Origin of the sequence: Yersinia nurmii, from assembly GCF_001112925.1 — a bacterium.
GTDB lineage: Bacteria > Pseudomonadota > Gammaproteobacteria > Enterobacterales > Enterobacteriaceae > Yersinia > Yersinia nurmii.
This window is the reverse complement of record NZ_CPYD01000001.1, coordinates 461,372-576,714: the sequence shown is the minus strand read 5'-3', so window position 1 is coordinate 576,714 and position 115,343 is coordinate 461,372. Positions and strand designations below refer to the sequence as shown.

Genomic DNA, 115,343 nt, shown 5'->3' with positions numbered 1-115,343 from the left:
GTGCTACGTAGGTAAAGATACCCACGCACTGTCAGAACCGGCAATTATTTCGGTATTGGAAGTGCTAACCGCCAACGGCGTTGACGTGGTGGTTCAGCAAGACAATGGCTTTACGCCGACTCCGGCTATTTCCCATGCTATTTTGACCTATAACCGTCAGAATAAAACGCTGGCAGACGGCATTGTCATTACGCCTTCTCATAATCCACCGGAAGACGGTGGTATTAAATACAATCCGCCTAACGGCGGGCCTGCGGATACTAATCTGACTTCGGTGATTGAAAAGCGCGCTAACCAGTTACTGGCCGAAAAGCTGGCTGGAGTGAAGCGTCAATCATTGGATAAAGCCTGGCGTGGCAATCATCTGCGTCAACAGGATTTGATTCAGCCTTACGTCGAAGGTTTGGTTGACGTGGTTGATATGCCTGCTATTCAGCGTGCCGGTTTGAAGCTGGGCGTCGATCCGCTGGGCGGTTCAGGTATTGCTTACTGGCAGCGAATTGGTGAGCATTACAAGCTGGATTTGACGCTGGTGAATGATGCTATCGATCAGACATTCCGCTTTATGCATTTGGATCACGATGGCGTGATCCGCATGGATTGTTCGTCAGAGTGCGCGATGGCAGGCTTGCTGGCGCTGCGAAGCAAGTTCGATTTGGCCTTTGCCAACGATCCGGATTACGATCGTCACGGGATTGTTACTCCGTCAGGATTGATGAATCCGAACCATTATCTGGCGGTGGCCATAAACTACCTGTTCCAGCATCGTCCGCGCTGGGGCACAGAGGTTGCAGTGGGTAAAACGCTGGTTTCCAGCGCGATGATTGACCGCGTTGTGGCTGATTTAGGCCGTAAACTGGTGGAAGTGCCGGTGGGCTTTAAATGGTTCGTCGAAGGTCTGCATAACGGTAGCTTTGGTTTCGGCGGTGAAGAAAGCGCCGGTGCTTCATTCCTGCGCTTCGATGGCACTCCGTGGTCTACGGACAAAGACGGTATCATTATGTGTCTGCTTGCCGCTGAGATTACCGCCGTGACCGGGGAGAACCCGCAGCACCATTATAACGATCTGGCTAAACGTTTCGGCGCGCCAAGTTATAATCGCATTCAGGCACCGGCGACTCAGGCAGAAAAAAATGCTTTATCCAAATTGTCGCCGGAAATGGTAACGGCCAGTACGCTGGCGGGTGATCCGATTACCGCACGTCTGACCGCAGCGCCGGGCAACGGGGCGTCTATCGGCGGCCTGAAAGTGATGACCGACAACGGCTGGTTTGCCGCTCGTCCATCGGGTACCGAAGAAGCTTACAAAATCTATTGTGAAAGTTTCCTGGGCGCAGAGCATCGCGAAAAGATTGAGAAAGAAGCCGTTGATATTGTGAGTGAAGTATTGGCGGGTGCGAAGAAATAGGTTTTAAGTTTTTCGCAAAAATGACAGAAAAAGGCAGCTCCGAAAGGGACTGCCTTTTTTGTCGAGATTAGCCCAAGGCAACCAGCAGCGCGCCCACGCTAATCAGGGCAACGCCAATACCGGCAACAAACGAAATTTTTTCGCCAAATAAAATCACCGCCAAAATTACCGCAAACACTACGCTGAGTTTATCAATCGGCGCAACCTGCGAAACGGTACCGTTTTTGATAGCCATAAAGTAAAACAACCAAGACAGCGCCCCGGCCACGCCGCTGAGTACGATAAACAGCAAGGCTTTTTTATCGGCGAGTACGGCGCCCACCAGATGATATTTCCCTTGAACCACCACCACGCCGACTAAAAACAGCGCCATCACCACGGCCCTTACGGCGGTGGCGGTATTGGCATCCAGATGTTGAAGACCGATTTTGCCAAATATGGCGACCAGAGAAGCGGTAAAGGCAGAGAGTAAAGCGTAGATTAACCAGGTACTCATAGCGAATAAGACCTATTTCCAACGAAAACCCCGATGCTACGCCAGCAAATTTTCCTTGCCTACCCTTAACGGTAAATCTTAGCGCGGTAATGTATCAGCAATAAAACGATAGCCGACGCCAGTTTCGGTAATCAGATGTTTAGGGCGTGCGGGATCGGCCTCTAGCTTTTGCCGTAGGTGGCCCATATAAATTCGCAGATAGTGACTGTGCTCGACGTAGTTTGGTCCCCACACCTGATTCAGCAGCTGGCGCTGGGTGATGACTTTTCCGGGGTTGGCCAGCAGGGCGGTGAGCAGGCGAAATTCCAACGGCGTTAGGTGGAGGTCTTCCTCGCCGCGTTTGACCTGACGGTTTATCAGATCAACGGTCACATCGGAAAAACTGACGATGGGGCTTTCCTGCGCGCCAGATCCGTGACGACGTAGCGCTACTCGGACTCTGGCCAGTAATTCGCTGATACCAAACGGTTTGCTCAGATAATCGTCTGCGCCGGCATCCAGCGCTGCCACTTTGTCCTCTTCGCTATTTCGGGCGGAGAGCACAATCACTGGGATAGCGCTCCATTGGCGCAAATCCTGAATATAATCCAGACCGTCACCGTCCGGTAACCCAAGATCGAGAATGATTAAATCCGGTTTGCGGGTGCCAGCCTCGATCAAACCTCGTTGTAGGGTGTCACTGTCAAATACCCGGCAGCCTTCATTTTCCAACGCGGTACGAACAAAGCGGCGGATCTCTTTTTCATCTTCAACAATTAAAACGGTAGCTGGAGAGATAATCACATGTCCTCAGGATTAACGTTATCCATATCTGGTGGAGCCTCCAATGGCAGGACAAAATGGAAAGCAGCGCCGCCGTTTTGGCCTTTCTCTGCCCAGATTCTCCCACCGTGAACATCAATAATGGCACGGCAAATGGCTAACCCCAAGCCCACGCCGGGAATGGCCGACTCTTTATTGCCACGGGAAAATTTATCAAAAATAAGCTGCTCTTGCCCACCGGTAATACCAGGCCCGTTATCCCAGACTTCCACATTCAGCCATTCTTCCTGCACTTTGGCGCGAATGCCTAAGGTTGCGCCCGGTCCGGCATATTTATGAGCATTTTCCAACAGGTTGATAAAGACCCGCTCCAGCAGACTGCCATCACAATTAATCAGTACCATTTCACTGGGTAAGTCCAGCTCAATAAGATGAGAACTGAGCGTTGTTTCCAGCATGTGCAAAGCACTGCCGACGATTTCTTCCAACGATTGCCATTCTTTCCGTAGGTTAAAACCGCCGGATTGAATGCGCGCCATATCCAGCAAATTATTAACCAATCGAGTGGTACTAAGCACTTGCTGACGAATCTGGCTGGCTTGAGGCGCGTGGCGGGAACCTTCAGCCGCTAAATCCAAAGTCAGGATTTCGGCCTGCCCGAATAGTACGGTTAACGGAGTGCGTAAATCGTGGGAAAGCGCCGCCAGCAAGGAGTTTCGCAGCTGTTCGCGCTCTGCGTCCAGTTTGGCGACTTCGGCGGTACGGGCCAGATGCAGACGTTCCAGTGCGTTGGCTATCAGGCTGGTAAAGGTTTGTAGCAAACGCTGCTGCTCTGGCACCATTAATTGCCGCAGGTTGGCCGGTTCAATCGCTAGCACGCCGAAGGTTTGCTTTGAGGTGGTCAGCGGCAACAGTTGATAAGGTACGCCGGGCAGGGTATCGGTACCGGCACCCGCGGGAGCACCGTGATCGAAACTCCAGCGGGCAATGGCCTCATCAACCGAAAGAATATTGCCGTCTTCGGTGCCGATTTGGTGTAAACGCCCGTCTTCCTGCGGCAGCAGTAGGCCCGTTTTAGCCTGAAAACTGCTGGAAAGAAAGTGGCGGCTGGTTTTGGCAATGTCCGCGCAGCTTAATGCGCGGCTCAGGCCGCGGGACATCTCATACAAATGTCTGGCTCGTTGCTCGCGATAACGGGCAATGCGAGCCTGATAGCGCACGCCGGCGGTCAGATTCCCCACGACGATGCCGACAATTAACATTACGCCAAAAGTGACCAGATATTGCACATCAGTCACCGCCAGCGACCAGTGGGGTTGGACAAAGAACAAATCAAAACTGGCGACGTTCAGTACGGCAGCCAGCACCGACGGCCATCGACCGTAAAACAGTGCAATGATGACTACGCCGAGCAGATAAACCATCACCAGATTCGCCTGATCAAATCCGGGGATCAACCATTGAGATATAATAGTGATCAGCGCACACAGCCCGATCGCGGCCACGCAGCCTTGCAGCTGCATGCGCCATTTTTCGCTAAAACTGCGTGCATCATTTTCTTTGGCCGCGGCAGGTGGGTGGTCATTTTCTAATGCGACAATCACCAAATCCAGATCCGGCCCCAGTTTGCCCAGTCGATCGGCAAAACTGCCGCGTAGTTTCCAGCGTTGCTCGCTGCGGCGACCAATAATGATTTTGCCCAGATTGTGATCGCGAGCGTAACGTAGAATCGCCCGTTCTTCACAAGGATCGGAAAGGGTAGAGGTTTCCGCGCCTAATTCCTGTGCCAGCTTCAAGGCACGTAGGATGGCTCGGCGTTTCGCTTCCGGCAAGGCGTGGAGACGTGGTGTCTCTACGTAGACCGCGTGCCAGATACAGCCGAGACGAGCCGCCAAACGCGCAGCGGTGCGCACCAGCTTCTCATTACCAGCATTATGGCCGATACACAGCAAAATCGCGTCGCGGGTGTGCCAAACTCGCTCGCGGCCTTGGGTATCCCGAAAGGCGCGCATTTGGTCGTCTACCCGATCGGCGGTACGGCGTAGTGCCAGCTCGCGCAGAGCGATCAGATTACCTTTGCGGAAAAAATGTTCGATAGCACGTTCGGCCTGACCGGAAATATATACTTTGCCTTCGTTCAGGCGGCGGCGTAGGTCATCCGGCGGCAAATCAACCAGTACGACCTCTGTGGCTTCATCAAACATATGATCGGGAATAGTTTCCCGCACCCGAATACCGGTCACGCCACCCACGACGTCATTCAGGCTTTCCAGATGCTGTACATTGACGGTCGTCAGTACATCAATGCCTGAATCCAGCAATTCCTCCACATCCTGCCAGCGTTTGGGATGGCGTGAACCGTTGGCGTTACTGTGCGCCAGTTCATCCATCAGAATCAGCGCCGGATGACGGGCCAGCGCCGCATCCAGATCAAATTCGCGTACCTGGCGATTGCGATGAGCAATACGCTTGAGCGGTAGCTGATCTAACCCTTCCAGCAGCGCGGCGGTTTCACTGCGACCGTGAGTCTCTACCACGCCAACCAGAACATCTAGCCCTTGAGCACGCAGGCGCTGTGCCTCTTGCAGCATGGCGTAGGTTTTCCCTACTCCGGCGCAGGCACCAAAGAAGACCTTGAGCTTGCCGCGCGGTTTTTCGTTTGCAACGGCCAGCAGGCTATCGGGATCTGGACGGATTGGTTCGACATCCACGGTGATTTTTCCTTATTGTTTTAGCGGTTTAACGCTATCCAGTGCCATATTCAGTATCAGCACGTTCACCACGCTTTCCCCGAGGAAGTTAGGAACTGATTTCTGCTCATTTTTTGCGATGAGATCCCGTACTTCGGATAAGGTTAACTGGCGGGCTTTAGCCACGCGATTAGCCTGGTAATAGGCGGCTTCCAGCGATATTTGCGGATCGAGACCGCTGCCGGAGGCGGTAACCAAATCCACCGGAACCGGGCCGGTTTGATCGGGGTTAGCCAAACGCTGCGCTTTAATCCGTTCTTTAATCTCGACATCCAGTGCTGGGTTGCTGATGGCTAAATTACTGCCGCCGGATGACAGAGCATTATAAGGTATATCCGATGTGGCTGACGGGCGGCCACTAAAATATCCCGGTTGAGTAAACGGCTGACCAATCAGTGTCGAGCCGACCGCTTCGCCGCCTAGCATTGCTAGAGAACCATGGGCTTTATCACTAAAAATAAACTGAGCTAAACCGGTGGTCAGTAATGGATAGGCAATACCGGTAATCAGAGTTAATAAAATCACTAAAACTAGTGACGGACGCAGATAAGACATCATAAAAACCTCGTTATTCACGCAGGCCGGACGCTGTGTCCGGCAGCCGTTAAGCGCTCTTTCAACCCATATTCAGCGCGGTTAACACCAAATCAATCAGCTTGATCCCAATAAAAGGCACTAATAAACCGCCTAAGCCGTAGATCCATAAATTTCGACGCAATAAAGCCGCCGCGCTCATCGCTTTATAACTGACGCCTTTTAACGCCAGTGGAATCAGGAACACAATCACTAAGGCGTTGAAAATCACCGCCGAGAGAATGGCGGAAGACGGGGAGTGCAATTGCATCACGTTTAACGCATTCAACTGCGGGTAAGTGGCAGCGAAAGCGGCCGGAATAATGGCAAAATATTTCGCTACATCGTTGGCAATACTGAAGGTTGTCAGGGAACCGCGAGTCATCAGCATTTGTTTACCGATGTGTACAACCTCAATCAGTTTGGTCGGATTGGAGTCTAAATCCACCATGTTGCCCGCTTCTTTCGCTGCCTGAGTCCCTGAGTTCATCGCCACTGCTACATCAGCCTGTGCCAGCGCCGGTGCGTCATTGGTACCGTCACCGGTCATCGCCACCAGACGACCTTCTCCCTGATATTGACGAATCAGTGCCAGCTTGGCTTCCGGCGTGGCTTCGGCCAGAAAATCATCTACCCCGGCTTCGGCCGCAATGGCCGCGGCGGTCAGACGGTTATCGCCGGTAATCATGACGGTTTTGATGCCCATTTTGCGTAATTCGGCAAAACGCTCTTTAATCCCGCCTTTGACGATATCTTTCAACGCTACGACACCCAAAACCCGAGCGCCTTCCGCGACGACCAACGGCGTGCCGCCGGTTTTTGCTACGCTTTCGACCAAATCGTCCACAGCGCGTGGGAAATGGCCATTATTCGACTCCACGTGGCGACGAATAGCATCTACCGCACCTTTGCGAATCATTCGATCCTGCACGTTGACGCCGCTCATGCGGGTTTGGGCAGAGAAGGGGACAAAGGTCGCATTCAATGCATGAATATCACGCTCCCGCAAATTAAAGCGCTGTTTCGCTAGCACTACAATACTGCGGCCTTCTGGCGTTTCATCGGCTAAAGAAGATAGCTGGGCGGCGTCTGCCAATTGCTGTTCTGTAACGCCGGGCGCAGGCAGGAATTCCGAAGCCTGACGGTTGCCCAATGTGATGGTGCCGGTTTTATCCAGCAACAGCACATCGACATCGCCTGCGGCTTCCACCGCACGCCCGCTGGTGGCTATCACGTTGGCACCCAGCATCCGGCTCATACCGGCTACCCCAATGGCTGATAACAGGCCGCCGATGGTGGTTGGGATCAAACACACCAGCAACGCCACCAGCACGGTAATGGTTACCGGACTGCCAGCTTGATTAGCTTCCACACTAAATAATGAGAAGGGAAACAGTGTAGCGGTTGCCAGCAAAAACACGATGGTTAACGCCACCAGTAAAATAGTCAAAGCCACTTCGTTTGGTGTTTTACGCCGTTTTGCTCCTTCCACCATCGCTATCATGCGATCGAGGAAAGTCTCGCCGGGATTGACGCTGCACTGGACTACCAGCCAATCGGACAGCACGCGAGTCCCGCCGGTAACAGAAGAAAAGTCGCCGCCGGATTCGCGAATAACCGGAGCGGATTCGCCGGTAATAGCGCTTTCATCCACCGATGCGCCACCTTCCAGCACTTCGCCATCGCAGGGGACGGTATCTCCGGCTTGCACCAGCACTAAATCGCCTTTCCTCAGGCTTTCGGCGGATACTTTCTCCTGCGGCGCATCCGCGTGAGGGGCGCTGAGTTTTTTAGCCCAGCTGGTTTTTTTTACCCCTCTCAGGCTTTCTGCCTGAGCCTTACTGCGGCCTTCTGCCAGCGCTTCGGCAAAGTTGGCAAACAGCACGGTAAACCATAGCCAAAGGGCGACGTTACCGGTAAACATGGCGTTGCCGTCGCCTTGCCCGCTGAGGATCGCCAGCCAGATAGCGGTTGTTAACCAACTGCCTAGGTACACCACGAACATCACCGGGTTACGCCATTGGACACGCGGGTCCAATTTTTTCACTGCATCAATCAGTGCGGTGCGAACCAGTGCGGGCTCAAAGAGCGCGCGTTGTTTGCGAGTCATATGTGTTCTCTCTCTACAACCGAATCATTGTTAACATTGGTTATTTATTAATAATCAGTATGTTAACCAAATTTTCAAATGTTCAGCGACCGGCCCTAATGCCAGCGCAGGAATAAAGGTCAGAGCGCCAACCAACATCACGGTGCCGACCAGCAAACCAACAAACAGCGGGCCTGAGGTTGGTAAAGTACCGTTCCCCGCCGGTTGACGTTTTTTCGCCGCCAGCGATCCCGCGATAGCCAGAACCGGTAAAATGACGCCAAAGCGGCCGATAAACATCGCCAACGCCAATAACAGGTTATAGAAAGGGGTGTTGACGCTCAGGCCAGCGAAGGCGCTGCCATTGTTGTTAGCCGCCGATGACAGGGCGTAAAGCACTTCACTGAACCCGTGAGCGCCTGGATTAAGAATGCCTGTTCGCCCTGCGTCAGTGCTTAGTGCCAGCGCGGTGCCTAGCAGTACCACGGTCGGCGTGACCAAAATGGCCAGTGCGGTCATTTTCATATCGAACACATCGATTTTTTTACCTAGATACTCCGGAGAGCGGCCAATCATCAGCCCGGCAATAAATACCGTCAGCAGCACAAACAGCAGCATTCCGTATAAGCCAGAGCCAACGCCGCCGAACACCACTTCGCCAATTTGCATCAGCCACATCGGCACCATGCCACCCAGCGCGGTAAAGGAGTCATGCATAGCGTTAACCGCTCCGCATGATGCGGCCGTGGTCACTACGGCATACATACTGGAAGACAGAATCCCGAAGCGGCTTTCTTTGCCTTCCATATTGATATTGCTGTCAGCGCCAAGCAGGGTAAGGTGCGGGTTTCCTGTCAGTTCGGCGTACATCACTACAATGACAGCAGTGATGAAAATCAGTGACATAGCCCAAATCAGAGTATGACCCTGACGGTTATCTCCCACTACCTGACCAAAAGCGAAACACAGGGCACAGGGAATCAGGAAAATCGCCAGCATTTGAACAAAATTACTGAAAGCGGTTGGGTTTTCAAACGGATGAGCGGAGTTGGCACCAAAGAAACCGCCGCCGTTGGTGCCGAGGATTTTAATGGCTTCTTGTGACGCCACTGGCCCCATCGGCAGGATCTGTTTTGCGCCTTCCAGCGTTGTAACGTGTTGGTAAGCATCAAAATTCTGTAAAACGCCTTGACTGACAAAGATCAGCGCGATAATCAGAGAAAGGGGCAATAGCACGTATAAAGTAATGCGCAAAATATCAACCCAGGCATTACCCAGCGTGGTGGACGAATGGCGGGCGAAGGCGCGAATCAGCGCAAAAGCCACGGTGATGCCCGTTGCGGCAGACAGGAAGTTTTGCACCGTCAAACCGGCCATTTGGCTGAGATAACTGAGCGTATTCTCTCCGCTGTAGGCTTGCCAGTTGGTATTTGTGACAAAACTGACGGTGGTATTTAACGCTAACTGCCAGGACATTCCCGGTAAATGCTGGGGATTGAGAGGCAGAGCGCCTTGAGTCATTAATAGTGCGAATAGCAATACGCCACCAAGCAGATTGAAGAATAGAATGGCCAGCGCGTATTGCCAGGCATTCATTTCTTCATTTTTTACGCCGCTACAGCGCCAAATAACGGCCTCCATACGTTGTAATCGCGGAAATGGTTCACCTTCGATCAGCCGCGCTAAAAAACCACCCAGCGGGCGTGAAAGAACCAGTAGCACCAATAAGAAACTGGCGATAAGCAGGAAAGCTGACGCAGCCATTTAAAAGTCCTCCGCATTAAATAAGGCGTATACCAGATAGCCCAGAAGCAACAGGACCAGCAACGCACCAACAACGATGCTGAAACTCACGGGACACCTCCACAGGTGATGTTTTCGATAACAGAAGGTTACGAAATCAAAAATATAGTTCCTGATAAAAAATCCGCGTTGGGTGTAAAAAAAGCGTAAAAATGTTCAAAAAAGGTTCATGAAATGACGTTAATTTAGGCCGTGAGTTTTTGATATAGACACTTTTGAGTTCGAGGAAAACAGGAATGCTTATTTCATGCTCATAACGTTATCAATCCCACAACTAAAATAACCACAAGATAACTAAAGGTTAGTTTTAAATTAACCTTAATGTAACAAAGTTACGAAAGCTGGCGATAATTTGTGTTTTTCGTGCCTTTTAGTGGTCGGATGAGTGGTAAACTTTCATTCAATGCGGTAAAATTTTGTTCAGTTTCCAAATGCACTTGTTTATTTTTAGCGCCAAGCTGTAAAACCGACCCAGAGTTGATAGTGGTCTGCCTAACAGAACGGCGCTTTTAAAGGAGGATCGCTATGTCTATGTACAATGTATATCCATTGCATCAGGTTCTCCTGCGCCGCTGCGCAGTAATCCTGATGGGTGTTTTGGCTTTGCCAGTGATGTTATTCCGCCGTGACCGTGCTCGTTTTTACAGCTATTTGCACCGCGTTTGGGCGAAAACCAGCGATAAACCAGTGTGGTTAGCGCAGTCTGAATTAGCCGCTCGGGATTTCTACTGAGTTAACTCGGTTAATAAGAATCTCGGCCTGAAATCGTATGCCAGTCAGCGTAAGCTGACTGGCATTTTTTTGCTTCTCAATAATACGGTTACGTTTCGCGAGTGCCTGATGGCACTGGCTTTACTCACACTATCTCCTCTCATCAAACCGATATTTACCTCGCCTTAGGGTTATTTCATGCAATAACAGTTATGCTTCTAATTCATAAGATTAAAAATTCTGATGCCAATGTGTGTAATCGGGCCAGATAGCTTGATTTAACCAAGCGTTCCTTGAATTTATTGAATGTCGGGAGTGAACTATGAGCGAAAAAATCCCCGTGGGTATCAGCGCCTGCCTGCTCGGCAGCAAGGTACGTTTTGACGGTGGGCATAAACGGCTGGACTTCGCTACAGAAGAACTGGCTCCCTACGTCGAATTTGAACCCGTTTGCCCAGAAATGGCTATTGGTTTGCCTTCTCCGCGTCCAGCTCTCCGCTTGATTCGCCAGCAGGATGACGTCGTGATCCGCACCAGCAATGACGCTAATCAGGATGTTACCGCTGCCATGCGTCGATTTGCCGAGGAAAAGGTTTCTCATCTCAGCCATTTGTGCGGCTATATTTTGTGCGCAAAATCTCCCAGCTGTGGAATGGAGCGGGTGAGGGTATACAGTGAGAAAGGGGATTTTTCTAAGAAAAATGGTACCGGAATTTTCGCTCAGGCATTGTTACATCAGTTGCCTTGGCTACCGGTTGAAGAAGATGGTCGCCTGCAAGATCCGCAACTGCGAGAGAATTTTGTCGAGCGTATTTATGCGCTGGCTGAGTTTAATTCGCTATGGAAGAAAGGGTTAACGCGCGGCAGCCTGATGGCATTTCATAGCCGTTATAAACTTTCACTGCTCGCTCATTCTCAGCCTGAATATCGCCAGATCGGTCCTTTTGTCGCCGCAATGGATCAATGGGAATCACTGGAAGATTTTGCTATTGAATATCGTAACCGTTTGATGCACTTGCTGGCACATAAAGCGACCCGCCGTAATCACACTAATGTCTTAATGCATGTGCAAGGTTACTTCCGTCGACATTTAAATTCCGCTCAACGGCAAGAGTTGGCCCAGTTAATCGACCGCTATCGACAGGGTATGCAACCCTTATTGGCGCCAATAACTCTGTTAAAACATTATATGGCTGAATACCCGGACGCCTATCTGGCGCAGCAGCGGTATTTTGAGCCGTATCCGGAGGCGTTGAGGTTGCGCTACGGACATTAAGTGATTGGTGAGCGGCTTATTTATATATCTATTTGATTTTTAAGTTTTTTATAAAAAGGAATGCCATGACTACCCATCTGGTCTGGTTTCGCCACGATTTGCGCGTTACCGATAATCTGGCCCTGCACGCGGCCTGTGAAGACCCGCAGGCGCAGGTGCAGGCCGTATTTATCGCTACGCCGGGGCAGTGGGCATCTCATGATATGGCTCCGCGGCAGGCCGCATTTATTCATCAAAATCTCCAATTACTTCGTCAGCAACTCGCGCTGCGTGGTATCCCATTGCATTACCATCAATGCCATGATTTCAACGCTTCAGTTGACTGGTTAGCCGATTTTTGTATTGAGCAACACATTGATAAACTACTTTATAATCATCAATATGAACTGAACGAACGATTGCGGGATACTCAACTGGAAGAAAAGCTTCGGGGCCAAGTCACCTGTCAGGGCTTCCATGACAGCCTGTTATTGCCGCCGGGAAGCGTTCTGACCGGCAACGGCGAAATGTATAAGGTTTACACCCCATTTCGCCGTGCTTTTATCCAGCGCTTATTGATGACAGACAGCCACTGCGTGCCAGCCCCAAAACCGCGTCAGTTGCCAATTGATGGCACATCTGCGCTCGCACCTTTTGATTACCCTGCAGCAGAAGTGGACGTTGCGCTCTTTCCTGCGGGAGAAGAGGCCGCTTTGCGCCGCCTTCGCCAATTTTGTCGCGAAACAGTGCAAGATTATCAGGAACAGCGAGATCTGCCGGCAGTTGATGGAACCAGCCAATTGTCGCCTTATCTGGCACTTGGCGTGCTGTCTCCGCGCCAATGTTTCAATCGACTGCGAGCAGAATGCCCCGAGGTGCTGGAAATGCCGGACGGTGGCGCATTCAATTGGCTTAATGAATTGATCTGGCGAGAATTTTATCGCCATCTATTGGTAGCTTATCCGCGATTATGCCGAAATCGTCCATTTATTGACTGGACGGATGAGGTACGATGGAACCCTGCCGCCGATAAGCTGCAAGCGTGGCAACAAGGCCTGACCGGCTATCCGATTGTGGATGCGGCGATGCGACAGCTAAATGCTACCGGGTGGATGCATAATCGTTTGCGTATGATTACCGCCAGTTTTCTGGTCAAAGACCTGCTACTGGATTGGCGTTTAGGCGAACGGTATTTTATGTCTCAGTTGTTGGATGGCGATCTGGCTGCCAATAACGGGGGCTGGCAATGGGCCGCATCCACGGGGACAGATTCTGCCCCTTATTTTCGTATTTTCAACCCCACGACCCAAGGGGAACGGTTTGATAAACAAGGCGCTTTTATCCGCCGCTGGCTGCCGGAGTTAGCGGCGGTGCCGGACAGTGATATTCACCAGCCTTGGCGTTGGGCACAGCGGCAACAGCAGCTTAATTACCCGCAGCCAATCGTCGATCACAAACAAGCCAGGCTGGACACGCTGGCCGCATTTGAGGCCGCCAGACGGGAACATTCCCGCACGACATAACAACAAGGAGCCAGTATGTTTAAAAAAGGGTTAGTGCTGTTCTTCAGTCTTTATTCTTCATTGAGCTGGGGAGGATTCGAGGTGGTTGCCCTTGGCGTGGATGGTGGCGTCAGCGATGGCAATTTAACTTCGTATTTAATTCGCAGCGAGACTAACCCTCTGTATCTTGGTCTGGACGCAGGATCTGTGCTTCCCGGGATAGCCAAAGGCTTGGATAAGGGGAACTTTGCCGATGTAACCGAGCAAAACGCGGCGCCTTTCACCCGTCAGGGCTATATTTTTCGTCAACGCATTAACAGCTACTTTATTAGTCACGCTCATCTGGATCATGTTGCTGGGCTGATTATTGGCTCTCCCGAAGACAGTAAGAAAACCATCTATGGCACTGCCGCTACGGTGGAAACTTTGAGAAACCACTATTTTAACTGGCGCGTATGGCCGAACTTTACCGATTCTGGCAGTGGCACACGCTTGGGGACTTATCGCTTACAGGCTCCGCGTCCCGCTCAACGTTTCACTATAGGTTTAACCCGATTGAGCGGTGAAATCTATCCTCTGAGCCATGACCAGTCACCTTCTTCGATGTTATTGATCGGTCAGGGCGATGAGTTCTTCGCCTACTTTGGTGATACCGGGCCTGACTCGATAGAAAAATCAAAGAGTCTGGATCACATTTGGCGCATTTTGGGTGAAAAGGTCAAACAGAAGCAGTTGAAAGGCATGATTATCGAGGTGTCTTACCCAAACAGCGTAGCTGATGGCAAACTTTATGGTCATATGACACCCAAATGGTTGCTGGCGGAGTTGAAAAACCTGGCGAAATACAGTGGTGAAGGCGAGCAACCGCTGAAAGATTTACCGGTGGTGATTAGCCATATCAAACCGTCGTTACAGCAGGGGCAAGATCCTCGGAAAGTCATTGCGGATGAATTGCAGCAGGCTAACGAACTGGGCGTTAAATTTATTCTGATGGAGCAGGGCGACAGTCAGCAATTCTGAGTGTCGTGGGTTTGCTTTCACTAAAATCGGCGGGTATGTTAGCCCCAAAATCGCTATAACGAGATAAAACCATGCGTAACACCGAACTGGAAACCCTGATTAATACCGAGTTGAATACCGCTGCTTTTCAGGATTATGCGCCGAATGGCCTACAGGTCGAAGGTCGTCCTGAGGTGCAACGAATTGTCACCGGCGTGACGGCCAGTCAGGCATTGCTAGATGCGGCAGTGGAGCATCGGGCCGATGCGATTCTGGTTCACCACGGTTATTTTTGGAAGAATGAACCGGCGATAGTTCGCGGTATGAAGCGCAATCGTCTGAAAACCTTGCTTACTGAAGATCTCAATCTCTATGGATACCATCTGCCGCTGGATGCGCACCCAACCTTGGGCAATAACGCCCAACTAGCCAGGCTACTTGATATTCATGTTATCGGTGAAATCGAATCGTTGTTGCCTTATGGCGAGTTTGAAAAACCGATCAATAACCTGATACTGAAAGAGCGTCTGGAAAAACAGCTAGGCCGCCCCGTTTTGCACTGTGGCGATCACGCGCCTACGGATATTCGCCGCATTGCCTGGTGTACGGGGGGTGGGCAAGGTTATATTCAGCAGGCGGCTGATTTCGGGGTTGATGCCTTTATTACCGGTGAGGTTTCCGAGCAGACGATTCATATCGCTCGTGAGATGGGCGTGAATTTTTATGCGGCGGGTCACCACGCGACCGAGCGCGGTGGTATTAAGGCTCTGGGGGAGTGGCTGGCGAACCAACACGGGTTTGACGTGACTTTCATTGATATTCCTAACCCTGCTTGACCCTCTCTCAATCACGCCGCTCAATCAGTGGGTGGCGTGAATTACCTGCTCTAATCCTGACCAGAAAAACACTATTCCTCGTAAAAACTGAGGGTTATTAGTTTACTCATCCTAATAAAACCCTATCTGACGAATAATAATCACTAAAGGTGATATTTCTCATAACCTTTCGGCATTCCATGCTGATTTTTAATAAGAAATAAATTATCTAATTGACGACATGGTGGTTTAAAACCCGTTAAATATTGCTTTCATAGTGATTAATAATGGTGTTATCCGCTTATGTGACAGTTAATCGCCTATCTCCCGTTATTAAGCCCCTATTGACAGTTGCAATGCGCTAAAGCATAACTATGTGCTTATGGCTAATAATTATTAGGTTATAGAAACAGTCAAAGTCTTATAAAGAACGGGGAGATAAGGATTGCAACGAGCACGATGTTACCTATTGGGAGAAAGCGCGGTGGTTCTGGAATTGGAGCCGCCGGTGACTCTGGCAAGCCAACAACGTATTTGGGGTCTGGCGGATCGCCTGATTCATCATCCTGATGTACGCGAAGCCATTCCGGGCATGAATAACCTGACGCTGTTGCTGGAGAACCCGCAGCAAACGGCGTTGGATGCTATTGAGCGTTTACAGCGCTGGTGGGAAGAAAGTGAGTCTTTGGTACTAGAATCCCGAAATATTGATATTCCGGTGACCTACGGCGGAGAGTGCGGGCCGGATCTGGATGAAGTGGCTCGACACACCGGTTTGTCACCGCGTCAGGTGGTGGAATGCCACTCTTCTGCGAGTTATATCGTCTATTTCCTCGGTTTTCAGCCGGGTTTCTCCTATTTAGGCGGTATGCCGGAGCAACTGGCAACGCCGCGTCGCGGGGAGCCTCGTCTGGTTGTTGCACCGGGTTCCGTTGGCATCGGCGGCAGCCAAACGGGTATTTATCCGTTAGCTACCCCCGGCGGTTGGCAATTGATAGGGCGTACTTCCCTGGCATTGTTTAACCCGTTGGAAATGCCGCCTACCTTGCTTCGCCCCGGTGATAATGTGCGCTTTGTACCACTCAAGGAGGGCGTATGTTAAAAATTATTCGCGCCGGTATTTACACCACTATTCAGGATGAAGGCCGTCCCGGTTTTCGCCGTTTGGGCATCAGTCAGGGTGGGGCGCTGGATTTACCCGCGCTGAAAATGGCCAATATGCTAGTGGGGAATGCCCCCGCTGCCGCAGGATTGGAAATTACGCTGGGGCAGTTTTGTGCCGAATTGACTCAGGCTGGCTGGATCGCACTGACTGGCGCAGGCTGTGATGCCAGACTCGACGGTCAATTACTGTGGACCGGCTGGCGTTATCCGGTGAAAGCGGGTCAGCGTATTCAACTTAATGTCCCATTGCGGGGAATGCGCAGTTATCTGGCGATCTCCGGCGGTATTAACGTGCCTGAAATGCTTGGCTCGTGCAGTACTGATCTGAAAGCCGGATTTGGTGGTCATCAGGGGCGGTTGATTAAAGAGGGTGACGAATTGCCGCTGGGCAAAGCGAGCCGTTTACCTAAGGAATCCGTAGGCATTAAACAATTACTGTTTGGTAACCGAGTGCGGGCGGTGCCGGGGCCGGAATATCACGAGTTTTCCTCCAGTGCGCAAGAGTCGTTCTGGCGCAGTGCGTGGCAGCTTAGCCCGCAAAGTAATCGGATGGGTTACCGTCTGACCGGCGGCGAGTTATCCCGCAATACCACTCGGGAAATGTTATCCCACGGTTTACTGCCAGGAGTGGTGCAGGTGCCGCATAATGGTCAGCCCATTGTGTTAATGGCAGATGCGCAAACTACTGGCGGTTATCCGCGAATTGCCTGCGTGATCGAAGCCGATCTCTTCCATTTGGCGCAAATTCGTTTGGGAGAACCAGTGCATTTTATCAAATGTACGCTGGAAGACGCTTTGAAAGCTAAAGCCGAACAACAGCTGTATTTGCAACAAATTGAACGAGGTTTGGCTACGGGTTTCCACCCGGTGGAGGCCAAATGAAAGTCGATTTAAACGCAGATTTGGGCGAAGGCTGCGCCAACGATCGTGAATTATTGCAGTTAGTCAGCTCCGCTAATATTGCCTGCGGTTTCCATGCGGGAGACGCTGAAATTATGCGGCAGTCGGTACGCTGGGCGATGGAGTTTCGTGTGGCTATTGGCGCTCATCCCAGCTTTCCCGATCGGGAGAACTTTGGCCGCACCGCGATGCAACTGCCGCCAGAAACCGTTTATGCACAGGTGATTTATCAGCTTGGGGCGCTGGCGGCTATCGTGAAGGCAGAGGGCGGACGAATGCAGCACGTTAAGCCTCACGGCATGCTGTATAACCAGGCTGCGAAAGATCCGCAGTTGGCAGACGCCATTGCTCAGGCGGTGAAAGCCGTCGATTCCAATTTGTCTCTGGTTGGATTGGCGGGTAGCGAATTAATTCTTGCCGGGCAACGCGCCGGTTTATCTACCCGACAGGAAGTTTTTGCCGATCGTCGTTATCAGGCTGATGGTTCGCTGGTTCCGCGCAGCGAGCCGGATGCGTTGATTGAAAGCGATGAACTGGCATTGTCTCAAACGCTGGAAATGGTACAGCAGCGGCGGGTTCTGTCCCGTGACGGCACTTGGGTGCCGGTACAGGCAGATACCGTCTGTGTTCACGGTGATGGCGAGCACGCACTGGCTTTTGCTCGTCGCCTCTATGACAGTTTTATACAGAAAAATATCAACATCGGTGCGAGCTGATAGGGCGTTAATAATCATAACCGCCTGGCCCTGGCGGAATTGTGAACACTTGATCAGAACCCAGGATAGGAGAATACATTTGGAACAGACCGTCAATCTCTGGCCGCTCATTGGTATTGCGGCAATTGTCATCGGATTTTTAATGCGTATTAATGCCGTATTGGTGGTGATTACCGCCGGCATTATTACCGGCGTAGCGGCTTTGATGCCTATCGCCACCATATTAGAAAAACTGGGTGAAGGTTTTTTGAATACCCGAAACCTGCCGCTGATTTTATTACTGCCGCTGGCGGTAATAGGTCTACTGGAGCGCCACGGCCTGAAGGAACGGGCGCAGGCATGGATTTCACAAATAAAAAGCGCTACCTCTGGTCGTCTGCTGATTGTGTATCTGTTTGTGCGTGAAGCCACGGCAGCGCTGGGGTTGACCAGTCTGGGCGGACATCCGCAAATGGTCCGTCCTTTATTGGCTCCGATGGCCGAAGGTGCGGCGGAAACGCGTTATGGCGAATTACCGGCGAAAGTTCGCTACCGTTTGCGTGCTATGTCGGCGGCCACGGATAACGTGGGATTATTCTTTGGGGAAGATATATTCGTCGCATTCGGTGCGATTATCTTTATGCATAACTTTATGCTGGAGTCTGGCGGTATTCAAACCGAACCGCTGCATATTGCCCTGTGGGGAATTCCGACTGCGATTTGTGCATTTATCATTCACGCATATCGCTTGCAGCGTTTAGATAAACAACTGGCGGCAGAACTGACGGCGCTGAATCAGTCGGCATTGGCTGAGAAAGGGGCGTCGAAATGATATTCCAACAACAATATCTCTATTGGCTGGCGGGCGTAGTGCTACTGATTGTCGCCTTTATGTCATTTCGCGACAAAGCTAACCCGCGTCGAATTACCACCGGTCTGTTTTGGGGATTGTACGGACTGATTTTTCTGGTAGGAGACTGGACTTACCGTTTGGCCAATACGCTGGGCGGCGACGGCCCGGATGAGAAACGCATTCTGAATATCACCGTGGGCGTGGTGGTGGTCATTATGGCGCTGATCGCCGGTTTTGGTGGCGTTCGGTTAGGTCGCTATCATCAGCGCACGCCGGTGGAGCGCGAAGTGAGCGCTAAGAAACTGGGGAACCGCCTGTTTATTCCAGCGCTAGCAATTCCGGTCGTAACGGTCATTGGCGTCCTGTTATTCAACAACATTCCAGCGTTAGATTTGTGGGTGTTTGGCAGCGGTAACCATGCCACGTTGGTGACGCTGTTCTCTATGACCCTAGGCTGTGTGCTCGGCCTGATTATTGCCGTGGTGATGACGAAAGAAACTGCCGCGCAGCCGGTTCAGGAAGCGCGCCGTTTACTGGATTCCATCGGTTGGGCCTTTATTCTGCCGCAGATATTAGCCACTTTAGGCCTGTTATTCACCACAGCGGGCGTGGGAACGGCGATTGCCCATTTGACGCAAGAATATCTGGCTGTCGATCATCGCTTTATCGCCGTAGCCGTCTATGCTATCGGCATGGCGGTGCTCACCATGATTATGGGGAATGCGTTTGCGGCATTCCCGATTGTTACCGCTGGGATCGGGATCCCAATTCTGGTATTACAGCACGGCGGTAATCCGGCGGTTATGGCGGCTATCGGGATGTTTTCCGGTTATTGTGGCACGCTCATGACACCAATGGCCGCTAACTTTAATATCGTTCCGGCAGCGCTACTGGAGTTGCCTGACAAGAATGCGGTGATTAAGGCGCAGATTCCAACCGGCGTAACTTTATTGATTGTTAACGTATTCTTACTGTATTTCCTGATGTTCCTGTAGGAGAAGTGATGAAAAACGTATTAATTACCGGTTTTGAGCCTTTTGGCGGCGAGCGAGTCAATCCGTCGTGGGAAGTGGTTAAGCAATTGAATGATATGCAGCTTTCCGGCGTTCGGGTGGTGGCTCATCAGCTGCCCTGCGCTTTTGGCGAAGCCTTAACCTCGCTGAATGCGGCTATTGATGCCACTCAACCGGCATTGGTTCTGGCTATTGGACAGGCCGGTGGTCGTGCAGATATCACCATTGAACGTGTCGCAATTAATGTGGATGATGCGCGTATTGCGGATAATCTGGGACAACAGCCGGTAGACCAGCCGATCGTGCCGGATGGCCCGGCGGCGTATTTTACCCGTTTGCCCATCAAAGCTATGGTGCAGGGGATCCGCGAGGCGGGAATTCCGGCCTCGGTTTCCCAAACTGCTGGAACCTACGTGTGTAACCATGTGATGTACGGTCTATTGCATCGTTTACATCAACAGGACAACGAGGTGAAGGGAGGATTTATTCATATCCCTTATTTGCCGGAGCAAGCGGTAAACCACCCTGGTTCGCCAAGTATGTCGGCTCAGTCGGTCCTGATCGCGCTGGAAGTTGCTATTTCCGTGGCGTTGCAAATTGAACACGATTTGCATATATCTGGCGGCGCGACGCACTGATTCCTATTGGAATAATCAATAAAAAAAGCGGAGGGCGACTTCCGCTTTGTTGTTTTAAGGAGGAGCAGAATGCCGGAAGGCCCAGAAATTCGTCGAGCTGCGGATAAACTTGCCGAGGCGGTGATAGGTAAACCGTTGAAACGGGCATGGTTTGCTTTTCCTCAGCTCAAGCCTTATCAATCTTTGCTGCTTAATCAGCAGATAAATGCAATACAAACTCGGGGCAAAGCCTTGCTGACGCATTTCTCCAATGGATTGACGCTGTATAGCCATAATCAGCTATACGGAGTCTGGCGAGTGGTTCAAGCAGGAGAAACGCCGCAGACCAAGCGAGATCTGCGAATACGACTGGAAACGGCCGAGCAGGCCATTTTGTTGTACAGCGCCTCTGATATAGATATTGGGCCGCGTGAAGTGATTGAACAGCATCCCTTTTTGCGGCGCATTGGCCCAGACGTGCTGGATATGGCGCTCACGGAAAATGACGTGATTGTGCGGTTATTGTCGCCGCAGTTTTGCCGTCGGCAATTGGGTGGAATGCTATTGGATCAGGCATTTTTGGCGGGATTGGGCAATTATTTACGCGCAGAAATTCTGTGGCTGTCAGCGTTGGCGCCAACGCATAAACCCCAGGATCTTACTCCAGAGGCATTGCAGGCCCTGGCTTCGGCCTTATTGGCGGTACCACGCCTTTCCTACGCGACGCGCGGCGTGGTGGATGAAAATCATCATCACGGCGCATTATTCCGTTTCAAGGTCTTCAATCGTACCGGCCAGCCTTGCGAGCGGTGCGGTGAGCCGATTGAAAAAATTGCTATTTCTTCGCGTCCTTTCTATTGGTGCCCGGCCTGTCAGTATTAATTATCAATGATAAAAACGCTTTTTCAGCCATAAAAAACGCCACTGAAAAGTGGCGTTTGATGCTCGGGTTGCTCCTGGATTCAGATCGTGACAGGAGTCAATTTACTTCTTGATTTCGCTAGTAAATTTGCGTTCTGCGTAGCCGGTGTACAGCTGGCGAGGACGAGCAATTTTCAGGCCTTCATCATGCATTTCGTTCCAGTGAGCAATCCAGCCGATGGTGCGGGCGATAGCAAAGATCACGGTAAACATGGAAGAAGGAATACCCAGCGCTTTCAGGATGATACCGGAGTAGAAATCTACGTTCGGGTACAGTTTCTTCTCGATGAAGTACGGGTCATTCAGGGCGATACGTTCCAGCTCCATCGCCACTTCCAGCAGGTTGTCATTCAGGTTGAGTTCTTTCAACACTTCATGGCAAGTATCACGCATGACGGTAGCGCGTGGATCGTAATTTTTATACACCCGATGACCGAAGCCCATCAGACGGAAGGAGTCATTTTTGTCTTTGGCACGACGGATAAATTCTGGAATGTGCTCAACGGTTTTGATTTCTTCCAGCATCTTCAGGCAGGCTTCGTTCGCGCCACCGTGAGCGGGTCCCCACAGGGAGGCAATCCCAGCAGCGATACAGGCGAACGGGTTAGCGCCAGAAGAACCGGCGGTACGCACGGTAGATGTGGAGGCGTTTTGTTCATGGTCAGCGTGCAAGATGAAGATGCGATCCATTGCACGTTCCAATACCGGATTCACTTTGTATTCTTCACATGGAGTAGAGAACATCATGTGCAGGAAGTTGCCGGCGTAGGACAGATCGTTGCGTGGATAAACGAAAGGTTGACCAAGGGAATATTTGTAACACATTGCGGCAACCGTCGGCATTTTGGACAGCAAACGGAAAGCGGTAATTTCGCGGTGACGCTCGTTGTTAACATCCAATGCATCGTGGTAGAACGCAGCCAGTGCGCCTGTCACACCGCAAAGTACGGCCATTGGATGAGAGTCACGTCGGAAGCCTTGCAGCAGTCGGGTAATCTGCTCATGGATCATAGTGTGACGGGTCACGGTAGTTTTAAACGTGGCGTATTCTTTCGGCGTTGGCGTTTCGCCATACAGCAAGATATAGCACACTTCCAGATAGGTCGATTCTTTCGCTAACTGATCGATTGGGAAGCCACGATGCAGCAAAATGCCTTTATCACCGTCGATGTAGGTGATTTTTGATTCGCAGGACGCAGTGGAGGTAAAACCGGGATCAAAGGTAAAATAGCCTTTGGAACCTAAGGTTCGTACGTCGATAACATCGGTACCCAAAGTCGGGGATAGTACGCCCAGTTCAATCGTAGCTTCGCCAGTCAAAGTTAGCGTCGCTTTCTTGTCAGCCATTTACAGTCTCCTTAGCGCTATATTTTAAAACCCTTAACAACTGTAATGTCTTTTGTGCCTGTGGTATGCCTTATCGGTTATCAGCAGCACCCTGTTTTATTCATCGTTCAAGTCGCGATTTAGGGTACAGAGCATGTTGCTAATAGAACCAGCGATCCGGCACGTTGGAGTGTCAGGCGACGTTACGTGATTGTTAACGGTTTGTCGGATACTTATATTTTTCTAATCATTGCCTACGATTTTATTAGGGGTATTTACTTACACACTGTTGCACAACTTATGTCCATAAGGAAGTGTATCCGTAGACCTTTCGTGCATCATAGGGCTTATTTATCCCCTAGTTGTAATGGAAATGTTTATTCTTTGTCAAATCAGATAATTAATTTTATTTAAATTGTGTAAATCGTGATCCTAATCACTGTTCAAGGCAAATGTTATCAATCAGTTTGTGTGGGAATTGTAATAAGAATGTGAACCCCCTATACTGCCGCCAGGTCTCCGGATTACCCTGAAGTAGGAGCACCCAGCGTTATACAGAGCACACATTTTTTGACACTCAGGACGTAATGTGAAATTTGTGATGTGAAGGGTTACGACTCATAACGCTGTCTGATCCCCGCCCAGGCCGGAGGAAGGAAAATAATAAGAGCTGTGTGGGCAAAACCGTGAAAAAACAAAGACCTGTCAACTTGGATCTGCAAACCATCCGATTTCCTGTTACTGCGATAGCGTCCATCTTACATCGAGTCTCTGGCGTCATTACCTTCGTTGCTGTGGGTATCCTCCTCTGGCTACTGGGTCTGTCTCTCTCGTCCTACGAGGGATTCATGCAGGCCTCCGCCATCATGAATAGCTTTGTTGTTAAATTCATCTTCTGGGGAATCCTTACTGCACTGGCCTATCACATTGTCGTGGGCATTCGCCACGTATTAATGGATTTTGGCTATCTCGAAGAAAGTTTAGCGGCGGGTACCCGTTCTGCCCAAGTGGCGATGGGCATCACCCTAGTGCTGTCAGTTCTGGCTGGAGTCCTGGTATGGTAAGCAATGCTTCTGCGTTAGGGCGTAATGGCGTACACGATTGGCTGCTTCTGCGTGCGTCTGCGATCGTCATTACCCTATATGTACTCTACATCCTGGGCTTTGTTGCCATTGCCCCGGACATCACCTACGAAATCTGGCGTGGCTTCTTCGCCTCTTCCATCACCAAAGTCTTTACCTTGCTGACACTGCTGTCGATTCTTGCTCACGCGTGGATCGGGCTGTGGCAGGTATTAACGGACTATATAAAGCCATTGGCGTTGCGTCTGGTCTTACAACTGGCCGTGGTTATTACGTTATTGGTTTACTTACTGTACGGAACTATTGTGGTGTGGGGAGCTTAAATGAAACTGCCAGTCAGAGAGTTTGACGCTGTTGTTATTGGTGCAGGTGGCGCAGGTATGCGCGCAGCCTTGCAGATTTCTCAAATGGGGTTGTCTTGCGCCCTGATTTCCAAAGTTTTCCCAACCCGTTCTCATACGGTATCTGCGCAGGGCGGTATTACCGTTGCGCTGGGTAACACCCACGAAGATAACTGGGAATGGCATATGTATGACACGGTGAAAGGCTCCGATTATATCGGTGACCAAGACGCCATCGAATATATGTGTAAAACCGGCCCGGAAGCGGTGCTGGAGCTCGAACATATGGGGCTGCCGTTCTCTCGTCTGGAAGATGGATCCATTTATCAGCGCCCGTTTGGTGGCCAATCACTGAACTTCGGCGGCGGTCAGGCGGCACGTACCGCTGCGGCAGCTGACCGTACCGGTCATGCGCTGTTGCACACTCTTTATCAACAAAATCTGAAAAACAATACCACTATCTTCTCCGAATGGTATGCGCTGGATTTGGTGAAAAATCAGGACGGTGCTTTTGTCGGCTGTACCGCAATCTGTATCGAAACCGGCGAAGTGGTTTATTTCAAAGCTCGCGCGACGGTATTGGCTACCGGCGGAGCAGGGCGTATCTACCAGTCCACAACCAATGCTCACATCAATACCGGCGACGGCGTCGGCATGGCTCTGCGTGCCGGCGTTCCGGTGCAGGACATGGAAATGTGGCAATTCCACCCTACGGGTATCGCGGGTGCTGGCGTATTGGTGACCGAAGGCTGTCGTGGGGAAGGCGGTTATCTGCTGAACAAGCACGGTGAACGCTTTATGGAGCGTTATGCGCCAAACGCCAAAGATTTGGCCGGTCGCGACGTAGTCGCCCGTTCCATTATGATCGAAATTCGTGAAGGTCGTGGCTGTGACGGTCCTTGGGGCCCACATGCCAAACTGAAACTGGATCATTTGGGCAAAGATGTTCTGGAGTCACGTCTGCCGGGCATTCTGGAATTATCCCGCACCTTTGCTCACGTTGATCCGGTTAAAGAGCCGATTCCGGTTATTCCAACCTGCCACTATATGATGGGTGGTATTCCGACCAAAGTGACCGGTCAGGCGATTACCGTGAATGAAAAAGGTGAAGACGTCGTGATTCCGGGTCTGTTTGCCGTCGGTGAGATTGCCTGCGTATCCGTACATGGCGCGAACCGTCTGGGTGGCAACTCGCTGCTGGATCTGGTGGTATTTGGTCGCGCTGCCGGTATGCATTTGCAGGAATCCTTAATGGAGCAAGGGCCAAGCCGCGATGCCAGCGATTCGGATATTGAAGCCTCGTTGGATCGTATGAACCGTTGGAATAACACGCCAAGCGGTGAAGATCCGGTGGAAATCCGTAAAGCCTTGCAATCCTGTATGCAGCATAACTTCTCGGTATTCCGTGAAGGTGATGCCATGGCAAAAGGGTTGGAAGAACTGAAAGTGATTCGTGAACGCCTGAAAAATGCGCGTCTGGACGACACTTCCAGCGAATTTAACACCCAGCGTATCGAATGTCTGGAACTGGAAAACTTGATGGAAACAGCGTTTTCCACAGCGGTGTCCGCAAACTACCGAACCGAAAGTCGCGGTGCTCATAGCCGTTTCGACTTCCCGGAGCGTGACGATGCGAACTGGCTGTGCCACTCGTTGTATCTACCGCAAACCGAGAGCATGACCCGCCGTGAGGTGAACATGCAGCCTAAGCTACGCGCGGCGTTCCCGCCGAAAGTGCGTTCTTACTAATGCGTTTGCCGAGTTAACCCGTTGCGGAGGAGTGAGTCATGAAACTCGAATTTTCGATTTATCGTTATAACCCGGACGTTGATGATGCGCCGCATATGCAGGATTACAGCCTGGAAGCGGAAGAAGGCCGGGATATGATGCTGCTGGATGCGCTAATTCAGCTGAAAGAACAAGATCCTACCCTGTCTTTCCGTCGCTCATGTCGTGAGGGCGTTTGCGGCTCAGACGGCTTGAACATGAACGGTAAAAACGGCCTGGCCTGTATTACGCCGGTTTCAGCGTTAACCAATGGTCGTAAGAAGATTGTTATTCGCCCGTTGCCGGGTTTGCCTGTGGTGCGTGATTTAGTGGTCGATATGGGCCAGTTCTACACCCAATACGAAAAAATTAAGCCTTACCTGCTTAATGACGGCAAAAACCCACCGGCGCGTGAGCATCTGCAATCTCCGGAAGAGCGGGCAAAACTGGATGGTCTGTACGAATGTATCCTGTGCGCCTGTTGCTCAACCTCTTGCCCGTCGTTCTGGTGGAACCCGGATAAGTTCGTTGGACCGGCTGGTTTACTCGCCGCTTATCGCTTCTTGATAGACAGCCGTGATACTGAAACGCAGTCGCGTTTAGACGACCTTAATGATGCTTTCAGTGTCTTTCGTTGTCACAGTATTATGAATTGTGTGAGTGTTTGCCCAAAAGGCCTTAATCCTACTCGCGCAATAGGCCATATTAAGTCTATGTTGTTGCAACGAAGTGCATGATGTGAGTTTATAAACCCGGGGAATAATTTTCCCGGGTGATAATAAAGGTAGGGAATCTCTAAAAGCCGACGCGTTGTCTGTTTCTAGAGGTTCCTTGAAAGGGACCGATTAGGTCCATAGCAGAACGTGCATTGAGCACGTCGAGTGAACCGTTTTTACGGCAAACCGTTTACTTCACGGTATATATGTTAACCACGGCGAAAACTGAAGCTTCAAAGCTTAAGGGATCATGATGCAGAACGGCGCAATGAAGGCCTGGCTGGATTCCTCCTATCTGGCGGGCGCGAACCAGTCCTACATAGAGCAGCTCTATGAAGATTATTTGACAGATCCTGGTTCCGTTGATGATAGTTGGCGTTCAATTTTTCAACAACTACCTGCGACGGGTGTAAAACCTGATCAATTCCACTCTCAAACGCGTGAGTACTTCCGTCGACTAGCGAAAGATACCACCCGTTATAACTCCGCGATCAACGATCCTGATACTGATGCTAAGCAAGTTAAGGTGTTGCAGTTAATCAACGCCTTCCGCTTCCGCGGCCATCAGCATGCTAATCTCGATCCCCTTGGTTTATGGAAACAGGAAGAGGTGCCAGATCTCGATCCTGCTTACCACAACCTGACTGAAGAAGACTTCCAGAACACCTTCAACGTGGGTTCTTTTGCCATCGGCAAGGAAACCATGAAGTTGGCCGATCTGTATGCCGCACTGAAACAGACCTATTGCGGGTCTATCGGTGCCGAGTACATGCATATCACCAACACGGAAGAAAAACGCTGGATTCAGCAACGCATCGAATCTGTCGTAGGGAAACCAACGTTCAGTGATGAAGAGAAACGTCGTTTCCTGAGCGAACTGACCGCTGCGGAAGGGTTAGAACGTTATCTGGGAGCCAAATTCCCTGGTGCCAAACGCTTCTCGCTGGAAGGCGGCGATTCGCTGGTGACCATGCTGAAAGAGATGATTCGTCACGCAGGTAAAAACGGTACTCGTGAAGTCGTTCTGGGGATGGCGCACCGTGGCCGCCTGAACGTCCTGATTAACGTGCTGGGTAAAAAACCGGAAGATTTATTCGATGAATTTGCCGGTAAACATAAAGAACATCTGGGGACTGGCGATGTTAAATATCACCAAGGTTTCTCCTCCGATGTAGAAACTGAAGGCGGCCTGGTTCATCTGGCGCTGGCCTTTAACCCGTCTCATCTGGAAATCGTTAGCCCGGTTGTCATCGGTTCCGTTCGCGCCCGCCGCGATCGTCTGGATAAAGCTCGTAGCAATATGGTTCTGCCAATCACCATCCATGGTGATGCGGCGATTACCGGTCAAGGCGTGGTTCAGGAAACTCTGAACATGTCGCAGGCTCGCGGTTATGAAGTTGGCGGCACCGTTCGTATCGTCATCAACAACCAGATTGGTTTCACGACTTCCAATCCGCAAGATGCCCGTTCGACTCAGTACTGTACCGATATTGCGAAAATGGTGCAGGCGCCGATTTTCCACGTCAATGCTGATGATCCGGAAGCCGTGGCGTTTGTTACCCGTCTGGCGTTGGATTTCCGTAACACCTTTAAACGTGACGTGATGATCGATCTGGTCTGTTACCGCCGCCACGGCCATAACGAAGCCGATGAGCCAAGTGCAACTCAGCCAGTGATGTATCAGAAGATCAAAAAACACCCGACGCCGCGCAAAATCTATGCTGACAAGCTGACTGAGCAAAAAATTGCCAGCCTGGAAGATGCCACGGAAATGGTCAACCTGTATCGCGATGCGCTGGATCACGGAGATTGCGTGGTTGAAGAATGGCGTCCGATGAACCTGCAATCCTTCACCTGGTCACCGTATCTGAACCACGAGTGGGATGAAGAATATCCGAGCAAAGTTGAGATGAAACGCCTGCAAGAGCTGGCGCGTCGTATCAGCCAGGCGCCGGAAGCTATCGAAATGCAGTCTCGCGTAGCGAAAATCTACGGTGACCGTGCTGAAATGGCCGCAGGTAACAAACCGTTCGATTGGGGCGCAGCTGAAACTCTGGCCTACGCCACGCTGGTAGATGAAGGTATTCCGATTCGTCTCTCCGGTGAAGATGCGGGGCGCGGTACCTTCTTCCACCGTCACGCAGTGATTCATAACCAGAAAAACGGCTCAGTGTATGTGCCTTTGGCAAACATTCACAGCGGTCAGGGCGATTTCACCGTGTGGGACTCTGTCCTATCAGAAGAAGCGGTACTGGCCTTCGAATACGGTTACGCCACCGCAGAACCGCGTACCCTGACCATCTGGGAAGCGCAGTTCGGTGACTTTGCCAACGGTGCTCAGGTGGTTATCGATCAGTTCATCAGCTCCGGCGAGCAGAAATGGGGCCGTATGTGTGGTCTGGTTATGCTGTTGCCGCACGGCTATGAAGGTCAGGGTCCGGAGCACTCCTCCGCCCGTCTGGAACGCTATCTGCAACTGTGTGCCGAACAAAATATGCAGGTGTGCATTCCTTCTACTCCAGCTCAGGTTTACCACATGTTGCGCCGTCAGGCTCTGCGTGGGATGCGCCGTCCGCTGGTAGTCATGTCACCGAAATCCTTACTGCGCCATCCGCTGGCCGTGTCCTCTCTGGATGAACTGGCTAACGGCACTTTCCTGCCGGCAATCGGTGAAATCGACGAATTGGATCCGAAAGCGGTGAAACGCGTAGTGATGTGCTCGGGCAAGGTCTACTACGATCTGCTGGAACAGCGTCGCAAGAACGATCAGAAAGATGTCGCTATTGTACGTATCGAGCAGCTTTATCCATTCCCGCATCAGGCAGTTCAAGCGGTTCTGGAACAGTATGCCCACGTTCATGACTTTGTCTGGTGTCAGGAAGAGCCGCTGAACCAGGGGGCCTGGTATTGCAGCCAACATAACTTCCGTGAAGTGATTCCTTTTGGTTCCTCTTTACGTTATGCCGGTCGTCCGGCCTCTGCCTCTCCGGCGGTAGGTTATATGTCCGTACACCAGAAACAACAGCAAAATTTGGTTAATGACGCGTTGAACGTCGAATAGCTAATTGTTTAAAACACAAGGGATAGATAATGAGTAGCGTAGATATTCTGGTTCCTGACCTACCTGAATCCGTCGCGGATGCGACAGTGGCCACCTGGCATAAAAAACCGGGCGACAGCGTTCAACGTGACGAAGTCCTGGTAGAAATCGAAACTGACAAAGTTGTACTTGAAGTTCCCGCCAGTGAAGCAGGGATTCTGGACTCTATTCTGGAAGACGAAGGTGCAACCGTGCTTTCTCGCCAAATTCTGGGTCGAATCCGTCCGGGCGATAGTTCAGGTAAACCGACAGAAGAGAAGAGCCAGAGCAAAGAATCCACCCCTGCTCAACGTCAAACCGCCAGTTTGGAAGAAGAGAGCAATGACTCCCTCAGCCCGGCGATTCGCCGCCTGATTGCAGAACATTCTCTTGATGCCAGCGCTATTAAAGGCAGCGGTGTAGGTGGTCGTATTACCCGTGAAGACGTGGAACAACACCTGGCGAACAAACCGGCAGCGCCGAAAGCCGCCGAAGCCAAAGTGGATGTTGCCGCACCTGCATTGGGCAGTCGCAGTGAAAAACGTGTACCAATGACCCGCTTGCGTAAACGCGTGGCCGAGCGTCTGCTGGAAGCGAAAAACAGCACTGCCATGTTGACGACTTTCAACGAAATCAACATGAAGCCGATCATGGACCTGCGTAAGCAGTACGGTGAAGCTTTCGAAAAACGTCATGGTGTACGTCTGGGCTTTATGTCCTTCTACATCAAAGCGGTAGTTGAAGCCCTGAAACGTTATCCGGAAGTGAACGCTTCTATCGATGGCGAAGACGTGGTTTACCACAACTACTTCGACGTTAGCATCGCCGTTTCTACTCCACGTGGCTTGGTTACCCCGGTTCTGCGTGATGTAGATACACTGGGCATGGCTGATATCGAGAAGAAAATCAAAGAACTGGCTGTTAAAGGCCGCGATGGCAAACTGAAAGTGGAAGAACTGACCGGCGGTAACTTCACTATTACCAACGGCGGCGTGTTCGGCTCCTTGATGTCGACTCCGATCATTAACCCACCACAAAGTGCGATCCTTGGCATGCATGCCATTAAAGATCGCCCAATGGCGGTAAATGGTCAGGTAGTGATCTTGCCGATGATGTACTTGGCGCTCTCCTACGATCACCGTTTGATCGATGGCCGTGAATCTGTCGGCTATCTGGTTACGGTGAAAGAGATGCTGGAAGATCCAGCACGCCTGTTGCTCGACGTATAAAAAAGATAACGGTTAAAGGCTGCCTGACGGTTGGGGGATATCCCTGCCTGTCAGGCTCCTGATGCCATAAATCTAGTGTTAAAAAACCTATATGTTAACAAAACCCACCTGTTAACAAAAACCTATGTGCTAATTGCGGTCGATCCCAGGGTCGGCATTATCCAGACACTGCGGGGCTCGTCCCGTCTACAGACTTAAATGGATAGAACATCATGAATTTACACGAATATCAGGCCAAACAACTGTTTGCTCGGTATGGTCTGCCGGCTCCAACCGGTTACGCCTGTACCACACCCCGTGAAGCAGAAGAAGCCGCATCAAAAATCGGCAGCGCACCTTGGGTGGTAAAATGTCAGGTTCATGCTGGCGGTCGCGGTAAAGCGGGCGGCGTGAAGCTGGTTAATAGCAAAGAAGAAATTCGTGCTTTTGCGGAACATTGGTTAGGCAAGCAGTTGGTTACCTACCAAACTGACGCCCACGGCCAGCCGGTACACCAGATTCTGGTAGAAGCAGCGACTGATATTGATAAAGAACTGTATCTGGGCGCTGTAGTCGATCGCGGTTCTCGTCGTGTGATCTTCATGGCTTCAACTGAAGGTGGCGTTGAAATCGAGAAGGTTGCAGAAGAAACGCCGGAACTGATCCACAAAATTGCTCTGGATCCACTGACGGGGCCGCAGCCATACCAAGGCCGTGAGTTAGCCTTCAAACTGGGTCTGACCGGTAAACAAGTCAGCCAGTTCACCAAGATCTTTATGGGTCTGGCAGCGCTGTTCCTGGAACGCGATCTGGCGATGGTTGAGATCAACCCGTTGGTGATCACCAAACAAGGTGATTTGGTGTGTCTGGATGGCAAACTGGGTGCGGACGGCAATGCCCTGTTCCGTCAACCAGAGCTGCGCGAAATGCGTGACCAGACTCAGGAAGATGCCCGTGAAGCTCAGGCTGCGCAGTGGGAACTGAACTACGTCGCGCTGGATGGCAACATCGGCTGCATGGTTAACGGCGCAGGTTTGGCGATGGGTACTATGGACATCGTGAAACTACACGGCGGTGAACCGGCTAACTTCCTGGACGTTGGCGGCGGCGCAACCAAGGAACGCGTAACCGAAGCTTTTAAAATCATTCTGTCCGACGACAAAGTGAAAGCGGTGCTGGTCAATATCTTTGGCGGTATCGTGCGTTGCGATCTGATTGCTGACGGCATCATTGGTGCGGTAGCAGAGGTTGGCGTTAACGTACCGGTTGTTGTTCGTCTGGAAGGGAATAACGCTGAGTTAGGTGCCAAGAAACTGGCAGACAGCGGCTTGAATATCATTGCTGCGACCAGCCTGACAGATGCGGCTCAGCAAGTTGTTGCGGCAGTGGGGAATAAATAATGTCTATTTTAATCAATAAAAACACCAAAGTTATTTGCCAGGGTTTCACCGGTGGCCAAGGGACTTTCCACTCCGAGCAGGCGATTGCTTACGGAACTAAAATGGTTGGCGGCGTAACACCAGGCAAAGGCGGCACTCAGCATTTGGGTCTGCCGGTATTTAATACCGTGCGTGAAGCCGTGGAAGCGACCGGTGCGACCGCTTCGGTTATCTACGTGCCGGCTCCGTTCTGTAAAGATTCCATTCTGGAAGCGATTGACGCAGGCATCAAGCTGATCATCTGTATCACTGAAGGTATCCCGACGCTGGATATGCTGGTTATCAAAGTGAAACTGGAAGAAAGTGGCGTGCGCATGATCGGTCCTAACTGTCCGGGCGTGATCACCCCAGGTGAATGTAAAATCGGCATCATGCCGGGTCACATTCATCTACCGGGCAAAGTGGGCATCGTTTCTCGTTCTGGTACCCTGACTTATGAAGCGGTTAAGCAGACGACTGATATTGGCTTCGGTCAATCAAGCTGCGTCGGTATCGGTGGCGATCCGATCCCCGGCTCTAACTTTATCGATATCCTGAAGCTGTTCCAGGAAGATCCGCAAACAGAAGTGATTGTGATGATCGGTGAGATCGGCGGAACCGCGGAAGAAGAAGCCGCAGCCTACATCAAAGATCACGTCACTAAACCTGTTGTGGGTTATATCGCCGGTGTGACTGCACCTAAAGGCAAACGTATGGGTCATGCTGGCGCCATCATTGCCGGCGGCAAAGGTACGGCTGAAGACAAGTTTGCGGCTCTGGAAGCTGCAGGCGTGAAAACAGTTCGTAGCCTGGCCGATATCGGTGAAGCAGTGAAAGAAGTTTTACCTCAGTAAGCTGACTTAAGTCACTCGAGCGCCGGGAAGACGGTAGACTGGTGAACCCGATGAGTTTAGGCGACTAAGTGACTCGGGCAATCGGGTTAAGCCAACGCAGAGGCAGCTTGAGACATACAGGTCTAGATATAGATAAGAATAATGATTAGCTCGACATATATTGGCCACCTTTCGGTGGCCTTTTTTTATAGAGAAACTACATGAATCTTTCGTATTGCAGAATTTCCCTCCGCTAGAGAGGGGAGGGCATCAGAAATTATTCAGAGCGGTAATCAGTATCATATCCGTTTGTGCCTGCAGCTTAGCTTGCTCGCTTTTAGCGTTGCCAAGCTGCTGCTGAAGTAATGCCAGCGCTGCGTTATAGCTGACTTTATCGCTAAACAGCTTATCCTTAACGTTAATTGAAGCAATATTGGTAAAACGTCCGTCTTCGGTGGCAGGAACCGCTATTTCCCCTGTATTGATCAGCTTTTTCACCACTTCTCGCTGCGGTTCATAACCTTCCAATCCAACCAGCTTCCAGCGTTGCTCGATTTTCCCTTGGTATTGACCGCGTTTGACCTCGGTCAAATAACGGATGGTCAGATTACGAATAGTGCCATCCTCTTCGCCATATTCTGCCTTAGTATCGGAAAGCACCGGGAACTGCTGGCCCTCCAGTACGCCACCTTTCTGCGTCAAATGTCCCATCCGATAGCTATTCATGCCTAAGCGAATTGGCGTGCTATCCGTAACGGCTGCGCCATGGTTAAAACGTAGATTAGTGATACGCGAACCCGCAGGTTGGCGTAGGTCGATGGTGTAGGTGACGCCATCAAAGAAATCATTGGTAGAATATTTAGAAGCGCGACGTTGTGGGTTAAAACTGTAGGTGACATCGCCCGGTTTAACCTGATTGAAATAATCGGCTGACCACTCCATATATTTCTTCAGTTCTTTACCTGTAAGCTGATAAACCGTTATTTCCCCGCCAGCGTATTGGTAGTTAAAAGCAATATCTTTAGCTTTTATCTCACCTAAATCTAATTTAGCGCGGTCATTATCGATCTGTAAGGCAATGACCTGCGCTTTAGGCGCATAGTGGCGTGCGGCTTCCTGGAACAAAGCGCTGATACCGGTATCCTGAATATGTACTTGCGGAATGCCTTTTATCTCATCTTTAGGCACTAAATCTACTCCGCTCAGGGTAGCAATAACCCGATTTGCATTGGCGCGCAAAATACTGTGATAAGGCTGATAAATAGCTTCAAGTTCTTTATCGGAATGAATTCCTTTGATTGGGTAGGTATAACTGTCTTTATTGATTAAATGATATTTTCCATCCCGTTGTTCAAATTGCAAGTCGATACGGGAAAGGGCGCGACCATATTTATCCGGTTCAGTAATAATAACGCCGTTCACTACGGCCTTATCAATTTTGACGTGCATATGGCCCGCGACTATGGCCGCTAGCTCCGGGTTGGCTTTGGCTATATCCCCCACGCCAGTACCGGGACGCTGGTTCTCGTTATCAATCCCCATATGGGCAACTAACACGATAGCGTCGACCTGCGGCTGAATTTTTTGAATCACCTTCTTAACTTCTTGCACAGGATCGGTAAAATTCAGCCCCTTGATACGATCGGTACCTTGGGCAAATTCCGCTGTCATTGGCGTATCCATGCCGATGATGCCGATTTTGACACCTTGGCGTTCGATGATCTTATAAGAAGGCAGGTAGGGCTTGCCGCTGTCCCAGAAGATATTCCCTGCCAGAGCGGTACCTTTAAACTGGTTTAAAGAGGTGGATAGAGCCTTCAGACCGAAATCGAATTCGTGATTGCCTAATACCCAGGCATCGTAATTCAGGGCGTTGAAACCGAGCATCATCGGGCTGACGGCCTCGTTTTTAAAGGTTTCCACGAAGTTGCCCTGAAGGGTGTCACCGGCGTCAACCAAAATGATATTGGGCTGTTCGGCGCGGATTTTTTTCACCTGCGTGGCTATCTGGCTCAGACTGCCGGCCAGATTTTCACTGTCGCTGGCGTAATCCCAGGGAACGAAGGTGCCGTGCAGATCGGAGGTGCCTAAAATCGTCAGGTTGACAGTTTCGGCGGCGAAGGAGGAAGAGGTGCTGATACAAAGTAAGGAGGCGAGCGCTATTTTTTTCATTTTTATCTTCTTGAAGGGGCCAATGTTTCATCATGTAACCGCATTTTATGATGCAACAAAATAGCAACACAAGCGAACGCTTCCCCAAGAATCGACTAATATATTCATATAAATTGTTAAGTTGTGATTCAACTCACCATGAAGATTATAAATAAAAAAAAGTTAATCTAGATCGCGGAAAAATGAAAAAATAAGTCATTACTTAAACTATTAAATCACATTTATTTAACACTGAGGGTTTATATAAAAATATTTGAACGATTAATTAACACCTCCAGAAGAAAATTGTTCTAAATCAAGTTTTCAATATGGCAATAATGTTCATATGGGCTTAAATTGTTCTGGATCAATTTGTCCTGCTATCGATAATTAGTTGGTTTGTTGACCTGTATCCAGAACTCAAAGCCAGGTCACGTAAAATCCTATTTATTGTGTGGGATTAGAAGCGTACTATTATCGCGGTGTAATACTGGGTAGTTGATATTGTTATTTTTGTTGTGTTTTTTTGGGCATTCACTGCTGGTAGTTATGAGACTTCCAATTATAGCGGAGGTCGCGTTGCCGCAAGTCGGAGTCTTCCTGCGAGGAGCAAGGAGTCAAGATGTTTGATATTGTCGAACTGTCACGGTTACAGTTTGCCTTAACGGCTATGTACCATTTCCTATTTGTCCCGCTAACGCTGGGTATGGCGTTTATGCTGGCAATTATGGAAACGGTTTACGTACTGTCTGGCAAACAAATCTATAAAGATATGACCAAATTCTGGGGCAAGTTATTTGCTATTAACTTTGCACTGGGGGTCGCTACGGGTCTGACTATGGAGTTCCAGTTCGGGACTAACTGGTCATATTTCTCTCATTACGTCGGTGATATCTTCGGTGCCCCTCTGGCAATCGAAGGTCTGATGGCGTTCTTCCTGGAATCTACTTTTGTTGGTCTCTTCTTCTTCGGTTGGGATCGGTTAAGTAAACATCAGCATCTGGCTGTTACCTGGCTGGTTGCGTTAGGGTCTAACTTCTCTGCCCTGTGGATTCTGGTTGCCAACGGTTGGATGCAAAACCCAATTGCGGCGGATTTCAACTTCGAAACCATGCGTATGGAAATGCTAAGTTTCTCTGAGCTGGTTCTGAACCCGGTTGCTCAGGTGAAATTCGTGCATACCGTTGCTGCTGGTTATGTTACCGGTGCGATGTTTGTTCTGGGTATCAGCTCGTACTATCTGTTGAAAGGCCGTGATATTCCGTTTGCCAAACGTTCCTTTGCTATCGCTGCCAGCTTTGGTTTAGCCGCGACGCTGTCCGTTATTGTTCTGGGTGATGAATCCGGTTACGAAATGGGTGACGTACAAAAAACCAAACTTGCTGCAATTGAAGCCGAATGGGAAACACAGCCACCTCCGGCAGCCTTTACGCTGTTTGCTATCCCTAATCAGGAAAAAATGGAGAACTCGTTCGCCATTCAAATTCCTTATGCATTAGGCTTGATTGCCACACGTTCATTGGATACTCCGGTGACCGGCTTGCGCGATCTGATGTCACAGCACGAAGTCCGTATCCGTAATGGTATTCAGGCTTATCGTTTGCTGGAAGAACTGCGTGCGGGTAACACCGATCCGGCTGTTCGCGCCGAGTTCAACAAAACTAAGCAGGATCTGGGCTATGGCTTGTTGCTGAAGCGTTACACGCCGAACGTAACCGATGCTACCGAAGCGCAGATTCAACTGGCAGCTAAAGACTCTATTCCTAAAGTTCTGCCGCTGTACTTTGCGTTCCGCATCATGGTGGTCTGTGGCTTCCTGCTGTTGCTGATTATCGGTCTCTCGTTCTACAACGTGTGCCGTGGTCGTATCGGTGAGAAAAAATGGCTGCACCGTTTGGCGCTTTGGGGTATTCCATTGCCTTGGATCGCGATCGAGTCTGGCTGGTTTGTGGCTGAGTATGGCCGTCAACCGTGGGCAATCGGTGAGGTTCTGCCAACTGCCATTGCCAACTCATCGGTGACAGCAGGGGATATTCTGTTCTCCATGGCGCTGATTTGCGGTCTGTATACGCTGTTCCTGGTCGCAGAAATGTACCTGATGTTCAAATTTGCGCGCCTTGGGCCTAGTAGCCTGAAAACTGGCCGCTATCACTTTGAACAGCCGACTGCGCCTGCGCAAGAAGCACGGTAAACGGGAGTCCACTTATGTTTGATTATGAAGTATTACGATTTATCTGGTGGCTACTGATTGGTGTGCTACTGATAGGTTTCGCCGTCACCGATGGTTTTGATATGGGCGTAGGTATCCTGCTGCGCATTATCGGTAAAACCGATACTGAACGCCGTGTCATGATTAACTCGATTGCTCCCCATTGGGATGGCAACCAGGTTTGGCTGATTACGGCCGGTGGTGCGCTGTTTGCCGCCTGGCCAATGGTGTACGCCGCAGCCTTCTCCGGTTTCTATATCGCGATGATTTTGGTGTTGGCTGCGTTGTTCTTCCGTCCGGTCGGTTTTGACTACCGCTCGAAGTTGGAAAGCAGCCGCTGGCGCAACATGTGGGACTGGGGCATCTTCATCGGTAGCTTTGTTCCTGCTGTAGTGTTCGGCGTTGCCTTTGGTAACCTGCTGCAAGGTGTTCCATTCCATATGGATACCTACATGCGCTTGTTCTACACCGGCAACTTCTTCCAACTGCTGAACCCGTTCGGCTTGTTGGCGGGCGTCGTCAGTCTGACCATGTTGGTGACTCAGGGTGCAACCTACCTGCAAATGCGTACCCGCGGTGAAGTTCATCTCCGTTCCCGCGCTGCCGCACAAATTTGTGCGTTAGTGATGGGCGTGGCCTTCCTGCTGGCGGGTATTTGGGTAGTGAAAGGCATCGACGGCTTTGTGATTACTTCGGCGCTGAACACTGCTGCGGAATCCAACCCGATGCGTAAAGAAGTGGCACATCAGGCGGGCGCCTGGTTGATTAACTTCAACAAGTACCCAAGCCTGTGGGCGCTGCCAGCGTTAGGGGTAATCCTGCCGCTGTTCACCATCCTGTTCTCGCGTATGGAAAAAGGTGCGTTGGCGTTTATCACCTCGTCACTGACGATTGCCTGTGTGATTCTGACAGCCGGGGTTACCATGTTCCCGTTCGTTATGCCGTCAAGCACCGTGCCGAACGTTAGTCTGACAATGTGGGATGCGACATCTAGCCTGCTGACGCTGAAAGTGATGACCATTGTTGCGATTATCTTTGTGCCAATCATCCTGCTCTACACCAGTTGGTGTTACTACAAGATGTTCGGTCGTATCGATAAAGAATATATCGAAAACAACAAGCACTCACTGTACTAAGGAGCATAAAGCATGTGGTATTTTGCCTGGATTCTCGGAACACTTCTGGCCTGCTCCTTCGGTATCATTACTGCTCTGGCGCTAGAGCAGAGTGAGGCCAATGCGGCGGAGAAGAAAGCCGCTAAAAACGGCAGCGAAGATGTTGTCCGATAAGTTGTACGCTTTAATGGATAAGGGCCCGCTGCGGGCCCTTTCACTTATTCTCGCTTTTACGCTGGCTTTCTGTATTTTCTGGGATCCGACGCGCTTTGCCGCCGCGACCAGTTCGTTAGAAGTCTGGCAAGAGGTGTTTTTAGTGTGGGCCGTCTGTACTGGGGTCATCCATGGCGTAGGCTTTCGACCGCAGCGGGTATGGCTGAGAGCTTTTTTCTCGCCTCTTCCTGCAATTGTGATCTTGGGCGCGGGAATTTTCCATTTTTTCGCCTAATCTTGCAGCTAATCATCCCTATGGGCCGTTCGGCCCATAATTATTTTCGTTCTCACCTTGCAAGTCATTCCAAACCGAATCGCTCTTCAGTATAGTGTGTCCGTTAATTGCATTACTGGGAAGTAGAGTGAGTAATACGTTATTTCGATGGCCGGTTCGTGTCTACTATGAAGATACCGACGCTGGTGGCGTGGTTTATCATGCACGCTACGTAGCCTTTTACGAAAGGGCGCGCACAGAAATGCTGCGCCAACGCAATTTTCACCAGCAGCAATTGTTCAGTGAGCATATTGCTTTTGCTGTCCGACGCATGACGGTAGACTATCTTTCTCCAGCACGTCTTGATGATATGCTAGAGGTGGAAAGCGAAATTACTGAAATGCGAGGGGCCTCTCTCTCGTTTGCTCAACGAATTTTCGATTCCCATGGCAATCTTCTGAGTAGTGCAGAAGTATTGGTCGCATGTATCGATCTACATAAAATGAAGCCAAAAGCGCTTCCCAAGTCTATTGTCGCGGAGTTTAAGTAGTGGCTGACATGAACATTCTGGATTTATTCCTGCAGGCGAGCCTATTCGTTAAGCTTATCATGCTGGTACTGATGGGCTTTTCCATTGCGTCTTGGGCGATCATCATTCAGCGAACGCGCGTTCTGAATGCTGCCACACGTGATGCTGAAGCCTTTGAAGACAAGTTCTGGTCCGGCATTGAGCTTTCCCGTTTATATCAGGAAAGTCAGGCGCGCCGCGATAGTCTGGGTGGCTCAGAGCAAATTTTCCACTCTGGTTTCAAAGAGTTTGCTCGTTTGCATCGTGCAAACAGCCATGCGCCGGAAGCCGTTATCGACGGTGCCTCCCGTGCTATGCGCATCTCGATGAACCGTGAGCTGGAAGCACTGGAAAACCATATTCCGTTCCTGGGCACCGTAGGTTCTATCAGCCCGTATATCGGTCTGTTTGGTACCGTCTGGGGGATTATGCACGCCTTTATCTCCTTGGGCGCAGTGAAACAGGCAACCTTGCAAATGGTTGCACCGGGTATTGCTGAGGCACTGATTGCTACGGCGATTGGTCTGTTTGCAGCAATCCCTGCGGTAATGGCGTATAACCGCCTGAATCTGCACGTCAGTAAGCTTGAGCAGAACTATGACAACTTTATGGAAGAGTTCATTGCTATTCTGCATCGCCAGGCTTTCGCCAGCACCGAGAGCAAATAAGTAGGGGGTTGTATGGCGCGAGTACGTGGTCGTAGACGTCGCGAGCTTAAGTCTGAAATTAACATTGTTCCCTTGCTCGACGTATTGCTGGTATTGCTGCTGATCTTTATGGCCACAGCGCCCATCATTACACAAAGCGTTGAGGTTGATTTACCTGACGCTACAGATTCGAAAACGGTATCCAGCGATGATAATCCGCCGGTGATTGTGGAAGTTTCTGGTGTTGGTCAATATACGGTGGTGGTCGATCATCAGCGGATGGAGCAGTTGCCAGAGCAGCAGGTTGTTGCCGAAGCTCAGGCGCGTCTGAAAGCTAATCCGAAAACCGTGTTTTTGATCGGTGGTGCTAAAGAAGTTCCTTATGATGAAATCATCAAGGCGCTGAATATGCTCCATCAGGCCGGTGTTACTTCGGTTGGGCTGATGACTCAGCCGATCTAAGTCTGTGTTGATGTCGATTAAGCGCGAAATATCGCTATATCGGCATTAACCCTGTTTTTGAATATCGAGTGTGGAAATCGAGCGTGGGAAAGGCAACCGAGCAAAACGATAAGTTGAATCGCGCCGTTATTGTTTCGGTCGTTCTGCACATTATATTAATTGGCCTGCTAATTTGGGGCTCGTTGACGCAGAAGACTGAAATGGGCGGCGGCGGAGCTGGCGGCGAAGTGATTGACGCCGTGATGGTCGATCCCGGAGCGATAACACAGCAATATAATCGTCAGCAGTCACAGCAGGCTGACGCGAAGCGTGCCGAAGAACAGCGCAAGAAAAAAGCCGAACAACAGGCAGAAGAATTGCAACAGCAGCAGGCCGCAGAGCAGCAGCGCCTGAAAGAGCTGGAAAAAGAGCGGCTACAGGCGCAGGAACAGGCCAAGCAGTCAGCGGAAGAACAGAAGAAAGCAGCGGCAGAGCAACAAAAGCAGGCGGCCGAACAGCAAAAACAAGCGGCAGAGGCAGCGGCCAAAGCCAAAGAAGAACAGAAGCAGGCGGAAGCTGCGGCTGCTAAAGCGAAAGCTGAAGCCGAGCAGGTAGTGAAAGCCGCCGCCGACGCGAAGAAAAAAGCTGAAGCAGATGCGAAGAAAGAGGCTGCCGTAGCGGCGGCCGCGAAGAAGCAGGCAGAGGCTGACGCCAAGAAAGCGGCCGAGGATGCGAAGAAGGCCGCAGAAAAAGCTGCGACAGAAGCCAAACAGCAGGCCGCTGAAGCCGCAGAGAAGAAAGCGGCTGCCGACGCTGAGAAAAAGGCTGCTGCTGATGCCAAGAAAGCCGCGTCAGATGCGAAAAAAGCGGCTGACGCTAAGAAGAAGGCAGCCGCAGAAGCCGCGACCGCTACGGACGTTGACGATCTCTTTGGTGGCCTAGCGTCATCCAAGAATGCGCCAAAAAGTGGTACGGGCGCAGGTGAAGCCGCAGCAGGTAAGGGCGGTGGCAAGAAAAGCGGTGCGTCGGGTGCAGAAATTAGCGGCTATTTAGGCCAGATTACTGCGGCAATTCAGAGTAAATTTTATGATGCAGATTTGTATAAAGGCCGCACGTGCGATCTCCGGATCAAACTGGCACCGGACGGTCTGTTAATAGACGTAAAAGCGGAAGGTGGCGATCCTGCATTGTGTCAGGCCGCGATAGCCGCAGCGAAACAGGCTAAGATTCCTAAACCACCGAGTAAAGATGTTTACGAAGTATTTAAGAATGCGCCGGTTTCCTTTAAGCCGCAATAAGTGTTGATTAACGGGGTATAAGTTTGTTAATCAACCACGGATTATGTAGTTTTGTTTGCGTTGGTTTGTTAAAATTCTGCTAATTATCGCGGGCATTCCGCTCGGATAAGGGAGACAAGATGAAGCAGGCATTTCGAGTAGCGCTAGGCTTTTTAGTTTTATGGGCATCTGTGTTACACGCAGAGGTTCGCATTGAGATAACCCAAGGGGTGGACTCTGCTCGTCCGATCGGTGTAGTTCCGTTCAAATGGATGGGCCCGGGTACGCCTCCTGAAGACATCGGCGCTATCGTGGGTGCAGACTTACGCAACAGCGGCAAATTCAACCCGATTGATGTGGCGCGTATGCCGCAGCAGCCGTCTACCGCAGCGGAAGTGACTCCTGCGGCCTGGACTGCATTAGGCATTGATGCCGTGGTTGTGGGTCAGGTACAGCCGGGTGCAGATGGCAGCTATTTGGTTTCTTACCAATTAGTTGATACAGCAGGTGCAGCGGGAAGTATTTTGGCGCAGAATCAGTATAAAATAACCAAGCAATGGTTACGTTATTCTGCCCATACCGCCAGTGATGAAGTATTTGAAAAGCTGACCGGTATCAAAGGGGCGTTCCGCACGCGTATTGCCTATGTAGTGCAAACTAACGGTGGGAAATTCCCGCATGAATTGCGTGTTTCAGACTACGATGGCTACAATCAGTTTGTAGTACACCGTTCTCCTGAGCCACTGATGTCACCGGCTTGGTCGGCGGATGGCAGCAAAATTGCTTATGTAACATTTGAGAGTGGCAAGTCTGCACTGGTTATTCAAACGTTGGCGAACGGCGCAATCAAACAGGTTGCTTCTTTCCCTCGTCATAACGGTGCGCCGGCATTCTCACCTGACGGCACCAAACTGGCGTTCGCTTTGTCTAAAAGCGGCAGCCTGAATCTGTACGTGATGAACTTGGCGTCAGGCCAGATCAGTCAGGTTACGGATGGCCGTAGCAACAACACGGAGCCAAGCTGGTTCCCGGACAGCCAGAATCTGGCTTACACCTCAGATCAGGGTGGCCGTCCGCAGGTGTATAAAGTGAATATAAACGGCGGTGCGCCGCAGCGTATCACGTGGGAAGGTTCTCAGAACCAGAACGCGGACGTTAGCGCTGATGGTAAGTTCCTGGCACTGGTTAGCTCCAGCAGCGGAACCCAGCACATCGCCAAACAGGATCTAGAAACGGGAGCCGTTCAAGTGTTAACGGACACGTTCCTGGATGAAACGCCTAGTATCGCGCCTAACGGCACCATGGTTATCTATAGCTCGACTCAAGGGCTAGGTTCCGTGTTACAGCTGGTCTCGACTGATGGGCGTTTCAAAGCGCGTCTTCCGGCAACTGATGGACAGGTAAAATTCCCTGCCTGGTCGCCGTATCTGTGATGCATGTGTAAATACGTATGTATGGCAAACTATAAAAAAGGATCAAAGAGATGCAACTGAACAAAGTGCTGAAAGGGCTGATGTTGGCATTGCCAGTTCTGGCTATCGCTGCTTGTAGTTCTAACAAAAGCGCAAACAATGACCAATCTGGCATGGGCGCTGGCACTGGTACAGAAAGCAGCAACCTGTCTTCAGAAGAGCAAGCTCGTCTGCAGATGCAGGAACTGCAAAAGAACAATATCGTTTACTTCGGCTTCGATAAATACGATATCGCTTCTGACTTCGCTCAAATGCTGGATGCACATGCTGCATTCCTGCGTAGCAACCCGTCTTACAAAGTTGTTGTTGAAGGCCACGCGGATGAACGCGGCACGCCAGAATACAACATCGCTTTGGGCGAGCGTCGTGCTAACGCAGTGAAAATGTATCTGCAAGGCAAAGGCGTTTCTGCTGACCAAATCTCTATCGTATCTTACGGTAAAGAAAAACCAGCGGTACTGGGCCACGACGAAGCAGCATTCGCTAAAAACCGTCGTGCAGTTCTGGTTTACTAAGAGAATCGCATGAACAGTAACTTCAGACGTCACCTGTTGAGTCTGTCGTTACTGGTTGGCGTAGCGGTCCCATGGGCCGCTACTGCCCAAGCGCCAATCAGTAATGTCGGCTCCGGCTCGGTAGAAGATCGAGTCACATCTTTAGAGCGTATTTCTAACGCTCACAGCCAGCTATTGACTCAACTCCAACAACAACTGTCCGATTCGCAGCGCGATATCGATAGTTTGCGTGGTCAGATCCAAGAAAACCAATATCAGCTAAATCAAATTGTCGAACGGCAAAAACAGATCTACCAGCAAATGGATAGTCTGGGCGGGCAGGGTGCGCAAAATTCTGCGCCTGCTGCGGCTGGTGCGTCGACAGAGAGTGCGGCAACAGGTGGTGGTTCTGATTCTGCCGCGGGTGCAGCGGCCAATACAGCCGCACCGGTAAGCAGTGGTGATGAGAACAGCGACTACAACACGGCAGTTTCACTGGCTCTTGAGAAAAAGCAGTACGATCAGGCGATCGTTGCTTTTCAAAACTTTGTGAAGCAGTATCCAAAATCGACTTACCAGCCTAACGCCAACTATTGGTTAGGGCAGTTGTATTACAACAAGGGTAAGAAAGATGATGCTGCGTATTACTACGCTGTTGTTGTGAAAAATTACCCAAAGTCTCCGAAAAGTGCAGATGCAATGTATAAAGTTGGGGTGATCATGCAGGAAAAGGGCCAGGGCGATAAAGCCAAGGCGGTTTACCAGCAAGTGATAAAGCAGTTCCCTAACACTGATACGGCGAAACAAGCGCAGAAACGTTTATCTGCTCTTTAGTCTTTTTAAGCCCAGGAATTGGTCTGATCGGCTAATTTCTGGGCTTGATCGTGTGAAGAACAAGCAGTTAAACGATTGATTCGAAATTTAAGTTGCGCTGCGAAGAAAAATTAGTAATATATGCCGCCGTTGCCAAGACAACTTGCAAAACGTTAAAGCGACGAAAAAAAGCATCATATAATGGGTCGTTAGCTCAGTTGGTAGAGCAGTTGACTTTTAATCAATTGGTCGCAGGTTCGAATCCCGCACGACCCACCATTCTTTCCTGATAGGTTGGAATGAAAAGAAGTTGAAGTTATCGCAACGATATACCTCTTCCTGTTTTGTCTGGTTTTATTCTCGAAGTGTTGTAATGCAACAATACATAATGGGTCGTTAGCTCAGTTGGTAGAGCAGTTGACTTTTAATCAATTGGTCGCAGGTTCGAATCCCGCACGACCCACCATTATGAAGTGAACAACTGTTTTAAATCGAAGAGATGAGAACTGTAAAGGTTCGAGCCGAACGACGTGAGACAGCAACGCGAATGCGTTGACCCGTAAGGGTGAGTCTGTAGGACGAATAATCCCGCACGACCCATCATTATAAAGTGTTAAGAGTAAAGTCGTTGAGTAGTACCGCATCACAGCGGGTCGTTAGCTCAGTTGGTAGAGCAGTTGACTTTTAATCAATTGGTCGCAGGTTCGAATCCCGCACGACCCACCATTCTTTCCTGATAGGTTGGAATGAAAAGAAGTTGAAGTTATCGCAACGATATACCTCTTCCTGTTTTGTCTGGTTTTATTCTCGAAGTGTTGTAATGCAACAATACATAATGGGTCGTTAGCTCAGTTGGTAGAGCAGTTGACTTTTAATCAATTGGTCGCAGGTTCGAATCCCGCACGACCCACCATTATGAAGTGCTAAGAGTAAAGTCGTTGAGTAGTACCGCATCACAGCGGGTCGTTAGCTCAGTTGGTAGAGCAGTTGACTTTTAATCAATTGGTCGCAGGTTCGAATCCCGCACGACCCACCATTATGAAGTGATCAACTGTTTTAAATCGAAGAGATGAGAACCGTAAAGGTTCGAGCCGAACGACGTGAGACAGCAACGAGAATGCGTTGACCCGTAAGGGTGAGTCTGTAGGACGAATAATCCCGAACGACCCACCATCATGAAGTGATAAACTGTTTTAAATCGTAGGGATGATAACCGTAAAGGTTCGAACCGAACGAAGTGAGTCAGCAATGTGAATGCGTTACCCATAAGGGTGAGTCCGCAGAAAAATAACCCCGTACGACCCACAATTTCCTTCTAGTACCAGTCAACTTCCCAAAGAAAAAACAATCACATACTGCACCATTTATAGGGTGAGATAAACCTGCATGCCGGTTTTGACCAACGCTTGCATTGGCCTGAAGGGTGAGTATCAGGATGTTACGGGTTACCTGCTTTCAGATTCGATCTGCGGTTGTGAGTCTGTGAAAATAGTCAGGCTTAAACCTTTTAGCTAAGGTCTGTTATTAATAGCTTCCAAATCGTCTCTCTATGGCGCTGTCAGCGTTCGAACACCTTCTTTGCCATCTAAGGCTTTTTCATAGGCTGCGCCAGATACGGGCTGCTGTGGCTCTTTCCATTTGATCTTAGCCTGACAGATTCGACGATAATGATTCTTAGAACGGTAAAACCATCAATAGAAACGATTCATCTACTATTTTTAACTCTATTAAACATATTTCGCATATATCAATAAATTCGGGCGACTTCCACTCACATTTTGGGTATTTTGTTTAGGATAAAAAACAAAATCCCTTATTTTATGGATAACAGCGTGAGTAACCGATGTTTTTCCACATACCTTGCGATGAGATGTGAGCGATGAGCGAAATTTTTGATATAAATGCGGCGATTTATCCCTTCCCGGCAAAGCCTGCGCCCTTAAATCTCGATGAGAAGGCTTTTTATCGTGAGAAGATCAAGATGTTGCTGAAGCAGCAGGATGCTGTATTGGTCGCTCATTATTATACCGACCCCGAGATTCAATCGCTGGCGGAAGAAACCGGTGGTTGTGTGGCCGATTCTTTGGAAATGGCTCGCTTTGGCAACACGCATCCGGCTTCTACGTTGCTGATTGCTGGGGTGCGTTTTATGGGAGAAACGGCAAAAATTCTTAACCCTGAGAAGCGGGTATTAATGCCCACTCTCAACGCCGAGTGTTCTCTGGATTTAGGCTGTCCGGCCGATGAATTTGCTGCGTTTTGCGATAGCCATCCTGATCGTACTGTTGTGGTGTACGCCAACACATCCGCCGCGGTTAAGGCGCGGGCAGACTGGGTTGTGACTTCCAGCATTGCCGTTGAGTTGATTGAACATCTGGACAGCTTAGGTGAGAAAATTATCTGGGCTCCGGATCGTCATTTAGGCAATTACGTGCAGAAGAAAACCGGTGCGGACGTACTTTGCTGGCAGGGAGCCTGTATCGTCCATGACGAGTTTAAAACTCAGGCGTTGATGCAGATGAAGGCGCTACACCCGGACGCTGCCATTTTGGTGCATCCGGAGTCTCCTCAGGCCATCGTCGATATGGCCGATGCCGTGGGCTCCACCAGCCAACTAATTCAGGCGGCTAAAACGTTATCGCAGCAAAAACTCATCGTGGCCACCGATCGCGGTATCTTTTACAAAATGCAGCAAGTTTGCCCAGAGAAAGAATTGTTCGAGGCCCCGACAGCCGGTGAAGGCGCAACTTGCCGAACCTGCGCCCATTGCCCGTGGATGGCGATGAATGGCTTGCAGGCTATTGCTGAAGGGCTTGAGCGAGGCGGGGCACAGCACGAGATACATGTGGATGAAGAATTGCGCCAGCAGTCGCTGATTCCGCTTAATCGCATGCTGGATTTTGCCAATCAGCTAAAATTGCAGGCACAGGGTAATGCCTGAATGTCATAATCCTGATTATTGGCGGGCATTATGGGTTTCCGGAGATAGTTCGTTAGAGCAACGGATTGATAAATTGAAAGTTTGGCAAGTCTAAAGAGGCTGCTTCGGCGGTTAACTAAAAGGATTATCGGATGGACTTTTTCAGTACGGGTAACATATTGGTGCATATCCCGCTCGGCGTACAGGGATACGATTTATCGTGGATTGAAGCCATTGGTACTTTATTTGGTTTGCTGTGTATTTGGTTCGCCAGCAAAGAGAAGATCATTAACTATTTGTTTGGCTTGATTAACGTGACGTTATTTGCCGTCATTTTCTTCCAGATTCAGCTGTACGCCAGCCTGTTGCTTCAGGTGTTCTTCTTTGGTGCCAATATTTACGGTTGGTATGCGTGGAGTCGTCAGACCGCCGATAATCAGATCGAGTTAAAGATTCGCTGGCTTTCACTGCCAAAAGCATTGGGATGGGGCGCAGTGTGCGTGATCGGTATTGCACTGATGACATTCAATATTGATCGCGTATTTGCTTGGTTGACAGGAATCACCGTCGCCATTATGCAGGCATTCGGAGCCAACGTTCAGGTGCCACATTTGGAACCGGATTCTTTCCCGTTCTGGGACTCGACCATGATGGTGTTATCCATTGTGGCGATGATTCTGATGACGCGAAAATACGTGGAAAACTGGTTGGTTTGGGTGGTTATTGATGTGATTAGCGTGGTGATCTTCACCTATCAGGGTGTATACGTGATGGCGCTGGAATACGTCATCCTGACGTTGATTGCCCTGAATGGCTCGTGGCTGTGGATTAAAGCAGCCAGAGATAATCATTCGCGACCCCTAGCCGTTCAGAGTTAGTCAGTCTTGACTGTTAATATGAAGGCCTGACAGCGGAATTCTGGCTGCTGTCAGGCACAGAGGCTAACAATTTAGTGGTGATGTTGGTGAACGCCAGCGGAAGTCGCGGCCTGATTAATATCGCAGTCTGGTTCTTCACAGTGCTGATATTCTATCTGAATCGTGGCGTGCCCAATCTGGTAGTGATGCAGTAAATAATGCTGAATGCGTTGCAGCAAATCATCGTGATCGCGTGGTGGAATCACCTGCACATGCAAGGTCATCACCCGTTGTTCACCGACTTTCCATAGATGCACATGATGAACGTTACGGACTTCACTAATATTCAGGCAGAGCGCTTTGCGTAATTTATCGATATCCACATCCTGCGGTGCGCCTTCCAGCAATTCATGAAAACTCTCTTTCAGCAGGCTCCATGCGCTGCGTAAAACCAACATTGAAACCAGTACGGACAAGATCGGATCGATAGGCATCCAGCCGGTGGTTAAAATCACAATCGCTGCCACTATTGCTCCGACAGAGCCTAAAAAGTCACCGATAACGTGCAGCATGGCCGCGCGGACGTTGATATTTTGCTCTTCGCCATCGCCGCGCAAAATCCACAGAGAAAATAAGTTGGCTAACAGACCAGCAACGGCGACAATCAGCATTGGCGTGCCCATCACCTCGTGCGGCATAAAGAAACGGCTAGCTGCTTCCCATAGAATAAATACCACGATCAGCAATAACGCCGCCGCATTTACAAAGGCGGCTACTGTCGTTAAGCGCAGATAGCCAAAGGTATGTTTGGCGTCAGGCTTACGGCGAGAAAAGCGAACCGCCATCAGTGCGATAAATAGCGCGGCTGAATCAGTCAACATATGACCGGCGTCTGCCAACAGCGCCAGTGAGCCAGATAGCCAGCCACCTATCGCTTCCGCAACCATAAATACGGTCGTCACGATAAAGGCGATAAGTAGGCGCTTACTGTTACTGTTTTTCGGGGAGTCTGGGGTTGTTGTCATCATTCATCCTGGATTTTGACAAAGCAATTTACGACAAAACCTAGCCGATACTTTGGGTTATCTAAACCATCTACTGATGGTTTGCTAAGTTAGTATTGAAGATATCTTATTCAATTTATGAATGGTTTCATCTAGCATCTTCAATAACTGATTATAGGTTTCCTCAGTAATTTTTCCTTGCTGGCATTGAATAACTACCTGCTGACACAGTTCAGCCCCCAGCGCGTGCTGTAAAATCAGGAAGCTGCCTTTCGTTCTATGGGCGGTTTTCTCGATAGTGGAAAGAGAAGCGTCTGGCTGGCTAAGCAACTGTTTATCTTGGGTGAGGGAATCGAGCAGCGTGGTAGTAAGTTTGCGCATCATCTCGCTATTTTGATGCGCCAATGATTGAAGCGTTTTCTCCAGATCGCTGAAATCGGTAGGTGTAGCAATAGTGGTCGCTTCCACACGTAAGATATTTTCAATGGCAGCCAGAGAAATGGGTTTGATCAGCCAGTGATCAATCGCCACTTTTCCGGGCAGAATTCGGGTAAATTCTTGTACATCGGCAGAGCAAAGAATGATTTTTGCCGGAGCCAGATCTTGCTGACGTTCGATATAGCGGATGATTTTTGCCAACGTAAAACCGTCCGGATGCGGCATATTGTAATCGATAAATAATAAATCAAAGGGTTGCTGGCGGTGGGCCTGTAGGAAATCCCGACCATTCTCAAACACTTCTGACGACATACCTAAGTGGTTTAGCTGTTGCTGCATAAGCAGTAAATTGGTTGGATGGTCGTCCACAACCGCGATTCTTAACGATTGTAGCGCCGTTAATGGCATCTGCGATTGCTGTAACGGCAGGCTAGCCGCCGGTTCTTCCTCTGTTATGGTGGCGGGCAGACTGATGTCTACCTGCGTGCCCTGACCGTATATCGAGGTCAAGTTAATCTGGCCTCCCATACGTTCAATGATTTCTTTGCAAATGGATAAACCCAAACCGCTACCTTGTACTGACAAGCTTTTGCTATTTCCGGCGCGATAAAATGGCTGGAACAGGTGAGGCAGATCTTTGGCGGCGATACCGCAGCCGCTGTCTTTAACCTGCAATAATAGGTTGCCGCGGGCATCTGTTTGAGGCTGCCACTGAATATTGACGTTAATTTCTCCGCTTTGAGTGAATTTAATCGCATTGGTAATCAGATTATTGATCACCTGAAGCAGTCGGCCTCCATCCACCAAAATCGCCCCCGGTAAGGACTCACTATGGCTGACAGCGAAGCTAATTGGTCGCATTCCCAGAAGTGGTTGATAAACGGCGCGGATATGCCCGATCCACGGCTCCAGTGGCATTGGTTTAGGATTCAGTTGCAGGCTGCCAGTTTCGAGCTTGGCATAATCCTGTAAATCATTGAGCAAACTCAGTAAGGATGAGGCCGAGCTGTATATCACCGGTAAGTTATCATTCTGATGATTAGCCTGTTTTAACTCCAGTTCCAGCAGCCCCAGAATCGCGTGCATCGGCGTGCGTAATTCGTGGCTAATCGTCGCCAGAAAACGACTTTTTTTACTATTAGCAGCCTCTGCCTCACGGCGCGCCAGTTCCAACCTATTCCGCTCTCGTAACTCTTTTCGTTGCTGAATAAAACGTCGTAGCAATACAAAAAGTAACCCGGCAATAATCAGCCCCAGTAAGGTTAGCAACCAACCGGTTTGCGGCATCATGCGATTATCATTCACCGCATCTATCAAACTGCTGCGATCCGAGGTCCAGCCGTCGCGCAGCGATTGCAGAGTGGCTGGTGGAATTTGCAGCAGATTTTTATTGAGAATAGACAACAATAGCGGCGTATCGGGGCGCACGCCAAACGCGATGGGATAAGCGATATTGTTAGCGGAAAAGGCCAGTTTTATCGCTCCCGCATAGCGAGACAGGACAATAAAGTTGGCGGAAATCACGTTATCAATCAATGCATCGACCTGACCATTCGCCAGCGCATCGTACAGGGCTTTACTGTTCTCAAAATTGATCACGGTAAAACCATTGGGAATCAGGTGTTGCCCCAAATTTCCATTCACTACGCCAATACGCTTCCCGTCTAAATCCTTCCAAGTCGAAATATTGTTAGCGTATTCGCTGACATAAACACCCCACAAAGCCCGATGAATGGGAATGGTGCTGTCGTATTGTTCTTTAAAACCACGAGTTAATGGCAATACGGCTCGGAATAACGCCTGTTTATTGCTGACCTGCTGGTCTGCCTGTTGCGGATTGCTGCTCCAGACTGGAGCGAATTCCAGACCAGTGTTTTGGGCTATGATATTAATAATATCAATGATATAACCATGAGGCTCGTCGTCAGAACCTCGGTAGCTGAAAGGATAGTCATTTTCGATTACGGCATAGTTAATCCGCGGATTTTTCTTCACCCATTCCTGTTCCAACTGCGAAAGGTCGGCGTTGCCGGTATCCAGATAGCTAGGAATTTTTTTGCTCCAGCGATTCTGAATAATATTGGCCATCGACATGGGTAAATTGCTGATAACCTGATCGAGCATCTCAATTAACGGTTTATCGGTAGAGGCAAAAACAAAGGATAAATTGCCTAATTTAATCGCGCTTTCAACCTGATAGATTTGCCCGAGCTGTAGCTGATCGATAATAAAACTGGCGCTGGTTTCATCGGCAATAAAGTAGTCATTGGTGCCATTTAATAATGAGTAAACTGCCTGTAAATTGCTGTCGAATAAGCGCACGTTGGCCGTCTGGCTATTTATTTCGTCATAAGCCTGCATACCGGTAATTTTGCTGATGGCAATTCGGGCATTTTCCGAATTCAGCATAATGGAACGGTTATTTTGCCGGTTGCGCAGTACGCGTAAATTACTGACGTAATAAGGGGCAGAAGAGAACAGGTTGGGCGTAAAGGCATTTTGCGGTATGCCAAATAGCAGGTCGATCTGTTTGTTTTTCATTGCCAGATTGAGCTGCGCCAGATCGGTAAAGCCATAAATGGCTATATGAGCCCCGGTGGCTTGATGAATATAGTTTAGATAGTCTGCATTCAGGCCATAGAGATCGTCATCAACGATAATATTGTAGGGGCTGAGGTTATCGCTCAAAATCCCAACGCGTAGGGTTTTGCCGCGCCAGTCATTCTTCAGCGTGGCAAAGGTCTGATCGGTGGGGACGTTGATGCTACTGATCAGATTATAGCGTACCGGATCGGCGGCAATCGCTGCCGCAGGCAGGCAGAACTGAATAAGGGTCAGGAGCAACCAAATGAATTTCATGGCTGTAGATCGTTAAATACGGCAATTAATTCAAGAAGATTCGCCGCCCCGGTTTTATTCAAAATATTCTTTTTGTGGGTACTGACGGTTTTATTGCTGATGTTTAACATTTGCGCAATATGCAAATTGGAGTTCCCTTTCGCTAATAGGCCCAATATCTGGATTTCTTTTGGCGTGAGATTATGTTTTTCATGATTATCTGCTGAGGCAACAAAAGAAATCTCTTCTGGGAAAGCGGTATGACCTGCCAGTACCTGGCCCATGGCGTCCAACAGGTGAGTCATCAGGCTACCTTTGTGCACAAATCCTTGAGCACCGGCGCTGTGAGCCATTTTAGCGTATACCTCTGTCTCTTGCGAGGTATAGACGATCACCGGAAGCTCGGGGTAATGGCGTCGAATTCTGCGCAGGAATTGCAGGCCGTCTACCTGCGGTAAGCCGATGTCGAGGATCAGCAATTCAAAAGGCTGTTCGGCCAGGCGCTGGAGTGCTTGCTGGTCGTCGGAGACACTTTGCAATTGATAAGGGATGGCCGATTGAAGCAGCGCGGCTTCAAGGGCGACGTGTACAACAGGGTGGTCATCAACTAATAGCAGCCTTGGCATAGTGTCCTTTTATCCTCTGATATATATCATCCTAAATAATAACTTTGCTAAATTCATTATGAGTGAGATAAGTACAGACGAATAGGGAAATATTTATAATTTTTAATAAAATAATTAATTAAAACAAGTATATTTCCAATAGATAGCAAGCAAATAAGTGGCAATATTTCAGTTCGGTATATACAGGTTATTTTTAGCCGCATATGCTCCAAGGGGAGGGTTAGATTTAGGGACTGAACCTAAGTGGTATACCTAAAGCGATAAAGTAGATTTACAGCGTTCAATTGACAGGCTAGATTGGTTGAAACCACAAATATGCAATGATTGTCATAAGACAGAATGGAAGAACTATGAATTACCAGAATGATGATTTACGGATTAATGAAATTAAGGAACTCCTGCCCCCTGTTGCGCTGTTAGAAAAGTTCCCTGCTAGCACTCGCGCGGCAGAAACCGTCGCTCAGGCCCGCAATGCGATTCATCAAATTCTGCGTGGTGCGGACGATCGTCTGCTGGTGGTTATCGGCCCATGTTCAATTCATGATACTGAAGCGGCAAAAGAATATGCTGCGCGCCTGCTGAAACTGCGGGAAGAACTCGGCGGTGAGCTGGAAGTGGTTATGCGCGTGTATTTTGAAAAACCGCGTACCACCGTGGGCTGGAAAGGCCTGATTAACGATCCGCACATGGATAACAGCTACGATATCAATGAAGGGCTGCGTCTGGCGCGTAAACTGCTGCTGGATATCAATGACAGTGGATTACCGGCTGCCGGTGAGTTTCTGGATATGATTACGCCGCAGTATCTGGCTGATTTAATGAGTTGGGGCGCTATCGGTGCACGAACTACCGAATCTCAAGTGCACCGTGAGCTGGCTTCTGGCCTGTCTTGTCCGGTTGGTTTCAAAAATGGCACCGATGGCACCATTAAAGTGGCGATTGATGCGATCAATGCCGCGGGTGCACCACACTGCTTCCTGTCTGTGACCAAATGGGGCCACTCCGCAATCGTTAACACTGCCGGTAACAGCGATTGCCATATCATCCTGCGCGGTGGTAAAGAGCCAAATTACAGTGCGGCGCACGTGAGTGCGGTGAAAGAAGGGCTGAATAAGGCCAATCTGGCGGCGCAAATCATGATTGATTTCAGCCATGCCAACAGCAGCAAGCAATTCAAGAAACAAATGGAAGTTGGCTCCGACGTATGTCGCCAGATAGCTGAAGGCGAAAAAGCGATTATGGGCGTGATGATAGAAAGCCATTTGGTGGAAGGCAATCAGAGTCTGGAAAGCGGTGAACCGCTGGTCTATGGCAAAAGTATCACTGATGCCTGTATTGGTTGGGAAGATACCGAAGTTCTGCTAAAACAGTTGGCAAACGCGGTGAAAGCCCGTCGCGACTAAGAGATTTACGCAGAAGTAGTCGGTGTCAGTGAGCACCGAGATTAAAAACCCCGCCGGAGCGGGGTTTTTTTTATGGATGAAATTCATCCGGCAAATTACTTTGCTTTACCTTGGTTAGCCACGGCAGCGGCTTTCGCTGCGATTTCGTCGGCATTGCCCAGATAGTAACGCTTGATTGGCTTCAGATTTTCGTCGAATTCATAAACCAACGGCACGCCAGTTGGGATATTTAACTCAAGAATTTCATCTTCGCTCAAATCGTCCAGATATTTAACCAGCGCACGCAGAGAGTTACCGTGAGCAGCAACGATAACGCGCTCACCGCTTGCGATGCGTGGTTTGATTTCTTCGTTCCAGTAAGGAATAACGCGTTCGATGGTTAGTGCCAAACTCTCGGTCGTTGGTAACTCTTTGTCAGACAGTTTTGCGTAGCGCGGATCGTGTCCTGGGAAGCGCTCGTCTTCTTTGCTCAACTCTGGCGGAGTGATGGCAAAGCCACGACGCCATTGTTTAACCTGCTCGTCACCGTATTTTGCAGCGGTTTCAGCTTTGTTCAGGCCTTGCAGCGCGCCGTAATGACGTTCATTCAGTTTCCAGGACTTTTCGGTAGGCAGCCATGCCTGATCCAGTTCATCCAGAATGCTCCACAGGGTGTGGATAGCGCGTTTCAGTACGGAGGTGTAAGCGAAGTCAAACGTGAAGCCTTCGTCTTTTAACAGCTTACCTGCCGCTTTTGCTTCAGTACGGCCTTTTTCTGACAGATCAACGTCATACCAGCCAGTGAAGCGGTTTTCGTTGTTCCACTGACTTTCGCCGTGACGTACCAGAACCAGCTTTGTTACTGCCATAGTTCGAACTCCTCAAATGTCTAACTTATTCAATGATAACTATTATCATTATATTGCGGGATTACTGCGAACAGCAATCGATTGTGTTTAACCATAGCCAATTTTTTGCCGCAAAGTAAGACTCTTTGCCGAATCGATTCGTCTATAAGTCTATACAGCGAATAAACGGGGTACTAAACATACCCCGCAGCGCCACATCTAGCAATGAAACTGGATCAAGCGGCTTTTTTCAGGCAGGTGCTCATGAAGGTTTTGCGGCTATCGCCTTTCAGATCTTTGGTTTTGGCTTCGGCGTTACAGGATTTCATTTTTTCCTGCTGCGGCGTCATTGCCGCTGGCGCCACTGGCGCACCGGCTTTCAGGCAGGTGCTCATGAACTGCTTACGGTCGTCACCTTTCAGTGCTTTGCTGGTGGCTTCGTGGTTACAGTCAGTCATTTTTTTCTGCTGTGCCAGTTGAGCCGGGGAAGGCGTTTTGGCCGTATCGGCAGCCATTACGTTTGCGCTGAGCAAAAGCCCGGCAGATAACAACCACAATGTAGTCAGGCGCATAACATTTCCTTTTGGGTCAGTAAGCAGAATGAGTTTTGATCCGTCACGGGCCATCAACGTAGGCTGATTTCACGATGAGAGATAGCCAACTCAAATCATGGAGTTGCCTGTTATTGGCTTTACGGATGACTCTAAGCGTAGTCGGCGCCGTTGGAGAAGGGTAGGGACGGGTGAAAAATCAGTTATATCTTATGTCAGAAGGAAAGGTTGAAGGAAGCAAAAGCCTACATAAACAATGAGTTACGGAGAATGTGTCGCCATAAATGCTTTATAATAATGGTATTACAGCGCCGTGAACTGATAAACCGTGGTAGCACGGTAGCGTTTGTCCGAAGTGACCCAACAGTCGGGCTGTGGCCATTCTGGATGATTAGGACTATCGGGTAAAAATCCGCTTTCCAGCGCTATACCTGCATAGTTAGCGTAAGTTCCACCGAGCCGAGCCGGTGTGCCATTCAGAAAATTACCGCTATACAGCTGTATTGCCGGTGCAGAGGTAAATACGCTCATTTTGACTTTGCCATCGGCTGACCATACATGAGCCGCAGGGCTGTCTATTGCGCCGCCGGTACGGTGGAGCAAATAGGCGTGATCGTAGCCTTTAACCCGCTGTTGGCAGGGATCTTTGAGGAAATCCTGTGCTAGTGTTTTTGGCTGGCGAAAATCCATGCCACTGTGCTCTACGCTGGCTAAAGGTTCTGCCGGAATGCCTGTAGTGTCCACCGGCAGGTAACGATCGGCGAACAGTTGTAGCCGATGTTGCCGTGCGTCGTGGCCTTCGCCATCCAGATTAAAATAGGCGTGGTTGGTCAGATTAATTGGACAAGGCTGGTCGACCGAGGCCTGATAATCAATTTCCAGCCGATTGTCATCGGTTAGCCGATAATGGGTTTCGACGATCAGATTGCCAGGAAAACCCTGATCGCCATCTGGGGAATGCAATTGATAACAAACCTGACGTTTATCCTGACGAATAATCTGCCAGCGCCGGAGGTGGAACCCTTGGGGGCCGCCGTGTAACTGGTTTGGACCACTATTGGCGACCAGAGGAAAATCCTGTCCGCTACGATGCAATTGAGCCTGAGCAATCCGGTTTGCGTAGCGGCCGACGGTAGCGCCCAGATAGGCACCTTGCCGTGGGTAATCTTCCAGTGTTGGGCAGCCAAGCAGCAATTCGCGTCGGTCCCCGTCGTTGAGCGGCAAAATAGCCGAAAGCCAGGTTGCGCCCCAGTCCATCAGGCTCACCGTCATGCCTGATTTATTACGTAATTCGGTTAACTGGAACGGCTGACCGTCCGGTGCTAACGCATTTTTCAGCATATTCCGGCTCCCGCAGAGGCCTGACAAACATAGAATGTTTCTTGCATACCGCCGGTTTTTTGCGGATATTCCAGAGCGACGGTCGCCCGTACTTGCTCCACTAAATCCTGAGGCATCAGCGCGACAATGCAGCCGCCGAAGCCGCCGCCGGTCATACGGACACCGCCTCGTTCACCCATGACAGCTTTCACGATATCGACCAACGTATCAATGGCTGGCACGGTAATTTCGAAATCATCACGCATAGAAATATGTGACTCCTGCATTAGCTGTCCCATCAATTTCAGATCGCCGAGAGCAAGAGCATCGGCGGCCGCCAGCGTGCGTTCATTCTCGCTAATAATGTGGCGCGCGCGTTTGGCAACTATCGGTTCCATTTCGCTCTGATCGGCGAGGAACTGCGCCGGAGTGACGTCGCGCAGGGCTTCTACGCCAAAGAAGCGAGCGGCGGCTTCGCACTGTTGGCGGCGAGTGTTGTACTCGCTATCGACCAGACCCCGCTTTACGTTGGAATTGATAATGACTACGGCGACGTTTTTTGGCATAGAAACCGGGCGAGTTTCCAGCGAGCGGCAGTCGATCAGCAACGCATGATCTTGTTTGCCCAATGCCGAGATTAATTGATCCATAATGCCGCAGTTACAGCCGACGAACTGGTTTTCTGCTTCCTGGCCGTTGAGTGCCAGTTCCACGCCGCTGAGTGGGAGCTGATAGAGTGACTGGAATGCCTGACCTACCGCGACTTCCAACGATGCAGATGAACTTAAACCGGCACCTTGAGGCACATTGCCACTGATCGCCAGATCGGCACCGCCAAAATCACGGTTTCGCAGTAACAGATGCTTCACCACGCCGCGCACGTAGTTGGCCCAGCGCAGTTCAGGGTGGCTAACGATAGGTTCATCGAGAGAGAATATATCTTGCTGGTTATCATAATCTGCGGCAATCACACGAACCTGTCGATCGTCACGTTTTGCCATGCTAATAACCGTGGCGTAATCGATCGCGCAGGGCAATACAAATCCGTCATTGTAATCCGTGTGTTCGCCAATCAAATTGACCCGACCGGGTGCCTGAATGGTGAGGGTGGGCTCTTTGGCAAAATATTGGCGGAAAACGGCCTGGGTATGTTGTTTTAAAGACATTATTGAACTCCAGCTTCTCGATAATGAACATCACTTACTGCTCGCAGGTGCTCAGCCGCCTGTTCAGCCGTAAGATCGCGCTGGCTTTCCGCCAACATTTCGTAACCCACCATAAATTTTCGCACCGTAGCTGAGCGTAACAGCGGCGGATAAAAATGCGCATGCAATTGCCAGTGGCGATTGTCAGCCTCGTTGTAGGGTGCGCCGTGCCAGCCCATGGAATAGGGAAATGAGCAGGAGAATAAATTATCGTAGCGGCTGGTCAGTTTTTTCAGCGCCAGTGCCATATCGGTCTGCTGTTCCGAGGTGAGATCATCCATCCGCATAACCTGCGCTTTCGGTAGCAGCAAAGTTTCATAAGGCCAGGCGGCCCAATAAGGTACAACGGCCAGCCAGTGCTCGGTTTCTACCACGGTTCGGCTGCCGTCGGCAGCCTCTCGACGGGCGTAATCCAGTAACAGCGGTGATAAATGCTGGTCAAAATAGTTTTTTTGCAACCGATCTTCTCGTTCGGCTTCGTTGGGTAGGAAGCTGTTGGCCCAGATTTGCCCGTGAGGGTGCGGGTTAGAGCAACCCATCGCCGCGCCTTTATTCTCAAAAACCTGCACCCATGGATAGGATTGGCCTAATTCCGCGCTTTGCTCTTGCCAGGTTTTCACCACGCAGGCCAGTTCAGACAGAGAAAGTAACGGCAGGGATTTACTGTGATCGGGCGAGAAACATATCACCCGACTGGTTCCGCGCGCGCTTTGGCAGCGAATCAGAGGATCGGCGGTTTCCGGCGCATCGGGCGTATCCGGCATCAATGCGGCGAAATCATTGGTAAATACATAGGTGCCGGAATAATTCGGGTTCAGATCGCCGGTGACCCGTAAATTACCCGGACACAAAAAACAATTGGGATCGTGAGCGGGCTGTTCTCCCGTGGCCAACGGTTCTTGCTGCCCTTGCCACGGGCGCTTGGCCCGATGGGGAGAAACGAGAATCCATTGATCGCTCAATGGGTTATAGCGACGGTGTGGATGGTCCACGGGATTAAAGCCACTCATTTTCCTTCCTTAATCAGGGTAACCTTGAGGATTTTGTGATTGCCAGCGCCAGGTATCGATAGCCATTTCGTCCAGTGAGCGTTGTACGCGCCAGTCCAGCTCCTCGGCAGCTTTGGTCGGGTCAGCCCAATAAGCGGCGAGGTCGCCTTCGCGACGTGGGGCAAAATGGTACGCCAGTTGTTTACCGCAGGCTTTGCTGAAGGCATTCACCACGTCCAGCACGCTGTGACCGCAACCGCCGCCGAGGTTATAAATATGTACTCCAGCTCGGTTGTGGCATTTTTTCAGTGCTGAAACGTGACCATCGGCCAAATCTACTACGTGAATGTAATCTCGCACAGCAGTGCCATCGGCGGTGGGGTAGTCATTGCCGAAAACGGCCAGAGAATCTCGTCGACCGACGGCGACCTGTGCAATAAACGGCATCAGATTATTGGGTACACCTTGCGGGTCTTCGCCCATCAGTCCGGACGGATGAGCGCCGACCGGATTGAAATAGCGCAAAATAGTCATGTTCCATGCGGCATCGGCACGCTGGACGTCTTGCAGGATATTTTCCACTATCAGTTTGCTTTTGCCGTAAGGGCTAGAGGGAATGCCCGTGGGGAAGCTCTCGACATAAGGGATCTTGGGCTGATCGCCGTAAACGGTGGCGGAGGAGCTGAAAATAAAGTTTTTAACCCCGGCTGCAGCCATAGCTTCCAGCAATACCAGCGTGCCGCTGACGTTATTATCGTAGTAGGCCAAAGGTTTATTGACCGATTCGCCGACGGCTTTTAAACCGGCAAAGTGAATCACTGAGCCGATAGTATGCTGGCTAAAGATATGATCCAGTAGCGCACGGTCGCGAAGGTCGCCCTGATAAAACAGAGGCGATTGACCCGTTAATTGATGGATGCGTTTTAATACGCTGGATTTGCTGTTGCATAGGTTGTCGATAACGATTGGCGTATAGCCAGCTTCAATTAGCTGCACACAAGTGTGGCTGCCTATGTAACCGCTACCACCTGTCACTAAAACATACATACCAAGCTCCTAAATCGTACTTATGAGATGAAGATATCACGCCTATAACGGTAAAAAGGTGATCTAACATCAAAAATGGAATCGTTTACACTCATACTCAACTAAGGCATTGAACACTATATGAACCGTTAGCCTGAAGGGCATAAGTGAGGGGAGATAAGTGTAGCATTATGATAACGTTTTCATCCATCTAACCGACAGGCGTATCCTGCCGGTTGATGAAATCAGTTTGGCAGAGCTGCCTAATGATGCAGTGCCAACGGGTAGGTAAAGAACAACAGATGCATCAGATTCAGCGCGAAATGGAAGGCAACGGCGATCCACAGGCGGCCACTCCACATCCATGCCAGACCGTAAATCACGCCGGCTAGCGCTGCGAAGACCATCAACAAAGGGCCACCGGGATAATGCGCGGCACCGAATAGTAATGAAGCAATAATCAGAGCGGGAAATGCCCCAAGCCACTGGCTTAAACGTTGTTGCAGATAGCAGCGGAACAGCACTTCTTCAACCAGACAGACAAAGAACAGGTTGCCGATAACAAAAGTACCGAGCCATTCCGGTGTGTGCAGTTCGATTTTCAGGCCGCCTAAACCCACCGCCAGCAGCAACAGTGCGGGAACAGCCAGCACCAACACAGCCCAACCAACTTTCCCTACGGAAGGATGTTTTTTAGCAACAAATAAGCCGGGCAAGCAGCTTAACAGAACAAAGGGAATCAGAGCTTTGTCCAGATTGTAATACATTGAGAACGGGGCGCTGAGTGGCCCGACCTGCACTTTATCCAGTACTTTCAGATTGTTGAAACCCGGAATGTAATGGAAGAACAGCGCAACAGAAGCCGCCACTAATAGCAACTCTAATCCGCCCGCCAGCCAGGTTATCTGGCGGTATTTTTGCAATGCTAACGACGCGATCAGAATTAACAACAGTGCGGTGATGGCCGGTAAGGTCAGTACGCCGGTCGCGGTGGCAATACCTAAAGTAATAGCCAAAAGTAACAGGGCGATGATCCGGTTAAATGGCAAAAAGAGTAACGAAGCAGCAAGAACGCCCCACATAGAATAGTCCCTTTATGTGTTGAATTTAGTGATAGATTCAGCGCCGACAGCCCTGGCACTGAATGTCAATCCGATCGATGTCTACTGATCGGCATAAATAATAACATAATGAAATGGATTAAAAGGTCGGGTCAGTTGTCGACAAGCCGATTGGCCAGTCTGAACTGCGCCGATTGCCCTTAAGTTATAGCGCTAATCAGGCAGTTGGCTAAACTGGTAGCGATAAATATCGCCGTCGGCAATAAAGCTCAAGCGATGCGTTATGCACACTGGCGCGTCTTCGGCGTGATGAGAGACAAATAACAGTTGGGTTTCTCCTTCGCCAATCATGACATCTATAAAACGCCGCACTAGCAAACGGTTCAGCGGATCTAGCCCTTGTAACGGTTCATCCAATATCAACAGAGCTGGATGTTTTACCAAGGCTCTGGCAATCAGCGCCAGCCGTTGCTGTCCCCATGACAGACTGTGAAATGGCTGGTCAGCGGCCGCACCGGACAAACCGACCAATGCCAACCATTTATCGGCCAAACGCTGCTGTCGATCGGAAACCGACTGATAAATACCAATGGAATCAAAGAAACCGGAAATAATCACATTACGTAGGCTGGCGCTGACGCGATAATCCAAATGCAGGCTGCTGCTGACATAACCGATATGGCGTTTGATATCCCAAAGGGTTTCTCCGCTGCCGCGACGACGACCAAACAGCGTCAGATCGTTACTGTAGCCCTGCGGATGGTCGCCGGTAATCAGGCTAAGCAGCGTGGATTTTCCCGCGCCGTTTGGGCCAATAATCTGCCAGTGCTCCCCGCGATTTACCTGCCAGCTCAGATTGTGCAAAATGGGACGATCATTGTACTCCACCACGCCATTTCGCAGAATAATTAACGGGTTATCTGCTGTTAATGAAGGCTGTTGCTGCGGGTCTTCTGCTTCCGGCAGGGAGAGTCCGTCCAGATTTTCACTGTGAGCCAGTTGGGCAACCAAGGCTTCGGCTAAAACCTGTTTACGTTCACCTAAACGGGCTAAATGGCAATCGGCCAATACTCCCACTTTTTGAATAAAATCAGGAATATCATCGAATCGGTTGAGTATTAATATCAGCGTCACGCCTTGAGCGGACAGTTCCGCCAGATGTCGCGCCAACTGTTCCCGAGCGGCGACATCCAATCCGTCAAAAGGCTCATCCAGCACCAACATATCAGGCTGTGGCATCAGTGCCTGACAGAGCAGGGTTTTGCGGGTTTCGCCGGTAGAAAGATATTTAAAGCGGCGAGATAACAAATGACCGATACCAAACTGCTGTGCTAACCGCTGGCAGCGCTGCGGGTTGGTGACCTGATCCTGAATAATTTCCGCGGTGGTACGACCGGTATCGTCTTCATCCTGACTGAGCATATCGGTATTGTTGCGTTGCCATTCTTCGCTGACTAACTGCTGAAGTTGCTCAAACGATAAACGGACGATATGTCGAAAATCGCTGATGCGACTGCCGGTCAGGAGAATTAACTCATCGGAGATCGCTCTGGCTAACGCTGATTTACCGCTGCCGTTAGCGCCGACAAAGGCCCAGCTATCACCAGAGTGAATACATAGATCTGGAAGATTCAGCGTTCGGGTATCGTTTAAACGAAAACAACCTTGCGCTATATGCAACTCTGACATCATTTCTCCCATTTTCCGCAACGTATTATACGTTAAGGGATAAGCGGATTAGTGGGGAAAGTCAAATGACAAATCTGCACGACTGCGCCGGGAACGCAGCGTACAGATAAGGAAACCGTGTTAACAAAGTGTGGCGATAATGACCCGATCTGCATTGAATTGGGCGATAACTTGCGTACCTTTATGTAGATTCAGTTTATGTAACTCTTGATTGGATAAGGTGGAGCATAAACTGGCTCCGCCGTGAAGGGTGACAATCACTTCACTGTAATCGCTTCCTGGCTCTATGCTGGCGACGATGCCAGGCAATGAGTTGTCTGCTGCTCCTGCCAGCGCCTGATCGGTGGCTAATTTCACCCAAGGGGCCTTAATCAGCGCCAGTACCTCTTTACCTGTCGTCAGTTGCAGACGATCGGCGCTTTGTTGAGTAACGGCGGCGGAAAGACGAGTTTTTCCATCTGCCAGTAGAATATTGACGTGTTGCTGAACCTGATGATGATCCCGTTCAGTGACCGTGCCAAAGAACTGATTGCGGGCGCTGGTTTGTAAGGAGAAGCGGGAAATGGCTGCCAGCAGGCTGTCCAGCGGCAGTGCATCATCTTTCAGGGTATCGAAAGCTTTTTGCTGAATTTGCTCGAGTAATTCATAAAGTTGAATCAAGCGCTCGCCATAACGGGTTAAACGCGCGCCGCCACCGCCTTTCCCTCCAGTTGCGCGATCCACCAGCGTTTCTTCGGCCAGGGTATTCATTTCATTGATGGCATCCCAGGCACTTTTATAGCTAATGCCCGCCAACTTGGCTCCCTGACTGATGGAACCTGTCAACCTGACCTGCTTGAGCAGGGCGATGCGGCGTGGGTCAGCAAAAAGTCGCTGCTGAAGCTTTAGCGTAAGAAGAATTTCGGCTTGCATGGTCATTTTGGCTCCGGCAGTAAAAGCGCCATTGTTACCGATTGGCGCGCGGGGGGGCAAATCGCACTTTTGGCTGGTTACATTTTTTTGTCAGTTGCTAAAATAATAGGGCTTATTCACTTTGAATATGGTTTAAAGTGAATTATTGAAAGTGGTGTAGTATACCGCTCAACGAGCAGTTAAATGAGGCTACCATCGTGGAATTATTGAAAAGTTTGGTCTTTGCCGTGGTTATGGTACCGGTGGTCATGGCCGTAATCTTGGGTCTGATTTATGGTTTAGGTGAGGTGTTTAACGTCATCTCCAAAGCAGGCCACGGAAAAGAACGGGGCTAATGACATGCTCCTTCTGCGTTGAGTCTTTCTTCGCAGCGACCTAAAATTCAGAATGCCCGGTTGATTTCCCCAGTTGGTTTAGATGTTGCACAAGTTGCGGCCGTTAAACGAAAGGGTTTCAACCGGGCGTTTTCGTTTCTGTTATCCCACGTTGTTTCTGCCATTATTTCTGCCCGATCGCTAACAACTCAAGATCTGTCACAGCTTGCCGATAAACTGCATGACCCTATTATCTGCTTACGTTATATTATTTATTACATAACGATATGTTCACTCGGAGCAGAAAATGGAAAAACAATGGGGTAAATGGGCCGTTGGTGCGGTTGTGGTTGCAACGCTGTCTGGACAAGCCGCGGCGGCTGAAAATATCACCGTCTTCGCTGCAGCTTCTCTGACCAATGCGCTACAAGACATTTCCAGTCAATATCATAAAGAGAAAAATGTCGACGTGGTGGCTTCCTATGCGTCTTCATCTACGCTGGCACGTCAAATTGAGCAGGGCGCGCCCGCCGATCTGTTTATCTCTGCCGATCAGCAGTGGATGGATTATGCCATTGATAAGAAGCAAATTGTTGATAATACCCGCTACACTTTGCTCGGTAATGAATTGGTGCTGATTGCGCCAAAAGACAGCAAAATGGATAAAATCTCCATCGATAAACAAACTGAATGGAAAAAATTGTTAGACGGCGGTCGTCTGGCTGTGGGCGATCCGGATCATGTACCCGCCGGAATTTATGCAAAAGAAGCATTGGAATATTTAGGTGCCTGGACAACTCTCTCCCCGGAAATGGCTCGTGCCAACAACGTGCGTAGCGCGATGGCATTGGTTGAGCGCGCAGAAGCGCCTTTGGGTATTGTTTACGGCTCTGACGCTATAGCCAGTAACAAAGTGAAAGTTGTGGGTGTATTCCCGGAGCAAAGTCATAAGCCGGTTGAATACCCAATGGCAATTGTCAAAGGCCATGAGAACGCCACGGTTAGCGCTTTTTATGATTATCTGAAAGGCCCAGAAGCGGCGGCTGTTTTCAAACGTTATGGATTTACCCCACGCTAATGATATTGAGTGAGTATGAATGGCAGGCAATAGTGCTCAGCCTGAAAGTTTCGGGCGTCGCTGTCGCCTGTAGTCTGCCGTTAGGCATTCTGATGGCATGGATTTTAGTCCGCTGCCGTTTCCCCGGTAAGTCACTGTTAGACAGTATTATTCATTTGCCACTGGTGTTGCCGCCGGTGGTCATTGGCTATTTATTGCTGATCAGTATGGGGCGACGCGGTGTGATAGGCGAATGGCTATATAGTTGGTTTGGCATTAATTTCAGCTTTAGCTGGCGCGGTGCGGCACTGGCCTCGGCGGTGGTTGCCTTCCCACTGATGGTGCGAGCTATTCGGCTGGCGCTGGAAGCGGTGGATACTCGACTGGAACTGGCCGCTCGAACGTTAGGTGCCAATCCGTGGCGGGTCTTTTTCACTATCACGCTGCCACTTTCTCTACCCGGAGTGATTGCCGGAACGGTGCTGGCATTTGCTCGTTCACTGGGGGAATTCGGCGCCACAATCACCTTTGTATCCAATATTCCAGGGCAAACCCGAACTATCCCGCTGGCCATGTATACTTTGATCGAAACGCCGGGCGCCGAAGCGGCTGCGGCGCGGCTATGTGTGATCGCTATTCTACTGTCGCTGGTTTCACTGCTGCTCTCTGAATGGTTGGCGCGTTGGGGTAAAAAACGCATGGGGGCGGCATGTTAGAACTGGATTTTAGCCAGCAACTGGGCGACTTGAATCTGCGGGTCAACGCCGAACTGCCCGCGCAGGGCATTACGGCCATTTTTGGGCTGTCCGGCGCGGGAAAAACCTCGCTGATTAACGTGGTGGGTGGGTTAACTAAGCCGCAGCAAGGCCGAGTTGTTCTGAACGGTCGGGTGCTGGTGGATGCGGAAAAACAGATCTATTTACCACCAGAAAAACGTAAAGTCGGCTATGTGTTTCAGGATGCACGCCTGTTCCCGCATTATCGGGTACGAGGTAATTTGCAATACGGCATGGCGGCATCGATGCGTTCCCAGTTCGACACCATCGTGAATCTATTGGGAATCTCGCCGTTATTATCCCGCTTTCCCATGACTTTATCCGGGGGTGAAAAACAGCGTGTGGCGATTGGTCGCGCTTTGCTGACTGCACCAGAGTTGCTGTTGATGGATGAGCCTTTAGCCTCGCTGGATTTACCGCGTAAGCGCGAGTTATTGCCTTATCTGGAACGTTTGGCTCAGGACGTCAATATTCCCATTCTGTACGTCAGCCATAGCATGGATGAGATTCTACGCCTGGCGGATCGGGTGGTGGTTATGGATGCAGGAAAAGTGCGCGCAGTCGGCGGTTTAGAGGAGGTCTGGGCCAGTAGCGTTTTGCGCCCTTGGTTACAACGAGAAGAACCAAGCAGCATCCTGCGAGTGGCGGTGATTGGCCATCATGAGCGTTACGCGATGACCGCGTTGGCATTGGGCGATCAGCGTTTGTGGGTGGGCCATGTGGACGCCGAGCTGGACAGTATGCTGAGGATTAAAATCAACGCCGCCGATGTGTCTTTGGTGTTACAACCGCCGCATAACAGCAGTATTCGCAATATTATTCCGGCAAAAGTGGCGGAATGTCTAGACGTAGACGGTCAGGTTGATGTCAAGCTTGCGGTCGGCGATCAGTGGCTATGGGCGCGAATTACTCCGTGGGCGCGAGATGAACTGGCGCTAAAACCGGGTCAGTGGGTGTACGCTCAGATCAAAAGCGTTGCGTTTAACCGTAAAGGGGAATAACGGGCAGTTTGTTGCCCACGCTCGATTTTCCTACGGCATTTATCAGCGAGAAGGCTCCATAATTGGAGCCTTTTGATGAATCAATTCTGCATTTCCAAACGCGTCACGCTAATACATGCTGACGAATGGCAGCGGCGATACCCGGCTGCTCGTTATCCGAGATCACTAGATCGGCACGCTGTTTAATGGCATCGGCGCTGTTACCCATTGCCACGCCCAAACCGGCGGCTTCCAGCATACTCAAATCGTTAAAGTTATCGCCGAAGGCAATTACGTCCTTCATGCTCATTCCTTGAGATTCAACCCATTGTTGCAGACGTTTGCCTTTGCTATTGCCCGCCTGCGCAATATCCACCTGATCGTGCCACGACCATTCGCAGGCCAGACCCAATTCGTCTTCCACCATAGTGGCGAAAGCTTGCAGTTTGTTGGTATCGGCGTGGGAAGTGGCGAATTTCCAGATGGAACTGACGCTGTGAGCCGCGTCGTGTAGGCTATCCACATGCACGATCGTCGGGCGCTGATGTTCGGGTAAATTTCCGGCCCAGTTAATTGAGCGGCTAACGTGGCCGTTAAGATGCTGATACAGCATGGCGTCATCCACGTACATCAGACCATGAATCTCAGCGTGATCCAGTAGCTGAATCACCTGAACCGCCTGTTGAGCTGATAGCGGATCTGAAGCTAGCACCTGTTTCGCCTGATAATCGTAGAGATAGGTTCCATTGCAGCAAATGGCTGGTGTATCTAGCGCCAAAGCCTGATAAAACGGGTGAATTGCCACATGATGGCGGCCTGTCACCACCACCACTTTCACTCCGGCAGCGCGAGCGTCAGCCAATGCTGCGAGCGATTCTGGCAGGATACGTTTCTGATGATCTAATAGGGTGCCGTCCAAATCCAGAGCAATTACGCGATAGGTCATAGCGGTCTCATTATTTAGTCGATGAGTCATACACATTGAACCGATGTTACACCGGATAGGTGAGGGATTAAACTGAACAGGTTGATTTCCTGACCATTCTGGCGATCAGAGCGCACACCTAATCAATCCGTAAACGCAGCGGCAGGGTAAGTAAGCCGTGATAGTGACAGAGAATCGTTAGTTGGCCTGAGGGATTATTCTGTTAAAACGAGGGTTATTTTGCCAAAACCGTTGTTCTGCTGCTGAAAGTTGTTATGCCTGCCCGGTCAGGTAAGCTAGGATTCAGTTAGCCGCGTCACGGCAATAATTTGACTAGCATGCATGATTAAGGAGTAGCGATGAATCAAGTGGTTTATGTGGCAAGCCCAGACAGCCAGCAGATCCACGTCTGGCAATTGGATACGGCAGGGGCTTTAACGCTGCTGCAAACCGTTGACGTGCCGGGGCAGGTACAGCCAATGGCGATAAGCCCCGACCAGCGCCATTTGTACGTAGGCGTGCGCCCAGATTTTGGCATTGTCACTTATCGCATTGCTGCTGATGGTCAATTGCAGGAAGTGAGTATGGCACCGTTGCCCGGCAGCCCGACGCATATTTCTACCGATTTACAAGGTCGTTTTCTGTTCTCGGCGTCCTACAGTTTCAACTGCGTTAGCGTCAGCCCTATTGATGAACACGGCCATGTGCAAGCACCGATTCAACAAATCGATGGCTTGACCGCACCGCATTCAGCCAATATCGATCCTACTAACCAGATTCTGTTAGTCCCTTGCCTGAAAGAAGACCGCATCCGTCTGTTCGATCTGAGCTTAAACGGTAAATTGACCCCACACGATCAGATGGGTGTTTCCACCGCAGCTGGCGCTGGCCCACGTCATATGGCATTCCACCCTAACCATAAAGTGGCTTACTGTGTGAATGAGCTAAACGGTACGGTTGATGTGTTTCAGATTGAAGATAACGGTCAGCAATACCGAATGGTTCAGACGCTGGATGCGATGCCAGCCGATTTTGCTGATACTCGCTGGGCGGCAGATATTCATATCACACCGGATGGTCGTTATTTATATATCAGCGACCGCACCGCCAGCCTGCTGGGTATTTTCAGCGTTTCTGAGGACGGCAGTGTAATTTCTCTGGTTGGTCATCATCTGACGGAAGCACAGCCTCGCGGCTTTAATATCGATAATCGTGGCCAGTTCCTGATTGCGTCCGGTCAAAAATCCGATCATATCGAAGTGTGTCGGATTGACCCGGCAAAGGGACAATTAACGACGCTAGGGCGTTATCCGGTGGGTAAAGGCCCGATGTGGGTGAGTATTCTGACGCCTAAACATGGATAATCCATCTTTAGATTTCAGTCTGTTATCAGTGTAATAACGGGTTGAGAAACAAATGATAAAGCAGCGCTCTGTAAATAGGTCGCTGCTTTTTTAATGCCAATAAACCGGCTTATTCTGCGATGGCCGCGATAATCGCTTGGGTTAGACGGGTAAGTTGTTCCGGCTGAATAATATACGGCGGCATCAGGTAAATCAGTTTGCCAAAGGGTCGAATCCATACGCCCCGTTCGACAAAGCCGCGCTGTAAACGTGCCACATTAACCGCGTTTTCCATTTCGACCACGCCTATTGCTCCTAGCACTCGCACATCGGCAACGCCAGGCATCGCGGCCAGCGGCAATAATTCACGCTGTAATTGTGCTTCGATGCTTTGCACCTGCTGTTGCCAGTGGTTGTCTGCCAGCAAAGCCAAATTCGCTACCGCCACGGCGCAGGCCAGCGGATTCCCCATAAAGGTTGGCCCATGCATAAAGCAACCGGCATCACCATTACTGATAGTTTCAGCGACCTGACGGGTGGTTAACGTAGCGGAAAGTGTCATATAGCCGCCGGTGAGGGCTTTGCCGAGACAAAGAATATCCGGCACGATTTCCGCGTGTTCGCAGGCAAATAGCTTGCCGGTGCGCCCAAAGCCAGTGGCGATTTCGTCAGCAATCAGCAAAATATGGTATCGATCGCACAAAGCTCTAACTTCACGCAAATAAGCCGGATGATAAATCCGCATCCCTCCGGCACCCTGCACGATGGGTTCGAGAATAACGGCGGCAATTTCGCCGTTATATTGTTCGATTTTGTGGGAAAAATCGTGGATATCGTCTGGATTCCACTCTTCATCGAAACGGCACTGCGGCGCGTCAGCAAACAGATGATTAGCCAGATAACCTTCATACAGGCTATGCATGGAGTTTTGCGGATCGCACACCGACATCGCGCCAAAAGTATCGCCGTGATAACCGTGGCGCAGCGTCAAAATACGCTGACGTCTCTCTCCTTTGGCCTGCCAATACTGCAACGCCATCTTCAATGCGACTTCCACGGCCACCGAGCCTGAATCGGCTAAAAATACGCATTCCAGCGTATCGGGAGTCATGGCGACCAATTGTCTGCACAGCGCAACAGCCGCCGGATGAGTAATACCGCCGAACATCACATGAGACATTATCCCTAGTTGCTCAGTAACCGCCTGATTCAACCGTGGATGGTTATAACCCTGTATGGCAGCCCACCACGACGACATGCCATCAATAAGCAGCCGGCCATCGGATAATTGTAGTTCGACGCCACTGGCAGAGACTACTGGATAACACGGTAGCGGCTGAGTCATTGAGGTGTAAGGATGCCAGATGTGGCGTTGGTCAAAGGCAAGATCGGAAGGTGTCATAAGGATCTGTTGTAAACTAAATTAACCATGGAATGGTTGACAGTATATCGAGTTTACTTAAACTGACGAGACTTTTCTCATTTTCTGGAGATGCCAATATGGCAGATCGCATTCACTGGACAGTAGGGCAAGCCCAGGCCCTGTTTGATAAACCGTTGTTAGAGTTATTGTTTGAAGCTCAACAAATTCATCGTCAGCATTTTGATCCGCGTCAGATTCAGGTCAGCACTTTGTTGTCGATTAAAACCGGTGCCTGTCCGGAGGACTGTAAATATTGCCCGCAAAGCTCCCGTTATAAAACCGGCCTGGAAAGCGAGCGTTTAATGCAGGTTGAGCAAGTATTGGAATCGGCAAAGAAAGCCAAAGCCGCCGGTTCAACACGCTTTTGTATGGGCGCGGCGTGGAAAAATCCCCATCAGAGGGACATGCCGTATCTTGAGCAAATGGTGCAGGGCGTGAAGGCGATGGGAATGGAAACCTGTATGACCTTAGGAACGCTGGATAAAAGTCAGGCACACCGTCTGGCGGATGCGGGGCTGGATTACTACAACCACAATCTGGATACCTCGCCGGAGTTTTACGGCAACATCATCACTACCCGTAGCTATCAGGAACGTTTGGATACGCTGGGGGAAGTACGTGAAGCGGGGATTAAAGTCTGTTCCGGCGGCATTGTCGGCCTTGGTGAGAGCATTAAAGATCGTGCCGGATTATTGGTGCAGTTGGCAAACTTACCTAAGCCGCCGGAAAGCGTGCCGATCAATATGCTGGTGAAGGTCAAAGGCACGCCGATGGAAAATAACGAAGACGTGGATGCTTTTGATTTTATTCGCACTATTGCCGTTGCACGTATCATGATGCCGACCTCTTACGTGCGCCTGTCCGCAGGTCGTGAACAAATGAGCGAGCAAACCCAGGCGATGTGCTTTATGGCAGGAGCCAACTCGATTTTCTACGGTTGCAAGCTGTTAACAACGCCCAATCCGGATGAAGACAAAGACTTACAGCTATTTCGCAAACTGGGCTTGAATCCTCAGCAAACGGGCACGGAGCACGGCGATCGTCAGCAACAGCAGGAGCTGACTGACCGCATCAAATACAGCGATACGCCACAGTTTTATAACGCGGCGGTCTGATGAGTTGGCAGCATAAGATCAATCAAGGCTTGCAGCAGCGGTTGGCGCAGGCCGCCTACCGCCGACGTCAGGTCAATCAGGGTTCCACTGGGCGCTTTCTGCAGGTGGAGAATCACTCATATCTGAATTTTTCCGGGAATGATTATCTGGGATTAAGTCAGGATACGACGGTGATTGCCGCTTGGCAGCAGGGCGCCGCTCGCTACGGTGTCGGTAGTGGTGGTTCTGGGCATGTCACAGGTTACACGCAGGCGCACGCCGATCTGGAGCAACAACTGGCCGATTGGCTGGGATATTCTCGCGCGCTGTTATTTATTTCCGGTTATGCCGCTAATCAGGCGCTGCTGGCGGCTTTAACCGCCGCGGACGATCGGGTATTAGCCGATCGCCTTAGCCACGCCTCCTTACTGGAAGCCGCGGTGAGTTCACCGGCTCAGCTTCGTCGCTTTCAGCATAATCAGCCCGAATCCCTGCAAAATCTGCTGGATAAATCATGCTCCGGCCAAACATTGGTGGTGACCGAAGGGGTATTTAGTATGGATGGCGACAGTGCGCCGCTGGCGGATTTGTACCAGCGCGCGTCGGCGGCGGGTGCCTGGCTATTGGTAGATGACGCCCATGGCATTGGTGTCAGAGGCGATGAAGGACGCGGCAGTTGCTGGCAGCAAGGGGTAAAACCTGAGTTGCTGGTCGTGACTTTTGGTAAAGCTTTTGGGCTGAGCGGTGCCGCCGTGTTGTGCTCGCAGCCGGTCGCCGAGTATTTGCTGCAATTTGCCCGCCATCTGATTTACAGCACTTCCATGCCGCCAGCGCAGGCTTATGCCTTGCAGACGGCGCTAAAACGTATTCAGCATGGTGATGATTTACGCCAGCGTCTACAACAGAATCTAGGGCAGTTCCGTCAGGGAGCGGCCAGCTTGCCATTGCAGTTAACCGCGTCAGATACCGCCATTCAGCCGCTGATTGTCGGCGATAATCAGCAGGCTCTCTCCTTGGCGCAGCGATTGCGGGATGAAGGGCTGTGGGTGACCGCCATTCGTCCACCGACCGTTCCTCCCGGCGGCGCTCGCCTGCGTATTACTTTGACCGCCGCTCATCAACCGGCTGATATCGAAAGATTACTGGAGGTGCTACATGCCACTTGCCATTGATACCGTGAATAAACAGGCAATAGCCAGCGCCTTTAGCCGTGCGGCAGGTAGCTACGATGGTGCGGCCGCTTTACAGCGCGAAACCGGTGAAATTTTGCTGGGATTGGGTCAAGGACACTCTGGTGCTAAGGTGCTGGACGCGGGCTGTGGCACCGGTTATTTCAGTCGTCGCTGGCGAGATATGGGCAAAAAAGTGGCCGCATTAGATCTGGCGCCTGGCATGCTGGCGTTTGCCAGACAGCAGCAGGCCGCCGATGAATACTTGTTAGGCGACATTGAACATATTCCTCTGTCGAATGAGTCGGTGGATATTTGTTTCAGCAATCTGGCGGTGCAATGGTGCGGCCATTTGCGCGTCGCCTTAAACGAGCTGTATCGGGTCACTCAGCCCGGCGGCATCATTTTATTTTCGACTTTGGCCGCGGGTTCTCTTGATGAATTAGGGCAAGCTTGGCAGCAGGTTGATGGTCAGCGCCATGTGAATGAATTTCTGCCGTTGGAGGATATAACGGCTGCCTGTGGTGGTTTTCGTTATCAAATAACGCAACGCATGCATCACCAGTATTTTAACGATCTTATCGAGCTAATGCGCTCCTTGCAGGGGATTGGTGCCACTCATTTGCATCAGGGGCGAGATAATGGGTTGACCGGGCGACGTCGACTGGCGGCGCTACAAGCGGCTTATCCTCACCAAAATGGTCTTTATCCGCTGAGTTACCAATTGGTTTATGGAGTAATTTATCGTGATTAAACGCTGGTTTGTAACCGGAACTGATACTGATGTAGGGAAAACGCTGGCTAGTTGCGCACTGTTACAGGCCGCCAATATTCAAGGTTATCGCACCGCTGGCTATAAGCCAGTGGCTTCCGGTAGCGAAATGACCGCCGAAGGGCTACGCAACAGTGATGCCCTTGCTTTACAGGCCAACAGTAACCAACCTCTAAGTTATCAACAGGTGAATCCGCTGACTTTTCTGGAGCCAACCTCACCGCATATTGTGAGCGCGGAAGAAGGGCGTCCTATCGATTTTCCCATTTTATCCAGAGGCTTGCGAGAGCTGGAACAGCGGGCTGATTGGGTGCTGGTGGAGGGGGCCGGCGGCTGGTTTACTCCATTGTCTGAGCAATTTACTTTCGCCGATTGGGTGATGCAGGAGAAATTACCCGTCATTCTGGTGGTTGGCGTGAAGCTGGGTTGCATCAATCATGCTCTGCTTACCGCTCAGGCGATTGCGTTTGCCGGGTTGCCGTTGGCAGGTTGGATAGCGAATTACGTTGTGCCTGCCGGGAAGCGGCAGGAAGAGTATTTGGCAAGCCTGACGACGATGATTGCCGCACCGTTACTCGGTGTAATTCCACATCTGCCTGAAGTGGCGGGACATCCGCTAGGTGAGTATCTGGATATTCGTCGGTTAAACTATTGAGGGCAGGTTTGATTCAGAGGGGATATTTGTAGGTTGGTCAGGTAATCGGCTGTTTTTTCTTAAAAAATCAAGAGAATGGCATCGTTCTTTCAATAACTCTGCGACCATAAATAGATTATGGAATTTAATTCACACAATCTATTTATGGTCGTTATTTGAAAGAAAATAAAACTGGTCGTGATAATGTAAATCCACTTAATAAGGCTGATTAACGCTAGATTAGTTAGTCCTATGTCATCAATTTATCTATGTTTTACCCCTGCGGCTACTCCAGTATTAAATTGATGATTAATACCATTTGGGTTTCTGACTCATTACTTATAATGTAGTTTTAGTGGTTAACATAATATCAGTCAATGTTTAATTAATATTAGGAATAATATTTAGCGTTATTTTAAAAGCCAATGCATGTCATCTGGTTTATTTCTCATCTTTTTTAATTTATACCAGAGGTAATGGCATGACCTTTCCAGAACTATTAAAACTACTTTCTACTGGAACGAATCTGGATCTTGACACTGCAGCAAAGAGCGGCGGATGCACGATTCAATTTGATAAAAACATTAATGTTACTTTTGAGAATCACGATAACAACCTATATTTATTTTCTCCGGTAATGAATATTACCTCTGTGTTGTCGGAAGATTTTTTTGCTTCACTATTACAAATTCAATTATTTGGCATTGCGACAAACCGCTGCTGGTTTGGCTATGACGCGGGTGGGCAGCGGGTGCTGTTATTCTGTTTATTCGATTTAAATAAAATGACGCCAGAAGAGGCGATTGACCGTATTGAGGTTTTGGTCGATCAGGTTCAGTACTGGCAGCAGAATTTACCGCAGATTGCCAAATTATCTGGCACCCATTCGGGAGCATATCGGGTTAATGACAGCTTTCAACGGCCGAGGTAAACATGAATAATATTTCTTTACCAAGATTCGGTATGCAGATTTTGGCTTACACGGCGCTTGATCGAAGTCATCTATTAAACAGCCTAGTGAGCCGTATTTCTGGTGGTTCGGATAAACGTGACGAGCTGGCCAAGAAAATAATTTCAGACACGGTAACCCTTGGGAAAAATGCGCTTATTTCCAATAAGACGCTTGGGAAACGTAGCGCCGAGATTGTGAATCAAGGGCGAAGCGTACTCTTTGGCAATACGCTTGATCAAGTTGATAAAGGTGTCGGCCCGTTGGTCGAGCTTATTTTACAATCTAAAGGTCAAAGCGGGTTGGCGCAAAATATCGCCTCAGGTATTGCCCAATGTCTTGGTCCGGTATTATTACAAGATCATGCGGTAGAAAGAGTGCTGGTGGCGTTAACCGAGCAGAAAGGGGGCGAAAATGTCCTCAAGTTGGCATTAGAGAATACCTTGTCTGGCTATACTGGCGGGAAAATAATTTCGGCCACGTTTATGTCGGCATTAAAACGCGCCATATTGGACAGACCAGAATATAAACCAACGTCGCCTTTACATCACATGGCGGCCTGGAAATTACACCAATCCTTAACTTCTGATCCGGCATCACTGCCGCCAGCACCGTTCGGTTTACCCACCCTAGAAGCCATCGCGGGAAGTGTCCCCAGTTTGGTCAGTACGGTTTGTAAGCAATTAGATAATATTCAGAATTTATTACAGCTCCCTCTCAGCGAAAAAGAACTATCGAGCGTATTCTCAGAATGCTGGCCAAGTGATTTGGCGGTAACAAAGGATATGACGAGCAAAAATTTCGCCAGTATCGTCATGATGGCTCACGCCACAAAACAAGACGGTATTCTTGACAAGAAAATCGCGGAATTGCCGGATGGAATACGTCAATCATTCCAGCAACAATGCAAAGAGATAAGAATATTTTTATCCAGAATACCTGATGCGGAAATCAAACTTGCCCAAAATTGGTCTGGGGGAACTGAGACTATCTCGGTCAATCATTCTAGGGAACATTCACCGCCGGCAAAATTGGTGGATTTTATGGATAACCAATTTCGTACACCGGTTCATCATCCAGAAGAAGTGGCCTCCTATTTTGCCGATGGCGCTTTCATCGACGCTTTTAAGGCCGGTATCGATCTTAAAGTGGATAATCGCCACCAAAGTTACGGTCGTTGGGCGTTGGGAATGGGGAATCAGTTATTCTCACAGCTGCAAAATATAATAGGATACGATCGACAAGAACTGACTCATGCACAAAGGGGACAGCTGGGGCAATTATCTGAAATGGTGGATAATAACCCAATGAGTTTAATGGCAATGAGCCGTTATTTGGTCCCTGAAAGTATTGTTTCGGCCGTTCAGGATCAAGTTCTCGGACAGTTTACTCGTCAGGCACCCGACCTGATTCTTGCCGATAATATCTGGATGAAAGTCGGTAAACCTAGCGTCAGCTTTGTGGTGAGTAAAGATAATGGCGTGGATATTGATATTAAATTGACCTGGCCGATTAGCCAGTTTGGTAAAACCGCAGAAACATTAGAAGCGGCGAAAGATCATCAAAGTCATATTAGCTCCCAGGTAAAAGTACATATGCTTTTCAATGAGAAAGGCGTTGAGAAGCAGGATATGAGCATTTCCGCGACCCAGATCTCGCTCAGAGATGAATTCGCGTTGGCCGCCGCAGAAGATTTGGCAGGGAATACCCCGATCACTTTCCTGAATCGTGGGGTATTAAAGCAAGCGTTCGAAACGGTTTCTCGTTGCTGAATCACGGTAATGACTAATTTATTACATAAAAGCACACCGTCTGCGTAGCTTCGGGATAAACAAATTTCATTCTCAACACCTGCGGTCATTAAATTGAATAATGCCGCAGGTGATGTACTCGCTCGAGCCTCATATCAATACTTATTTCGAATAACAGATTTATCAAACCGTTAAGTATTCGGTGATCAAATCGTCATCTAATAGCGCTAATTTTCCTTGCGCCACATTTCTCCCCTCATCAATCAAATAAAAGCGATCGGCCACTTGCTGAATGTTCGCCAACCGGTGTTCAACCAGTAACACTGTCAGGCCAATATCTTGGCATAACTGGCGAATGACACTGCCAATTTCCGCATTCAGCGCGGGCTGACCACAGCAGCCTGGTTCATCCAGGATCAGCAATTCCGGTTCGGGGACTAACGCGCGTGCTAATGCCAGCAGTTGCTGTTGGTTACGCGTTAGCTCTCCGCCGCGCTGACGGCGCTGCTGGTGTAAAAACGGAAAGAAATCATAGATCCAGTGGGGGATAACCCGATCTTTATGACGCCCAGCCAGTAGCGCGACCAGCAAATTATCCTCCACGCTCAGTTGAGAGAAGATTGGCTGTCCTTGTGGGACATAGCCAATCCCCAGTGCGGTTCGTCGCTCTACCGGTTGTTGAAGCAGGTTTTCAGCCGGTTCATCCCCAGGTTGCCAAACCATCGTGCCGCTTTCCACTGGAATATGACCCATTATGCAATTGATCAGCGTGGTTTTTCCTACGCCATTGCGGCCTATCAGGCAGGTGCATTGGCCGGGAGGTAACTCAAGATTGATATCCCATAAAATATGGGTGTGACCATAAAATTGATTGACCGATTGTAAACGTAGCATCAGAAAATCTCCTCGCTTGGCTAGGTGCGGAGGGCGAAGGCTGGCTAAGTTCTGCGAGCAACTTTTGCTGCCGCTAGGCCAATCCTCAGCATAAAAATCTCAAGATATGAAAAAACGTTTTGGCATAAAGAAGTGATAAATAACCAGTTTCAGATATTAACTTGCGGCTAACGGTGATTTTCACTGCTAAACAGCCGTTTTCGGTACTCAGTCTGGCCTATTAACACAGGAACGTGGCTCCTACTATCACGCTTCTGTTACGCCTAATCACAGTGAAATAAGCAACTCTCGAGCCAGATTGCTAACGCATAAGAAAAAAACATTATGTTAAGACAATGTAATGAAATTATTTGGCCACTTGCGTGAAATTTATCGGAAATGGCATAAATCGCCAGCGGCTGTGGGATGGCGGTTGCACCTTGGTGGTGCCACCCTGAGGGAGCATGGTGCAAAAAAGAAACAATTTTAATCGGTTGCGCGGCGGATGACTCGTGTAGGCGGCGAATAGCAAATTAGCAAGGGGGATATTTAGCACTAATTGAAATAAATGGAGAAATAAAAATGTAAAAAAATGACTAAAAAATCCTATTTGGGCCTATTTTTACCTTAACCAGCGGTTTTCCCCAGCTCGCACCACAGACGGGATTGAGTGAGTTATCCACTATTCCTGTGGATAACCTTGTGCATGAGACATAGAAAACTAGTCGCAAGCGAGAGAGGACGCGGCTTATGCTCCCGTTGTCTGGATTCTCTTCTTTTTATAAATATATATAAATTACAATAAGTTAATTAAAATCAAGACTTGAATATTTAACACTGGTGGTTATGTATGATCTTTAATCAATTTGTTTTACAGAGGTTAACAACAGCCTCTTTCTGGGGATAAATGGGGTATTGTCATGCAAATGGCAATATGGAATCGAGATAACAGGGTGTTTCGTGCCAGAACCCGCGCTCTTTTCCCTATATTTATACTTGATGCTGGTTTTATATCCAGTATCATAGCAGTGGAAAAAATCTGGGAGGCTCGCATAATTAGCTTCCTAACCGCGCGTGATTCTCCATCGGGTAGCTAATTCATGAGTAAATTATTCAAACTGCATTCTGAGTTTAAGCCTGCCGGCGATCAGCCAGAGGCGATCCGTCAACTGGAAGAAGGTCTGGAAAATGGCCTCGCGCACCAAACGCTGCTAGGGGTTACCGGCTCGGGTAAGACTTTTACCGTGGCGAATGTGATCGCCGATCTGAATCGGCCAACCATGATTTTGGCACCCAATAAGACGCTGGCGGCACAGCTGTATGGCGAAATGAAAGAATTTTTTCCGGATAATGCGGTGGAATATTTTGTTTCCTACTACGATTATTACCAGCCAGAAGCCTACGTCCCCAGTTCTGATACTTTTATCGAGAAAGATGCGTCGGTAAACGAGCATATCGAACAGATGCGGCTTTCCGCCACCAAAGCCCTGCTGGAGCGGCGCGATGTGGTGGTGGTAGCCTCGGTTTCTGCTATCTACGGTCTGGGCGATCCGGATTTGTATCTGAAAATGATGCTGCATCTGACCAAAGGAATGATTATCGATCAGCGAGCGATTTTACGTCGGCTGGCGGAGTTGCAATATGCCCGCAACGATCAGGCGTTCCAGCGCGGGACTTTCCGGGTGCGCGGAGAAGTGATTGATATTTTCCCTGCCGAGTCTGATGAATTGGCGCTGAGAGTGGAGCTGTTTGATGAGGAAGTGGAGCGTTTATCGTTGTTTGATCCCCTGACGGGCCAGCTGCATCAGGAAGTTCCACGTTTTACCGTGTATCCGAAAACGCACTATGTCACGCCGCGAGAACGCATTTTGCAAGCGATGGAAGACATTAAAGTCGAGCTAGCGCAGCGGCGTAAAGTACTACTGGAGAACAATAAACTGGTAGAAGAACAGCGTCTGACTCAGCGAACCCAATTTGATTTGGAAATGATGAATGAATTGGGATACTGCTCTGGGATCGAAAACTATTCACGTTACTTATCCGGGCGCGGAGAGGGAGAGGCGCCGCCGACACTGTTTGACTATTTGCCTGCCGACGGTTTGCTGATCGTGGATGAATCCCACGTGACTATTCCGCAAATCGGCGGTATGTACAAAGGCGACCGTTCGCGGAAAGAAACGCTGGTGGAATACGGTTTCCGTCTGCCGTCGGCTTTGGATAACCGCCCAATGCGCTTTGAAGAGTTTGAGGCGTTGGCTCCGCAAACCATCTACGTTTCGGCAACGCCGGGCAAATACGAGCTAGAGAAATCCGGCGGGGAAGTGGTTGAGCAGGTGGTGCGTCCAACCGGTCTATTGGACCCTATTATCGAAGTACGGCCAGTTGCGACACAGGTGGATGATTTGCTGTCAGAAATTCGCAAGCGGGCGGCGATTAACGAACGGGTACTGGTCACTACGCTGACTAAACGTATGGCCGAGGATTTGACCGATTATCTGGTCGAGCATGGCGAACGGGTACGTTATCTGCATTCTGATATTGATACCGTCGAGCGGGTAGAAATTATTCGTGATCTGCGCCTCGGTGAGTTTGACGTGCTGGTAGGTATAAACTTGCTGCGAGAAGGTTTGGATATGCCGGAAGTCTCGCTGGTGGCTATCTTAGATGCGGATAAAGAAGGTTTCTTGCGCTCTGAGCGCTCATTGATTCAGACCATTGGTCGGGCAGCGCGTAACCTAAACGGTAAAGCTATCCTTTACGGTGACAAAATCACTGCCTCGATGGAAAAAGCCATCGGTGAAACCGAACGTCGTCGGGCGAAACAGCAGGCACATAACGAAGCCTTGGGCATAGTGCCACAGGGCCTGAATAAGAAAGTCGGTGATATATTGCAATTGGGTCAGCCGTCTCTACGTGGCAAAGGCAGAGGTAAAGGCGGCAAGGCGGCGGCAGAAAATGCGGCCAGCTATGATGCGCTGACACCGAAGGCGTTGGACCGCAAAATTAGCGAGCTGGAAGCGCAAATGTATGTTCATGCACAGAACCTTGAGTTTGAGCAGGCGGCTGAATTGCGAGATCAGGTACATAAATTGCGGCAGCAGTTTATAGCTATTTCATGATGGCGGGTTGTTAAGAAAGTAAGCCGTTAGAGGCGGATGTGATAAATCGGGATTTTCTGCTTGTCGCATCCGTCATTCCTGATTAATGTGTGCGGCTGATAAATTCGTCACCTAATAACACGTGAGATATATAATGAGCGACCACTTGTCGAAAGATCCTCTCCACGGAATTACGCTGGAGCAATTATTGACCAAGCTGGTGGAGCATTATGGTTGGGAAGAACTGGCTTATCGCATTCGCATTAACTGTTTTATCAGCGATCCCAGCATTAAATCCAGTTTGAAGTTTTTACGTCGAACCCCTTGGGCGCGTACCAAAGTTGAAGAACTGTACATTCATATGACGCAAAAACCGGTGTGGATGAAAGACGCTAACTGAGCGTTTTTTATTCGGTTTACTTTAGCCCTTCAGGCTCGCGAAAGCGGGCCTGATTTGTTTTATGCTATAAGCGTCTGGCTTTATATATTATCTGAACCTATGAAATGGCTTTCATAATTATGCAATGACGTATCTTTATTTCACTGTTTATCTATTAGTTTTATTAACAGATAAAGGTTTTGCTTTTTTATTGTTTTTGTTTGTTTCATGTTAATAATTTATCCTCTTTAGATATTTTGAATATATAAGAAGATGCAAAAAATAAAAATAGTGTTTAACTACGGTATATAGGCATGTTTTCTGTGGTGAATTATTTATTCTTGACCGTTAATTACTTTGCCGATATTGTCTTTGGAAATTAATATATTATATCCTTAAATTAAATAATGGCTTTGGTCGTTGTTTTTGTTTTTATTATTTAGTGACGCTGTGGGTTTATCCTTTATTTTATATTGCAGTTATGGACGGTTCAGATGAATGGAATCTATAAACCCCATTTATTACTTTCTTTTTTTATTTTAACGCCAGCCACAGCATTACAGGCTAAACCTGTTGAAGATGAACACCAGTCTTACATGGAGGTTACTGGCCAAGCGGTTTCGCCTGAAAGCATGCTGCGCAGTTCTTATCAGCAGGAACAGGGCAAGTTGACCAGAATTGCCGGAGGAACAAATCTGATTACGCCTGGGGATGAGGGGCGTCTGGGGACTTTGCAGGACGCACTGGATTATCAGCCGGGCTTGGTGATACAGAATTTTTTTGGCGGGGTCGATCAACCGCGGTTGAATATTCGCGGCTCTGGCGTGCAAAGTGCGCCTTTGTCACGGGGTGTCACTTTATTACAGGATGGGCTACCGTTAAATGATGCCGACGGTGGTTTTCATATTAGCCTGTTGGAGCCTCGCGAAAGTAAAATTATCAGTGCGCGGCGAGGAGCAAATGCCACCCATCCGGTGAGCAACGCACTCGGCGGCGAGATTGATTTTATGTCTTATACCGGAGCCGACGAAAACGGGCGGGCACGCTACGAATACGGTAGCTTTGGTCGTCAGGGATGGCAGGGCGCGCTGGGCGGTAGCGAAGGCAATCTGGATGGACGCATTAGCGTGAGTGGCGATCGTTTTAGCGGTTATCGGCAGCATTCGTTTTCACGGCGTAATGCGGTCAGAGCCAATATTGGCTATGAAGGTGAGAATTTTGCTAGTCGAACCTGGTTTAGCTGGACCGATCTTGCGTTTGATGTGGCGGGTTCTTTATCCCAAGAGAAGGTACAGGCCGATCCGCGTTCGGTTTTTCCAATGGTATGGACGCGCGATCCTCACCGTAATGTCGAGCAGGCTCGAATCGCCAATCGCCTTAGCTGGCGGGGAGAGAATTGGAAAAATGAACTGGGCATTTGGGCACAGCATACTCACGATAACTTCGTGACGCCGATGGTCTACGTGCTCAGCGCTAGTAACACTTACGGCGCGCAGTGGCGAACCGAGCTACAGCGGGGGGCTTGGGATTATCGCCTCGGGGCCTCGGCAGAACGTTCTGATATGGAAAGAGATTTACGGCAAAATCGGCGCGGAACGCCCGATAATTTCAAGCTGCTCGGTGCGTACACCATGTTGGCAGAAAATCAGAATCTGGCTTTTGGTGCCGGCTGGCAGATAACAGAACAATTACGCGTTGATACTGATTTAAAAGGTACGCATTCCGTTCGTAATGCAAAATCCCGCGATAAGCGCAATGGGCTGGATCAGGATTGGTATTTTCTCTCACCTAAACTGGGTGCAGTTTGGTCGCCCAGCAGCGATCTGCGTTGGTTTACCAGTTTGAACTGGAGCCATGAAGCGCCGAGTTTTCGTGAGATTATCTCCAACAAAGGAGAGCTGACCGCGCTACGCCCACAAAAAGCCGTGACGTGGGAAGTGGGAGGTGAAGGTGCGTTAACCCGCAGCCTAAAGTGGGACGTGACGCTATATCGCAGCTTGATTGACGATGAGCTGATTACCACTTATGACAGCGAAGGTAACTCGATTGGCACTTTTAACTACGCGGATAAAACCCGCCATCAAGGGGCAGAGGTTGGACTGAAAGGGCATATTCCGATCAGTGATAACAGTATTGAATATCGTTTGGCATGGACTTATAACGATTTTCGTTTCCGCGGCGGAGAATATAGCGGAAAGAGAATTGGCGGTATTCCGAAGCAAATTATTGCCGCAGAGGTTTTATATAAATGGAATAATTGGAGTTTTGGGCCAAATCTGCATTGGTTGCCGGAAATAACGCCGATTGATCATCTTAATCGCACGGATATACAGGCTCGCGATAAATATGCGGTATGGGGAATGAAAGTCGATTATCGCCATCCTGACGGCTGGTCTGCTTATCTCAGTATGGATAATTTGACCGATAAACGTTATGCCACAGCCTCGGCAACGGAGCGAGAAGTCACCTCGAAAAAGAGTAATACATTATTCCCTGGCATGGGGAGATCAATTAATGGCGGACTTACCTATAGTTTCTAATGATAGACAGCTGATTACGCCCATTTTTTATTTACGTCATTAAGATTTTTAGGGCATAGCGTCGGTACTATCTCGCCCTTACTTTTTATTTTAAAGGCTTATCTTAAAAATGTGCATTCTAAAATTCGCGATTATTAAATAATGCATCGGATGCTGAGATGAATATAAAATTGCAGTTATACAGTTTTTTCATTCTAGTCGGATTTTTATGGTTTCCGACAATTTGTTTATCTAAAAGTAATAGTTTTATTGATATGAACCAACGTGCGGTTAGTTTACCTGAACCGGTCAAACGTGCGGTGGTTATTCCTATACCGGCGGCGTCATTGCTAGTCAGCCTTGACCGTAGCACCCAGCGTCTGGCCGGTATTCATCCTTTTGCCAAAGTTGCTGCGCAGGAAGGGATGCTGAGCCGCATGTTTCCTGAAATCGATCTTTTACCCAGTGATACCGTTGGGCCGGGTTTTACTCCCAATATTGAAACCTTACTGGCCGCGCAGCCTGATTTAGTCTGGCAATGGGGGCATTTAGGCGATGATATTGTCACGCCTATTGAGCAGGCGGGGCTAAAAGTGGCGTTGATTTTGTATCCGTATCACGACGATAGCCGGATGCAGCAGTGGATAACGCTGATGGGACGCTCCATTGGTCAGAATGAAAGGGCGCAGCAAATGATAGCTTGGCGTCAGAGAACGTTGACCGAAGTGGCACTAAAAGCGGCGCAAATTCCGCAGCAACAAAAAGTCAGAGTGCTTTATCTGTCGCGCTTTCTTTCGGAAATACACACTATCGGTAAAACCTCCCACACTAACAGCGATATTCAGCGCGCAGGTGGGATGAGTATTACTGCGGATTTTGGCGGCGCTCGCACCATTAATCTTGAACAAATCATGGTGTGGAATCCAGACGTTATTTTATTGGGTAACTTTGAGTCAGGGCTTCTCCCTCGGCATGTTTATCAAAGCCCCGCCTTAGCGGAAGTGGCTGCGGTGAAAAATAAGCGCGTCTATAAAATTCCTATCGGCGGTTTTATCTGGGATGCACCTAATCAGGAAACTCCACTGTATTGGCAGTGGCTTTCCATGGTGTTCTATCCCGATAAGATTAACTGGCCGCTGCGTTCGGAAATTGTTCGCCAGTATGATTTTCTCTATAGCTATCAGCCTACGGATAAGGAGTTGGACAGCATTCTGCAAATGGACGCCAATAACGCAACGAAAGAATATAGCCAACGGTTCAAGGACAGAAAATGAAGATTGCCAGCCATAGATGTGTAAGAAATCAAGGCTTCTGGATAATCACTCTGAGTTTATTGCTGGCCATTATGTTGCTTGCATTGTGCTCTGGACGTTACCCGTTATCTGCCGGGAAAGTCCTCGCTATTCTGGCATCATCCTTTATTCCAACAGAAAGTTTGGCGGCGTTTGTTCAATGGACACCTATTGAGCAACGAGTGGTGGAGTTTATCCGTTTGCCAAGAATGCTAATTGCGTTGCTGACCGGCGCGGGTTTGTCGGTTGCCGGAGCCGCGCTTCAGGGGATATTTCGTAACCCGTTGGTAGGGCCGCAAATTATCGGCGTATCCTCCGGCGCGGCTTTAGGTGGCGTATTAGGAATAGTTTTATTTTCCTCACTGATAATGATTTCAAGCCTGGCTTTCATTGGCGGCTTTTTAGCTATTTTACTGGTTTATTTTCTTAGCCGTAGCGGCGGAGCCTCCAGTATTTTGATGCTGATTCTGGCCGGTGTGGTGATTAGCGCTTTTTTCGCCGCGTTAATTTCTTTAGTAACCTATTTTGCCGATCCGAATAATACCTTGCCGGCGATTGTTTTCTGGTTGATGGGAAGCTTTGCCACCGTGACATACCACAAGCTAGCCTTGGCGACGTTACCGGTACTTTGCGGTTTAGCGCTGCTGTATGCTCTGCGATTCCGTATTAATGTGCTATCGCTGGGGGATGAAAATGCCGCTGCGCTGGGTGTGCCGGTTGAAAAAGTGCGTTGGCTAGTGTTGATTTGTGTCTCGCTGATTACTTCTGCCACCGTTGCAGTGGCTGGCACTATTGGTTGGGTCGGATTAGTTGTACCGCACATTGCCAGAATGCTGGCTGGTCCAGATCATCGCCAGTTGCTACCTGCCTCCGCAATCATTGGCGCAATCTATATGATTGCGATCGATACGCTTTCCCGTAGCGTGAGTAGTGCAGAAATTCCCTTAGGTATCATTACCGCCTTGGTAGGCGCGCCGGTGTTTGTCTGGCTGCTGCGGCAAACTCAGCAGAAAGGATGGACTCATGATTAATATTGAACGGTTGACGTTAATCCGAGGAGAAAAAACGCTGTTTGAACGACTGTCCCTCCAGATAGAGAAGGGCAGCGTAACCGCTATTTTGGGTGCAAATGGACGAGGGAAAACTACGCTTTTACGCCTGATAATGGGCGCGATCAAGCCCACTTCGGGCCTGGTTTCCGTTGCCGCGAATATTGGCTATGTCCCGCAGCAGGAAAATGCGGTTTTTCCTTATAGTGTCAGCACTATGGTGATGCTGGGGCGAGTGCGACACATGGGCTGGTTTACCACGCCAAACCGGCGCGATAGCGAAGTGACTCAGCGGTGTCTGGATTGCTTCGGGCTATCGCCGTTGGCGGATAAACCGGTGAATCAACTAAGCGGAGGCGAGCGGCAGTTGGTGAGTATCGCTCGTGCGTTGGCCAGCGAGCCTGAGATTCTGATTCTGGATGAGCCTGCTTCGGCGCTGGATCTGTCCAATCAGGATAAAGTGCTCAGCGGGCTGCGGGATTTATCCGCCCGTTTGGGGATGACGGTGGTGTTTACTACCCATTCTCCGCTACACGCGCTGCATATTGCCGATCGGGTTTTGCTGCTTTATCCGCAGGCTGACGGGCAAGACCCGAAGGCTACAGAGCAAACGAAGGGAGTCGCTTTTGGCCCAACGCGGCAGGTGGTAACGGATAAGAATCTGACGCAGCTTTATCAGTTGCCGATACATGTAGATAAGTTGGATTTTGAGGGGAAGGCTCGGGATATATTAATGCCGTTGTTTAACTGATCCAGCGTGTTTCGTCGGACATAAGCCCGGTAAATACCGGGCTTCAGAGGTTTAACCGAGTTTTTGCAGCGTTTGCTCCAATGCCTGACGCAGTAGTTCTCGATCGTGGCGATAAGGAATATCCTTAGCTTCCAGCGGCTGCTGAGTCACGATGCGATCTTGCACTCCGCTAGTGTCAACCGTTGGGCTAACCACAACCGCATCAATCATTTTACGGCCGATTTTGCTTTCCATCATCGCCAGCTTGTCCTGTAACGTCAGAGCGGCGGCGGCCACGCTGAGTTCCTTACCAAGATTACCAATGTAAATCATGCTGGCGGAGCTACGGCGCAACGCCTGAGTTAAATCATCCAACAACAACAACGGCATCAGGCTGGTTAAAAAGCTACCAGGGCCGATCAAAATCAAATCGGCCTGACTAATGGCTTCAATGGCTTCTCGCGTAGCGCTAACGTGGGGAGACAGCGTCATTTCCTGTGGCATATGGGTCAATTGGTCAATATTGACCTCGCCGTAAACCGGGTGCCCTTCGTGATCCAACGCCTGTAAATCCACCGGATGCTCGGACATCGGAATCAGCCAGGCATCCACTTTTAGCAGGCTGCGCAGCAGATTGATGGCTTCCATCGGCCTGACGCTCAAGTGATCCAGTGCCTTTAACATCAGGTTTCCGAGATTATGACCGGATAATTCACCATTACCGCTAAAACGGTACTCAAACATGGCCGAGGCAACGCTGGGTTCCGTAATCAACTGGTTCAGGCAATTTCGGGTATCACCCCAGGCGATACCGCCTTCAGAGCGGCGAATTCGACCCGTAGAACCACCGTTATCGGTGGTAGTGACGATACCTGTCAGGCGCGAACCTAATGGAGAAAGGGCTGACATAACCCGGCCTAAACCGTGACCACCACCGAGTGCAACGACTCGATCCAGATCGGCTAATGTGCGATTTCGCATAAGTTTCCTATCGTTTGCCCAAACCCGGTTTATTTATCAACCAAAGGCATAAAAATTTGCCATAAGTTAACGGATTTATGGCAAAAACGCGATAAAAGCCGCAGTTTCCGTGATATCGGACAAGAATTTATCCCGCGAATGATTTAGCCTTCAATCCTCGTTTTATGGTCTGCTAAGTCGTTGTATATAAAAATATATAGCGTAAAGACCCGATTGGCTATCCCGGCGTTTTAGCGCTAGAATCCTTAGGAAAACCACGGTTTCTCCTGACGGTCTTTGGGCCGTCGCTGAAATCAAACTCCTAGCCTCTGTGTCTACGTTGCTCACGCAATATGATGCTCTGGCCGTGGCATTGAGCCACCAGGGTGCGAGGTAGAAATGCCTGCATCTCCCGTATTTGGAAAGGTGTTATGGTACCGCAACTGACTGACGCTTTTGCGCGCAAGTTCTATTACCTGCGCCTATCGATTACTGACGTGTGCAATTTTCGTTGCACCTACTGTTTGCCCGATGGTTATCAACCCAATGGGGTGAAAAGCTTTCTGACGCTGGATGAAATTCGGCGCGTCAGCCGTGCTTTTGCCGAATTGGGGACGGAAAAAATCCGTCTGACCGGCGGTGAACCTTCCATGCGACGCGATTTTACCGACATCATTGCTGCTATTCGCGAAAATCCGGCGATCCGCACGCTGGCGGTGACTACCAATGGTTATCGTCTGGCTCGCGACGTAGCGGAGTGGCGCAATGCAGGGCTGAGCGCTATCAACATTAGTGTCGATAGTCTCGATCCGCGCCAATTTCATGCGATTACCGGGCAGGATAAATTTCATCAAGTCATGCAGGGTATTGATAAAGCCTTTGAAGTTGGTTTTGAGAAAGTCAAAATCAACGCGGTATTGATGCGTGATGTCAACGATCGCAGCCTGAAAGCCTTTCTGGACTGGATCAAACCGCGCCCGATTCAACTGCGTTTTATCGAACTGATGGAAACCGGTGAAGGGAGCGAACTGTTCCGTCAACACCATGTTTCCGGCGGCGTGATTCGCCAGCAGCTACTGGCGCAAGGCTGGGTACAGCAAGAGCGGGCACGTAGTGACGGCCCGGCGCAGGTTTTTCGTCACCCGGAATATCAGGGTGAGGTCGGCTTGATTATGCCGTATGAAAAAGATTTCTGTGCCAGCTGTAACCGCCTGCGCGTATCGGCCATCGGGAATCTCCATTTATGTTTGTTCGGCGAGCAGGGGATTCCTCTGCGGGATTTATTATCCGGCGATCTGCAACAGGACGAACTGAAAGAACGCATTCAACGTGCGCTGCAAACCAAAAAACAGACTCATTTTCTGCATCAAGGCAACAGCGGTATCACGCAGAATCTCTCTTTTATTGGCGGTTAACGCGTTGGCGCATTGCGCTATATCAGGAGTATTTATGACCCAATTAACTCATATTAACGCCGCCGGTGAAGCCCATATGGTGGATGTTTCTGCCAAAGCCGAAACCGTGCGTGAAGCCCGCGCTGAAGCGTTTGTAGAAATGCAGGCCACGACGCTGGCGATGATCATTGATGGTAGCCACCATAAAGGTGATGTGTTCGCCACGGCGCGTATTGCCGGTATTCAGGCGGCGAAGCGAACCTGGGAATTGATTCCCCTGTGTCATCCATTGATGCTGAGTAAGGTGGAAGTCAATCTGCAGGCTCAGCCAGAGCACAATCGGGTCCGAATCGAGTCTTGCTGTCGTTTGACTGGTAAAACCGGCGTAGAAATGGAAGCGCTGACGGCCGCTTCGGTCGCCGCATTAACCATTTACGATATGTGTAAAGCGGTGCAAAAAGACATGATTATCGGCCCTGTGCGTCTGCTGGCGAAAAGCGGCGGGAAATCTGGTGATTTCGAGGTAACGGCATGATTCAAATTCTCTTTTTTGCGCAGGTGCGAGAGTTGCTCGGCATCGAGCGTTTACAGCTGGCGGCGGAATATCCTACGGTGGAGGCGTTGCGCCAGGCTTTGTGTCAGCGTGGCGATCGCTGGCAGCTGGCTTTGGATGCAGGAAAATTACTCACGGCGGTGAATCAATCGCTGGTCAGCCGGGATCATCCGCTGTCAGCCGGAGATGAGGTGGCCTTCTTCCCGCCGGTGACCGGAGGCTGATGATGAAAAATACTCGCATTCGCGTCGGCGCCGAGCCATTTCACGTCGGTGATGAATATCAGTGGCTGGCTCAGTGTGACGAAGACGGTGCCGTCGTGACTTTCACCGGTAAAGTGCGTAACCATAATTTGGGCGATAATGTTAGCGCGTTGACGCTAGAGCACTATCCGGGGATGACGGAAAAAGCGTTGGGAGACATTATCGCCGAAGCCCGTGAGCGCTGGCCGTTGCAGCGAGTTTCGGTGATTCACCGAGTGGGACCGCTGTATCCTGGCGAGGAAATTGTGTTTGTTGGTGTGACCAGTGCTCACCGTGGTATGGCCTTTGAATCAGCTGAATTCATCATGGATTACCTGAAGACTCGCGCACCTTTCTGGAAGCGCGAAGCGACTCCAGCGGGTGAGCGCTGGGTCGAATCTCGCGATACGGACCATGAAGCGGCCAAACGCTGGTAAACTCATGTAAAGAATGCCCTAAAATGCCTATTTTAACTCCCAGGGTGTTGGCTGTTTTGTGGTAATCTTAGAGTCAGGTGGGCCGTCAAGGATGGCCTGTATCATTGTTCATATGCAGAAGGTAACTACCATGGATCGCTATCCACGCTCTAATGGTTCGATTGTCGAACGTGCTAACACAGGCATTCAGGCATATATGGCGCAGGTATACGGCTGGATGACCTGTGGTCTGTTATTAACCGCCTTTGTGGCCTGGTATGCGGCGAATACGCCGGCTATCCTCAACTTTGTTTTCTCTAGCCAGATTACGTTCTTTGGCTTGATCATTGCTCAGCTTGGTCTGGTATTTGTTATTTCCGGTATGGTTAACCGCCTGAGCGGCGCCATGGCCACCAGCCTGTTTATGCTGTATTCAGCGCTAACCGGTTTAACGCTTTCCAGCATTTTGATTATGTATACCGGCGCTTCTATTGCGAGCACATTTATTATTTGTGCCGGGATGTTTGGTGCCATGAGCATTTTCGGTTACACCACAAAACGTGATTTAAGCGGCATGGGCAGCATGCTGTTTATGGGTCTGATCGGTATCGTGTTGGCCTCACTGGTTAACATCTGGCTGAAAAGCGATGCGTTGATGTGGGCTGTGACTTACATCGGTGTTGTGGTGTTCGTTGGCTTAACCGCTTACGACACGCAGAAATTGAAAAATATGGGCGCTCAGTTGGATGCTAACGATAAAGATGGTTTCCGTAAATATGCCATCGTTGGTGCGTTGACCCTGTATCTTGATTTCATCAACCTGTTCCTGATGTTACTGCGTATTTTCGGCAACCGTCGTTAATTAGGGTGATGGAAGGCAGCGTCAAGACCCGTTATACGTAACGCTGTGATTGAAAGACAAAAAGGCCACCTTTTGAGGTGGCCTTTCTTTTACCTATAATTTGAATGACAATCACGGCGGCAATATTTGTTCTGATGATTAATGTTATCTATAAAATAGTAAATCAGAATAGCTCCACTCGTTTTCACACTCATTTCAATAGCCACATCTTGCCCATCAGGCAATTTTACGTCTGAACATCCCGTAGGCGGCGCTACCCGTCGTCGCGGTAATCACCAATAATGGCCACAGGCTGTGCCAGATAATATCGAAGCTGGCATCCTTCAGGTAAATTTGTTTGGTGATATCAGTAAAATGGCGAATAGGATTAATCCAGGTGATGTTTTGTAGCCACACAGGCATATTTTCCACCGGCGATACATAGCCGGAAAGCAGTATGGCGGGCATCATAAACACGAATACCCCGATAAATGCCTGCTGTTGAGTTGAGCACAGCGACGAGATCAACAGACCAAACCCGACCAGCGACAGCCCGTAAATCAGCATGGTGCCGTAGAATAGCGCCAGCGAACCGGCAAAGGGGATTTGATAGAAGAAGATGCCGATAAATAGCACAATTGAGGCCTGAAAAGTCGCGACAATCAGCGCTGGCACCGCTTTACCGATAAATATCTGCCAGGTGGTAAGCGGCGATACCAACAGCTGATCTAGCGTTCCCTGTTCCCGCTCACGTGCAACCGATAGCGAAGTCACTATCAGTACGCCGATGGTGGTAATCATCGCAATCAATGAAGGAACCACAAACCATTTATAATCCAGATTCGGGTTATACCAATTTCGTACTACCAATTCGCTGTTATTCGGTTTTATCTGTCCCTGTGTCAGCTCTTCCTGATAATTTTGAATAATTTGCTGAATATAATTGGCCGCTATCTGGGCACTGTTGGAGTTACGCCCGTCCAGAATTAACTGCAATGGCGTGGTGTGTCCGTTGGCTAAATCTGCGCTGAACTGCTCGGGAAAACGGATCAGTAGTAGCGCGCGCTGGTTATCAATCGTTGGCCGGATTTCCTGCGGGCTATGGAGTAGCAAAACGTTAGAGAATGCCTTGGCCTTGGCGAAACGCTGTGTCAGTTCAATCGATGCTTTCCCGCTGTCTTCGCTATAAATTGCGATGGTAGCATTCGTCACTTCCAGCGTGGCGGCATAGGGGAACAGTACCACCTGTAAAATAACCGGCAGAATCAATATTGCCCGGGTTTGCGGCTCCCGTAGCAGAGACTGTAATTCTTTGATAATCAAAGTATAAAGACGATGAAACATCATAGCTCCTTGCTCAGTCCAGCCGGCGTTGGGTTTTCCACGCCGTTAGGCCGATAAACACAATGGCCGAAGCGATCAGGAATAACAGGTTAATCCACAGCACTGTGCCGATATTTCCGGCTAAAAACAGGGTTTGTAGGCTGCTGACGAAATAACGAGCGGGGATGATATAAGTCACGGCTCGTACTACCGCAGGCATACTGTCGATCTCAAAAATAAAACCGGACAACATAATTGACGGCAGAAATGCCGCATTCAGCGCCACCATCGCGGCGTTAAACTGATTGCGAGTTACGGTAGAAATCAGCAGCCCCATGCCTAAAGTGCTGGCTAGAAACAGACTGGTCATGACAAATAAAATCCACAGAGAGCCGCGATAAGGCACGCCGAGGATAAATACCGAGACCGCCATACACAGCACCATGGCGATCATACCGAGAAAGTAGTAAGGAATAAGCTTGGAAAGCAATAGCTCGCTGCGCGTAACCTGCGTGGAAAGTAGGGCTTCCATGGTTCCGCGCTCCCATTCGCGGGCAATCACTAGCGAGGTCAAAATAGCCCCGATTACCGTCATAATAATGGTAATCGCACCGGGAATAATAAAGTGCCGGCTAATTGCCGCTGGGTTAAACCAATAGCGTAACTGTACTTCAATCAGCGGCTCGTTGGTTTGCCCCAGATTTTGCGACTGTTGTTGCTGCCAGATTTGCCAGATCCCCTGCGCATACCCCTGCACAAAGTTGGCCGTATTAGGTTCGCTACCGTCGGTAATCACCTGAATTGGAGACGTATCTAATGGACGATCCAGCCGTTGGGCAAAATCATTGGGAATAACGATCAGTCCGCGAATTTTCCCCGCTTGCATTGCCTGAATCAGCGCCTGACGGTTATCGCTGATTTGGGCGGCAATGTAAGGCGAGCCAGTAAAGGCGTTGGCCAGATCTTGTGCCGGTTTGCTTTGCTGCTCCATTAAAATGCCTACATGCAGTTTGCTGGAATCCAGATTGATACCGTAACCGAATATAAACAGCAGCATTATCGGGATGACAAAAGCGATCAGGCCGCTACTGGGATCGCGTAAAATTTGTCGAGTCTCTTTGCGGCACAACGCTCGTAGGCGTCGCCAGGAAAAACCGGTGTCCTGATAGGTTTCGCTGTTATCTACCGGAGCGGCAGTGTGCTCAGACATGTCTCTGCTCCTTATCGTAGTTTTGTACTAACTCGATAAATGCCTGTTCCATTGAAGGATTAGGGTTATCGTCGCTGGCGACCTGCTGTTTCAGCTCATCGGGCGTTCCGGCGGCGATGATTTTCCCACGATAAACCAGACCGATACGATCGCAATATTCTGCTTCATCCATAAAGTGCGTGGTGACCATGACGGTGACGCCTTTATCAACCATCCCATTGATATGTAGCCAGAATTCACGGCGAGTCAAAGGGTCGACCCCGGACGTGGGTTCGTCCAGAAATAGAATGTCTGGCTCATGCATCAGTGCGCAAGCCAGTGCCAAACGCTGTTTAAACCCTAGCGGCAGAGAATCCGGCGTTTGATTGATAATCGGCGTAAAATTAAAGGCTTCGGTCATATCGCGGATTTTATCCCGCTGTACCTTACCTTGCAGGCCATAAACACCGGAGAAAAACTTCAGATTCTGCGCTACCGTCAGGTTGCCATACAGCGAGAATTTTTGTGCCATATAGCCCAAATGCTGGCGTGCCTTGCCTGAACTGGTTTTCAAATCCATACCCAGAACCAGCGCTTTACCTTCGCTGGGAACCAATAGGCCACACATCATTTTAAATGTTGTAGATTTCCCCGCCCCGTTAGGGCCGAGCAACCCAAAGATCTCACCGCGTTTGACTTGAAAATCAACGTGGTCGGTTGCGGCAAAATCGCCAAATTTTTTCGTCAGTCCCTGAGCTTCAATCACGGTTTCAGCATGAACGCCGCTGACCGTCGGCATAATTTTCGCTAAAGCGGATTCACTTTCTGGGCCACCGCCGAGCAGATCGATAAAAGCATCTTCAAAGCGCGGTTCGGCCTCTTGAATCTCAGTGGTTGGCTGGTTTAACTGCTGCAATAGCTGTTGGCGATCGGCATCGGGTTTGAGAATCAAACGGACATATTTACCCTGAATCACTCCGTCGCTGACTAGCGGTAGCGTCAATGCACGCTGTAGCAGTTTTCGGTTGGTGCCGTTTTGCGCCGACAGCAGAATAGTGCGACCGCTCATGCGTAGGGTAAGATCCTGAGGCGCACCGCTGTAGAGCAATTTACCTTCGTTAAGCAGCAGCACCTCGCGGCACTGTTCGGCTTCATCCAGATAGGAGGTACTCCATAGAATCAGCATGCCGTCACTGGCCAGTTCGTGCACCATACGCCAGAGCTCTCGTCGGGAAATGGGATCAACCCCCACGCCCGGTTCATCCAGCAGTAAAACCTGAGGTTGGCCGACCAAAGTGCAGGCTAAGCCGAGTTTTTGTTTCATCCCGCCGGACAGTTTCCCGGCTAATCGGCCCGTAAAGCGTGTCAGATCGGTAAAGCTGAGCAGACGCTCGAAAGTCTGACGTCGCTGCTCACCGGTGACACCGCGCAGGTCGGCGTACAGCGTCAGATTCTCCATTACCGTCAAATCTTCGTATAACCCGAATTTTTGCGGCATATAACCAAGAATGGAATGCAACTGGCGATCGTTTTTAATTGGGTCTAGACCTACCACTGAAAGCTGGCCGCTGCTGGGTTTTAACAGCCCGGCGAGCATTCTCAGCAGTGTGGTTTTCCCTGCGCCATCCGGGCCAACCAGCCCGGTAACTGCACCGCTGCGTATTTCCGTGGTTAAACTGGCGACGGCCGGATGATCCAGTCCGGGGAAGGTTTTCGCTACCCCATCCAGAGTAATCAAATGCTGTACTTCAGTCATGACAATGCCTCTCGATTAAGGTTGTGAGAAGCGAATGGTCACCGGCATTCCCTGACGCAATTCCTCATCGGCATCAGTAACAATAATGCGCAGGCGATAGACCAGATCGGTACGTAAATCAGGCGTTTCAACGGTTTTCGGGGTAAATTCCGCGGTCGGAGAAACGAAACCGATCTTACCGTGATACGGCTTATTGGGGCGACTGTCGGTATACACTTCGATTTCGGTGCCCGGTACAGCCTGGCCTAAATGGCGCTCATCCACATAGGCGCGAATCCAGACCGGTGTGGTCAACGACAGAGTGAATACGGTGTTACTAGCAGACAAAATGGTGCCTGGTTCGACGGCTCGGGTCAAAATAGTCCCAGCAGAAGGTGAGGTTAGCGTGGTGTCATGCAAGTTTAATTGAGCCTGCGCCAATTCAGCTTCCGCTTGTGCGACATTGGCTTCAGCCTGAGCAATTTCTTGCGGGCGATTGCCGCTCAGGAACTGGGCCAGTTTATCTTTGGCCGCTTGCAGCGCAGCCTGTGCCTGATTGCGTGAGGTGCGCGCATCTTCCAGCTCGTTGGCGGAGGTGGCTTTACTTGACCACAAACCCTGCTGACGTTTTAAGTAGCTATCGGCGTAGTTAAAGGCTGCCAGCTTCTGCGCCACTTCGGATTTTACCTGTGCGATTTCCTCTGCCCGATAACCGGCTTTCAATAGCGCGAGCTGCGCCTGTGCGCTGGCAAGATTAGCCTTCGCCTGATTTAACGCATTGTTATACGGGCCGTCATCCAATTGACCAAGACGTTGTCCTGGCTGGATTTTATCGCCTTCATCGACATCCAGTGAGGCCAAACGTCCACCAACGCGGAAGCCCAGATTCACCGTGCGAATATCTACGTTGCCATACAGAGTGAGCGTTCCATCTTGCTGCTGGCGATAGTAGCTCCATCCATATATTGCCGCCGCAATGACGGCGATAACGACGACTATCACTGCAATACTCTTGCGATTCATAACATTCCCTACCTGCAAACATGTAGTTATTGCTGCGCCGCCTGATGCCGCAGCCCGTTGAGAAGAAGGTCGATATGTTCGATAAGTACTTGATTGATTAGTTTATTTTCTGCATCGCCAATGTCGTTCCAACCCGCCTGATAGCGTATGGTTTCCCGCGCCATGCGAAATGCCAATACTTCGCCCAATAATGCATGGGTATGAATGATGGTTTTGGTAGCAAGAGCGTCAGCACCAATGTAATTCGCCAACAATAGATTAAGTTTATGGTGTAGTGGGGCAATCGCCTGTTGATGAATCAACGGATAGGCTTCGGTAGGGGAAAGCTGTTCCCGAGCCATAATTTTGCTCAAATTGATGGTTTCCGGCTGAGTCATTAAATGGCTGAATTGCAGCAGGCCCTGTCGAACATAATGTAGCTGTCGTTCAGTGCATTGCTCGGATGGTGGCGTTTGCAAAAATTGGTCAATTTCGGTCGCCAGCGGCACGAAAGCCTGACGAATAAAATCCGCAATCTGCTGCGCTACGGCCAGATAGAGTTTTTCTTTGGAACCAAAATAATAGGTAATAGCAGCAATATTTTGGTCTGCGCGCTGGGCAATATCGCGAGTGGTCGCTCCTTTCAAACCCAATTCCCCAAATAACTCGGTGGCGGCACGCAGCAACTGTTGCCGCGCCTGTTCACCGCGCAACGTCACCGGAACGTTGGAATTGGGCATGATAAAGGCTCCATTATGGATAGAATAAATTTATGCTTAAACCTTATAGTTAGGCTGGAAATAAATTAATCAATCATATGATTAACTTTAGGCCATAAGTATGGGTCTGTAAAGATAGGGAAAAGGAAAGGATTTTTGACTGGCGTAAGGCAATTTTTCTACAGTATTTACCTATAAATTCATCTGGTTGTTTAAATATCTCATTTTTTCACAAAAATCTGATATAATCCGCCTCAATGGTGCACTGCAGTTTGTGCCAATCCTCGTGGTAAAGCCTCATTTAATACCTCGTCTGATCATCTTCCCTTGAAACTGCACCTGACTGAATTGTTAGGATGGGGAAGATCTGGAGTTTCTCGTAATATGTCATTTGATACTCTCGGCTTAAACGCCGATATCCTGCGTGCAATTGAAGAGCAGGGCTACCTCGTGCCGACGCCAATTCAGCGTCAGGCGATCCCTGTAGTGCTGCAAGGCCGTGATTTAATGGCCAGCGCTCAAACCGGTACTGGTAAAACCGCTGGTTTCACCTTGCCGCTGTTGCAAATGCTGAATGATACCGCGCAGCCGATAAAAGGCCGCCGTCCGGTACGTGCCCTGATTTTGACCCCAACGCGTGAACTGGCTGCACAAATCGGCGAAAACGTCGAGCAGTACAGCAAGTACCTTAAATTACGTTCGCTGGTGGTCTTTGGTGGTGTGAGCATTAACCCGCAGATGATGAAGTTGCGCGGAGGCGTCGATATTCTGGTCGCTACTCCGGGCCGTTTACTGGATCTGGAACATCAGAACGCGGTTGATTTGTCTAAAATCGAAATTTTGGTGCTGGATGAAGCCGACCGTATGCTGGATATGGGCTTTATTCACGATATCCGTCGCGTGTTGGCTAAATTGCCAGCAAAACGCCAGAACCTGTTGTTCTCTGCGACCTTCTCCGACGAAATCAAAGGGCTGGCCAGTAAATTGCTGCACAACCCCGCTTCCGTTGAAGTGGCTCGTCGTAACACTGCTTCTGAGCAAATCACCCAAAGCGTTCATTTTGTGGATAAAAACCGCAAGCGGGAACTGCTTTCTCAGATGATTGGTAGCCAGGATTGGCAGCAGGTATTGGTGTTCACCCGTACCAAACACGGCGCTAACCATTTAGCAGAACAATTGAATAAAGACGGCATCACTGCCGCAGCTATTCATGGTAATAAGAGTCAGGGGGCTCGTACTCGTGCGCTGGCCGACTTTAAAGACGGTAAAATCCGCGTACTGGTAGCGACTGATATCGCCGCTCGTGGTCTTGATATCGATCAGTTACCGCATGTTGTTAACTATGAGCTGCCAAACGTACCGGAAGACTACGTTCACCGTATTGGTCGTACAGGCCGTGCGGAACGTACCGGTGAAGCGATCTCTCTGGTTTGTGTCGATGAGCATAAACTGCTGCGTGATATCGAGCGTCTGCTGAAACGTGAAATTCCACGCATCGCACTCGAGGGCTACGAGCCAGATCCAAGTATCAGAGCTGAGCCGATCCAAAACGGTCGTCAGGGACGCGGTGCTTCCCGTCCTGGTATGGGCCGTGGCAGTGCAAACCGCTCACAGGGCGGTGCAGGTGCCGGCCGTGGTGATAGCCGCGGCAACAGCAGCAAACCTCGCAGTCAGGGTGATGGTCAGCGCCGTTCAGCGCCACCGTCATCACGTCCGCGCAGCCGTAAGCCGGGCGAGTAAATCGTTCTAGTTTAGGAAAAACCGCTCTTAGCCGAGCGGTTTTTTTTGTCCAAAATTCGGTTGTTCCGGGTTAAATGCGCGTTATTTCTTGTCTTGCCGCAAGGTTCGCTCGTATCATTGCCGGTCTTTTTTAGGGGTATCGTGATGCGGATATTCCCACCTTATTTTTCAGCAGGCAGGTAATCAGGTCATGCGGGTACTTTTGGCACCGATGGAAGGCGTTCTGGATTCACTGGTTCGCGAATTATTAAGCGAAGTGAATGATTACGATCTCTGTATCACTGAGTTTTTACGGGTAGTCGATCAGTTGCTGCCAGCCAAATCTTTCTATCGTTTATGTCCTGAATTGCACCATCAAAGCCGCACTCCGTCTGGCACATTAGTTCGTATTCAATTATTAGGCCAATATCCAGAATGGTTGGCTGAAAATGCCGCCCGCGCGGTCGAACTCGGTTCCTACGGTGTGGATCTGAACTGCGGATGCCCGTCAAAGCTGGTCAACGGTAGCGGCGGTGGGGCAACTTTACTGAAAGATCCAGAGCTGATTTATCAAGGGGCTAAAGCGATGCGCGAAGCCGTACCCGCTCATTTACCGGTGACTGTAAAAATTCGTTTAGGCTGGGACTCTGGCGATCGTCAGTTCGAAATTGCCGATGCAGTACAGCAGGCTGGAGCCACTGAATTGGCGGTTCATGGGCGAACCAAAGAAGAGGGTTATCAGGCCGATCGTATTAACTGGCAGGCGATAGGTGACATCCGTCGCAGGCTAACTATTCCTGTTATTGCTAACGGCGAAATCTGGGATTACGCCAGCGCGCAGGAATGTATCAAAGTGACCGGTTGTGACGCGGTGATGTTAGGGCGCGGAGCGTTAAATGTGCCGAACCTGAGTCGGGTGGTGAAATATAATGAACCCCGAATGCCTTGGCCCGAGGTAGTGAAGCTGCTGCAAAAATATGTTCATCTAGAAAAACAGGGGGACACCGGCCTGTACCACGTAGCCCGAATTAAACAGTGGCTAGGATATTTACGTAAAGAATATGACGAAGCTACCGAGCTATTTACTGAAATTCGCGCGCTGAAAACCTCGCAGGACATCGCGCGAGTTATATGCCGTTAACGGATTTTTGCTAACGGCATAATATTGAACCGAACAGAACCCCTCTACGTAAAATGCCTACTCCCAGCGAACAATATCAGATATGTACCAGACAGCCTCGTGCGATAAACGGGGCGAGTACTTCTGGCAATTCGGCGAAGTTATTCCAGCGTAAATCCAAGCGCTTCAATTGGCTCAATTCTGAGAAGCTTTCCGGCAGGGTGGACAGTTTATTAGCGCGTAAATCCAGACTGTGCAGATTTTTCAGTGCGCCAAAGTTTTCTGGTAGCTGAGAGAGTTGGTTAAAGCGGAAATTAGCATCGGTTAGCTGCGGCAGTACACAAAACTCATTAGGTAAATAATTCAGACAATTGTCTGAAATATCCAGCACGCGAAGTTGCTTCAGGGCGGCAATTTCAGGGGCTATTGAGGAAATCTTATTCTTCATCAAATGCAACTCTTGTATCTGATGAAGGTGCCCTATGGCCGAAGGGATAGCGCTCATCACATTGTTATACAACCGAAGCTCTTTCAATGCTGAGAGAGAAAATATAGCTGAGGGAATTTCTTCCAGCTGATTATCGGTCACATTTAGATAGGCCAAATGCTGTAGCTCAGCCAAAGTCGAGGGTAAATCACTCAGATGATTATCGCTGATATAAAGATATTCCAGCTGCTTTAACCTCCCGATTTCGAGTGGGATGTTCTGTATACGGTTATGACCGAGATCTAACATGCGAAGCGTCGATAAGTCGCCGATAGTGGCCGGTATCGATGGAATGCTGTTGCAGGATAAATTGAGTACCTGCAAATTCTGCAATGAGATAATCTCTGCGGGAAACTCCGTCAGGCAATTGTTGTACAGGCTGAGCTGTTGTAATCCTGACATTGCGCTTAGGTTCTCAGGGACTGAACTTAGCTGTTTGTTATCCAGATTAATAACCTGATTGGCACGTTCGTCCACGGTGGTAGCGATTTTCGGATGTTGATGGAGCATCATTGTATTGTGCCTTTTCTTTATGCTGTGCCTGATTGGCCAAGCATAAGCTTTTTTCCCGCTAGCGATGACTTTTTTCCACGGTATAACCCTGGGCTGAGTCAATATGTATCGTTTGTTGTGAAGATTGTTCTGCGGGGGCGACAAAAGCTAGACACCACTTCATTTCTTTTCCCTGCCGGGTAACAAAAACATAGTCATCCATCTCGGAAATAGGCAGGTCAGGGAAGGCGCGCAGAACATGCTGAAAATCAGCATCCTGACAGGTAGAATTCAGCGAGCTCAGAAACAAACCACCGGCTTGGACAATCTCTTTTTCTGAAATATTTGGGGTATAGAGATTCGGTTTTTCATGATTAGACCATCTTTCCGCTATAAGTGGACGGTCCGGGGCGTAGAAAGTTAGCCACTGTGAGAAATAGCCACCGCCAACGTAGCGAAGTGGAACCTGATATTTATCTCGCCAGATTTGATTAATTTCGGCGCTTAGCGGTTGGATATAGTTAAATTTGCTGCCTGCGCCGCGAATATCTTTATACAACACTGTTGCGTAACCCAGACAAACCGCAGCCGCGACAATGAGCAGAGATAGATTGATTCCTCGCCAGGATTTCACTCGTTCGACATTCAGGAAGCAAAGAGCGATAACTGGGGATAATACGGTAAAAGGCTGTAACCATTCGGTGATTCGTCCCCCACTGTTAAACAGGAAATAGCCGAATATTAGTATAAGTGGTGGTGTAAACACGAAAAGAACGGCTTTCTTTTCGTCTGAGTCTGGCGCCACCAGTGTGGCTTTCAGCGTTTTGAGTAGCAGAATAATGATGATAATGGGGTAGAAAACCACAAGAGCGGAAACCAGAACTTTACTGTTAAGCCCCGCGTTGATTTGTGAATCAACCCAATTGAAGGCGGCAAAGTCGTGCTGATAAAGCCAAAAAATGTTAGGTGTGATAATAAGTAAAAATAGTAATAGCGAAAGATAGAATTCTTTGCTATTGCAGGATTCTCGCCCTTTTTTCGTCGAGAAGGCATAAATAAGCATAAAAGGAAAAAATGCAAAAGTAGAGTATTTTGACATGGCGGCTAAACCGCAAACAACCGCTAAGGCATACCAGTAAGCTTTATTATCATAAATAGATTTAACGAAAAATAAGAATAAATACGGCCAAAGCATCACAAGTAGATAATTATCATTATAAGAAATTATATCAAAATTGATAACGCCAGATAAATTTAGCGAGAGCATAGCGAAAAATGCGACTTTGTTATTGCCAAACAGTCGTCGACTCAGGAGGAAAATCCCCCATAAACCGACGGCAATAACGGTAAAATGCGAAATATACCAATATAACGCAAGGTTTATCAGTGGGTTGATGAGTAGACCTATAGCCGTCATTGCGCCAACTATATAGGGGTTTTTAGGTGAACCAAATTCGAGGCTATTCGCCCAATTCAGGGACTCTACAGCATCGTAGGGAACCGCCGGATCTAAATTAGATGAGACCGTAATCCATATTACGCTGTAAATTAATATAAATAATATCGCGCCGGTCTTGTAGTTATCGTCACTGCCATATGTCATTTAGAACTAGCCTTACTCTTATCATTGCAAATCAACTTGTCATTATTATAATTACTCGTCTATGTTCAAGTTGTTTCTCCTTTCTGTTTAGTGATTGTTTAGATGTATTTTTATAAATGGAAATAATGACTTAATTTAACTTATATTTATTTTTTTTGTTTAATTTTCATCTGAGAGTAACTCAAATTTCAATAAGGCTATATCTTCTTTGCTATTAGAATAACTAATGGAAATTATCGGCATTCAGAGAACGGTTATTTTATGTTAGCCACGCGATTATCAATAAGCTTAAACGACCATTTTTAATCTTTGTAACAATGATTTAAAGAATGTCTGATGCGCAGTTTATATGGGTAACTTATACTGCTTAGAGTCCAATTCACGCCACCTAAGTCAATCCATATGCATGTGAAAATACGTTTATCAATATTAAGTCTGTTTATTTTATCGGCAACAGCCTTGAGCCTTCCTGTGACGAGCTTCGCCACCACAGGTGCTGGCATAAAACAGTCAGCACCGTTGGAGTTAGCCTCTGGCAGCGCGATGGTTGTCGATTTAAAAACCAACAAAGTTATCTATAGTAATAATCCTGACCACGTAGTCCCTATTGCCTCAATCACTAAACTGATGACCGCGATGGTGGCTCTGGATGCCAAACAGCCACTTGATGAAATTATTTCAGTTGATATTCATCAAACTAAGGAATTAAAAGGTGTATTTTCGCGTGTGAGAGTCAATAGCGAAATAAATCGTAAAGACATGTTATTGCTAGCATTAATGTCATCCGAAAATCGTGCGGCGGCCAGTTTGGCTCACCATTATCGTGGCGGATATAGTGCATTTATTTCTGCTATGAATGCTAAAGCCAAATCCTTAGGTATGACCCATACCCATTTTGTGGAACCGACAGGGCTATCAACCCAGAACGTTTCTACTGCGCGTGATCTCAGTAAGTTGCTGCTGGCCAGTAAGCAATATCCGCTCATTGGTCAGTTGAGTACCTCTACTGAAAAAATGGCGACTTTCCGTAATCCGAATTACACCTTACCTTTCCGTAATACCAATCATCTGGTTTATAACGATAAGTGGAATATTCAACTGACAAAAACGGGTTTCACTAATGAGGCGGGGCATTGTCTGGTGATGCGCACGGTTATTAATAATCGCCCGGTCGCTTTGGTGGTGTTAGATGCTTTTGGTAAATATACGCATTTCGCTGATGCTAACCGATTACGCAGTTGGCTTGAAACGGGCAAAGCAGCGCCAATTCCAGGTGCAGCCAAAAGTTATCGACAGCAAAAAGATGCTCAGGGACGTTTAGCGAAAGTATCTGAATGATAGAAGATTAAAAGGCAGGAATACGCAGGATGCAGGTGCTTAAAGGATTAAAATGAATTCGCGGTTAGGATAGCCGCGAATTCAACCAATGATTAAAAAATAAGCTTGAAGACGCCGGTAATAGTCAGCAGGCCGACAATAAAAATTATCGCGATAATCCATAATATAATCTTCATTTGTTTCCCCTCGAAGAGAGTGAAAATAACGCCAACACAGGTTGGCAATGTGATCTCACTATAGTTTATCTTTCTCCATTTCGTGGCACTTCTTGTCAACCTTACTGATTTTTAAGACTTAACTGAAAGATAGTTCAAACCATATTAACGCCAGCACTTATGTTTGGAGGTTTTTCCTATCCCTGGATTAAAACTGTTGGTTGGATCTATTGCCTGATAAAAAGCCTTTAATTCAGGTTTGGCTAAATAGAGATGGCCAACATTATGTTCGGCAGGGTATTCAGCGCCTTTCGCCTGCAAAATATCTAACATTTTTTCTTTGATTTCCTGCGGATTCTCACCTTTCTTGACAATATAATCCTGATGGAAAACGTGACACATAAAATGCCCATAGTAGAGTTTTGCTACCAAACGACGATCTATTTCTTCAGGCAAGGTTTCAAACCACTGATCGTCATTACGGCGCAGAGCAATATCCAAAGCCAGTATATCTTCGACCTTATCGCTATGAACTGCATGGTAACGAACTGCTGCACCGGCGGCGGCAAAACGATGTAAAAAGGCTTTTTTTCCTTCGTCAGCGGTGCAAACCAGGTAGTTTCCTTCCGCCGATTCGAAAAATCGACGTAAATGCTCGTTAGCTTCCGCTATTCCTTGACCGGACATTTTCAGCATCAGGTGATGTTCATATTTATCTCGGTAGCTTTTTAGGCGTTTAGGAAGATGGCTAGGCAAAATACGGCTGAAGCCCTGCATGACACGATCGGTGATATTATTTATCAAAAAAGGAACTTTATTCAGCCGGGCATCGATCTTTCCTTTTAGGGTAAAGAAAGTCGGCATTTTATCCGTACCCATGGAATTGATCATGATAAAGGTATCTTTGCCATAAATTTCGGCGATATCAAAAACGTCCCGGTGCATATATTCTCCTGCAACCGGTAAGTGTTTAAAATCACGTAAAATAGTACGACGTAATTCTGTCAGCACCTTGGTGTCATTGGTGCCAATATAAAATACCTGTTGCTGAGACTCCGCAGGGAAAGTATCTAAGCGGACGGCAAAAACCGCGAGTTTTCCTGCACAGCCGGAGGCTTCAAATAAGCGCCGTTTATCAGCATTAAAACGCGACGGCGTATCGGCATCTACATCTCGCACTCGTTCAACATAATCATGATCCGAGGCTTTCTGCTCGCCATGACCAATATCTTCCGGGCCATAATCGGCACGGGTTAAACGCCAAAGAATATCTTCCGGCGTATCGCCCAGATGGATACCAAGATGGTTAACTAATTGAAGTTCGCCATGCTCATTTATCTGGGCAAAAAGTGCCATTTCGGTATAAGCCGGACCACGTTGTATTAGTGAACCGCCGGAATTATTGCAAACGCCACCAATAACCGAAGCACCAATACAGGATGAGCCAATAACGGAATGGGGGTCACGACCAAAGGGCTTTAAGCGTTTTTCCAGTTCATTTAACGTACTGCCGGGAAAAGCAATCACCTGTTCTGCATTATTTAACAACTGAATTTGATTGAGTCGCAGCGTGTTGATAATAACAATCTGGCGATCGTAATCATTTCCACTGGGAGTGGAACCTTCCGTCAGGCCAGTATTGGCTGCCTGCATAATAATGATTTTATCTGCGGCCACGCAGGCTTGCAGTATTTGCCATTGCTGCATTAGCGTTGCGGGGAAAACAACGGCCAGAGCTTCCCCTTGACCCGAACGGAATCCGGTTCGGTAACGTTTGGTTTGTCGCTCTTTTGTCAGAAGGTAACGCTCACCAACAATATTTTTCAGTTGCTGCAATAATTCCTGATTGTTGTCACCATCGGTACGATTCATTTTTCTCACCTAGAGTACGAACATCCTGTTTTGCTGCGAAAGTAAATCTGAATAGCTTATTTGTTGAAATCGATGCTTTCTTTGGTTGCCATGAAGTAAACATGAGGCTGAGGTTTCTTTCCCTACTGTGGGGCCGAGTTTGTGATCGATTTCACACACTGAAGGCTATTTGTAACCACGGGGGCTAATAGCATCGGATTTCATCCAACCTATATCAGCCTGTGACTAACAGACTTAAGGCATAATTGAGTAGATATAAGGTTTTTTTACGGCTATTTTTCTGTCAGGGCGGATTCAATGAGTGAGCATTTTGTTGGGAAATATGAGGTTGAATTAAAGTTTCGGGTACAGAATATCCGTAACCTATTGACGCAAATAGAAATACAGGATGCAGAGATTTTTGCTCTCAATAATCATGAAAAAGATTGTTATATGGATACTTGTGATGGGGCTCTTGCACGGCAAAGCATCAGTATGATATTGCGTGAAATGAAACCGTCAGGTATTCGTCTATGGATTGTCAAAGGGCCGGGAAGCGAGCGGTGCGAAGCCAGTCGGGTCGAGGATTTGGACAAGATTTCGAGTATGCTGGTGACATTAGGCTATCAGCCGATATTTACCCTAGAAAAGAACCGCAGTATCTATTTTATCGACCAATTTCACATTACGGTCGATCATTTGGAGTCTGTGGGAGACTTTGCTGAAATTGCGGTGATGACAGATGATCCGAATGAGTTGGCTGAATTAAAGCTGCAATGCAATCTTTTTGCCTCAACCCTTGGATTAACCGCAGATATGCTGGAACCTCGTTCTTACCGGCAATTACTGGGCTTCTAGATCCGAAGCGGTATTGAAGAAAGATAAGATGCAAATTTGGCTATTGACCGGTGAAAATAACGATATAGATATTCTCACCGGTAAACAGGCCATTATTTTTTTAATAGAGCTTTGAGATTGGCAAAAGGGTTATGAGTAGCGACCCCTTGATCTTTCTGCGCGTCATCTCCGGCAATAACCGTCGATCCGTATTGATCGGCTTCGGTGTATTTAGAATGCTCGTGATCGTGGCAAAACAGGCATAACATCTCCCAATTGCTGCCATCTTCCGGATTATTACCATGGTCGTGATCAATGTGGTGTACGGTCAACTCACGCAGATTGGAATACACAAACTCTCTGGAACACTTTCCGCAAACCCACGGGAAGAGTTTTAGCGCTTTCTCGCGGTAACCGCTTTCCAGCCGAGCATAGTTTTTAGGGATATAAGCCATTGGAACCTTCAATTCTGTCGTGTGATATCTGAGCTTATTTTAGCGCGAAAGAAGGGTCGTCACCATGATTTAGGTACTGGATAGGTCTTCCCCGTATAGAGTTTTAGTAAAATAACGATGGATTACGCCACTGAGCCTTGAGCCATAGACACGACTTGATACAAGAAAATTTTATTAGATCGATTTGGGCGTATTTTATTTTTATCATCCGATTTTTCATGTAGCCAATGGGCATTAATGGAGCCATATTTCTTTCATATAATGGCTTTTTGAGACTTTTTCCAATGATTTAAACGGCTAAGGCGTTTTACACTGGTAGCATAATTAGGCTAATTTTATCTGGAGTAAGGGAATAATCTGCCCGTTGCCCGATAATTATTCTTTGCCGATAAAGTTGAGGCGATATGAAAGAATCTGAAGTGCTGGCCGAAGTCAGTAATGAAAACCAGACACTGGTGGCTGTGGTGCAACAAGATCAGCGTGTGGTTTATTTCTATATTTACCCGTTGGAGTCCGTTGAAGATCGTTTTCCTGTGCGAGCGTGCTGGGTAAGAAACCTGACTGCAGCTCCTCAGTTAGATGATAACGCGGCTATTGAACAGGGACTTGCCCCGCGTTTGGCTGCGGCCTATTGTCGAAATATTGCCGGTGAAGAAGCATTGGATGCGCAATATATTAAGATTATCTGGTCAGAAAGTGATGATGGCGCAGCGCTATGGTATCAGGGGCAATTATTGGCAGTGATTCCCGGTTGGAGTTTGTATATCGATCACTCTGTCTGTTACTCCGCTAGCTGTATTAAAGAGAATCCACTCACTTTACCTTTGGGGTCAGCGTCCACGAATACGCAATATGCTCAGGCGGAACGTACTCGACAATTTTGGCGGGTCTGGCAGCAGGAGGACGGTAATCCCTGGCCAGGTATGCAAGTGGAATATATTCGACGCTATGAGCAGCATTTTGGCCCGGCGCAAAAGTATTATGCTATTGATCAGGGCAGATGGCCGCCAATGGCGATTTCTCAGCATGAAAAGGACGGTGTTTATTATTTTCTGACGCTGGGTGTCAGTATTCGCCCGCAGCCTTGGGTTGAGATTTTATTTAATGATGATGCCGGGAAATATCGTCGAATAGAATTGGCGCTGGCAGTAGATAGTCAATATGTCAACGAAGACAACGCCGTTCGCATGGCGAGTGCATTAGCTGGTTTTGCCCATGTTCCGTGGGGAAAAATAAGCTGGCTGGGCGAAGGCCATTCGTTGGAGTCTGAAGTTGCCCCTCAGGGCTACGAAGGCTATGTATTATCGGCCAATCTGTACCCTGAACATGCCAGTCTGACGTTACCGCAGCTGCAGGGCGATCCGGTAAACATTTATTGGGCCAGCCCGATATTTACCAGTGAGCGGGAGTTTGCGCATTCGCTACCAAACGGTGGCTACGATCTGTTAGTAAAAATGCGTCAGCGGCAGGTGAATCATATTTTCGCGCCAAGAGAGCCGGTTATTTAATCGGTCGGGTAGTTGAGTTTTACCGGGATAAAAAATTTATTTTTATTCTTGGATGAAGCACAGAGATTTGCGGATTTACCTAATAAGGTCTTAACTTAATACTGTAGTGGACGCTGTGAATAGCTAATAGTCACTCAGCTGATAAAGCACAGACCGTCAGGTTTATTCAATATTTGGAGGACGTATGGGGATTCTATCCTGGATTATCTTTGGTCTCATCGCCGGTATTCTGGCTAAGTGGATTATGCCAGGTAAAGACGGTGGCGGCTTCTTTATGACCATCATTCTTGGTGTGGTCGGTGCTTTGGTCGGTGGTTATATCAGTACTTTCTTTGGGATGGGCAGAGTCGATGGCTTTAACATTGGTAGCTTTGTCGTCGCAGTTATCGGTGCCTTGGTTGTGCTGTTTATCTACCGTAAAATCCGTAGCTGATTTACCCAAAAAAACTCATCTTCTCTAAAGAAAGGTGGCAATCACATGTCACCTTTCTCTCATCAAACCATCATTTCTCTGTCATAAAAATATCCGTTAATGGCTCAAAGATAACCTGCAATCTGAGAGACATTATATGGGCCAAGCATTACTTAAATATGCGCCAAATTATCCTGATACTGCACCGGAAACGAAAAAAAAGATTCTGGCGGTTAAAGGATTGGTGAAAGCCTATGCATCGCAGCATAAGGTGTTGGATGACATCAATTTTGAACTCCACGCGGGAGAATTTGTAGCGATTATTGGTCGCTCAGGTGCAGGGAAATCAACGTTACTTCATGTATTAAATGGCACTATTTCTTCCAGCGGCGGAGAGATTATTAACTATCAAGATAATGGGGAAACGCAAAATATTACCGCGCTGACGGCGAAACAAATGCGCAAATGGCGTGCCAAATGTGGAATGATTTTTCAAGATTTCTGTCTGGTTCCCCGCCTCGATGTTATGACCAATGTGTTACTCGGAAGATTAAGTCATACCCCAACGCTTAAATCATTTTTTAAAATATTTGCCGAGCATGACCGTGCTAGAGCCATCGAGTTATTGCAGTGGTTGAATATGTTGCCACATGCGCTGCAGCGCGCCGAAAATTTATCCGGTGGGCAAATGCAACGCGTTGCTATTTGTCGCGCGATGATGCAAAACCCTAAAATTCTATTAGCTGATGAGCCGGTAGCCTCCCTCGACCCAAAAAATACCACCCGAATAATGAATACGCTGCAAAAAATCAGTGAAAGCGATATTGCGGTAGTGGTGAATTTACATTCGGTGGCGTTAGTTAAAGATTACTGCACGCGAGTGATTGGTATTGCGCAGGGGAAAATTATATTTGACGGTCATCCGGATAAGCTAAGTGACAGTATTATTCATGATATTTACAACGATGAAGCAACTGATGTTTTGCATTAATTTCCATTAATCCTCTACGCACATAGGTTATTTTAATGAAAAAAGTACTTAGTATTACTTCGTTAGTGGCAGGCGCGATGATGGTATTTAACGCCACTGCGGCAGATGCACCGAAAGAAATCAATTTGGGTATTCTTGGTGGCCAAAATGCAACACAGCAAATTGGCGATAATATGTGTGTAAAAGAATTTTTGGAAAAAGAATTAAAAGTAAAAACCAATTTGCATAATGCTTCCGATTATTCTGGGGTTATTCAAGGATTACTCGGTGGAAAGATTGATATGGTGCTGAGTATGTCGCCGTCATCTTTCGCCTCGGTTTATATCAAAGACCCTAAGGCCGTCGATTTGGTCGGCATTGTCGTCGATGATACCGATCAGTCTCGCGGCTATCACTCGGTGGTCGTGGTGAAGGCAGACAGCCCTTACCAGAAAATAGAGGATTTAAAGGGGCAAGCCTTTGGTTTTGCCGATCCGGATTCAACCTCGGGTTTCCTGATTCCTAATCAGAGCTTTAAACAAAAATTCGGCGGAACGTCGGATAATAAATATAACAACTTCTTCTCCAGCGTGACGTTTTCCGGTGGTCATGAGCAAGACATCCTTGGCGTTATCAATGGTCAGTTTGCCGGCGCGGTAACCTGGGCATCAATGATCGGCGATTATAATACCGGTTATACTAGCGGAGCTTTCACTCGCATGATTCGGATGGATCATCCCGATTTAATGAAACAGATTAGGATTATCTGGCAGTCTCCGTTAATTCCTAATGGTCCAATTCTCGTTCGCAGTGCTTTACCGCCAGCATTCAAAGCGCAGCTGGTTGCGGCTATCAAAAAGCTGGATAAAGAAGATCATGCCTGCTTTATCAAAGCGGTAGGGGGAAAGCAGCATATTGAGGAAACCTCATTGAGCGAATACCAAACCGTCATTGATTTGAAGCGCGATCTAACCAAAGGCGACCGTTAAGTCGGTTGATATAATGAATAGGATAGCTCTGGGAAGGAATACCGGAGCTATCGGTTTTCAGGCGGTAAGTTATTTTGAATACTGACTTCAATCATTATTACCAGCAGGTTCGCAGTAAGCAAAAACGCGAAACCTTAATATGGTCTTTAGTTCTGGTTGTACTCTATCTGGGGGCAGGCAGTATTGCTGAATTTAATCTTCACACCGTTCTGGTTTCCTTCCCACATTTTTTTGATTATCTGGCTGAAACAATTCCGGTACTCCACTGGCCGGTCTTATTTGCCGATGGGCGTACTGAAGGTTCATTGGCATATTGGGGCTATCGCCTGAATATTCAGCTACCTCTAATTTGGGAGACGCTACAGCTTGCCATAGCAGCGACCATTCTTTCGGTTATTGTCGCCTGTATTTTGGCTTTTCTTGCGGCTAATAATACTCACAGCCCAGCGCCAGTCAGATTAGCGATTCGTACCTTTGTTGCATTTTTGCGTACCATGCCTGAATTAGCTTGGGCGGTAATGTTTGTCATGGCTTTTGGCATTGGTGCGATTCCCGGTTTTTTGGCTCTAGCGTTACATACAATCGGTAGCCTGACCAAATTATTCTATGAGTCTATTGAAACCGCCTCAAATAAACCTGTTCGTGGTTTGACAGCCTGCGGTGCCAGTAAGTTACAACGTATGCGCTTTGGCATTTGGCCACAGGTGAAACCCATCTTTCTGTCTTATAGCTTTATGCGATTGGAAATTAATTTTCGCCAGTCAACCATACTGGGTTTGGTCGGCGCGGGAGGAATAGGACAAGAGCTAATGACGTCGATTAAGTTGGATCGTTATGATCAGGTCAGCATCACGCTGTTGCTGATTATCACCGTGGTTTCATTATTGGATTACACCTCTGGAAAATTACGTAGACGTGTTGTGGAAGGAGCCGCTTAATGATGACGAATACGCTTTCGCCAGCTGATGTGTTCTCCTTGAAGCAGCAGCATCCGAGCCTTTTTTCGCAGCAGCGGCGCTATCTTCGCTTGGTCGTTGGCATCGGTGTGGCCATTGTTTTCTATTATATTTTCTTCTTTAATTTCTTCGGTATTCCCTGGTCTGCCTTCGTTCACGGCAGCCAGCAAATAGGGCGCTATTTCCTGCGAATGTTTGTCTGGCATGATTTTATCAACTGGCCGTTTAAATATTACTTTGGCCAGATTTTTATTACTTTAGCCATTGTATTTGCCGGTACGCTTACAGCGACGTTGATTGCGTTGCCACTGTCATTTCTTGCTGCCCGTAATGTAATGGATACACCGGTATTACGAGTTATCTCTTTTGTTGTGCGCCGTTTTCTCGATATTTTTCGCGGTATCGATATGGCGATTTGGGGGCTGATTTTTGTTCGTGCCGTAGGCATGGGGCCGCTGGCGGGGGTTCTGGCCATTTTTATGCAGGATATGGGGTTACTGGGTAAACTCTATGCCGAGGGACACGAGGCGGTAGATAAATCCCCTAGCCGTGGATTAACAGCAATGGGGGCCAACCCATTACAAAAACACCGCTTTGGTATTTTCACCCAGTCGTTTCCAACTTTTCTGGCACTTAGCCTGTATCAGGTAGAGTCTAATACCCGTTCTGCGGCGGTGTTAGGTTTTGTCGGCGCTGGCGGTATCGGTTTGGTTTACGCAGAGAATATGCGTTTATGGAACTGGGATGTGGTGATGTTTATAACGTTGATTATGGTGGTTATTGTGATGGTGATGGATAAAATATCTGCCATGTTGCGCAATAAATACATTATTGGCGAAGAGATTAACCTGTATAAATTAGACTCAAGAGATCTGTGCATTATTACTAACGATAAGTGATTTTTTTATTTATATCAGAGCCCAACCTGGCGTGTTTTTGTGTGGTTGGGTTCTGCGATGTTATTTTAACAATCAGTTATCGCTTTATTTTTTATTGCTCGTTTATTTGTGAATTTTAATGATGTTGTTATTTTTATTTAATAATAACTTGTTCTTTTTACGTTTATATCAAATTAAATTTACATTGAGAAAAAGTGATTGTTTCTATATAATACTGCCCGCCAGACGTTAAAGAAGATTTTTGTTATTCTTGCGACCTTCGCACACGTCTATTAAATTAATTGGAATAGGGCAGTAATATGATCAACAACGATGTGCTCCGCAGTGTTCGCTATATGCTTAATGTTAACGATGCTAAAATCGTAGAAATCATCAAGTTAACTGATTTTGAAGTGAACAGTGCGGATATCGTTAATTTCCTTAAGAAAGAAGACGAAGCTGGCTACCAGAATTGCCCTGATGAGGTAATGGCTCATTTTCTTAACGGTCTGATCTTCTTTAAGCGCGGTAAGGATGACAAATTCCCCGCTCCGTCTATTGAAGCACGTATCACCAATAACATCGTGCTGAAAAAGCTTCGCGTAGCCTTTGAGCTGAAAGATACCGATATGCACGATATTTTCACCTCCGTTGATTTTCCGGTGTCCAAACCTGAATTGAACGCGTTGTTCCGTAAGGACGACAGCAAAAATTTCCGCCCTTGTGGCGATCAGGTGCTGCGTTACTTCCTGAAGGGGTTAACTCTGCGGGTGCGTGGTCCTAAAAAATAGTTGTTCTAAAATGACATAATGATAATAGCGGGCAGTGGCTCGCTATTATTGTATTTCCATCTTTTAAATGAAATAAATTAACGAATGGTGAATTGAATAGCTTTGACTCTCGTTCAGAACTATTACTCTACCTTGTTGGGAATGTTATTGAAGTTAATAGACTTTGATGTTTGTATAAAGGGTTTTCATTTATTTTTGTTTTTTAGTGACTAAATTAATTTATCTTCCCCTATTAAATATAATATATTTTGATGGTCGTAATATTGAGGTTACTCTCTGCTTGTAATCTATTTTAGGAGTATATTATTTATCTAAATCCACAATGGCCGGATATTAATCCGGCCATTTAGGTTATTAATAATTGCAGAGGTTATCTGGCGCTAACTTCAACGGGCAGAAAGTCCGATGCACCCCATTCCGCCCAGGAACCGTCATATAAAGATACAGAACGAGCCTTTACTGCGTGTAACCCCAATGCCAGTACCGCGGCGGTTACGCCGGAACCACAGCTAACAATGATCGGTTTTTCCAGATCCACTCCGTTAGATTGGAAAATATCCCGCAGAATTTCCGGTGACTTGAGCTGGCCTTGTTCAACCATCAGCCCCCAGGGAATATTGATGCTGCCTGGAATATGCCCTAATCGCAGGCCGGGGCGAGGTTCCGGTTCCGCGCCAGCAAATCGCGGCGCCGGGCGCGCGTCCAAGATCTGCGTGTCAGGTTCGTCTATAGCGGCGAGAACCTGCTCGGAATTTTTGACCGATTTCTCGTTTAGCGTGGCGGTAAACCACTGTGGTTCTGGATTGGCTGACCCGCTTGCCAGCGGCAAACCGGCTTGTTTCCACTGTTCAATACCGCCTTCCAGCACGCGAACGTCACGAGCGCCAAAAGTGCGAAATGTCCAC

At 49.0% G+C, this 115,343-nt stretch carries 104 protein-coding genes, 5 tRNA genes, 2 other RNA genes and 1 riboswitch (2 of these 112 running past the window's edge); of the genes, 75 read left to right on the top strand and 36 right to left on the bottom strand.

What is annotated here, in order from left to right; genetic code table 11:
* A protein-coding gene (gene pgm, locus AD970_RS02565; RefSeq protein WP_049596754.1) for a phosphoglucomutase (alpha-D-glucose-1,6-bisphosphate-dependent) crosses the window boundary here: on the top strand, window positions 1–1,408 show its 3' portion. Its footprint begins 239 nt before the window's first position; only the last 1,408 of its 1,647 coding nucleotides appear in the window; the start codon falls outside the window, past its left edge; the stop codon is at window positions 1,406–1,408.
* Window positions 1,409–1,475: 67 nt separating this feature from the next.
* Here the strand turns inward: pgm and AD970_RS02560 are convergent, their stop codons facing one another.
* From AD970_RS02560 to AD970_RS02530, 7 genes are all read right to left on the bottom strand, one after another.
* Window positions 1,476–1,904, bottom strand: a complete 429-nt coding sequence (locus AD970_RS02560; RefSeq protein WP_049596753.1) for an EamA family transporter — start codon at window positions 1,902–1,904, stop codon at window positions 1,476–1,478.
* Between the two features lie 78 nt (window positions 1,905–1,982).
* On the bottom strand, window positions 1,983–2,687 hold the full coding sequence (gene kdpE, locus AD970_RS02555; RefSeq protein WP_049596752.1) for a two-component system response regulator KdpE: 705 nt from the start codon (window positions 2,685–2,687) through the stop codon (window positions 1,983–1,985).
* The gene (kdpD, locus tag AD970_RS02550) at window positions 2,684–5,377 is read right to left on the bottom strand and encodes a two-component system sensor histidine kinase KdpD (protein WP_049596751.1); all 2,694 of its coding nucleotides are present in this window, start codon (window positions 5,375–5,377) and stop codon (window positions 2,684–2,686) included. Before kdpD ends, kdpE begins: the two co-directional genes overlap by 4 nt.
* 12 nt (window positions 5,378–5,389) lie before the next feature.
* Window positions 5,390–5,971 (bottom strand): potassium-transporting ATPase subunit KdpC, encoded by a 582-nt coding sequence (gene kdpC / locus AD970_RS02545; protein WP_049596841.1) that lies wholly within the window; start codon window positions 5,969–5,971, stop codon window positions 5,390–5,392.
* A gap of 61 nt (window positions 5,972–6,032) precedes the next feature.
* Window positions 6,033–8,099, bottom strand: a complete 2,067-nt coding sequence (gene kdpB, locus AD970_RS02540) for a potassium-transporting ATPase subunit KdpB (RefSeq protein WP_049596750.1) — start codon at window positions 8,097–8,099, stop codon at window positions 6,033–6,035.
* A gap of 54 nt (window positions 8,100–8,153) precedes the next feature.
* Complete coding sequence (kdpA, locus tag AD970_RS02535; RefSeq protein ID WP_049596749.1) at window positions 8,154–9,842, bottom strand: potassium-transporting ATPase subunit KdpA; 1,689 nt, start codon at window positions 9,840–9,842, stop codon at window positions 8,154–8,156.
* Window positions 9,843–9,932, bottom strand: a complete 90-nt coding sequence (locus tag AD970_RS02530; protein ID WP_049596748.1) for a K(+)-transporting ATPase subunit F — start codon at window positions 9,930–9,932, stop codon at window positions 9,843–9,845.
* A gap of 474 nt (window positions 9,933–10,406) precedes the next feature.
* On the opposite strand from AD970_RS02530, the gene AD970_RS02525 reads away from it, so the two are divergent.
* From AD970_RS02525 to nei, 12 genes are all read left to right on the top strand, one after another.
* Window positions 10,407–10,613 (top strand): YbfA family protein, encoded by a 207-nt coding sequence (locus AD970_RS02525; RefSeq protein ID WP_049596747.1) that lies wholly within the window; start codon window positions 10,407–10,409, stop codon window positions 10,611–10,613.
* 301 nt (window positions 10,614–10,914) lie between these two features.
* Window positions 10,915–11,868, top strand: coding sequence for a YbgA family protein (locus AD970_RS02520; protein ID WP_049596746.1), 954 nt, complete (start codon window positions 10,915–10,917; stop codon window positions 11,866–11,868).
* A 65-nt stretch (window positions 11,869–11,933) separates the two neighbouring features.
* On the top strand, window positions 11,934–13,370 hold the full coding sequence (gene phrB, locus AD970_RS02515; RefSeq protein WP_049596745.1) for a deoxyribodipyrimidine photo-lyase: 1,437 nt from the start codon (window positions 11,934–11,936) through the stop codon (window positions 13,368–13,370).
* Window positions 13,371–13,385: 15 nt separating this feature from the next.
* Window positions 13,386–14,369: an MBL fold metallo-hydrolase gene (locus AD970_RS02510; protein ID WP_049596744.1), complete on the top strand. Its 984-nt coding sequence runs from the start codon at window positions 13,386–13,388 to the stop codon at window positions 14,367–14,369.
* Between the two features lie 71 nt (window positions 14,370–14,440).
* Window positions 14,441–15,184 carry a type 2 GTP cyclohydrolase I gene (locus tag AD970_RS02505; protein WP_049596743.1) on the top strand — a complete coding sequence of 248 codons (744 nt, stop codon included), beginning with the start codon at window positions 14,441–14,443 and terminating at the stop codon, window positions 15,182–15,184.
* A 424-nt stretch (window positions 15,185–15,608) separates the two neighbouring features.
* Entirely contained in the window at window positions 15,609–16,265 is a 657-nt protein-coding gene (pxpB, locus tag AD970_RS02500) for a 5-oxoprolinase subunit PxpB (RefSeq protein WP_049596742.1), read from the top strand.
* Window positions 16,259–17,209 carry a 5-oxoprolinase subunit PxpC gene (pxpC, locus tag AD970_RS02495; RefSeq protein WP_049596741.1) on the top strand — a complete coding sequence of 317 codons (951 nt, stop codon included), beginning with the start codon at window positions 16,259–16,261 and terminating at the stop codon, window positions 17,207–17,209. The genes pxpB and pxpC overlap by 7 nt, the downstream gene beginning before the upstream one ends.
* The gene (pxpA, locus tag AD970_RS02490; RefSeq protein WP_049596740.1) at window positions 17,206–17,943 is read left to right on the top strand and encodes a 5-oxoprolinase subunit PxpA; all 738 of its coding nucleotides are present in this window, start codon (window positions 17,206–17,208) and stop codon (window positions 17,941–17,943) included. Before pxpC ends, pxpA begins: the two co-directional genes overlap by 4 nt.
* Before the next feature lie 79 nt (window positions 17,944–18,022).
* Window positions 18,023–18,754: a DUF969 domain-containing protein gene (locus AD970_RS02485; RefSeq protein WP_049596739.1), complete on the top strand. Its 732-nt coding sequence runs from the start codon at window positions 18,023–18,025 to the stop codon at window positions 18,752–18,754.
* Window positions 18,751–19,770 carry a DUF979 domain-containing protein gene (locus AD970_RS02480; RefSeq protein ID WP_049596738.1) on the top strand — a complete coding sequence of 340 codons (1,020 nt, stop codon included), beginning with the start codon at window positions 18,751–18,753 and terminating at the stop codon, window positions 19,768–19,770. The genes AD970_RS02485 and AD970_RS02480 overlap by 4 nt, the downstream gene beginning before the upstream one ends.
* An 8-nt stretch (window positions 19,771–19,778) precedes the next feature.
* Entirely contained in the window at window positions 19,779–20,426 is a 648-nt protein-coding gene (gene pcp, locus AD970_RS02475; protein ID WP_049596737.1) for a pyroglutamyl-peptidase I, read from the top strand.
* A gap of 69 nt (window positions 20,427–20,495) precedes the next feature.
* A complete protein-coding gene (nei, locus tag AD970_RS02470; protein WP_049596736.1) occupies window positions 20,496–21,287 on the top strand; it encodes an endonuclease VIII in 792 nt (263 codons plus the stop codon).
* A gap of 102 nt (window positions 21,288–21,389) precedes the next feature.
* Here nei and AD970_RS02465 read toward each other — a convergent pair whose 3' ends face one another.
* Window positions 21,390–22,673, bottom strand: coding sequence for a citrate synthase (locus AD970_RS02465; protein ID WP_049596735.1), 1,284 nt, complete (start codon window positions 22,671–22,673; stop codon window positions 21,390–21,392).
* A gap of 653 nt (window positions 22,674–23,326) precedes the next feature.
* On the opposite strand from AD970_RS02465, the gene sdhC reads away from it, so the two are divergent.
* The 8 genes from sdhC to sucD all read left to right on the top strand — a co-directional run bounded on the left by sdhC (window position 23,327) and on the right by sucD (window position 33,117).
* Window positions 23,327–23,716 (top strand): succinate dehydrogenase cytochrome b556 subunit, encoded by a 390-nt coding sequence (gene sdhC / locus AD970_RS02460; RefSeq protein ID WP_049596734.1) that lies wholly within the window; start codon window positions 23,327–23,329, stop codon window positions 23,714–23,716.
* On the top strand, window positions 23,710–24,057 hold the full coding sequence (gene sdhD, locus AD970_RS02455) for a succinate dehydrogenase membrane anchor subunit (RefSeq protein WP_049596733.1): 348 nt from the start codon (window positions 23,710–23,712) through the stop codon (window positions 24,055–24,057). Before sdhC ends, sdhD begins: the two co-directional genes overlap by 7 nt.
* Window positions 24,058–25,824, top strand: coding sequence for a succinate dehydrogenase flavoprotein subunit (gene sdhA / locus AD970_RS02450; RefSeq protein ID WP_049596732.1), 1,767 nt, complete (start codon window positions 24,058–24,060; stop codon window positions 25,822–25,824).
* 38 nt (window positions 25,825–25,862) lie between these two features.
* Entirely contained in the window at window positions 25,863–26,579 is a 717-nt protein-coding gene (locus AD970_RS02445) for a succinate dehydrogenase iron-sulfur subunit (RefSeq protein ID WP_049596731.1), read from the top strand.
* Window positions 26,580–26,811: 232 nt separating this feature from the next.
* On the top strand, window positions 26,812–29,619 hold the full coding sequence (gene sucA / locus AD970_RS02440) for a 2-oxoglutarate dehydrogenase E1 component (protein ID WP_049596730.1): 2,808 nt from the start codon (window positions 26,812–26,814) through the stop codon (window positions 29,617–29,619).
* A gap of 29 nt (window positions 29,620–29,648) precedes the next feature.
* Window positions 29,649–30,866, top strand: coding sequence for a 2-oxoglutarate dehydrogenase complex dihydrolipoyllysine-residue succinyltransferase (gene odhB / locus AD970_RS02435; RefSeq protein ID WP_049596729.1), 1,218 nt, complete (start codon window positions 29,649–29,651; stop codon window positions 30,864–30,866).
* Window positions 30,867–31,078: 212 nt separating this feature from the next.
* Complete coding sequence (sucC, locus tag AD970_RS02430) at window positions 31,079–32,245, top strand: ADP-forming succinate--CoA ligase subunit beta (RefSeq protein WP_049596728.1); 1,167 nt, start codon at window positions 31,079–31,081, stop codon at window positions 32,243–32,245.
* On the top strand, window positions 32,245–33,117 hold the full coding sequence (gene sucD / locus AD970_RS02425; RefSeq protein ID WP_049596727.1) for a succinate--CoA ligase subunit alpha: 873 nt from the start codon (window positions 32,245–32,247) through the stop codon (window positions 33,115–33,117). Before sucC ends, sucD begins: the two co-directional genes overlap by 1 nt.
* 249 nt (window positions 33,118–33,366) lie before the next feature.
* Here the strand turns inward: sucD and AD970_RS02420 are convergent, their stop codons facing one another.
* Entirely contained in the window at window positions 33,367–35,268 is a 1,902-nt protein-coding gene (locus AD970_RS02420) for a bifunctional metallophosphatase/5'-nucleotidase (protein ID WP_049596726.1), read from the bottom strand.
* A gap of 601 nt (window positions 35,269–35,869) precedes the next feature.
* Between AD970_RS02420 and cydA the strand changes: the two genes are divergently transcribed.
* From cydA to pnuC, 20 genes are all read left to right on the top strand, one after another.
* The gene (cydA, locus tag AD970_RS02415) at window positions 35,870–37,438 is read left to right on the top strand and encodes a cytochrome ubiquinol oxidase subunit I (protein ID WP_049596725.1); all 1,569 of its coding nucleotides are present in this window, start codon (window positions 35,870–35,872) and stop codon (window positions 37,436–37,438) included.
* Between the two features lie 14 nt (window positions 37,439–37,452).
* Complete coding sequence (gene cydB / locus AD970_RS02410; RefSeq protein WP_049596724.1) at window positions 37,453–38,592, top strand: cytochrome d ubiquinol oxidase subunit II; 1,140 nt, start codon at window positions 37,453–37,455, stop codon at window positions 38,590–38,592.
* A gap of 12 nt (window positions 38,593–38,604) precedes the next feature.
* Window positions 38,605–38,745: a cytochrome bd-I oxidase subunit CydX gene (gene cydX / locus AD970_RS02405; RefSeq protein ID WP_049596723.1), complete on the top strand. Its 141-nt coding sequence runs from the start codon at window positions 38,605–38,607 to the stop codon at window positions 38,743–38,745.
* Window positions 38,732–39,019 (top strand): cyd operon protein YbgE, encoded by a 288-nt coding sequence (gene ybgE, locus AD970_RS02400; protein ID WP_049596722.1) that lies wholly within the window; start codon window positions 38,732–38,734, stop codon window positions 39,017–39,019. The genes cydX and ybgE overlap by 14 nt, the downstream gene beginning before the upstream one ends.
* A gap of 127 nt (window positions 39,020–39,146) precedes the next feature.
* Window positions 39,147–39,548: a tol-pal system-associated acyl-CoA thioesterase gene (ybgC, locus tag AD970_RS02395; protein WP_049596721.1), complete on the top strand. Its 402-nt coding sequence runs from the start codon at window positions 39,147–39,149 to the stop codon at window positions 39,546–39,548.
* The gene (tolQ, locus tag AD970_RS02390) at window positions 39,548–40,234 is read left to right on the top strand and encodes a Tol-Pal system protein TolQ (protein WP_049596720.1); all 687 of its coding nucleotides are present in this window, start codon (window positions 39,548–39,550) and stop codon (window positions 40,232–40,234) included. The genes ybgC and tolQ overlap by 1 nt, the downstream gene beginning before the upstream one ends.
* A 12-nt stretch (window positions 40,235–40,246) precedes the next feature.
* A complete protein-coding gene (tolR, locus tag AD970_RS02385; protein ID WP_049596719.1) occupies window positions 40,247–40,675 on the top strand; it encodes a colicin uptake protein TolR in 429 nt (142 codons plus the stop codon).
* 83 nt (window positions 40,676–40,758) lie between these two features.
* Window positions 40,759–41,952: a cell envelope integrity protein TolA gene (gene tolA, locus AD970_RS02380; protein WP_049596718.1), complete on the top strand. Its 1,194-nt coding sequence runs from the start codon at window positions 40,759–40,761 to the stop codon at window positions 41,950–41,952.
* A gap of 119 nt (window positions 41,953–42,071) precedes the next feature.
* Complete coding sequence (gene tolB / locus AD970_RS02375; protein WP_049596717.1) at window positions 42,072–43,364, top strand: Tol-Pal system beta propeller repeat protein TolB; 1,293 nt, start codon at window positions 42,072–42,074, stop codon at window positions 43,362–43,364.
* Window positions 43,365–43,414: 50 nt separating this feature from the next.
* Complete coding sequence (gene pal, locus AD970_RS02370; protein ID WP_004722151.1) at window positions 43,415–43,918, top strand: peptidoglycan-associated lipoprotein Pal; 504 nt, start codon at window positions 43,415–43,417, stop codon at window positions 43,916–43,918.
* A 9-nt stretch (window positions 43,919–43,927) separates the two neighbouring features.
* A complete protein-coding gene (cpoB, locus tag AD970_RS02365; RefSeq protein WP_049596716.1) occupies window positions 43,928–44,731 on the top strand; it encodes a cell division protein CpoB in 804 nt (267 codons plus the stop codon).
* 182 nt (window positions 44,732–44,913) lie between these two features.
* Window positions 44,914–44,989 (top strand) — tRNA-Lys (locus AD970_RS02360).
* Between the two features lie 111 nt (window positions 44,990–45,100).
* Window positions 45,101–45,176, top strand: a tRNA-Lys gene (locus tag AD970_RS02355).
* Window positions 45,177–45,192: 16 nt separating this feature from the next.
* A non-coding RNA gene (locus tag AD970_RS18650) (RtT sRNA) lies at window positions 45,193–45,313 on the top strand.
* A gap of 47 nt (window positions 45,314–45,360) precedes the next feature.
* Window positions 45,361–45,436 (top strand) — tRNA-Lys (locus AD970_RS02350).
* A gap of 111 nt (window positions 45,437–45,547) precedes the next feature.
* Window positions 45,548–45,623: transfer RNA gene (locus tag AD970_RS02345), tRNA-Lys, on the top strand.
* A 47-nt stretch (window positions 45,624–45,670) separates the two neighbouring features.
* A tRNA-Lys gene (locus tag AD970_RS02340) sits at window positions 45,671–45,746 on the top strand.
* A 13-nt stretch (window positions 45,747–45,759) separates the two neighbouring features.
* A non-coding RNA gene (locus AD970_RS18645) (RtT sRNA) lies at window positions 45,760–45,883 on the top strand.
* Window positions 45,884–46,589: 706 nt separating this feature from the next.
* Window positions 46,590–47,651, top strand: coding sequence for a quinolinate synthase NadA (gene nadA / locus AD970_RS02335; RefSeq protein ID WP_049596715.1), 1,062 nt, complete (start codon window positions 46,590–46,592; stop codon window positions 47,649–47,651).
* A 131-nt stretch (window positions 47,652–47,782) separates the two neighbouring features.
* Window positions 47,783–48,508: a nicotinamide riboside transporter PnuC gene (pnuC, locus tag AD970_RS02330; protein ID WP_049596714.1), complete on the top strand. Its 726-nt coding sequence runs from the start codon at window positions 47,783–47,785 to the stop codon at window positions 48,506–48,508.
* 71 nt (window positions 48,509–48,579) lie between these two features.
* Here the strand turns inward: pnuC and zitB are convergent, their stop codons facing one another.
* From zitB to AD970_RS02315, 3 genes are all read right to left on the bottom strand, one after another.
* Window positions 48,580–49,512 carry a CDF family zinc transporter ZitB gene (gene zitB, locus AD970_RS02325; protein ID WP_049596713.1) on the bottom strand — a complete coding sequence of 311 codons (933 nt, stop codon included), beginning with the start codon at window positions 49,510–49,512 and terminating at the stop codon, window positions 48,580–48,582.
* A gap of 84 nt (window positions 49,513–49,596) precedes the next feature.
* Window positions 49,597–52,788 carry an ATP-binding protein gene (locus AD970_RS02320; RefSeq protein ID WP_049596712.1) on the bottom strand — a complete coding sequence of 1,064 codons (3,192 nt, stop codon included), beginning with the start codon at window positions 52,786–52,788 and terminating at the stop codon, window positions 49,597–49,599.
* On the bottom strand, window positions 52,785–53,393 hold the full coding sequence (locus AD970_RS02315; RefSeq protein WP_049596711.1) for a response regulator transcription factor: 609 nt from the start codon (window positions 53,391–53,393) through the stop codon (window positions 52,785–52,787). Before AD970_RS02315 ends, AD970_RS02320 begins: the two co-directional genes overlap by 4 nt.
* Before the next feature lie 350 nt (window positions 53,394–53,743).
* Between AD970_RS02315 and aroG the strand changes: the two genes are divergently transcribed.
* The gene (aroG, locus tag AD970_RS02310) at window positions 53,744–54,796 is read left to right on the top strand and encodes a 3-deoxy-7-phosphoheptulonate synthase AroG (RefSeq protein ID WP_049596710.1); all 1,053 of its coding nucleotides are present in this window, start codon (window positions 53,744–53,746) and stop codon (window positions 54,794–54,796) included.
* 95 nt (window positions 54,797–54,891) lie between these two features.
* Here the strand turns inward: aroG and gpmA are convergent, their stop codons facing one another.
* The 9 genes from gpmA to modE all read right to left on the bottom strand — a co-directional run bounded on the left by gpmA (window position 54,892) and on the right by modE (window position 64,376).
* On the bottom strand, window positions 54,892–55,644 hold the full coding sequence (gene gpmA / locus AD970_RS02305; RefSeq protein WP_049596709.1) for a 2,3-diphosphoglycerate-dependent phosphoglycerate mutase: 753 nt from the start codon (window positions 55,642–55,644) through the stop codon (window positions 54,892–54,894).
* 215 nt (window positions 55,645–55,859) lie between these two features.
* A complete protein-coding gene (locus AD970_RS02300; RefSeq protein ID WP_049596708.1) occupies window positions 55,860–56,195 on the bottom strand; it encodes a PsiF family protein in 336 nt (111 codons plus the stop codon).
* 282 nt (window positions 56,196–56,477) lie between these two features.
* Complete coding sequence (gene galM / locus AD970_RS02295; RefSeq protein WP_049596707.1) at window positions 56,478–57,515, bottom strand: galactose-1-epimerase; 1,038 nt, start codon at window positions 57,513–57,515, stop codon at window positions 56,478–56,480.
* Window positions 57,509–58,660: a galactokinase gene (gene galK / locus AD970_RS02290; RefSeq protein WP_049596706.1), complete on the bottom strand. Its 1,152-nt coding sequence runs from the start codon at window positions 58,658–58,660 to the stop codon at window positions 57,509–57,511. Before galK ends, galM begins: the two co-directional genes overlap by 7 nt.
* Window positions 58,660–59,709: a galactose-1-phosphate uridylyltransferase gene (gene galT / locus AD970_RS02285; RefSeq protein WP_049596705.1), complete on the bottom strand. Its 1,050-nt coding sequence runs from the start codon at window positions 59,707–59,709 to the stop codon at window positions 58,660–58,662. Before galT ends, galK begins: the two co-directional genes overlap by 1 nt.
* Window positions 59,710–59,718: 9 nt before the next feature.
* Complete coding sequence (gene galE, locus AD970_RS02280) at window positions 59,719–60,735, bottom strand: UDP-glucose 4-epimerase GalE (protein ID WP_049596704.1); 1,017 nt, start codon at window positions 60,733–60,735, stop codon at window positions 59,719–59,721.
* 242 nt (window positions 60,736–60,977) lie between these two features.
* A complete protein-coding gene (locus tag AD970_RS02275) occupies window positions 60,978–61,796 on the bottom strand; it encodes a CPBP family intramembrane glutamic endopeptidase (RefSeq protein ID WP_049596703.1) in 819 nt (272 codons plus the stop codon).
* Window positions 61,797–61,988: 192 nt separating this feature from the next.
* Complete coding sequence (gene modF, locus AD970_RS02270) at window positions 61,989–63,464, bottom strand: molybdate ABC transporter ATP-binding protein ModF (RefSeq protein ID WP_049596702.1); 1,476 nt, start codon at window positions 63,462–63,464, stop codon at window positions 61,989–61,991.
* 120 nt (window positions 63,465–63,584) lie between these two features.
* Window positions 63,585–64,376, bottom strand: coding sequence for a molybdenum-dependent transcriptional regulator (modE, locus tag AD970_RS02265; RefSeq protein WP_049596840.1), 792 nt, complete (start codon window positions 64,374–64,376; stop codon window positions 63,585–63,587).
* 194 nt (window positions 64,377–64,570) lie between these two features.
* Between modE and AD970_RS18640 the strand changes: the two genes are divergently transcribed.
* From AD970_RS18640 to modC, 4 genes are all read left to right on the top strand, one after another.
* Window positions 64,571–64,711 carry an AcrZ family multidrug efflux pump-associated protein gene (locus AD970_RS18640; RefSeq protein WP_049596701.1) on the top strand — a complete coding sequence of 47 codons (141 nt, stop codon included), beginning with the start codon at window positions 64,571–64,573 and terminating at the stop codon, window positions 64,709–64,711.
* Window positions 64,712–64,997: 286 nt separating this feature from the next.
* Complete coding sequence (gene modA / locus AD970_RS02255) at window positions 64,998–65,768, top strand: molybdate ABC transporter substrate-binding protein (protein ID WP_049596700.1); 771 nt, start codon at window positions 64,998–65,000, stop codon at window positions 65,766–65,768.
* Window positions 65,768–66,463, top strand: a complete 696-nt coding sequence (gene modB / locus AD970_RS02250; RefSeq protein ID WP_049596699.1) for a molybdate ABC transporter permease subunit — start codon at window positions 65,768–65,770, stop codon at window positions 66,461–66,463. Before modA ends, modB begins: the two co-directional genes overlap by 1 nt.
* Window positions 66,457–67,524, top strand: a complete 1,068-nt coding sequence (gene modC, locus AD970_RS02245; RefSeq protein WP_049596698.1) for a molybdenum ABC transporter ATP-binding protein ModC — start codon at window positions 66,457–66,459, stop codon at window positions 67,522–67,524. The genes modB and modC overlap by 7 nt, the downstream gene beginning before the upstream one ends.
* Before the next feature lie 103 nt (window positions 67,525–67,627).
* Here the strand turns inward: modC and AD970_RS02240 are convergent, their stop codons facing one another.
* Window positions 67,628–68,449: a pyridoxal phosphatase gene (locus tag AD970_RS02240; protein WP_049596697.1), complete on the bottom strand. Its 822-nt coding sequence runs from the start codon at window positions 68,447–68,449 to the stop codon at window positions 67,628–67,630.
* A 338-nt stretch (window positions 68,450–68,787) separates the two neighbouring features.
* Here AD970_RS02240 and pgl point away from each other — a divergent pair, with 338 nt between their 5' ends.
* Window positions 68,788–69,792: a 6-phosphogluconolactonase gene (gene pgl, locus AD970_RS02235; RefSeq protein WP_049596696.1), complete on the top strand. Its 1,005-nt coding sequence runs from the start codon at window positions 68,788–68,790 to the stop codon at window positions 69,790–69,792.
* A 109-nt stretch (window positions 69,793–69,901) separates the two neighbouring features.
* Here pgl and bioA read toward each other — a convergent pair whose 3' ends face one another.
* Window positions 69,902–71,173, bottom strand: coding sequence for an adenosylmethionine--8-amino-7-oxononanoate transaminase (gene bioA / locus AD970_RS02230; RefSeq protein WP_049596695.1), 1,272 nt, complete (start codon window positions 71,171–71,173; stop codon window positions 69,902–69,904).
* 98 nt (window positions 71,174–71,271) lie between these two features.
* Between bioA and bioB the strand changes: the two genes are divergently transcribed.
* The 6 genes from bioB to AD970_RS02200 all read left to right on the top strand — a co-directional run bounded on the left by bioB (window position 71,272) and on the right by AD970_RS02200 (window position 77,584).
* On the top strand, window positions 71,272–72,309 hold the full coding sequence (gene bioB, locus AD970_RS02225; protein ID WP_049596694.1) for a biotin synthase BioB: 1,038 nt from the start codon (window positions 71,272–71,274) through the stop codon (window positions 72,307–72,309).
* Entirely contained in the window at window positions 72,309–73,460 is a 1,152-nt protein-coding gene (bioF, locus tag AD970_RS02220; RefSeq protein WP_049596693.1) for an 8-amino-7-oxononanoate synthase, read from the top strand. Before bioB ends, bioF begins: the two co-directional genes overlap by 1 nt.
* On the top strand, window positions 73,444–74,211 hold the full coding sequence (gene bioC, locus AD970_RS02215; RefSeq protein WP_049596692.1) for a malonyl-ACP O-methyltransferase BioC: 768 nt from the start codon (window positions 73,444–73,446) through the stop codon (window positions 74,209–74,211). The genes bioF and bioC overlap by 17 nt, the downstream gene beginning before the upstream one ends.
* The gene (bioD, locus tag AD970_RS02210; protein ID WP_049596691.1) at window positions 74,204–74,884 is read left to right on the top strand and encodes a dethiobiotin synthase; all 681 of its coding nucleotides are present in this window, start codon (window positions 74,204–74,206) and stop codon (window positions 74,882–74,884) included. The genes bioC and bioD overlap by 8 nt, the downstream gene beginning before the upstream one ends.
* A 460-nt stretch (window positions 74,885–75,344) precedes the next feature.
* Complete coding sequence (locus AD970_RS02205) at window positions 75,345–75,794, top strand: type III secretion system chaperone (RefSeq protein ID WP_049596690.1); 450 nt, start codon at window positions 75,345–75,347, stop codon at window positions 75,792–75,794.
* A gap of 2 nt (window positions 75,795–75,796) precedes the next feature.
* Window positions 75,797–77,584, top strand: a complete 1,788-nt coding sequence (locus AD970_RS02200) for a hypothetical protein (RefSeq protein ID WP_049596689.1) — start codon at window positions 75,797–75,799, stop codon at window positions 77,582–77,584.
* A gap of 162 nt (window positions 77,585–77,746) precedes the next feature.
* Here AD970_RS02200 and AD970_RS02195 read toward each other — a convergent pair whose 3' ends face one another.
* The gene (locus AD970_RS02195) at window positions 77,747–78,457 is read right to left on the bottom strand and encodes an ABC transporter ATP-binding protein (protein WP_049596688.1); all 711 of its coding nucleotides are present in this window, start codon (window positions 78,455–78,457) and stop codon (window positions 77,747–77,749) included.
* Between the two features lie 1,079 nt (window positions 78,458–79,536).
* Between AD970_RS02195 and uvrB the strand changes: the two genes are divergently transcribed.
* The 6 genes from uvrB (at window position 79,537) to AD970_RS02165 (ending at window position 87,524) form a co-directional block, all read left to right on the top strand.
* Entirely contained in the window at window positions 79,537–81,555 is a 2,019-nt protein-coding gene (gene uvrB / locus AD970_RS02190; protein WP_049596687.1) for an excinuclease ABC subunit UvrB, read from the top strand.
* 133 nt (window positions 81,556–81,688) lie between these two features.
* On the top strand, window positions 81,689–81,934 hold the full coding sequence (locus AD970_RS02185) for a VF530 family protein (protein WP_049596686.1): 246 nt from the start codon (window positions 81,689–81,691) through the stop codon (window positions 81,932–81,934).
* A gap of 473 nt (window positions 81,935–82,407) precedes the next feature.
* Window positions 82,408–84,453, top strand: coding sequence for a TonB-dependent receptor family protein (locus tag AD970_RS02180; RefSeq protein ID WP_049596685.1), 2,046 nt, complete (start codon window positions 82,408–82,410; stop codon window positions 84,451–84,453).
* A 254-nt stretch (window positions 84,454–84,707) separates the two neighbouring features.
* Window positions 84,708–85,706 (top strand): ABC transporter substrate-binding protein, encoded by a 999-nt coding sequence (locus AD970_RS02175; RefSeq protein WP_157045419.1) that lies wholly within the window; start codon window positions 84,708–84,710, stop codon window positions 85,704–85,706.
* The gene (locus tag AD970_RS02170; protein ID WP_049596683.1) at window positions 85,703–86,755 is read left to right on the top strand and encodes a FecCD family ABC transporter permease; all 1,053 of its coding nucleotides are present in this window, start codon (window positions 85,703–85,705) and stop codon (window positions 86,753–86,755) included. The genes AD970_RS02175 and AD970_RS02170 overlap by 4 nt, the downstream gene beginning before the upstream one ends.
* Window positions 86,748–87,524: an ABC transporter ATP-binding protein gene (locus AD970_RS02165; RefSeq protein ID WP_049596682.1), complete on the top strand. Its 777-nt coding sequence runs from the start codon at window positions 86,748–86,750 to the stop codon at window positions 87,522–87,524. Before AD970_RS02170 ends, AD970_RS02165 begins: the two co-directional genes overlap by 8 nt.
* 51 nt (window positions 87,525–87,575) lie before the next feature.
* Here the strand turns inward: AD970_RS02165 and yvcK are convergent, their stop codons facing one another.
* Window positions 87,576–88,484, bottom strand: a complete 909-nt coding sequence (yvcK, locus tag AD970_RS02160; RefSeq protein ID WP_049596681.1) for a uridine diphosphate-N-acetylglucosamine-binding protein YvcK — start codon at window positions 88,482–88,484, stop codon at window positions 87,576–87,578.
* Window positions 88,485–88,770: 286 nt separating this feature from the next.
* A riboswitch (molybdenum cofactor riboswitch) is annotated at window positions 88,771–88,908 on the top strand.
* Between yvcK and moaA the strand changes: the two genes are divergently transcribed.
* The 5 genes from moaA (at window position 88,895) to AD970_RS02135 (ending at window position 91,930) form a co-directional block, all read left to right on the top strand.
* A complete protein-coding gene (gene moaA / locus AD970_RS02155) occupies window positions 88,895–89,878 on the top strand; it encodes a GTP 3',8-cyclase MoaA (protein ID WP_049596680.1) in 984 nt (327 codons plus the stop codon). (Overlaps the previous riboswitch by 14 nt.)
* A 34-nt stretch (window positions 89,879–89,912) precedes the next feature.
* Window positions 89,913–90,392, top strand: a complete 480-nt coding sequence (gene moaC / locus AD970_RS02150) for a cyclic pyranopterin monophosphate synthase MoaC (protein ID WP_049596679.1) — start codon at window positions 89,913–89,915, stop codon at window positions 90,390–90,392.
* Window positions 90,389–90,634, top strand: a complete 246-nt coding sequence (moaD, locus tag AD970_RS02145; RefSeq protein ID WP_049596678.1) for a molybdopterin synthase sulfur carrier subunit — start codon at window positions 90,389–90,391, stop codon at window positions 90,632–90,634. The genes moaC and moaD overlap by 4 nt, the downstream gene beginning before the upstream one ends.
* Entirely contained in the window at window positions 90,634–91,089 is a 456-nt protein-coding gene (moaE, locus tag AD970_RS02140) for a molybdopterin synthase catalytic subunit MoaE (RefSeq protein WP_072080583.1), read from the top strand. Before moaD ends, moaE begins: the two co-directional genes overlap by 1 nt.
* A 130-nt stretch (window positions 91,090–91,219) precedes the next feature.
* Window positions 91,220–91,930: a Bax inhibitor-1/YccA family protein gene (locus AD970_RS02135; RefSeq protein WP_049596839.1), complete on the top strand. Its 711-nt coding sequence runs from the start codon at window positions 91,220–91,222 to the stop codon at window positions 91,928–91,930.
* A gap of 216 nt (window positions 91,931–92,146) precedes the next feature.
* Here the strand turns inward: AD970_RS02135 and AD970_RS02130 are convergent, their stop codons facing one another.
* The 5 genes from AD970_RS02130 to cecR are packed head-to-tail and all read right to left on the bottom strand — an operon-like array spanning window position 92,147 to window position 97,898.
* On the bottom strand, window positions 92,147–93,253 hold the full coding sequence (locus tag AD970_RS02130; protein ID WP_049596676.1) for an ABC transporter permease: 1,107 nt from the start codon (window positions 93,251–93,253) through the stop codon (window positions 92,147–92,149).
* Window positions 93,254–93,266: 13 nt separating this feature from the next.
* Entirely contained in the window at window positions 93,267–94,442 is a 1,176-nt protein-coding gene (locus AD970_RS02125) for an ABC transporter permease (RefSeq protein ID WP_049596675.1), read from the bottom strand.
* Window positions 94,435–96,177 carry an ATP-binding cassette domain-containing protein gene (locus AD970_RS02120; RefSeq protein ID WP_049596674.1) on the bottom strand — a complete coding sequence of 581 codons (1,743 nt, stop codon included), beginning with the start codon at window positions 96,175–96,177 and terminating at the stop codon, window positions 94,435–94,437. Before AD970_RS02120 ends, AD970_RS02125 begins: the two co-directional genes overlap by 8 nt.
* 15 nt (window positions 96,178–96,192) lie before the next feature.
* Window positions 96,193–97,179, bottom strand: a complete 987-nt coding sequence (gene hlyD / locus AD970_RS02115) for a secretion protein HlyD (protein WP_049596673.1) — start codon at window positions 97,177–97,179, stop codon at window positions 96,193–96,195.
* Between the two features lie 26 nt (window positions 97,180–97,205).
* Window positions 97,206–97,898 (bottom strand): transcriptional regulator CecR, encoded by a 693-nt coding sequence (gene cecR / locus AD970_RS02110; protein WP_049596672.1) that lies wholly within the window; start codon window positions 97,896–97,898, stop codon window positions 97,206–97,208.
* Between the two features lie 363 nt (window positions 97,899–98,261).
* Between cecR and rhlE the strand changes: the two genes are divergently transcribed.
* Entirely contained in the window at window positions 98,262–99,617 is a 1,356-nt protein-coding gene (gene rhlE / locus AD970_RS02105; protein ID WP_049596671.1) for an ATP-dependent RNA helicase RhlE, read from the top strand.
* A gap of 190 nt (window positions 99,618–99,807) precedes the next feature.
* Entirely contained in the window at window positions 99,808–100,737 is a 930-nt protein-coding gene (dusC, locus tag AD970_RS02100) for a tRNA dihydrouridine(16) synthase DusC (RefSeq protein ID WP_049596670.1), read from the top strand.
* A gap of 76 nt (window positions 100,738–100,813) precedes the next feature.
* Here dusC and AD970_RS02095 read toward each other — a convergent pair whose 3' ends face one another.
* A complete protein-coding gene (locus AD970_RS02095; protein WP_072080582.1) occupies window positions 100,814–101,716 on the bottom strand; it encodes a leucine-rich repeat domain-containing protein in 903 nt (300 codons plus the stop codon).
* 58 nt (window positions 101,717–101,774) lie between these two features.
* Complete coding sequence (locus tag AD970_RS02090) at window positions 101,775–103,298, bottom strand: glycosyltransferase family 39 protein (protein ID WP_072080581.1); 1,524 nt, start codon at window positions 103,296–103,298, stop codon at window positions 101,775–101,777.
* A 402-nt stretch (window positions 103,299–103,700) separates the two neighbouring features.
* Here AD970_RS02090 and pbpG point away from each other — a divergent pair, with 402 nt between their 5' ends.
* Window positions 103,701–104,636 (top strand): D-alanyl-D-alanine endopeptidase, encoded by a 936-nt coding sequence (gene pbpG / locus AD970_RS02085; protein ID WP_049596669.1) that lies wholly within the window; start codon window positions 103,701–103,703, stop codon window positions 104,634–104,636.
* A 92-nt stretch (window positions 104,637–104,728) separates the two neighbouring features.
* Here pbpG and AD970_RS20655 read toward each other — a convergent pair whose 3' ends face one another.
* On the bottom strand, window positions 104,729–104,812 hold the full coding sequence (locus tag AD970_RS20655; protein WP_017346848.1) for a small membrane protein YohP: 84 nt from the start codon (window positions 104,810–104,812) through the stop codon (window positions 104,729–104,731).
* A gap of 144 nt (window positions 104,813–104,956) precedes the next feature.
* Complete coding sequence (gene dld, locus AD970_RS02080) at window positions 104,957–106,663, bottom strand: D-lactate dehydrogenase (protein ID WP_049596668.1); 1,707 nt, start codon at window positions 106,661–106,663, stop codon at window positions 104,957–104,959.
* 297 nt (window positions 106,664–106,960) lie between these two features.
* Here dld and AD970_RS02075 point away from each other — a divergent pair, with 297 nt between their 5' ends.
* On the top strand, window positions 106,961–107,500 hold the full coding sequence (locus AD970_RS02075; RefSeq protein ID WP_049596667.1) for a class IV adenylate cyclase: 540 nt from the start codon (window positions 106,961–106,963) through the stop codon (window positions 107,498–107,500).
* A 92-nt stretch (window positions 107,501–107,592) separates the two neighbouring features.
* Here the strand turns inward: AD970_RS02075 and yajD are convergent, their stop codons facing one another.
* The gene (yajD, locus tag AD970_RS02070; protein ID WP_049596666.1) at window positions 107,593–107,934 is read right to left on the bottom strand and encodes an HNH nuclease YajD; all 342 of its coding nucleotides are present in this window, start codon (window positions 107,932–107,934) and stop codon (window positions 107,593–107,595) included.
* Window positions 107,935–108,338: 404 nt separating this feature from the next.
* Here yajD and AD970_RS02065 point away from each other — a divergent pair, with 404 nt between their 5' ends.
* The 7 genes from AD970_RS02065 to AD970_RS02035 all read left to right on the top strand — a co-directional run bounded on the left by AD970_RS02065 (window position 108,339) and on the right by AD970_RS02035 (window position 114,438).
* Window positions 108,339–109,442 (top strand): suppressor of fused domain protein, encoded by a 1,104-nt coding sequence (locus AD970_RS02065; RefSeq protein WP_049596665.1) that lies wholly within the window; start codon window positions 108,339–108,341, stop codon window positions 109,440–109,442.
* A 184-nt stretch (window positions 109,443–109,626) separates the two neighbouring features.
* The gene (locus tag AD970_RS02060) at window positions 109,627–109,875 is read left to right on the top strand and encodes a GlsB/YeaQ/YmgE family stress response membrane protein (RefSeq protein ID WP_049596664.1); all 249 of its coding nucleotides are present in this window, start codon (window positions 109,627–109,629) and stop codon (window positions 109,873–109,875) included.
* Window positions 109,876–110,011: 136 nt separating this feature from the next.
* A complete protein-coding gene (gene phnC / locus AD970_RS02055) occupies window positions 110,012–110,845 on the top strand; it encodes a phosphonate ABC transporter ATP-binding protein (protein ID WP_049596663.1) in 834 nt (277 codons plus the stop codon).
* 35 nt (window positions 110,846–110,880) lie between these two features.
* Window positions 110,881–111,813 carry a phosphonate ABC transporter substrate-binding protein gene (phnD, locus tag AD970_RS02050; protein WP_049596662.1) on the top strand — a complete coding sequence of 311 codons (933 nt, stop codon included), beginning with the start codon at window positions 110,881–110,883 and terminating at the stop codon, window positions 111,811–111,813.
* Window positions 111,814–111,887: 74 nt separating this feature from the next.
* A complete protein-coding gene (gene phnE / locus AD970_RS02045; RefSeq protein ID WP_049596661.1) occupies window positions 111,888–112,751 on the top strand; it encodes a phosphonate ABC transporter, permease protein PhnE in 864 nt (287 codons plus the stop codon).
* Window positions 112,751–113,668, top strand: coding sequence for a phosphonate ABC transporter, permease protein PhnE (gene phnE / locus AD970_RS02040; RefSeq protein ID WP_049596660.1), 918 nt, complete (start codon window positions 112,751–112,753; stop codon window positions 113,666–113,668). Before phnE (AD970_RS02045) ends, phnE (AD970_RS02040) begins: the two co-directional genes overlap by 1 nt.
* A 299-nt stretch (window positions 113,669–113,967) precedes the next feature.
* On the top strand, window positions 113,968–114,438 hold the full coding sequence (locus tag AD970_RS02035) for a YehS family protein (protein WP_049596659.1): 471 nt from the start codon (window positions 113,968–113,970) through the stop codon (window positions 114,436–114,438).
* Between the two features lie 370 nt (window positions 114,439–114,808).
* On the opposite strand, the gene sseA is transcribed toward AD970_RS02035, so the two are convergent.
* Window positions 114,809–115,343, bottom strand: the 3' portion of a protein-coding gene (gene sseA / locus AD970_RS02030) for a 3-mercaptopyruvate sulfurtransferase (protein WP_049596658.1). 317 nt of this gene lie beyond the right edge of the window; only the last 535 of its 852 coding nucleotides appear in the window; the start codon falls outside the window, past its right edge; its stop codon occupies window positions 114,809–114,811.

Coding starts and splice junctions, on each gene's coding strand:
- moaE (WP_072080583.1), top strand. CDS start 90,634: ATGATGAAAAATACTCGCATTCGCGTCGGCGCCGAGCCATTTCACGTC.
- cecR (WP_049596672.1), bottom strand. CDS start 97,898: ATGCCCAATTCCAACGTTCCGGTGACGTTGCGCGGTGAACAGGCGCGG.
- tolR (WP_049596719.1), top strand. CDS start 40,247: ATGGCGCGAGTACGTGGTCGTAGACGTCGCGAGCTTAAGTCTGAAATT.
- bioB (WP_049596694.1), top strand. CDS start 71,272: ATGGCAGATCGCATTCACTGGACAGTAGGGCAAGCCCAGGCCCTGTTT.
- AD970_RS02185 (WP_049596686.1), top strand. CDS start 81,689: ATGAGCGACCACTTGTCGAAAGATCCTCTCCACGGAATTACGCTGGAG.
- AD970_RS02420 (WP_049596726.1), bottom strand. CDS start 35,268: ATGAAAAAAATAGCGCTCGCCTCCTTACTTTGTATCAGCACCTCTTCC.
- nadA (WP_049596715.1), top strand. CDS start 46,590: ATGAGCGAAATTTTTGATATAAATGCGGCGATTTATCCCTTCCCGGCA.
- kdpA (WP_049596749.1), bottom strand. CDS start 9,842: ATGGCTGCGTCAGCTTTCCTGCTTATCGCCAGTTTCTTATTGGTGCTA.
- phnE (WP_049596660.1), top strand. CDS start 112,751: ATGATGACGAATACGCTTTCGCCAGCTGATGTGTTCTCCTTGAAGCAG.
- AD970_RS02315 (WP_049596711.1), bottom strand. CDS start 53,393: ATGCCAAGGCTGCTATTAGTTGATGACCACCCTGTTGTACACGTCGCC.
- AD970_RS02095 (WP_072080582.1), bottom strand. CDS start 101,716: ATGATGCTCCATCAACATCCGAAAATCGCTACCACCGTGGACGAACGT.
- AD970_RS02125 (WP_049596675.1), bottom strand. CDS start 94,442: ATGTCTGAGCACACTGCCGCTCCGGTAGATAACAGCGAAACCTATCAG.
- galM (WP_049596707.1), bottom strand. CDS start 57,515: ATGCTGAAAAATGCGTTAGCACCGGACGGTCAGCCGTTCCAGTTAACC.
- AD970_RS02240 (WP_049596697.1), bottom strand. CDS start 68,449: ATGACCTATCGCGTAATTGCTCTGGATTTGGACGGCACCCTATTAGAT.
- AD970_RS02120 (WP_049596674.1), bottom strand. CDS start 96,177: ATGACTGAAGTACAGCATTTGATTACTCTGGATGGGGTAGCGAAAACC.
- phnD (WP_049596662.1), top strand. CDS start 110,881: ATGAAAAAAGTACTTAGTATTACTTCGTTAGTGGCAGGCGCGATGATG.
- AD970_RS02180 (WP_049596685.1), top strand. CDS start 82,408: ATGAATGGAATCTATAAACCCCATTTATTACTTTCTTTTTTTATTTTA.
- modB (WP_049596699.1), top strand. CDS start 65,768: ATGATATTGAGTGAGTATGAATGGCAGGCAATAGTGCTCAGCCTGAAA.
- nei (WP_049596736.1), top strand. CDS start 20,496: ATGCCGGAAGGCCCAGAAATTCGTCGAGCTGCGGATAAACTTGCCGAG.
- pnuC (WP_049596714.1), top strand. CDS start 47,783: ATGGACTTTTTCAGTACGGGTAACATATTGGTGCATATCCCGCTCGGC.
- rhlE (WP_049596671.1), top strand. CDS start 98,262: ATGTCATTTGATACTCTCGGCTTAAACGCCGATATCCTGCGTGCAATT.
- AD970_RS20655 (WP_017346848.1), bottom strand. CDS start 104,812: ATGAAGATTATATTATGGATTATCGCGATAATTTTTATTGTCGGCCTG.
- kdpB (WP_049596750.1), bottom strand. CDS start 8,099: ATGACTCGCAAACAACGCGCGCTCTTTGAGCCCGCACTGGTTCGCACC.
- AD970_RS02480 (WP_049596738.1), top strand. CDS start 18,751: ATGATATTCCAACAACAATATCTCTATTGGCTGGCGGGCGTAGTGCTA.
- sdhA (WP_049596732.1), top strand. CDS start 24,058: ATGAAACTGCCAGTCAGAGAGTTTGACGCTGTTGTTATTGGTGCAGGT.
- gpmA (WP_049596709.1), bottom strand. CDS start 55,644: ATGGCAGTAACAAAGCTGGTTCTGGTACGTCACGGCGAAAGTCAGTGG.
- uvrB (WP_049596687.1), top strand. CDS start 79,537: ATGAGTAAATTATTCAAACTGCATTCTGAGTTTAAGCCTGCCGGCGAT.
- AD970_RS02465 (WP_049596735.1), bottom strand. CDS start 22,673: ATGGCTGACAAGAAAGCGACGCTAACTTTGACTGGCGAAGCTACGATT.
- AD970_RS02175 (WP_157045419.1), top strand. CDS start 84,708: ATGAACCAACGTGCGGTTAGTTTACCTGAACCGGTCAAACGTGCGGTG.
- yajD (WP_049596666.1), bottom strand. CDS start 107,934: ATGGCTTATATCCCTAAAAACTATGCTCGGCTGGAAAGCGGTTACCGC.
- AD970_RS02520 (WP_049596746.1), top strand. CDS start 10,915: ATGAGCGAAAAAATCCCCGTGGGTATCAGCGCCTGCCTGCTCGGCAGC.
- moaC (WP_049596679.1), top strand. CDS start 89,913: ATGACCCAATTAACTCATATTAACGCCGCCGGTGAAGCCCATATGGTG.
- AD970_RS02200 (WP_049596689.1), top strand. CDS start 75,797: ATGAATAATATTTCTTTACCAAGATTCGGTATGCAGATTTTGGCTTAC.
- phrB (WP_049596745.1), top strand. CDS start 11,934: ATGACTACCCATCTGGTCTGGTTTCGCCACGATTTGCGCGTTACCGAT.
- bioC (WP_049596692.1), top strand. CDS start 73,444: ATGCCACTTGCCATTGATACCGTGAATAAACAGGCAATAGCCAGCGCC.
- AD970_RS02170 (WP_049596683.1), top strand. CDS start 85,703: ATGAAGATTGCCAGCCATAGATGTGTAAGAAATCAAGGCTTCTGGATA.
- AD970_RS02135 (WP_049596839.1), top strand. CDS start 91,220: ATGGATCGCTATCCACGCTCTAATGGTTCGATTGTCGAACGTGCTAAC.
- zitB (WP_049596713.1), bottom strand. CDS start 49,512: ATGACAACAACCCCAGACTCCCCGAAAAACAGTAACAGTAAGCGCCTA.
- moaD (WP_049596678.1), top strand. CDS start 90,389: ATGATTCAAATTCTCTTTTTTGCGCAGGTGCGAGAGTTGCTCGGCATC.
- dld (WP_049596668.1), bottom strand. CDS start 106,663: ATGAATCGTACCGATGGTGACAACAATCAGGAATTATTGCAGCAACTG.
- galT (WP_049596705.1), bottom strand. CDS start 59,709: ATGAGTGGCTTTAATCCCGTGGACCATCCACACCGTCGCTATAACCCA.
- moaA (WP_049596680.1), top strand. CDS start 88,895: ATGGTACCGCAACTGACTGACGCTTTTGCGCGCAAGTTCTATTACCTG.
- sucC (WP_049596728.1), top strand. CDS start 31,079: ATGAATTTACACGAATATCAGGCCAAACAACTGTTTGCTCGGTATGGT.
- cydX (WP_049596723.1), top strand. CDS start 38,605: ATGTGGTATTTTGCCTGGATTCTCGGAACACTTCTGGCCTGCTCCTTC.
- modE (WP_049596840.1), bottom strand. CDS start 64,376: ATGCAAGCCGAAATTCTTCTTACGCTAAAGCTTCAGCAGCGACTTTTT.
- AD970_RS02195 (WP_049596688.1), bottom strand. CDS start 78,457: ATGCTACGTTTACAATCGGTCAATCAATTTTATGGTCACACCCATATT.
- pcp (WP_049596737.1), top strand. CDS start 19,779: ATGAAAAACGTATTAATTACCGGTTTTGAGCCTTTTGGCGGCGAGCGA.
- aroG (WP_049596710.1), top strand. CDS start 53,744: ATGAATTACCAGAATGATGATTTACGGATTAATGAAATTAAGGAACTC.
- tolB (WP_049596717.1), top strand. CDS start 42,072: ATGAAGCAGGCATTTCGAGTAGCGCTAGGCTTTTTAGTTTTATGGGCA.
- AD970_RS02300 (WP_049596708.1), bottom strand. CDS start 56,195: ATGCGCCTGACTACATTGTGGTTGTTATCTGCCGGGCTTTTGCTCAGC.
- phnC (WP_049596663.1), top strand. CDS start 110,012: ATGGGCCAAGCATTACTTAAATATGCGCCAAATTATCCTGATACTGCA.
- modC (WP_049596698.1), top strand. CDS start 66,457: ATGTTAGAACTGGATTTTAGCCAGCAACTGGGCGACTTGAATCTGCGG.
- AD970_RS02560 (WP_049596753.1), bottom strand. CDS start 1,904: ATGAGTACCTGGTTAATCTACGCTTTACTCTCTGCCTTTACCGCTTCT.
- AD970_RS02205 (WP_049596690.1), top strand. CDS start 75,345: ATGACCTTTCCAGAACTATTAAAACTACTTTCTACTGGAACGAATCTG.
- AD970_RS02445 (WP_049596731.1), top strand. CDS start 25,863: ATGAAACTCGAATTTTCGATTTATCGTTATAACCCGGACGTTGATGAT.
- hlyD (WP_049596673.1), bottom strand. CDS start 97,179: ATGAATCGCAAGAGTATTGCAGTGATAGTCGTCGTTATCGCCGTCATT.
- pal (WP_004722151.1), top strand. CDS start 43,415: ATGCAACTGAACAAAGTGCTGAAAGGGCTGATGTTGGCATTGCCAGTT.
- modF (WP_049596702.1), bottom strand. CDS start 63,464: ATGTCAGAGTTGCATATAGCGCAAGGTTGTTTTCGTTTAAACGATACC.
- AD970_RS02165 (WP_049596682.1), top strand. CDS start 86,748: ATGATTAATATTGAACGGTTGACGTTAATCCGAGGAGAAAAAACGCTG.
- AD970_RS02075 (WP_049596667.1), top strand. CDS start 106,961: ATGAGTGAGCATTTTGTTGGGAAATATGAGGTTGAATTAAAGTTTCGG.
- AD970_RS02320 (WP_049596712.1), bottom strand. CDS start 52,788: ATGAAATTCATTTGGTTGCTCCTGACCCTTATTCAGTTCTGCCTGCCT.
- ybgE (WP_049596722.1), top strand. CDS start 38,732: ATGTTGTCCGATAAGTTGTACGCTTTAATGGATAAGGGCCCGCTGCGG.
- sdhD (WP_049596733.1), top strand. CDS start 23,710: ATGGTAAGCAATGCTTCTGCGTTAGGGCGTAATGGCGTACACGATTGG.
- pbpG (WP_049596669.1), top strand. CDS start 103,701: ATGCATGTGAAAATACGTTTATCAATATTAAGTCTGTTTATTTTATCG.
- cpoB (WP_049596716.1), top strand. CDS start 43,928: ATGAACAGTAACTTCAGACGTCACCTGTTGAGTCTGTCGTTACTGGTT.
- bioA (WP_049596695.1), bottom strand. CDS start 71,173: ATGACACCTTCCGATCTTGCCTTTGACCAACGCCACATCTGGCATCCT.
- AD970_RS02525 (WP_049596747.1), top strand. CDS start 10,407: ATGTCTATGTACAATGTATATCCATTGCATCAGGTTCTCCTGCGCCGC.
- bioF (WP_049596693.1), top strand. CDS start 72,309: ATGAGTTGGCAGCATAAGATCAATCAAGGCTTGCAGCAGCGGTTGGCG.
- AD970_RS02090 (WP_072080581.1), bottom strand. CDS start 103,298: ATGACATATGGCAGTGACGATAACTACAAGACCGGCGCGATATTATTT.
- cydA (WP_049596725.1), top strand. CDS start 35,870: ATGTTTGATATTGTCGAACTGTCACGGTTACAGTTTGCCTTAACGGCT.
- kdpC (WP_049596841.1), bottom strand. CDS start 5,971: ATGTCTTATCTGCGTCCGTCACTAGTTTTAGTGATTTTATTAACTCTG.
- AD970_RS02275 (WP_049596703.1), bottom strand. CDS start 61,796: ATGTGGGGCGTTCTTGCTGCTTCGTTACTCTTTTTGCCATTTAACCGG.
- sucA (WP_049596730.1), top strand. CDS start 26,812: ATGCAGAACGGCGCAATGAAGGCCTGGCTGGATTCCTCCTATCTGGCG.
- yvcK (WP_049596681.1), bottom strand. CDS start 88,484: ATGCGAAATCGCACATTAGCCGATCTGGATCGAGTCGTTGCACTCGGT.
- pxpC (WP_049596741.1), top strand. CDS start 16,259: ATGTTAAAAATTATTCGCGCCGGTATTTACACCACTATTCAGGATGAA.
- pgl (WP_049596696.1), top strand. CDS start 68,788: ATGAATCAAGTGGTTTATGTGGCAAGCCCAGACAGCCAGCAGATCCAC.
- AD970_RS02065 (WP_049596665.1), top strand. CDS start 108,339: ATGAAAGAATCTGAAGTGCTGGCCGAAGTCAGTAATGAAAACCAGACA.
- AD970_RS02130 (WP_049596676.1), bottom strand. CDS start 93,253: ATGTTTCATCGTCTTTATACTTTGATTATCAAAGAATTACAGTCTCTG.
- AD970_RS02035 (WP_049596659.1), top strand. CDS start 113,968: ATGATCAACAACGATGTGCTCCGCAGTGTTCGCTATATGCTTAATGTT.
- galK (WP_049596706.1), bottom strand. CDS start 58,660: ATGTCTTTAAAACAACATACCCAGGCCGTTTTCCGCCAATATTTTGCC.
- pxpA (WP_049596740.1), top strand. CDS start 17,206: ATGAAAGTCGATTTAAACGCAGATTTGGGCGAAGGCTGCGCCAACGAT.
- AD970_RS02060 (WP_049596664.1), top strand. CDS start 109,627: ATGGGGATTCTATCCTGGATTATCTTTGGTCTCATCGCCGGTATTCTG.
- odhB (WP_049596729.1), top strand. CDS start 29,649: ATGAGTAGCGTAGATATTCTGGTTCCTGACCTACCTGAATCCGTCGCG.
- sucD (WP_049596727.1), top strand. CDS start 32,245: ATGTCTATTTTAATCAATAAAAACACCAAAGTTATTTGCCAGGGTTTC.
- galE (WP_049596704.1), bottom strand. CDS start 60,735: ATGTATGTTTTAGTGACAGGTGGTAGCGGTTACATAGGCAGCCACACT.
- AD970_RS02510 (WP_049596744.1), top strand. CDS start 13,386: ATGTTTAAAAAAGGGTTAGTGCTGTTCTTCAGTCTTTATTCTTCATTG.
- cydB (WP_049596724.1), top strand. CDS start 37,453: ATGTTTGATTATGAAGTATTACGATTTATCTGGTGGCTACTGATTGGT.
- modA (WP_049596700.1), top strand. CDS start 64,998: ATGGAAAAACAATGGGGTAAATGGGCCGTTGGTGCGGTTGTGGTTGCA.
- dusC (WP_049596670.1), top strand. CDS start 99,808: ATGCGGGTACTTTTGGCACCGATGGAAGGCGTTCTGGATTCACTGGTT.
- AD970_RS02505 (WP_049596743.1), top strand. CDS start 14,441: ATGCGTAACACCGAACTGGAAACCCTGATTAATACCGAGTTGAATACC.